Below are 115,343 nucleotides of genomic sequence, written 5' to 3'. Positions count from 1 at the left end.
GAAGATATTGAAGGCAAGCGCGATGCCGATCGCCGGCAGCAGCGCCCAATCGGCGAGCCTGGAGCCGACGATGTTGCCGAGGATCATCCCGGCGCCAAACACCGACAGCATGATCGGCACGTTCGCCACGGAAACGCCTGCGACGTCCGTCAATGCCGGAGCGATGTAGCTGAAGACGGCGAACATGCCGCCGCAGCCGATGGCGCAGATGCCGAGCATCAGCCACACCTGCAGCTTGCCCAGGGCGCCAAGCTCGCGCAGCGGCGTCGCCTGCGGATTGCCCTTGTCGCGCGGCACGTAGGACCAGGTGAGCGCAATGGTCAGAAGGCTGATGCCGCCGACAATGGCGAAGGCCGACCGCCATCCGAGCGCCTGACCGAACCAGGCAACGAGCGGCGTTCCGAACAGGGTCGCGATCGTCAGGCCCATCATCACGCGCCCGACGGCACGCGCCCGCTGGTTGGGTGCAGCCAGCCCTGCAGCCACGAGCGCCGCCACACCGAAATAGGCACCGTGCGGAAGACCGGCAAAGAAGCGCGCGGCAACCAGCGTGTAGAAATCCGGTGCGATGGCGCTTGCGAAATTGCCGATCGCAAACAGCAGCATCAGCACCAAGAGCACCCGAAAGCGGGAAAACCGCGCCGCAAGCACCGCGATCAACGGTGCGCCGACGACGACGCCGAGTGCATAGGCGCTGATGACGGCGCCGGCGCGCGGCACCGAAACGCCGACGTCATCGGCCACTTGCGGCAGCAGGCCCATGATGGCGAATTCGCCCGTACCGATGCCGAACCCGCCAACGGCGAGCGCAACCTCGGCAACAGAGATGCGGCTTCGGCGCGAATCGACGGCAGAAGAATAGGCTTCGTCACACATGAGCAATGACCTGTGTCGTTCGGCCTCGAACAGCGGCACAAATCTGTGGGGTGCTGGCGGCGTGGTATCGGACGGTTTCCGACGGGGATATGCTGCAATGCAATACAGGCTTTAAACCCGGCTGGCAAAGGCTTTGCGGCACTCATCATACTTTTTCACACGCTGGTGAAGCAGACCGGCTAACTGTTCGCTGAGTTGACGTTTACGTCAAAGTTATATAATCCCGAATCTCGGCTTGAAGAGGTGTCGTAAAAGCATCATCTTCATCGGCAAGAGAAGACCGGGAGGGTTACTTCTTTGGCCGCAAGCAAGGCTAGCCTGTGGCGACCAGAGGGAGAGAGGTCATGGCGGAACTCAACACGCAACCAACAGGCATCAGCCCGGAGAAGATCTGGCTGAAGTCCTATCCGCCGGGCATTGCCGCCGAAATCGGCCCTCTGCCCTACAAATCGATCGGCGACTTCTTCGACCATGCCGTCGCGCGCTACTCGCGCCGCTTCGCCTTTACCTGCATGGGCAAATCGCTGACCTTCTCCGAGCTCAATGCCGAATCCGCCAAGATCGGCGCCTGGCTGCAGGCGCGCGGGCTGTCGAAGGGCGACCGCGTCGCGGTGATGATGCCGAACATCCTGCAGAACCCTGTTATCGTTTTCGGCATTCTGAGGGCAGGATTCACGGTCGTGAACGTCAACCCGCTCTACACGCCGCGCGAACTGGAACATCAGCTCGTCGATTCCGGCGCCAAGGCGATCTTCGTGCTTGAGAACTTCGCTCATACGGTCCAGCAGGTTGCGGCCAAGACCAGCATCAAGCATGTGGTGGTCGCCACGATGGGCGACATGCTCGGCTTCAAGGGCACGATCGTCAATCTGATCGTGCGCCGGGTGAAGAAGCTCGTGCCCGCCTGGTCGATCCCCGGCCATCATTCCTTCAAGTCCGTGCTCGCCGAAGGTGGCCGCCTGAAGCTGACCAAACCCAATGTGGCGCCGAGCGATGTCGCTTTCCTGCAATATACCGGCGGCACCACGGGTATTTCCAAAGGGGCGACGCTCACCCATTCCAACCTTTTGTCGAACATGGCGCAGATGGAAATCTGGTTCGACACGGCGTTCCGCTCGCGTCCGCGGCCGGACAGTCTCGTCTTCATGTGCGCTCTGCCGCTCTACCATATCTTCGCGCTGACGGTGAACTCGCTGATGGGCCTTGCCACCGGCGGCAACAACATCCTGATCCCCAACCCACGCGACATTCCCGGCTTCGTCAAGGAGCTCGGCAAGTACAAGACCAACATCTTCCCGGGTCTCAACACGCTGTTCAATGCGCTGATGAACAACCCCGAATTCCAGAAGCTCGACTTCTCGTCGCTGATGCTCACCTTCGGCGGCGGCATGGCCATCCAAAGACCGGTGGCAGAGCGCTGGCAGAAGATGACGGGGTGCCCGATCGCCGAAGGCTACGGGCTTTCCGAGACGTCGCCGGTCGCCACCGCCAACCTTCTCGACTCGACCGAGTTCACCGGCACGATCGGCTTTCCGATCCCTTCGACCGAGGTTGAGATCCGCGACGACCAGGGCAACACCCTGGCGATCGGCGACGTCGGCGAAATCTGCATTCGCGGGCCGCAGGTCATGGCCGGTTACTGGCAGCGTCCGGACGAAACCGCCAAGGCGATTTCGCCCGACGGTTTCTTCCGCTCCGGCGATATCGGCTTCATAAACCCCGCCGGCCTCGTCAAGATCGTCGACCGCAAGAAGGACATGATCCTGGTTTCGGGCTTCAACGTCTTCCCTAACGAGATCGAGGAAGTGGCGATGACCCATCCCGGCATTCTCGAATGCGCGGCGATCGGCGTTCCGGACGAACATTCGGGCGAAGCCGTCAAGCTGTTCGTCGTGCGCAAGGATCCTGACCTGACCGAAGAGGACGTCAAGCGGCATTGCGCGGCCAATCTCACCAACTACAAGCGGCCGCGCTTCGTCGAGTTCCGCACCGAGTTGCCGAAAACCAATGTCGGCAAGATCCTGCGCAAGGACCTCCGGGGCTAGGGCCAGCCTCGACTTAAAACGATTTAAAAAATCCTGAAAACCGCCATCCCGGCGGTTTTGCGGGCTTGATTTGGACAATGCAAAGCGAATAGCTACGCAGGCGAATGTCCGACACAAGGAGCCCCGCGATGAAAGCGCTTGTCGATCAACTCAAAGCAACCGCCGCGCAGACCAATGCGACCGATATCCGCGCCGCCTTCGCGAGCGATGCCCAGCGCTTCTCGCGCTTCAGCACCTCGCTCGACGATCTGCTGCTCGATTATTCGAAATGCGCAGTGAACGAACAGGTGCTCGACGGTCTTGAGGCGCTGGCGAAAGCGGCCAAGGTCGAAGAGAAGCGCGACGCGATGTTCCGCGGCGACATCATCAACATTACCGAAGAACGGGCCGTGCTGCACACGGCGCTGCGCAACCGCGGCAATCGTCCTGTCATGGTCGACGGCAAGGACGTGATGCCCGACGTCAACGGCGTGCTTGAAACCATGGGCGCCTTTGCCGATGGCATCCGCTCGGGCGCGCTCAAAGGTGCGACCGGCAAGAAGATCACCGATGTGGTCAATATCGGCATCGGCGGCTCGGATCTCGGCCCAGTGATGGCGACGCTGGCGCTCGCGCCGTTCCATGACGGCCCGCGCCTGCATTTCGTCTCCAACATCGATGGCGCGCATATCGCCGATACGCTGAAGCTCGTCGATCCGGAAACGACGCTCTTCATCGTCGCCTCCAAGACCTTCACGACCATCGAGACGATGACCAATGCGGCGACTGCCCGCGCCTTCATCGCCGGCAAGCTCGGCGAAGCCGCAGTCGGCCACCACTTTGCCGCCGTCTCGACGGCACTCGACAAGGTCGCAGCTTTCGGCATCGACCAGGCGCGCGTGTTCGGCTTCTGGGATTGGGTCGGTGGGCGCTATTCGATCTGGTCGGCCATTGGCCTGCCGCTGATGATCGCCATCGGCAAGGAGAATTTCGGCCGCTTCCTCGATGGCGGCCATGCCATCGACGAGCACTTCCGCACTGCGCCGATCCGCCAGAACCTGCCGATGCTGCTGGGCCTCCTCGGCTTCTATCACCGCAATGTTCTCGGCTATCCCTCGCGGGCGATCCTGCCCTATGACCAGCGCCTGTCGCGCTTTCCGGCTTACCTGCAGCAGCTCGACATGGAATCGAACGGCAAGGCGGTCACGCTCGACAGCAAACCGGTCGAATATTCGACGGGTCCGGTCGTCTGGGGCGAGCCGGGCACCAATGGCCAGCACGCCTTCTACCAGCTGATCCACCAGGGCACGGACGTCATCCCGGCCGAGTTCATGATCGCCGCCAACGGCCACGAGAAGAACCTGCGCCACCAGCACGAACTGCTGATTGCCAATTGCCTCGCCCAGTCTGAAGCCCTGATGAAGGGGCGCACGCTTGCCGAGGCGAAGGCACAGCTGACCTCCAAGGGCATGGCGGATGCCAAGGCAGACAAGATCGCGCCGCACCGCGTCTTTGCCGGCAACCGCCCGTCGCTGACGCTGGTCTACGACCAGCTCGATCCTTTCGCCTTCGGCCGGCTGATCGCGCTCTACGAGCACCGCGTCTTCGTCGAAGGCGCGCTCTTCAACATCAATTCGTTCGATCAGTGGGGCGTCGAGCTCGGCAAGGAGCTGGCAACGGGCCTGCTGCCCGTGGTCGAAGGCAAGGAAAGTGCTGCCGGTCACGATTCGTCGACGGCGGGCCTTGTGGCCGTGCTGCTCAAGGCTTCTCGCTAAGAATGCGAGGCCAGGGCGCGCCCGGCGTGCCCTGGCCGTTCAGGCCGCGCAGGCCGGCAGCGCCTTGACGCCGGACTGGCGGAGCATATCCATCAGATCCAGTCCCGAAAGGAGCTGGAAGTAGTTTTCGTCGGAACGCGTACGGATCCAGGCATCGACCGTGACTTTCTGGTCAGCAGGAAACGCACCGCTCCAGCAGCCACCGGAAAAACCGACCGTAAGGCTTCCGCGACCCTTGGCCTCCGTGCCTTTGGTCGCCGCGATCTTCTCCTGCATATCGCGCAGGCGCTCCGCATCGGCGGGCGTCAGCGTCAGGACATAGAGCGTCTGCCCCTCCCGCATCCCCTCGGTCAGCCCCGGCGCCCCGACATTTCCGGATTGGATCTGAAGGGCAAAACGGTGGGTGTCGAGGGGCGCACCATCCGCCTTCCACGAAATGCCGAGTGTTGCGTCGCCGCGCCTGAGCGACAGCGCTTCGGGCACCAAAAGGGCAACACGCAGTTCTGCCGGATCGGACGTGAGCGGATCGACGCCAGACAGTTTTTCAAACGAGCCGACATTGAGCGCTGCACAGGCGGCCAGCACGTTGAGGGACAGGAAAAGGCATGGGTTCATCAAAATACGGAAAGTCATGAAACGCACCAAAATCATAATTGACGCGAAATAATTATCGTTTTACAATAAAAAAACAAGTGAGCCGATAAGGAACTTTTTAATGAACGGATCTCCCGAGCGGCTGCGCAAGCTGAGCCGCATCATGAAACTGATGGTCGTATTGTGCGGCGCAGTGTTCTGCTCGGCCGTCGTCTACGGGCACTGGCAGATTTTCTTCGACCGGGCCGGCTTCGAGCAGGGTATTCGCGACGTGGTCTTCCCGAAGGTCTCCGCCATCACGCTCTCCTATCGCGCGATAATAACCGTCATGTTTCTCACTGCGATGAACAATGCGCTTGTTATTGCCGGCCTCGCCTTTGCCTGGCAACTTTTCGACGGTTTCGAACGCGGTGAGATCCTTTCCAGCCGCAATGGTGTCCTGCTGAAGCGGATCGGCATCATCGCCATCGTCGGTTCCTTGTGCATGACTGTCAGCAACGCAATCGGCATCATGGCTGTCACCTACGACAATCCCAGTACGACCGGGCACTCCGTCTTCATCGACATCAATGGGGGAACGATTATCGTTATGCTGATGGCCGGGCTGCTTCTGGTGCTCGGCCATGTCATGGTCATCGCATCGGGGATCGAAGCCGAGAACAGGAGCTTCGTTTAACGGATGCCGATTGTCGTAAACCTCGACGTCATGCTGGCGAAACGCAAGGTGCGCTCGCGCGATCTTGCGGAACAGGTCGGCATTACCGAGCAGAACATATCGCTGTTAAAATCGGGCAAGGTCAAAGGCGTGCGCTTCGACACGTTGGAGAAGATCTGCGCCGTTCTCGATTGCCAGCCGGGTGACATTCTCGAATATCGCCCGGAGGAAAAGGATTGAGTTTCGTGCGGGCTCTTCTCAGAGCCCGATTTCATGCTTCCAGGGCGGGTTGGCGCCGGCACGCGAAACGGTGACGGCGGCGGCCCTGGCGCCGAGGGCCAGGGCGTCGCGAACAGCGCTTTCCGAGAGGTTTGCGACGGCGTCCTTGGTCAGGAGACCGCTCAGCTTCAGCGATGCGAGCACGCCGGCATCGAAGGTATCGCCGGCACCGACCGTGTCGACGACCGTGACGCGCTCACCGGCAACGTCGACCTTGTGACGCCCGGTGTAGCCGACGGCCCCATCGGCGCCCTTGGTGATCAGAACCAGCTTCGGACCGCGCTTCAGCCATTCGGCCGCCAGATCGTCGTGGCTGCCGGTCATGCCGAACCAGTCGAGATCTTCATCCGAGAACTTGATGATGTCAGACATCGCCGCCATGCGGTTCATCCGGGCGAGATGGGCTTCCCGATCCTTGATGAAGCCGGGCCGGATGTTCGGGTCGAAGGAGATGATCCGCTTTTCGTGTTCGCGGGTCATCAGCGCCTCATATGTCGAGCCGCAGGGCTCGGGGATGAGGCTGATCGCGCCGAAATGCAGCGCCTCGCAGAAGTCGCCGAGCGCCGGCAGATGATCTTTCGTAATCATCCGCCCCGCCGTGTTCTCGTCGAAGAAGGCGTAGGTGGCATGGCCGTTGACGAGCTTGACGAAGGCAAGCGTTGTATGCAGCGACAGGGTCGCGCAGGGAGCGAAGTCGACATTCGCCGCCTTCAGCGTTTCGCGGAGGACATCGCCGAACATGTCATCGGAAAGGCCGGTGAAGAAGCCGGTGGGAATGCCGAGCCGACCGAGCGCGATCGCCGTATTGAAGATCGCCCCGCCGGCATAGGGCGCAAATGCACTTTCGCCCGCGGTCGTGTCCCGCGGCAGCATGTCGATCAGCGCTTCACCACAACATACGATCATCGGCATTTCTCCCCTGAAGACATTTCAACTGATTTCAATGACTTTCGACGAAATCCCAGAGTGTCGCCGACTATTGGGCGGCAAGCGCGCTGACGCCGCCATTGCGGCCAGACCAGGCCAGCGGGTCGTTGAGGAAGGCCTCGACTTCGCCAAGCGTCTCGTCGTCGAACAGCGCCTGCTCGCGGGCAACGGCAAGCACGTTGCGCCATGTGGCGATCCAGTGCAGGTCGACACCCTTGCCCTTCATCTCGCCGACGGCCTCCGGGAAGATATCGTAATAGAAGAGCGCGATGCCGTGGTCGACGATGCCGCCGGCTGCGCGGATCGCATCGATGAACTTGAACATCGAGCCGCCGGCGGTCGTCAGGTCCTCGATAACAAGAACACGGGCGCCCTCCGGCATGTGGCCCTCGATCTGGGCGTTGCGGCCATGACCCTTCGGCGCCTTGCGCACGTAGATCATCGGCAGGCCCAGGCGCTCGGCCAGCATCGCCGCGAAGGGAATACCCGCCGTCTCGCCACCGGCGACGACGTCGAACTGCTCGAAGCCCGCCTCGCGCAGGATTGATGCCGCGGCAAAATCCATAACGGCCGAACGGATGCGCGGATAGGAGATCAGCTTGCGGCAGTCGATATAAACCGGGCTCGCCATTCCGGACGAGAGCTTATAGGGCTTGTCGGCGCTGAAATGCACCGCCTTGATCTCCCAGAGCATCTTGGCGACCAGCTCGGCCATCACGGCCTTGTCGGTGAACGCATTGGAAAACATCAAACTCTCCTTCAAAATTCCAAACGATCAGGCGACGGCCCAGTGCAGCGGGAACATCGGATCGAAAACGGTGACCGGACCGGCACCGGTCTCGATCTTCTTGGGATAGGTCACGGCTTCTGCCTGCTTCCTGAGCGTGATCGTCTCCTCGTTGACCGGCAGGCCATACCAGGTGGGACCGTTCAGCGAGGCGAAGGCTTCGAGCTTGTCGAGCGCGCCCTCCTCTTCGAACACATGCGCCAGGCAACTCATGGTGTTGATCGAGGTGTAGATGCCGGCGCAGCCGCAGGCGCATTCCTTCAGCGGATCGACATGCGGTGCTGAGTCGGTGCCGAGGAAGAAGCGCTTGTCGCCCGAGACGGCGGCAGCGCGCAGCGCCAGACGGTGGTTTTCGCGCTTGGCAACCGGCAGGCAGTAGTAGTGCGGCTTGATGCCGCCGACGAGAATGGCGTTGCGGTTGATGATCAGGTGATGGGTGGTGATCGAGCCGGCAAGATTGGCCTTCGACGCCTTGATGTAGTCGATGCCGTCCTTGGTGGTGACGTGCTCCATCGTGACCTTCAGTTCCGGCAGGCGCTGGCGCAAGGGATCAAGCACGGTGTCGATGAACACGGCCTCGCGGTCGAAGATGTCGACGTCCGATGTCGTGACCTCGCCATGCACGCAGAGCGGCAGGCCGATCTTCGCCATGCGCTCGAGCACCGGCATCGCCTCATCGATGTTGCGCACGCCGCTGTGCGAATTCGTCGTCGCGCCAGCCGGATAGAGCTTGACTGCCTTGACGAGGCCGCTCCTGTGGCCGGCCTCGACGTCGTCGGGGTTCGTGCCCTCGGTGAGATAAAGCGTCATCAGCGGCTCGAACCGGTCGCCTGCCGGGATGGCCGCGAGGATGCGCTCGCGATAGGCAGCAGCGTCGGCCGCGGTGACGACCGGCGGCACGAGGTTGGGCATGATGATCGCGCGGGCGAAATGGCGGCTGGTGTCGGCGATGACGCCCTTCAGCATGTCGCCGTCGCGCAGGTGAAGGTGCCAATCATCCGGCCGGCGGATAACGAGGTCTTGCATGGTCAGCGTTCTCCTAAGTCAGGGCGGGATGCAGGCGGAAAACCGCGTACACTTTTCCTGATCCCCCTCCCGGTGCTCGCGCCCGATCCGCGCGCGCAGCTTTGCAGCCGGCAGGTGCGGGTGTTGGGCGGTTACTCATGTGGTGAAACCGCGTCTCGATATCACCAATGCGCCCGCAAACACAATCCGCAATCCGACCATCGCTCAGAAATCCGCAAGCACGACATCTGCGCGTCGCTGATGCTCGACCACACGATGCGCGTTGGGGATGTCGTTGCCATGGGCTTTTCGCTTCGCCGCCTCCTCGTCGTAGCCGTGGTCGAACCAGCGCTTCAAAAGCCGCCGCTCCAGTTCCTCGATGCCGGGATTGATGAAGATGGAGAAATCGAAGGCACCGGCAAGCTTGTTCCAGGGCGCCTCGTCGAGCAGCAGATAGTTGCCCTCGGCGAGAATAATGCGGGTATCGGCCGCTACAACACGCGCCGAGGCGATCGCCAGTTCGCGCGAGCGATCGAAGACCGGCACCAGCACCTCGCCGTCATTGGCCCTGACCGCAGCGATCGTCGCCAGGAACGACCTGACATCAAAGGTTTCCGGCGCACCTTTGCGGGCAAGCAGGCCCTTCTCTTCGAGCACGGCATTGTCCATGTGAAAGCCGTCCATCGGCAGCACCGCCGCCATTTCTCCTGCAGCTACCAGCGCTTCGGCAAGCGCGTCGGACAGGGTGGATTTTCCGGCACCCGGCGGGCCGGCAATCGCCACGACGAAACGGGCGGCTCCAGCCGCCCGTTCGAGGATCTGATCAACCACCGGCCCGACATTCATGCGGCGAGCGCCTCGCGCGGCGGCTCCTTCGCGCCGGTCATGAAGGCGACGGCATCAGACATCGTGTGTTCCTTCGGATTGATGACGCAGAGGCGTTTGCCAAGCCTGTGGATGTGGATGCGATCGGCCACCTCGAACACATGCGGCATGTTGTGCGAGATGAGCACGATCGGCAGGCCGCGCGAACGCACGTCGAGGATCAACTCCAGCACCCGCCGGCTTTCCTTGACGCCGAGGGCTGCCGTCGGCTCGTCCATGATCACCACCTTGGAACCGAAGGCTGCGGCTCGCGCCACCGCCACGCCCTGGCGCTGGCCGCCCGAAAGCGTTTCCACCGCCTGGTTGATGTTCTGGATGGTCATCAGGCCGAGCTCGGACAGCTTTGCCCGCGCCCGCTTCTCCATCTCCGCACGGTCGAGCGTGCGGAAAAGCTTGCCCATGATGCCGGGTTTACGGATTTCGCGGCCGAGAAACATGTTGTCGGCGATCGAGAGCGCCGGTGACAGCGCCAGGTTCTGATAGACGGTCTCGATGCCGGCCGTGCGCGCCTCCATCGGCGAGCGGAAGTTGATCTGCTGGCCCTCGAGCCGGATTTCCCCCTCATCCGGCGTGATGGCGCCGGAGATCGCCTTGATCATCGAGGACTTTCCGGCGCCGTTGTCGCCGATGACGGCCAGGATCTCGCCCGGGTAGAGGTCGAAATCGGCATAGTCGAGAGCCGTAACTCGGCCATAACGCTTGACCAGGCCGCGCGCGGTGAGAATGGGTTCCTGAGCCATCAGCCTGCTACCTTTCTGATCCATTGGTCGATTGCGACGGCGGTGATGATCAGCACGCCGGTGAGGAAGACTTTCCATTGCGGATCGGCGCCCAACATGTTGAGCCCCATGGAGACCACGCCGACGATCATCGCGCCGATCAGCGTTCCAAGGATCGATCCACGCCCGCCGAAGAGTGAGATGCCGCCGATTACGGCCGCGGTGATGGCCTGAAGATTGTAGTCGGTGACCGCTGCCGAAGGCGAGATCGAGCCGTTGCGGCCGATCGAGACCCAGGCGGCGAGTGCCGCAATCAGGCCGGCGAGCGTATAGGCGCTGAGCAGCACGCGGCTGGTGCGGATACCGGAAAGCTTCGCTGCCTCAGGATCGTCGCCGACGGCATAAAGGTGGCGTCCCCAGGCCGTATGGTTGAGCGCGTACCAGAGGCCAAGGACCAGCACGACCATCATCACCACACCGAGCGTGAAGACGGCGGATCCCACCTTGAAGCTGACGCCAAAGAGGTGAAGCATCTTGGTGACGGCCGCTACATCGGCCTCGCGGATCGTCGCATTTGCCGAGTAGATGAAGTTCGTCGACATGATGACGTACCAGGTGCCGAGCGTGACGATGAACGGCGGAAGCTTGACCCTGGAGACGAGGAAGCCGTTGAGGAAGCCGCAGGCACCGCCGACGACGAAGCCGATGAAGATCGCGATCGGCGCCGGAAGGCCGTAAGTCACGGCGCAATTGCCCATGATGACAGCCGAAAGCACCATGATCACACCGATCGAAAGGTCGATGCCGGCCGTCAGGATGACCAGGGTCTGCGCGGCCCCCAGGATGCCGACGATGGCGATCTGCTGCAGGATCAGCGTCAGCGTATAGGACGAGAAGAACTTTCCACCGATCGTCAGACCGAAGATCAGGATCGCTGCAACGAGCACGATGAACGGCACAGCCGCCGGCGTCGAATGCAGGAAATGCTGGATCTTCTGGATCAGCGTCTTGTCATGTGTGTCGAACGACGCGACCTGCGTCGAACTGTTGACCAGGACCTTTTCGAATTCCTGGGATGGCTGTGCGGCTGCGTTGGGCTCGCCCATGGACCTTCCTCCGGTGAACCCCACTCCCAAGGGGTTGCGATGCAATCTGGTGCACAGCCCGCCCACCATGTGGCGGGCATCAGCACTCATTCAAGAAGCTGCGCGGTTTTCGTCGCCTTGTCAAAGACATCGACGCTTACGCGAAGGGCGGCCCGGGCCGCCCTTCCGTTGCTGCTCATGCGTTCGAAGAACGGGAGCGATCAGCCCCAGCACTTCTCCGTGCCGACCTTGACGTCGATCGATTCGACGCCGGCAGCCGGCTTGTCGGTGACGAGCGAAACGCCGGTGTCGAAGAAGTCCTTGCCTTCGGTCGGCTTCGGCTTTTCGCCGCTGTCGGCGAACTTCTTGATCGCCTCGATGCCGAGCGCCGCCATCATCAGCGGATACTGCTGCGAGGTCGCGCCGATGACGCCTTCGGCCACCGACTTGACGCCGGGGCAACCGCCGTCAACCGATACGATCAGCACGTCCTTTTCCTTGCCAACGGCTTTCAGCGCCTGGTAGGCGCCGACGGCGGCCGGCTCATTGATGGTGTGGATCACGTTGATATCAGGATCCTTCTGCAGAAGGTTTTCCATCGCCTTGCGGCCACCTTCTTCGTTGCCGTTGGTGACGTCGTGGCCGACGATGCGGGCATCATCCTCGTCGCCGATCTTGTTAGGATCTTTCGGGTCGATGCCGAAGCCGATCATGAAGCCCTGGTCGCGCAGGACGTCAACGGTCGGCTGCGACGGTATCAGATCGAGGAAGCCGACCTTGGCGGTCTTGGCGCCCTCGCCCATCGTGGCGGCGGCCCATTGGCCGATCAGCTTGCCGGCGAGCAGGTTGTCTGTAGCGAACGTCGCGTCGGCGGCGGTGGCCGGATCAAGCGGCGTATCGAGCGCGATCACCAGAAGACCGGCCTCCTGCGCCTTCTTCACCTGGTCGACGATTGCCTTCGTGTCGGAAGCGGCGATCAGGATGCCCTTGGCGCCATCGGCGATGCAGGATTCGATCGCAGCCACCTGGCTGTCATGGTCGCCGTCGATCTTGCCGGCATAGGACTTCAGCGTGACGCCGAGTTCCTGGGCCTTGGCGGTAGCGCCTTCCTTCATCTTGACGAAGAAGGGGTTGGTATCGGTCTTTGTAATCAGGCAGGCGCCGATATCGGCGGCCTGTGCCGGAGCGGCAAAAACGACGCCGAGCGACAGCACGCCGAACGCGGCGGAGAGAACAGTCTTCTTCATGTAATCCTCCCAAGGATGAAAAACGTGCCGGTGGACCGGCCCAGGCCTCGCCGCCACAGCATTCTCCTCTGCTGCAGCAGGCGCTTCCGGATCAAAAACAAACATTAAATTTCGGGGGTGTCAATAAATAAATCAAATTGAATTATTATTTCGATGTGGCATTCTCTGGATAACAGCGATCCGAGGCCATCCGGGCCGTCGCGCAAATTGACAGGTCCGCCCAGAGCGGAAACAACAGACCCGCGCCAAGCGGGCACCAATGCCAACGGGAGGAGACGGTGGCATGTCATTGACAGACGGCCCCGACAGGGGACCGATACAACCTGAGGTCATCGACCCGAGCGGCGGGGCGAACCAGACGCGCGTGCGCGCCTACAACGAGAGGCTGGTGATGTCGCTGGTGCGGCGTCACGGCGAGCTGTCGAAGGCGGATATCGCCAGACGCTCCGGCCTTTCGGCGCAGACCGTTTCCGTCATCATGCGGGCGCTCGAAAGCGATGGCCTCTTGGTGCGCGGCGCGCCGGTGCGCGGCCGTGTCGGCCAGCCGTCGACGCCGATGCGGCTCAACCCGGATGCGGTGTTTTCCTTTGGGGTGAAGATCGGGCGTCGAAGTGCCGACCTGGTGCTGATGGATTTCGTCGGCAATATCCGCCTGCACCTGCACCAGATCCATGCCTATCCGCTGCCCGGCGAACTGGTCGACTTCATCGTCGGCGGCATCGAGAAACTCGAGGCGCAACTGAGCCCAGAGGAGCGCAAGCGCATCGCTGGGGTCGGTATCGCCACGCCCTTCGAACTGTGGAACTGGGCGGAAGAAGTCGGCGCCCCGCGGGAAGAAATGAACCGGTGGCGCGAGGTGGACCTGCAGGCGATCGTGGCCCAACGCACCCGCCACCCGGTGTTCCTGCAGAATGACGGCACCAGCGCCTGCGGCGCCGAACTCGCCTTCGGCGTCGGCGCCAGCTATCCCGACTTCGTCTATTTCTACATCGGCTCGTTCATCGGCGGCGGCATCGTCATCAATTCCGCGCTCTTTTCCGGCCGCACCGGCACCGCCGGCGCCGTCGGCCCGCTGCCGGTTTCCGGCAAGGACGGCAAGACCATCCAGCTCCTGAAGATCGCCTCGGTCTTCGTGCTCGAAAACCTGCTGCGCGAACGCGGCATCGATCCGAAGCCGCTGTGGTATTCGGCCGACGACTGGATCGATTTCGGTGAGCCACTCACGATCTGGATCGACGACAGTGCGGCAGCCCTTGCCCAGGCGGTCGTCTCCGCCGCCTCGATCATCGACTTCTCCGCCGTTGTCATCGACGGCGGCTTCCCGCCCTGGGTCCGCGCCCGGCTTTTGACGGCAACGCGCAAGGCGCTCTACGACCTCGACCTGCAGGGCGTGACGATCCCGGAACTGGTCGAAGGTTTGGTCGGCAGCCATGCCCGCGCCATCGGCGGCGCGAGCCTGCCGTTGTTCTCCCGCTACCTGCTCGACACCAACGTCCTCTTCAAGGAGCTCAGCTGATGCTGAAAGGCATAGACCCGATCCTCAGCCCCGAATTGCTGGCGACGCTTAGGGCAATGGGCCATGGCGACGAGATTGCGCTGGTCGACGGCAACTATCCCGGCCAGGAACATGCTCGCCGGCTGGTTCGGCTCGACGGCCACGGGCTGATCCCGGTGCTGGACGCCATTCTCAGCGTGATGCCGATCGACGATTTCGTGCCGGCGGCGATCTTCCGCGCTACAGTCAAGCAGGACCGGGACGCGCTAGATCCCGTCCACCGGGAGATCATCGATTGCTGCGGCAGGCATGAGCCGGCACGAACGGTCGTGCCCCTGCTCGGCCCGGAATTCTATCCGCGGGTGCAAGCGGCGCACACGGTGGTGCAGACCAGCGAACCGCGGCTTTACGGCAACGTCATCCTGCGCAAGGGCGTGATCTATCCCTGACGGATCGGGCGACAAAACGAAAAACCCGCCGGCGGAACCGGCGGGTTTTTTCGTTTCATGTCTGGAATGTCTTAGGCGCGACGTGCGTCGATCGACAGTGCGCCCGGGCCGAAGGCGGCAAGCACCAGGAAGCCGCCGGCAACCGAGATGTTCTTCATCATCATCAGGCCGTTGAAGACGCTCAGCAGGCCGTTGGCTTCCGGCGGGAACGTCGGAATGTTGATTGCGCCGCTGTGGAAGACGAAGGCGGTGACCAGGCAGAACAGAGCCAGCAGGTAGGCTGCAATCTTCGTCTGGAAGCCGACCAGAACGGCAAGACCGCCGATCAGCTCGAAAGCGCCGGCGAGATAGGCAAGCGCGGTTGCTGCCGGCCAGCCGGCATTAGCAATCATTCCGGCGGTGCCGGCGGGATCAGTCAGCTTGCCGAAGCCAGCGGTGATGAACATGATCGAAAGGAGAATGCGCCCGATGAGGACGACGACATTCTGAGACATGCGAGGCTCCTGTGAGAAACGAGTGTTGGCAGCAGAAGTATCAGCATTTTCAAATTCATCTAGCCGCACGCCCGGCGACAGATCGTTCACAACGTAGAGACAACCGGGATTTATCGTCAACCGACATTTGAGCCGCGGCCCAGTCTGTGCAGTGCTTTTCGTCCTAGCGAGCGCTGGTTCGGCCACAAGTGTTCTTTTCTGTTGCAAGGACGGGGCTGCTGGGTGAAATTCAGGCGCGGCAGGGGACGCCGCGCGGGGGCATCTCATGAACGAAATCAACAGGAGCCCGGCCTTCTGGCACTCATTCGCGATCTTCGAAGGGTTCGACAAGAAAACGATCGAGGATCTCGCCGATATCGCCACCTATCGAAAGTGGCCGGCCGGCACGGTGATCTTCCAGCGTGGCGACGAAGGCAACTATATGATCGTGGTCATATCGGGCCGCATCAAGCTTTCTCTGATCACACCGCAGGGCCGCGAACTGATGCTGCGCCAGCATGAAGCCGGCGCGATCTTCGGCGAGATGGCGGTGCTCGACGGCCAGACGCGGTCGGCAGACGCCACGGCGCAGACGGCGTCCGAAGGCTACGTGATCGGCAAGAAGGCGTTTCTCGATATGGTCACTACCCGGCCGGCGGCAGCTGAGTCCGTCATCCGCTTTCTCTGCGCCCAGCTGCGCGACACCACCGAGCGGCTGGAAACCATCGCGCTCTATGACCTCAACGCCCGCGTTGCGCGGTTCTTCCTGGCCACACTCCGGCAGATCCACGGCAACGAGCTTCCCGAAAGCGCCAATCTGCGGCTGACGATGAGCCAGACGGATATCGCCGGCGTTCTCGGCGCCAGTCGCCCCAAGGTCAACCGGGCCATTCTGTGGCTAGAGGAGAGCGGCGCCATCAAGCGGGGAGAAGGGATCATCGCCTGCAAGGTCGGCCGGCTGCTGAGCATCGCCGATCCTGAAGAGGATTAGGCGGCATGACCGTGCAACCTCGCCGGCAATTTCGCTTCACTCCGCTCGCCGGCGGGATCCTGACGAGCCTGATCGTCGCATTGGCACTCTATTTCTATGCGGAACCGGTATTCGAAACGCAGCGGGAGCTGTTCTTCGACCGCCTGATGCAATGGGTGCCGTCACCGCAATCGCCCGACATCGTCGTCGTCGATATCGACCGGGCGGCCTACCAATCCCGGCCTGATGGAGACTGGGACAGGGCGGCAACCGCCGAACTCCTATCCGGACTGACCGTGGCCGGCGCCAAGGTCATCGCCGTCGACTTCGTCTTCAGTTCCGATTGTGCGGCAGAGCTGCCAGGCAATACATCGCTTTCGCAAGCGCTTTCGAAGACCCCCGTCGTTCTCGGCTTTCTCATTGCCGATACGCTGCAGGAGCGCCCTCGCCCGGCTCCGCCACTGGCGTTGAGCCGCCCCTTCGCAGCACCGGAACTCTGGTTCCTCGACGGCGCGGAAACCTCCTGCCCTTCCTTCATGGATCACGCCAAGGCGGCGGCCGCATCATTTCTTGTCGGCGACGAGGATGCCCGTATCCGACGGGTGCAGGCTTTCGCTGTTCTCGGCGAAGAGGCCTATCCGACGCTTGCGATCGAGGCGACGCGGCTGATGATGGGTGCAGGAACGCCGATACTCGGCGGCGACCCAGCCTGGCTGCGGCTCGACAGGCAGGTGATCACACTCGACGATACCGGCAGCCTGCGCTTCGTCGCGAGCACCCCTGACTTGATCGCCGCCCGGACCATTTCGGCAGCCGACGTTCTCTCAGGGAAAGCAGGCAGCGACAGGTTTGCGGGCAAACTCGTCTTCATCGGCAGCAGCCTGCCCAATCTCGGCGGCCTCCGGCCGAGCGCCTCAATGCCGCTCGAGCCCTCGGTTCAGATCCATGCCGATATCGCCAATGCGATCGCCACCGGTTTCATTCCACGGCGTGACGCGCGGCTTCCCGTCATCGAGGCCCTGTTCTCGCTGGCAGCGGGCATTGCCGCCGCCTATGGCGCGGCAAGGCTCCGGCCGATGACATCGGCCGTGCTCGGCATCGTCGCGGTTGCCGTCGTCGTCGCGGCGACTGCCGCGATCTACCGCACCAGCGGCTGGCTCGTCGATGCAGTGAGCATTTCAGTCGCACTTGCTGCCGTGCTGGCAGTGACCAGCACGCTGCAGTTCGCCCATGTCAGGCGGGCGGAAGCGACGGCGCGGGAAAAATTCTCGCAATACCTGCCGCAATCCGTCGTCGCGCGCTACATCGACAATCCAGGTGCTGCCCGGGTTGCGGGCGAGGAACGGGCGGTGACGGCGCTGTTCACCGACATCGAGAGCTTTTCGACGCTTTCGCAAAAACTCGGGCCGCGCGACCTCATCGCCCTGCTCGATATCTATTTTACCGAGGTCAACGGGCTGGTAGCGCAATATGGCGGCATGGTCGACAAGGTGGTCGGCGACGCCGTGCACGCCTTCTTCAACGCGCCGGAGGATCTGGCCGATCATGTCGACAAGGCAATCGAATGCGCCAAGGCAATCCATGCGTTGACCGAAGAAATGCGCAGGCGACCGCAGTTTGCCGCACGGGATTTCGGGCGCACGCGCATCGGGGTCGAGACGGGTCAGGCGGTGCTTGGCGAAGTCGGCGCCGGCGGCAAGCTCGACTACACCGCCCATGGCGACGCCATCAACCTTGCAGCGCGACTGCAGGAGGCAAACAAATTTCTGGGCACGGCCATCTGCGTCGGCCCGGCTGCAGCAGCTGAAAGCAAGCAACGGCTTCGCTCGCTCGGCAGCCATGAAATCCGCGGCTTTGCCACGATGGAACTCTTCACAGTCGCCGACCCTGAACAGGTGTAGCGCCACTGCAGAATTCCATGGTCGGCATCGATTGAGGCAGAGAATTGCTCCTCGTGGTGCTGCCGACGCTACTGTTGGCCAACACTGGCATAGGCTTCCCGGATCCGCGCCTGTCCCCAGTTGACGGGGTCGCTCGGCGCGTCGCCTCGCTGTCGGAACTCGACGCCCTGCCCCGCAGCGACAATCTGCGTTACGCCGCCCGCGGCGACCGCAACGCTGCCATGCTCGACGAAGACGGCGAAGGCGACACGGCTCGGGCCGCAAAAGAACTTGGTGCCGCGCACGCCGATCATGCCGAAAGCGGTCCTGACGGCAACATCGACCTTGGGCAGCCCCTCGGGGCGGTCGAATACCATTCGGCCGATGCCGAGTTCGAGCGTACCGCCCTGGCCGGCAATGAAGCTGTCGACCAGCAGATCGGTCTCAGCACCCAAGAGGACGCGGGTGTCGGCACCAAGCGCCAGGGTTGCGAAACTTTCGGCCTCGGTGCGCACATGATCGTTGTCGAAGATCTGCGCACCGACAGCCAGAGCCTCTTCCTGCTCAGTCTGTCGACGACGAACGTCGCCGCGGATTTCCGTTGCCTTGCCGATCACCGGGCTCGCCATGGTCGTTGCCACGCCGCCGCCCATGGCCGCCAACAACAGGCCACCAACGACGACGCGCCTGCTCACCAGCATCTGCCGCACCAGCTCCCGGTCCATCATGGTCCTTCTCCCTGTTCGACGCGTTCGAGCCCTCGAGCGTCCGGCTTTCCCAAAGGATATCCCCGATATCAGCGGAAACAAGCCGAACGCGCAATGGTGCGTTCCTTGCCACCTCTCCACTTCGCCAGAGCCCCAGCAATCCGGCTGTTACCGCCGGAACAGGCAGTGCGAACCCACCGGGCTAAGTTCGCGTCAAGAGACGGGGAGAGCATCATGGAAAATCAGCGCAAAACAGGCATTCGCATCTTCAACGCATTGCTTCTCGCCATCGTCAGCTTCCTGGCGCTTGCGGCAATCGCGCTTCCTCCCGCCCGTGCGGCAGAACTTTCGGCCGTCGACATCTGCGACCGCGAGGCGGGCAGCATCTTCGACCTGCAGCGCAACCAGGCCTTCCCGGCAGTTGCGACCGAGGACATGAAGATCGGTATCGCCCTTTCGGCCTGCCGCGAGGCCTATAACCAGCATGCCGGCGCCCGCATCGAGTTCCAGTTGGCCCGCGTGCTCGACAAGGCCGGCCAGAAGATCCAGTCGCTGCGCATCCTCAGCGAAGCGGCCGAACACGGCCATGCGCTGGCGATGACCAACTATGCGGTGCTTGTCGGCGAACAGGGCGACATCAAGACCGAATTCGCGCTCAACCAGAAAGCCGCCGCAGCCGGCAATATCCTCGCTGCCTATAATCTCGGCGTCGCCTACCGCGACGGCATGGGCACCGCCGCCAACGGCAAGCTCGCCATCGAATGGTTCGAGCGGGCGACGCTCGCCGGCGATGACATCGCCGCATTCAACCTCGCGGTCATCCTGGATGAAGGCAAGCTGGTGCCGGAAGACAACGCCAGGGCCGCGCGCTTCTATCGCCTCGCCGTCGAGCGCGGCAATGTCGACGCGATGGTCAATCTCGGCCTGATGCTGGAGACCGGCGAAGGCGTAACCAAGGATTCATCGGCCGCGCGCGCCATCTTCCGCAAAGCCGCGGCCGAGGGCGACGCCTTTGCTGAGCGCAAGTTCGCCGAACTCAGCGGCGGCAGCAATTTCGAGACGGCCATGCTCGACAAGACCAGCCGCATCAAGTGACGCATTGCGAGCCGACCTCAACCGGTCGGTCCGCGTTATGTCCCGACAGGTTCCCCCCAAAGATGCAGCTTGACGTGCAGCCGGGCGCACTACAGCGTGGCGGGAAGACACCCCTCGCCTGGAAATGTAATGACGAAACTGATTATCTTTACCGACCTGCACATGGTGCCCGAGGGCACGACGATCATCGGCCTCGATCCCTACCAGCGCCTGGCCAACGGTATCGCACATGTGAACCGCTACCACGCGGATGCCGACCGGGTGATCTTCACCGGCGACCTCGCGCATCATGCCGACCGCGCCTCCTACGAGCGGCTGAAAACGCTGACCGATCAATTGCTGCCTCCGGCCGCCATCATGATCGGCAACCACGACCGGCGCGACGTGTTTCTCGACGTCTTTGCAGACGCCGTAACGGACGACGATGGCTTCGTGCAGCAAGTGGTCGACTTTGGCGATTGCCGGGCGATCCTGCTCGACACGCTGTTTGCGCCGCCCTACGACTACCCCAACAGCCATGCCGGGCTCCTGTGCCAGAAACGCCTTACCTGGCTCGATCGCCAATTGGCAGAAGCCGGCGACAGGCCGGTGCTCATCTTCATGCATCATCCCCCGCACGCCACCGGCTTCACCGGCATGGACATGATCCGCCTCGTCAACGAAGTGGAATTTTATGCGCTCGTGAAGAACCACGGCAATGTGCGCCACATCTTCGCCGGCCATGTGCACCGCACGATCAGCGGTTCCAGCCGCGGCATACCCTTCTCTGTCTTCAAGAGCCCGGTGCACCAGCAGCCGATGCCGTTCGATGCGCCGGATGCCTCGCTCTCAGTCGATGAACCAGCAGCCTACGGCATTGCCGTGGTGACGAAGGATGGCGTTCTCGTTCATACCGAGGATTACGAAATCGCCCGCCGGGACGCTGCCTTCGCCTGATACCAACCTGCACGGATATTGACCCATTGCGCCGGCGCGATTTTGGTTTCCTGTAAGGAGAAAACCGGAGCCGGACCACGCGGTCCGGTGAGGATTGTCGACGCTATCAGGAGGCCAAAAGCGCCCGGCCCTTCGGATGGGCCGCCTGTCGGCCACCGGCAGCCTCGCAATCCTCGACCGATGTCCAGGCATCGCTCTAAGGTCCGCTCCTTCCCGGACGACCGCAGACGGTCCCACGCAGTGGGCCAATATCCGTGCAGGTTGGTATGAGGGGCATTCCGGCCGCCGGGCCTTCATGCTAGGTTGGCCCATGACCCAAACCACCGCCACCGATGAAATCCTCGACTGTCAGAGCTGCGGCGCCTGCTGCGCCTACTCCTCCGACTGGCCGCGATTCTCGATGGAGACGGACGAGGAACTCGACCTGATACCGGAAGAGTACGTCGCCGCCGACCTCGGCGGCATGCGCTGCGAAGACAACCGTTGCACGGCACTCGGCGGCAAGCTCGGGGTGCATGTCGCCTGCAAGATCTACGCTGTGAGGCCGATCGTCTGTCGCACCTGCATGCCCGGTGACGACGAGTGTCTGATGGCGCGCGAACGGCACTTCGGGCAGGCCGCGTAGAACTTCGGATCATCCGGCACTCAAGCCTACATTCCGTATCCCCATCGGTTTGCCGGCACTGCGATAGTGAAACATTCCGAGAATGACGAAATTTGCCGGATGGATGTTCGGCGGGACGACGCGTATTTTCTGCCCACGAAATCCAAGGCGCATTGCGCCTTGTCACCGCCTTCCGGAGGACCGCGTTCGATGAGCCAGACCCAGCTTCAAAAATCCAGCCCAAAGGCCGATGCGGCCCCGGCCCCCTTTGCCGACTTCGCACCGCCGATCCGCGCGCAAGGCACGCTGCGCCAGGCGATCACCGCCGCGTACCGCCGGCCGGAAACCGAAGCGCTGCCGCCGCTCGTCGAAGCAGCAACGCTTCCGGCCGAGACACAGAAGGCAGCCGCCAGAACCGCCCGCAAGCTGATCGAGGCCCTGCGCGCAAAACATAAAGGTTCCGGCGTCGAAGGACTGGTGCACGAATACTCGCTGTCGAGCCAGGAAGGTGTGGCGCTGATGTGCCTGGCCGAGGCGCTGCTGCGCATTCCCGACACGGCAACGCGCGACGCGCTGATCCGCGACAAGATTTCCGACGGTGACTGGAAGTCGCATCTGGGCGGTGGCCGCTCGCTGTTCGTCAACGCCGCGACCTGGGGTCTGGTCGTGACCGGCAAGCTGACGTCGACGGTCAACGACCGCAGCCTTTCGGCCGCGCTGACGCGCCTGATCGCCCGCTGCGGCGAACCGGTGATCCGCCGCGGCGTCGACATGGCGATGCGGATGATGGGCGAACAATTCGTCACCGGCGAAACCATCGACGAGGCGCTGCGCCGCTCGCGCGCGCTCGAGCAGAAGGGTTTCCGCTACTCCTACGACATGCTGGGCGAAGCCGCGACCACGGCTGAAGACGCCGAGCGCTATTACAAGGACTACGAAACGGCGATCCATGCCATCGGCAAGGCATCGGCCGGACGCGGCATCTACGAAGGCCCCGGCATCTCCATCAAGCTTTCGGCGCTGCATCCGCGCTACGTGCGCGCGCAGTCGGCCCGCGTCATGGAAGAGCTTCTGCCGAAGGTGAAGGCACTCGCGGTCATTGCCAAGAAGTACGACATCGGCCTCAACATCGACGCCGAGGAAGCCGACCGGCTGGAGCTTTCGCTCGACCTGCTCGAAGAACTGTGCCTCGACAAGGATCTCGCCGGCTGGGACGGCATGGGCTTCGTGGTCCAGGCCTATGGCAAGCGTTGCCCCTTCGTGCTCGACTTCATCATCGACCTCGCCCGCCGCGCGAGCCGCCGCATCATGGTCCGGCTGGTCAAGGGCGCCTATTGGGACGCCGAGATCAAGCGCGCGCAGCTCGACGGCCTGGAAGACTTCCCCGTCTACACCCGCAAGATCTACACCGACGTTTCCTACATCGCCTGCGCCCGCAAGCTGCTGGCAGCAACCGACGTGATCTTCCCGCAGTTTGCCACCCACAACGCTCAGTCGCTCGCCACCATCTACGAACTGGCCGGCAAGGACTTCCAGGTCGGCAAGTACGAGTTCCAGTGCCTGCACGGCATGGGCGAACCGCTCTACGACGAAGTCGTCGGCAAGGGCAATCTCGACCGGCCGTGCCGCATCTATGCGCCCGTGGGCACGCACGAGACGCTGCTGGCCTACCTGGTGCGCCGCCTGCTTGAAAACGGCGCCAACTCTTCCTTCGTCAACCGCATCGCCGACCCGAAGGTCTCAATCGACGAACTGGTTGCCGATCCGGTCGACATCGTGCGCGCCATGCCTGTCGTCGGCGCGACGCACGCGCAGATCGCCCTGCCGGTCGGTTTGTTCGGCGATGCACGCCCGAACTCCGGTGGTCTCGACCTTTCCAACGAAACCTCGCTCGCATCGCTAACCGAAGCGCTCAAGGCCAGTGCTGCCATCGACTGGCGCGCGGTGCCGCAACTGGCAACCGGTCCTGCATCGGGCGAGACCCGCCCGGTCGTCAACCCCGGCGACCACCGCGATATCGTCGGCGCCGTCACCGAGACATCGGAAGCGGACGCCCGCCAGGCCGCAAGCCTTGCCGCGAAGGCCGCCTCGAGCTGGTCGGCGGTTTCACCGGCAGAGCGTGCAGCCTGCCTCGTGCGTGCAGCCGACATCATGCAAGCCCGCATGCCGACTTTGCTCGGCCTGATCGTGCGCGAAGCCGGCAAGTCGCTGCCGAACGCCATCGCCGAAGTGCGCGAAGCGATCGACTTCCTGCGCTACTATGCCGAACAGACCCGCCGCACACTCGGTCCTGCTCATAAGGCGCTCGGACCAATCGTCTGCATCAGCCCGTGGAACTTCCCGCTGGCGATCTTTGCCGGCCAGATTGCCGCAGCACTCGTCGCAGGTAACCCGGTGCTGGCAAAGCCGGCGGAAGAAACGCCACTGATCGCCGCCGAGGGCGTGCGCATCCTGCACGAAGCCGGCATTCCGGCCGACGCGCTGCAGCTCCTGCCCGGTGACGGTCGCATCGGTGCGGCACTGGTTGCCGCGCCTGAAATCGCCGGCGTGATGTTCACCGGCTCGACCGAAGTCGCACGCCTCATCCAGGCGCAGCTGGCCGACCGGCTGTCGCCGTCGGGCCGGCCGATCCCGCTGATCGCCGAAACCGGCGGCCAGAACGCCATGATCGTCGACAGTTCGGCGCTCGCCGAACAGGTCGTCGGCGACGTGATCGCCTCGGCCTTCGACAGCGCCGGCCAGCGCTGCTCGGCGCTGCGCGTCTTGTGCCTGCAGGAAGATGTCGCCGACCGCATCCTCGCGATGCTGAAGGGCGCGCTGCACGAACTGAAGATCGGCCGCACGGACAAGCTTTCCGTCGACGTCGGCCCTGTCATCACCGCGGAAGCGCAGGGGATCATCGAGAAGCACATCGAAACCATGCGCGGCATGGGTCGCAAGGTCGAGCAGATCGGCCTCGCGTCCGGTACCGAACTCGGTACCTTCGTGCCGCCGACGATCGTCGAGCTCGAAAAGCTCTCCGACCTCAAGCGCGAGGTCTTCGGTCCCGTTCTCCACGTCATCCGCTACCGCCGTGACGATCTCGACCGGTTGATCGACGATATCAACGCGACGGGCTACGGCCTGACCTTCGGCCTGCACACCCGCCTCGACGAGACGATTGCCCACGTCACGTCTCGCGTGAAGGCCGGCAACCTCTACGTCAACCGCAACGTCATCGGCGCTGTCGTCGGCGTACAGCCCTTCGGCGGTCGTGGCCTCTCGGGCACCGGCCCGAAAGCAGGCGGTCCGCTCTATCTCGGCCGCCTCGTCGCCACCGCCCCGGTGCCGCCGCAGCACAGCTCCGTCCACACCGATCCGGCGCTGCTCGACTTCGCCAAATGGCTCGACGGCAAGGGTGTCAAGGCGGAAGCCGAAGCCGCCCGCACAGCCGGCAGCAACTCGGCCCTCGGCCTCATCTCCGAGCTTCCAGGCCCGGTTGGCGAGCGTAACCTCTATGCGCTGCATCCTCGCGGCCGCGTGCTCCTGGTGCCAGCCACCGAGACCGGCCTCTATCGCCAGCTCGGCGCGGCACTGGCGACCGGCAACACCGTCGTCATCGACGCGGCGTCGGGCCTGCAGTCCTCGCTGAAGACCTTGCCGGCAAGTGTTTCCACCCGCCTGTCCTGGTCGAAGGATTGGTCGGCGGACGGCCCCTTCGCCGGTGCACTGGTCGAAGGCGACGGCGAGCGTGTGCGTGAGGTGAACAAGGTGATCGCCGGCCTGCCGGGTCCGCTGGTTCTGGTCCAGGCCGCCTCGACTGACGAGATCGGCCGCAACCCCGACGCCTATTGCCTCAACTGGCTCTTGGAAGAGGTGTCTACCTCGATCAACACCGCCGCTGCCGGCGGCAATGCCAGCCTGATGGCGATCGGCTGAGCCGGCCTGCATCAACAAGTACGGCCCTCTCCCCCACGGGGGAGAGGGATAAATCAGTTCTCATTGCTCCGGTCCGCCGCTTCGGACTTTGACGACCGCGCTACCTGCGTGCGCCGGATGGCGCATTTGGCAGCAATCCGCTATCAGCGTTGAACAAACGGAAGCAGCGGATGTTCACCCTCAAGCACACAGAAACCTCGACGCAGGAAATCAAGAAGAGCCGGTTTCTGGCAATCTGCGCGCCCGTGCCCGACGAGCAGGCGGCAAAGGCTTTCCTTGCTGAGCATTCCGATCCCACCGCCAACCACAATTGCTGGGCGTGGCGCATCGGCCAGGCCTATCGCTTCAACGACGACGGCGAGCCGAGCGGGACCGCGGGCAAGCCGATCCTCGCTGCGATCGATGGCCAGTCGCTCGACCGCGTCGTCGTGGTGGTCACCCGCTGGTTCGGCGGCATCCTGCTTGGCAGCGGCGGCCTGATCCGCGCCTATGGCGGCACCGCCGCGCTCTGCCTGCGGGCGGCCGAGAAGATCGAAATGATCGAGACGATACGCACCACCATCGCCTGCGACTTTGCCGATCTGGCGCTGATCAAGGCCCGCCTTCTTGCCCGTGACGTCACGATCTCAGGCGAAACCTTCACCGACAAGGGGCCGGTAATGACGGTCGACATGCGCAAGGACGAAGCAGACGGCATTCTTGCCATGGTCACCGATCTCAGCCGCGGCCGCGCGGTCATTTCGACCGACGATTGATCGCCTTCCCCTTGCCGATCGAACCATCATAAAAGCGACCCGCAAACCGAATAATATTCAATCCGAAAACGATTTCGACGCCAGGGAGATGATCTGCATGAAAACGAGAGTTCTGGGCAAGACAGGTGCGACGATTTCGGAGATCGGCTTCGGCGCCTGGCAGATCGGCGGCTCCTGGGGCGACGTCAGCGAAACGGACGGCAAGCGCGCGTTGAATGCCGCACTCGACAGCGGCGTCACCCTCGTCGACACGGCCGACGTCTATGGTGACGGACGGTCTGAAAAGATCATTGCCGCCGTCCTGAAGGAGCGCGGCGGCGAAAAGCCGTTCGTCGCCACCAAGGCCGGACGCAGGCTGAACCCGCATGTCACCGAAGGCTACACCGGCGCCAATATCGAAGCCTTCATCGATCGCAGTCTTAGCAATCTCGGTATCGAAACGCTGGATCTCGTCCAGCTCCACTGCCCGCCGACCGACGTCTATTACCGTCCGGAGTTTTTCGGTGCGCTCGACCAGCTCATCACCAAGGGCAAGATCCGCAATTACGGCGTCTCGGTCGAGAAGGTCGAGGAAGCTCTGAAGGCGATCGAGTATCCGGGTGTTGCCACCGTCCAGATCATCTACAACATCTTCCGCCAGCGGCCGCAGGATCTGTTCTTCGCGGAAGCCAGGAAGAAGAATGTCGGCGTGATCGTGCGCGTGCCGCTCGCCTCCGGGCTGCTGTCGGGCAAGATTACCCGCGACACGGCGTTTGCCGCCGACGACCATCGCAACTTCAACCGCTTCGGTGAAGCCTTCGATGTCGGCGAGACTTTTGCAGGCGTGCCCTTCGAGACGGCACTGGAAGCCGTCGAGCAGCTTCGCCCGCTGGTGCCCGCAGGCGTGCCGATGGCGCAGTTCGCCCTGCGCTGGATACTGGAGCAGGATGCCGTGTCCGTCGTCATCCCTGGCGCCCGCAATGAGACGCAGGCGCAATCCAATGCGGCTGCCAGCGCGCTGCCTGCCATCGACGAAAAAGCCAAGGCCGCCATCGCCGCGCTTTACGAGCGGCTGGTCAAGGTTCATGTTCATCATCGCTGGTAGGATGTATCGTAGCTGCCAATGGGGCCGCCGCCAATGGGCGCGACCGGCGGCAGCGGACACCACCCGACTGCATGTTTCCTTAAGTCCTATTCGATTTAAGGATAAAAACATGCAGCCATTCAAAGTGCTACAGCGACCTTTGCACGTCTAATAAGACGCGCGGCGCTGTAGCGGGCACACAGGCGCGCCAGGGCGGGAGAAGCGATCATGGCAGACCCTTTCGTGCTGCAGCGCTTTGTCGACGCTCAGGGCCGCGTCCATGCCGCAGCGCTCGACGAATTGCGGCGTGGCCGCAAAGAGACCCACTGGATGTGGTTCGTCTTTCCCCAGCTTGCGGGCCTCGGGCATTCGCCGATGGCCCAGCGCTTCGCCATCTCCGGGCTCGCGGAGGCCAGGGCCTATCTCGCCCATCCAATCCTCGGGCCCAGGCTTGTCGAATGCACCGAGACCGTCAACGGGCTGATCGGGTGTTCGGCACACGAAATCTTCGCAAGCCCTGATGACATGAAATTCCGCTCGTCGATGACGCTGTTTTCGAAGGCCGCAAACACAGGCAGCGTCTTCGGGCAGGCCCTCAGTTTCTATTTTGCCGGGGAAGAGGATCGACGAACGCTCGACCTGCTCGGCCCGCCTTCGCCATGACGGCGCACAAGCGCCAGGGGCATTCAGCCCGCGGATCGCGTTAGACGCCGTGCGCGGCGCTCGCGAGGAAGAACAGGATCACGAAAGCGCAGACGGAAAGCCCGGCTACGATCACCAGCAGCTCTTTCATCATATAACGATACATCGGGCACCTCCTTCCATCAGCCGCACGGCTCCCTTTTATATGGGAATCGGACCGGCCATTTTTCAGTCGCAGGCTTCAAAAGATCGTGAGGATGCCCCCTTTTTCCGGCCGCCGCAGACGCCTCCGGATCGCTCTCTTCCGCCCCCATCAGGCGCAACGCAAGCGCGCAGCCTGTAAGTTACATTATACTAATATATAGATTTATTACAACTGTTCTTACGGCTCCGCCGAGGCGCATCACGATCGGATGGAACGGAGAACCAGCGCGGTTTTTTTTGATCGCGGCGCTAGTGAAGCGCCGACGAAAACGCCTCGCAAACGTAGCCGGATGCTCAATCAACCGAAGCGCGCGCACGCTTGCGACCATAGGCTCGTCGTTGACTTCGCAGGCGATGAGAGGAAAATGTCTTCTTATGCGTCACAACGTAACACAAGGGGCGCCCAACGATGACTATCGCAAGGAAACTTCAGGACTATATCGACGGCGAGGGTGTCGCCTACGACACCGTCGCGCACCATCGTACGGCAACGACCAGCCAGTCGGCGCGCGCCGCGCATGTTCCGGGCAGCAGACTGGCCAAGTCCGTGGTCGTACACCACGAAATGGGGTACGTCCTCGCCGTTGTTCCGAGTACGCACCGGATCGAGCTCTCCACATTGCAGAGTGTTATGAACAGACGCCTTGGCCTCGCCTCGGAGGAGGAGGTCTGTTCGCTTTTCGCCGATTGCGACATTGGCGCGGTGCCGCCGATCGGATCGGCCTACGATGTACCGGTGATCCTCGACGAAAGCCTCGAAGACGCCAGCGACGTCTATTTCGAAGGCGGCGACCACAAGACACTGGTGCACGTCACCGGACCTAACTTTCGCAGCCTGATGAAGGATGCGCAGGTCGCCCGCTTCAGCCACCTGCCGTAGACGCCGCAATCCTGCATCGTACACCTCGCAGAGGACGACGTGGAGTTGGTGCCTGCGGGGGCAAGTCAAAGTGCTACAGCGTCCTTTGCGCGTCCAATAAGACGCGCGACGCTGTAGGGAATGCTGGAGAAGCGCCTTCAGTTAAGGCTTTGAAATTGTTGGCGCACCCGAAGAGATTCGAACTCCTGACCCCCAGATTCGTAGTCTGGTGCTCTATCCAGCTGAGCTACGGGTGCTTGCCTGAAGCGGTCGAACCGCTTGCGTGAGCGGTTCTCTAAAGGGTCCTTTCGGGGATTGCAAGCGCCGCTCGGCAAAAAATTTCATTTTTACGACGACGCGGTTTCAAGCTGTGGATTTTCACGGCGAAATCAGCGCGCAATCTCACCCGCGAACCCCTTCAATGCCGGGCTTTGGAGCGAAATGCATCGAGCGGCACCGGGCGGTCCGGTAATTCGATGCGAAAAAGCGTTCCGGGCGTCGGCTTTTCCACAAGGGCAATCGTTCCCCCATGGGCGAGCACCAATTCGCGTGCAATCGCCAGGCCAAGACCGGTGCCGCCCGAGCGCGCCGAGCCGCGGAAGGCTGCAAAAAGATTTTCGCGGGCCTTTGCCGGCATGCCTGGGCCGGTATCGTCGACGGAAATGGTGACGACACTGCCCATGCGCATCGCCGAAACGCTGACGACGCGTGGCCGCCCGTCCTCGGCCTCGTGATTCGTCAGCGCCTGGACGGCGTTGCGGCAGATATTGTGCACCACCCGGAACAGTTGCTCGCTGTCGGCGTCGACCTCAAGGTCGTCCTGCACCTGGATCTGGAATTCGATGCCGGATTGCGGATCGATCGAAAGCAGCTCGGCGACATCGGAGACCAGCGGCTTGAGGGCGACGAACCGGCGGTGCGGTTCGGCCTCGGTGGTACGGCCATAGGAAAGAACCTCGCGGGTATAGCCGACGGCCCGGTCGATCGCCCGCAGCAGCGTCGGTGCGAAGCGCTTGACGACGGGATCATCGACATCGGCGAGACGGTCGGAGATCAGCTGCGCCGACGACAGGATATTGCGCATGTCGTGGTTGATCTTCGACACCGCCAGGCCAAGCTCGGCAAGGCTCTTCTGCTGCTTCAGCGTCTTCTGCAGCTCGCGCTGCATGCTCGCCAGATGCTGGCCGGCGACCGCGAGTTCGTCGCGCCCCTCCGGCGGAACGAGCACGCGCGCCGGATTGGACGGATCGTTGGAGAATTCCTGCATGCTCGCCGTCATTCGCCGGATCGGCACGATCAGCATCCGGTTGATCGCAAGGAAGATCAACGTCGCGGTAATCAGCGAGATGATGATCGACAGGAAGAACACGTTGCGGGAATAGACGAGCATCGCCTTGTGCAGGCTGGCATCAGCCATGACCAGCTCGATCACCGCGTCGCTTTCACCGAGCGGCCCGTAGACGCGCACCACCCGGTTGCCACCGAACAGCAGCGTATCGAAGGCATCGCGGATCGCCGCCAAGGCGGTGAAATTGGCGGTGTCGTATTCGCCGTCGATCTCTGATGGCATGTCGGCGGCAGCGATCATCCGCGAGGCATCCTTGCGGCGAATGACGATCGCCTTGGTGCCCGTTGCCATCAGCGTGTCGTCCTGCACGTTTCGGGGCAGCTCGACATTCTGCAGGCCGTCGACGACGACGGCGGCGGCAGCGACGGTGTTCAGCCGATCCTGCAGCCAGCGGATGCGCATGTTTGCGACCGACGGCACGAAGATCAGCACCTCGGCCAGCATGACGAAAACGATCGTCAGCAACAGCAGCTTGCCCGAGAGCCCGCGGAGGAAGCCCGCTGCGGTTCGCGGCGCTTCACTCACCGTCGTCGGCTGCGCCTCTTCGCTCATCGTCCCGAAAAATCCCTGTCCGTCAGCCGAAATACCGCAAGGCCCTGATGGCGGACCGCACGACCGCCTTCCTCGCCAAGGGCGCATAATAGGAGATGACCGTCTGTTTTCCAATCTCGGAAAGGGTCGGATAGGGTGCGACATAGCCGCGGACCTGTTTCAGCGTCATGCCGTTGGCGACCGCAAGCGACCACATGTTGATCAGCTCCCCTGCACCTGGGGCGGCAATGCCGACACCGAGGATGCGTCCGCGGCGGCCGGCGACGATCTTGATCACGCCAGCCTCGACCCCGTCCGTGCGGGCACGGTCGCCTGCGGCAAGATCGGTCCTGATGACGTCGACGGCGCCGAATTTTTCCCGCGCCTCCGTCTCGCTCAATCCAACCTCGGCGATTTCCGGATCGGAGTAGGTGACCTTCGGCACAATCGTCCGATCTTCCCGCGCCGGCAATCGAAACAGCATCTGCTGCAGCACCAGCCGTGCATGATAGCTCGCCACATGGGTGAACTGCAGCCCGCCTGCGACATCGCCGATCGCATAGACGCGGCGATTGCTGGTGCGAAGGTTGGGCCCGACCTCTATGCCTTTCGCATTGTGGTCGATGCCGGCGGCGGCAAGGCCGAGCGATGCGTGGTTCGGCCGACGACCGGCGGCAATCAGGAGATCGCTGCCTTCGACCTGGAAAACGCCGCCTCCATTCTCGCATCGCAGAACGACCCGCCCGCCATCCTGCTCGGCGCCAAGGATCGTCGTTGCCTCGTGCAGGACCACGCCCCCGTGCCGAAGTGCGGCAATCGCGATCGATGAAAGCTCGGGATCGGCATCCGAAAGCGCGCGCCGGCTCTCGATGACGGTGACGCCGGCGCCAAGCCGGCGATAGGCCTGCGCCATCTCGATGCCAACAGGACCCGCACCGACAATGATCAAATGGGCCGGAAGCCGGGTCAGATCGAACAGCGTCTCGTTGGTCAGGAACGACACTTTGTCGAGGCCCGGAATATCAGGGATCGCCGGCGACGAGCCGGTGGCGACGACGAAACGGCGGGCGCGGACGAGATGGTCTCCGGCGGCAACGGTATTTTCATCGACGAACCGGGCCGAGGATTGCAGCACCTCGACGCCGAGGCCGGTAAAGCGCTCGACGCTATCGTGCGGAGCGATACCGGCAATGACCTCGTGGATGCGGGCATGAAGGCGTTGATAGTCGACGACGGGTTGGCCAGCGGCCAGACCGAAGCGACCCGCCATACGGATCGCCTGCGCGTGCCTGGCGACGGCAATCAGCGTCTTCGACGGCACGCATCCGTGGTTGAGGCAATCCCCACCCATGGTGCCGCGTTCGATCAGGACCACGGGAACACCGAAGGCGGCGGCACCCGCCGCCACGGAAAGCCCGGCGGCACCGCCACCGATCACGCAGATATCCGGATTGATGACTTTTGCCACGCCTGCCCCGTACCCGTCAAACAGCCTTGCGGCGCGACCATACCCGCTTGAAAGCGAGTGGCAATGCCGCAAACAACGCTAATACCACAAGCGCCAAGGTCAATTTCGGCGTTGCGAAATCCGACACCGACAGCTCGCGGCCAACGGCAGCCGAACTGGCGATCACCTCGTCGAGCCCACCGCCGAGCCAGGCATAGGCGAAGGTGGCGGGAACGATACCGATCAGAGTTGCCATCGCAAACGTTCTCAATCTCACCTCGAAGAAGGCGGGCGCGATGTTGACGACGAAGAACGGGAAGATCGGCGTGAGCCGCAGGACGAGAAGATAGAGAAACGCATTGCGGCAGAAACCATCGGCAAAACGCGCGAGGAATGGCCCGGCACGCCGCCGCAGGAGATCGCCGAACATGCTGCGGGCCGCCAGAAACAACAGGCACGAGCCGAGCGTCGCGGCTGCAACGACGAGAAGGCCGCCACCGGCGCAGCCGAAGAGAAAGCCGGCAAAGATCGTCAGAACCGAAGCAGCCGGGATCGAGAAGACCACCACTGCTACGTAGACCAGGAAAAACAGACCGGCGGCCTGAAGCGGATAGGCTTCGACATAGAGGCGCAACGCCTCACGGTGATGGACGAGTGCGCTCAGAGACAGATAACGCTGAAGTCCGAAGGCATAGGAGGCAAACCCGCCGGCGACAAGAAGGGCCAACAGCACCAGACGCCACGCGACCTTGCCGCGGTCTTCGGGCGAGCCCTCGTCCGGTGCCTCCGACGGCGTTGGACGGGCATCCCCGGCTCTGTTGATGGCGCTTCGGTTCATGTGATTTCGTTTCTTGGAAAAGTCTTTCCTTGCAGTATCGGCAATCCATACCGGAGACCAATAACGAATGGTCGCGTTGCAAAACGACAGCGTGAACGGGCCGACAAGACAACTCACGTTGCCGTTACACGAGAGCGTGGCGGCAACGACGGGGCGATGATTGCAGATTATCCACGGAAAACGCCCGCGGAGACGTCAGTCGTCCGCGGGCGTCGATTGGTGCGATCCGTCAAACTGGTCGGATCAGAACTCTTCCCAGTTGTCCCTGGCGACGGCCGCCGAAGATCCGCCGCTGAAGGCGCGGGCGACGTTGCCCATCATCCGGCGGGCGGGCGAATCCACCGGACGGCTGGTTTCCCGCGCCGGTGCGATCGTGCGTGCCGCCGAAGTGCCGTCGAGCTTGAAGTAGGCGATCAGGCTCGCAAGGTTGTTGGCTTCCGCCGACAGCTTGTGGGTCGCGGCATTCGCCTCTTCCACCATGGCGGCGTTCTGCTGGGTGACCTGGTCCATCTGGTTGACGGCGGTGCTGACTTCGCCGAGGCCGGTCGACTGTTCGCGTGCGGCCGTTGCGATCGAGTGGATATGATCGTTGATCTTGAGCACGCGCTCCTCGATCTCGCCAAGCGCCGCGCCGGTTTCCTGCACGAGCCGGACGCCGGTTGCGACTTCCGAGCCCGACTTCGAGATCAGGGCCTTGATGTCCTTGGCAGCACTGGCCGCACGCTGAGCAAGCTCGCGAACTTCCTGAGCGACAACGGCAAAGCCTTTACCGGCATCACCAGCACGGGCAGCCTCGACGCCGGCATTCAGCGCCAGCAGGTTGGTCTGGAAGGCGATCTCGTCGATGACATTGGTGATCTGGCCGATCTCGCTCGATGCCTGCTCGATCCGGCCCATGGCCTCGACCGCGTTGCGCACGACTGCGGCCGATTCGGCAGCGCTTTCCTTGGCTTCGTTGACCATTACGGTCGCTTCCTGCGCCCGCTCGGTCGAACTCCTGACGGCGACGGTGATCTCGTCGAGTGCCGCAGACGTCTCTTCGAGTGCTGCGGCCTGCTGCTCGGTGCGCTTCGACAGATCGTCGGCGGCGGAGCGAAGCTCGGACGAATTGCCGTTGATCGAGTCCGTGGTGACACGCACTTCGCGCAGCGTCTTCTGCAGCGTCGACAGCGTCTCGTTGACGTTCTTCTGCAATTCGGCGAAGGCGCCATGGAACTGGCCGTTCATGCTCTGGGTCAGGTCGCCGGCGGCAAGGCTGGCGACGACGCGGCGCGTTTCGGCAATGCCGGCATCGACGCTGCCGACGAGTTCGTTGACGCTCGACGCAAAACGATTGAGATCGTCGTTCTCGTAGTCCTTGCCGATGCGCTTGGTGAAATCGCCGGCGGCCGCAGCCGAGACGACGACGCCGATGCTCATCTGCAGATCGGCGCTCTTTTCGCGCAGCGCCGCTTCCTGGGCGTTGAGATCGCGAACGGCAAGGCCATTCTGCTTGAAGATCTGCACGGCCGCAGCCATCTCGCCGATTTCGTCCTTGCGGTCGGCAAAGGGTACGTTGGCGGAAAGATCGCCGCCGGCGAGCAGCTTCATCTTGCCGGTGAGATCGAGGATCGGACGGCTCAGATGATTGGTGCCGATATAGAAGGCGGTGCCGATACCGACGGCGAGCCCGAGCCCGGCGATGCCGAGAATGATGACGATGACCGAACGTTCGAACGAAGCGATGTCAGCCTTGACGGTCTCGAGCGTTGCCAGGTTGGCTTCGACGACGGCGTCGATCTCGCCCTGGAAGGCCTTGCGGTTGGCGCGGTTGGCGTCGGTGTTGCCCTGCTCGTTGGCCGCCTGCGGCGATACCTCCTGGCCAAGACGCGCGGTTTCGACGCGGAACGTCTTGAACTCCTCAGCGCGCTTGACCAGCGCATCGAACGAGCCGAGCTTGTCGGCCGGCACCAGGGGTCGCCACTCGGCAAACAGCGCATCGATTTTTTCGAGGTTCTTCAGAATGCCTTCGGCGAAGGGCTTTGCCTTTTCGATGGTGGGCGCTGCGTAGATTCCGCGCGCTTCCATGACGACGCCGGTCACCAGTCGATTGAGATGCTCGCCGTTGAAGGCACGCTCAGAAGCGTTCTGGTACTGATGGAACCGGCTGTTGTATTGAGAAACCACCAGCAGCGACATGCCGGTCACCGCGATCGCCAGGAGGCTCATTACCCCGACGATCAGATTGATCTTACCACGTATTTTCATCCCTGCCTCCACGACACCGCAAGACTTGCCCGGTTATCGGAAGGGTCGCGGCCTCATTGCACCGCAGTCACGCTAAAACATTCATGGTTAATAAAGATCGCGGTGGCCGGCCGGCATTCTGGGGAGTGCCGGTTAGCTCCCTGTTTACCAGTCTGAGATAGTGCGTCGCGGCTTGTGCCTGCGAAATCGAGGTCGCCCGGATATCGGGATGCGATCACTTTTGCCCATCGAAGGCCTCGCGTGATTGACTTTCCGGGAAATTTGCCTTTATAAGCCGCCCACGTCCGGCCAAGCCTGCCTGCCCGACAGGCGGAGCTATGTCCGGAACGTAAACGCTCCTTGCTACATGCAAACCCAAGAAGGGCCGCACACCGCGGTATTAAAATAAATGAAGCGTACTTACCAACCGTCCAAGCTTGTTCGCAAGCGCCGTCACGGCTTCCGTGCACGCATGTCCACCTCGGGTGGCCAGAAGGTCCTCGCAGCCCGCCGGGCTCGTGGCCGCAAGCGTCTTTCGGCTTAAGCCGAAGTTGCCCGAAACCAGTGTCCGGGCACATGACGTCAGATAAAGACAAAACGACTGTCGGGCGGCTGAAAAGCCGTCCGCAGTTTTTGGCCGTTCGGGCAGGAGAAAGCCGTAGAGGCCCGCTGTTTCTCCTCGAAGTGCTCGACCGCAACGATCCGGAGGGAGAGGCCCGCGTCGGCTTCACCGTTACCAAGAAACACGGCAATGCCGTCGAGCGAAACCGGATGCGCCGACGCCTGAAAGAGGCGGTGCGGCTTTCCGCCGGGTTTGCAATGAAACCCGGACACGACTATGTGATTGTCGCCCGACGCGATCTCCTGAATGCCCCCTTCGACGCCTTGACCCGGGGGCTTGGCGAGCGCATCGAAAACAAGCCGAAACAGAAGCGGCCGCCGGCCGGTTCCAGGAAACAATGATGGAAAAAAACCGCAACTATTTCGTGGCGATTGGCCTGTCCGTGCTGATCCTCGTCGCCTGGCAGTTCCTTTACGTCAATCCGAAGATGGAAAAGGAACGCATCGCTGCGGAAGCGCTGCAGGCCCAGCAGGCTCAGCAGACCCAATCGCAGCCGGGCACCACGGCTCAACAGCCGGCGACCGGTCAGGCCCTGCCTGGCGGCACAGTTCCCGGGACGGGCGAAAACCGCGACAAGGCGCTTGCCAAGTCGGCGCGCGTTGCCATCGACACGCCTGCGGTTTCCGGCTCCATCAACCTGACCGGCGCGCGCTTCGACGATCTCAAGCTCAAGGCCTATCACGAGACCGTCAGCAAGCAGAGCCCGATCATCACCCTGTTCAGCCCGGCTGAGACCACCGACGGTTACTTCACCGAAATCGGTTATGTCGGCGATGCGGCAAGCGGCAGCGTGCCCGGCCCGCAGACCGTGTGGACGCTTTCGGGCGGCGACAAGCTGACGCCCGCAACGCCGGTGACGCTGAGCTTCACCAACGAGAAGGGCATCACCTTCAACCGGACGATCTCGATCGACGAACGCTACATGTTCCAGGTGGTCGACAGCATCAAGAACGGTGCCGCAGAACCGGTGTCGCTCTCCTCCTACGGTCGTGTGACGCGCTTCAACAAGCCGACGACACCGAGCGTCTATGTTCTGCATGAAGGCTTCATCGGGGTCATCGGCGATCATGGCCTGCAGGAAGTCGGCTATTCGAAGATCGAGGACGACAAGGCGATCGAACCCGGCAAGGCGACGGGCGGCTGGCTCGGCATCACCGACAAGTATTGGGCCGCAACGATCGTTCCGCCGCAGGCGACGCCTTACGAGACCCGCTTCTCGCACTTCACAGATGGCCGCGCCCGCTATCAGAGCGACTACAAGAGCGACGCAATCACCATTGCCGCCGGTCAGTCCTCGGAACTCAAGAACCTCGTATTTGCCGGCGCCAAGGAAGTGCCCGTCGTCGACAACTATGAGGCCGCCTATTCTATCCCTAACTTCGACAAGCTGATCGATTGGGGATGGTTCTACTTCATCACCAAGCCGATGTTCAAAATGATGGATTTCTTCTTCCGTCTGTTCGGCAACTTCGGCATCGCCATCCTGACGACGACAATCGTCGTCAAGCTGCTGTTCTTCCCGCTTGCCAACAAGCAGTACTCTTCGATGGCGAACATGAAGAAGGTTCAGCCGAAGATGGAAGAGCTGAAGAAGAAGTTCGGCGACGACCGCATGGGCCTGCAGCAGGCAATGATGCAGCTCTACAAGGACGAGAAGATCAATCCGCTCGCGGGCTGCTGGCCGATCCTCATCCAGATCCCGGTGTTCTTCGCGCTCTACAAGGTGATCTACATCACCATCGAGATGCGCCACGCACCGTTCTTCGGCTGGATCCACGACCTGTCCGCGCCGGATCCGACGACGATCTTCAACCTCTTCGGCCTCTTGCCGTTCGACGCGCCGTCCTTCCTGCACCTCGGCGTCTGGCCGATCATCATGGGCATCACCATGTTCGTGCAGATGCGCATGAACCCGACGCCGCCCGATCCGACCCAGGCGATGCTGTTCACCTGGATGCCCGTTGTCTTCACCTTCATGCTGGCCTCGTTCCCGGCCGGTCTGGTGATCTATTGGGCCTGGAACAACACGCTTTCGGTGCTGCAGCAGTCGATCATCATGAAGCGCCAGGGCGTGAAGATCGAGCTGTTCGACAATCTGAAGAACCTGTTCTCGAAGAAACCCAAGCCGGCGGAGTGACGCCGGCAGACAGAGCCTTCACAAGGCCCCGGACCTCGGTCCGGGGCTTTTTCGTTCGGCCGCTCTAAGCTCACCGTCGAGGGGCTGCGCCAGCAAATCCCGCCGGTTCGATAGCTGCGCCGAGCCGAAAGCTTGACATCGCCGGCCAAAACCGTGAAGCCAAAGCCAATCTTGACGAAGGAATGAACATCGATGGCCGACACAAAGACAAAAGACGACAAGCCGCTGTTCGGCCGGCCGTGGATTTTCATTCGCGGCGTCCCGGCGATGAAGTTCCTGCCGCCGGAAGGACCGACCGAAATTGCCTTTGCCGGCAGATCGAATGTCGGCAAGTCGTCGCTGATCAATGCGCTGGTCGGCCAGAAGGGCTTGGCGCGCACATCCAACACGCCCGGACGCACCCAGGAACTCAACTACTTCGTGCCCGACGGCTATTCCGGTGAAGCGGGCGATCTGCCGCCGATGGCGCTGGTCGACATGCCCGGCTACGGCTATGCCCAGGCGCCGAAGGAACAGGTGGATGCCTGGACCAAACTGGTGTTCGACTATCTGCGCGGCCGCGCGACGCTGAAGCGCGTCTACGTGCTGATCGACTCCCGCCACGGCATCAAGAAGAACGACGAGGACGTGCTGTCGCTGCTCGACAAGGCGGCCGTCTCTTACCAGATCATCCTGACCAAGACGGACAAGATCAAGGCCGCCGGCGTGCCGCGGCTGATCGCCGAGACGCTCGAGAAGATCAAGAAGCACCCCGCCGCATTTCCCGAAATCCTCTCCACCTCCTCGGAAAAGGGAGAGGGCATCGATGAGCTTCGCGCGACGATCGAGCTTGCGCTTTCGCGCTGAGAGCGACGATCGCCCGAAAGTCTTTGATCTCCGTCACTACTCTGACATGCAAACCGCTCTATCTCTGCCGTGCGGTCGCGCGTTTCCTTGCGCGATAGCGTCAAGGATAGGAGAGACACATGTCCGATTTGATCGTTGTGGGATTCGACACGCCTGAAGAGGCCGACAAGGTTCTCGTCAAGCTCGCCGGCCTCAAGAAGGAATATTTGATCGATCTCGAGGACGCCGTCGTCGTCGTGCGCGACGCAGAAGGCAAGGTCCACCTCAAGCAGAGCCTCAACCTGACCGCGATCGGGGCGACCTCCGGTCTCTTGTCCGGCTCCATCTGGGGCGGGCTCGTCGGGTTGCTGTTCCTCAATCCACTCGCTGGCTTTGCCATCGGCGGCGCGCTCGGCGCCGGCGCCGGTGCGCTCTCCGGCTCGCTGACCGACTACGGCATCGACGACGAATTCATCAAGTCGCTCGGCAACACCATCCCGAACAACTCGTCGGCGCTGTTCGTCCTGGTGCGCAAGGTGCAGCCGGAAAAGGTCCTGGCCGAATTCTCAGGCCTGCGCGGCCGCGTGCTGAAAACATCGCTGTCGCCCGAGCAGGAGCAGAAGCTCCAGGCGGCGCTCTCCGACGCCCAGACGCCTTCGCCGCAAGCCGGAACGTTCTGAGCCGCATCAGCGCGATCTTCCTGCGGGCGCATCGTCGACCGCAGGAACGGGCGCTAGTGCGTTCGGCTTAAACGGAGTCGCAGAACTACCATCTTTTTGTTTTCGCGCATTTCCTGCCGGAAAACCGCTTCGCACTTCTCCTGGAAGTGCTCCTAGGCGCTCGCCGCAACGAATGTCAGCGCGAAACCATTGATGCAATGGCGTTTGCCGGTTGGCGGCGGGCCATCGTCGAAGACGTGGCCGAGATGTCCGCCGCAGCGATGGCAGTGGCATTCCGTTCGCGTCATGAACAGTGCGTTGTCCTCGCGCGTTGCCACGCCGCCCGGCAGGGACTGCCAGAAACTCGGCCAACCGGTGCCGCTGTCATATTTGGCTTCGGAGGAATAGACAGGGAGCGCGCAACCGGCGCATTGAAACGTGCCCTTGCGCTTTTCATTGTTGAGCGCGCTGGTAAACGGACGCTCGGTGTCCTCCTGGCGCAGTATCCGATACTGTTCGTCGGTCAGGATCGCCCGCCATTCGGCATCGGTCTTCGTGACCTCGAACGTTTCGGCCGAGGCTGGGCGCGCCGCCAGCGGAAACCCCTTTGCCGCCGCGATCGCGATCACGCTTAGTGTCCCGCCAAAAATCAGAAAATTCCGCCGGTTCACGATCGAACCCTCCTTGTCATGCCCCTTGACGCTGCCGAGGTCGAAGATAGCGGCCGGCCTGTCACGCGGCAAAACAAGACCGATCAAAGCGCCGTGAAGAAGCCGGGTTGAAAGGCCACCGATCGCAAGCGATCGGTGGCAGAAGCGCCGGCGCGCCACGGATGAGACCCCGGCGGCGGATCGCCTGCGAATGTCTGCCGCGGCGATCCGGAGGAAGCGAGAGCTCAGCCCTTCGGCAGCAGCACCTTGTCGATAACGTGGATCACGCCGTTTGACTGCTTGACGTCGGCGATGGTGACCGTGGCCGTGCCGCCGGTCTCGTCCGTGAGTGTGATCTTGCCGCCGTCATCCTTGGCCTGGAGATCGCAGCCGCCAACCGTCTTGACGTCGTGTTCGCCACCATCGCCTTTGACCATCTTGGCGATCGCCGAGGACATCGCGTCGGCGGAGACGACATGGCAGGTCAGAACCTTGGTCAGCTTGTCCTTGTTTTCCGGCTTCAGGAGCGTGTCGACCGTGCCGGTCGGCAAGGCCTCGAAAGCCTCGTTCGTCGGCGCGAAGACGGTGAACGGCCCCTTGCCCTGGAGGGTCTCGACCAGCCCGGCCGCCTTGACCGCCGCCACCAGCGTGGTGTGATCCTTCGAGTTGACGGCGTTTTCGACGATATTCTTGTCCGCATACATCGCCGCGCCACCGACCATCGGGTTCTCGGCATGGGCGATTGCCGCACTTGCGGTCAGTATGGTGATGGCAGCGAACGAACGGATTCCATAGGTGAACATCTTGGTCTTCCTTCCTGTTGAACCTGTCAGGGAGGCGACACCCAGCCGCCTCGTTGAAATTGCCGTTCCCTCCCCGGGAACATGACAAGCAACGGAAGCCTTGGAAAAAGAGTTTCAGGAATTTTCGGATTGCCGGTCGGTTGGGCGAAAAACGACGTGAGAAGCGACCGACGCTGCAGGACCGGGAAGGCCCGCGTGCGCTGAGTTAGAGATCGCGGGCCTTGCCGAGCGCGATGATCGGGCCGGTGGCCGATCCGGTCGGCGAACCGCCAAGCGGCTCGATACTGACGGCCAGAACCGAACCGCGCGAGAATTTCCCGCGCATGGCCGGGGCGATGATGATCTCGCCTTCGCCGGTCTGGGGCAGCACGCCGAGGGAAACGGCCGGGTTGTCGCCGTTGATGAGCCACAGCTCCAGCGATTTTTGCTCGGCCTGCTGTGCGGCAACCGGCGTCACCCGGAGATGGCCGGTCTCGCGATCGAAACGGGCGACGAGATCGACCGAAATGCCCTTGCCGGTCATTTCGGCGACAAGCGGCCGGCCGCCGGACGGCGGTGCAAACAGCCCTGCCATGGACGCGCCCATGACGGCGACGGCAGCAAGCGAGGCGAGTGCGAGACCACGCCAGAGCGCAAGCGATTGCCATATGCCTGCCCGCACCGGGGCCGCGGCAGGCGGGGCCGTTTCGAAGAGCCGGCGCTCGATCGCCGCGAAAATCCGCGCCGGCGGCACGACGGGATCATAGGCTTCGTCGAAGGAGGAGAGATTGTTTTGCCAGCGCGTCACCATGGCGGCGAAATTGCGGTCGGATGCAAGGCGGGCCTCGACTTTGCGGCGGTCGTCGGCGGATAGCACACCCAGCACATATTCCCCGGCGATCACCTCGTCGCGGCGGAAATCTCCTTTGTCTGGGGTGGACGCTGTCATCGCTCCATGCACTCTCTCAACTTCAACAGGCTGCGCCTCAACCAAGTCCTCATCGTGTTCAGCGGCACAGCGTACATTTCAGCCAGTTCCTGGTAGCTCAGACCTTCGACATAGGCACGCCGCACGGCGTCCGCCCGATCGGTTTCGAGCTCCTCCATGCACGCATCGATCCGCCTGCCCTCTGCTCTGACCACTGCCGATTTTTCCGGATCGGCAGCAGGATCAGCCAAATCGTAGGCTTCGTCAATCGCGTTGGCTACGGGTTTTCGCGCCCGGATCAGATCGATGGCACGGTTGCGCGCAATCGCCGCCAACCAGGACATCGGCGTTGACTGGCCGGGCGAAAAACGGTCGGCGTGCTGCCAGATTCTGACGTAGATTTCCTGGAGCGTTTCTTCCGCTTCACTTCGGTCTCTCAGGATACGCAGGCAAATGGCGAAAAGTTTCGGGCTGGTCAGCCGGTAAAGTTCGGCAAAGGCCGCACGATCCCTGAGCGCAACACGGCCGAGCAGTCCGGAAATTTCCTCGTCGATCATTGCCAACCCGACCCGATGCATTCTTGAGATAGGACATAGAGCACAAATCGCTATCCGCCAGCGCGCATCGTCATTGCTGTTTTATGTTGCTCGCCGATCATTCCATCGACGGGAAACTTGCGTTAAACAGCAGCCGGTATTTTTCGAGGGTCCGCCATGTCCGCTAATGAAAGTGAAATCCAGGCACGCCTGCTCACCCAGGCCCTGCCCTACATGCAGCGCTACGAGAACAAGACGATCGTCGTCAAATATGGCGGCCACGCCATGGGCAACGCCGAATTGGGCCGAGCCTTTGCAAGCGACATCGCTCTGTTGAAGCAGTCAGGCGTCAACCCGATCGTCGTGCACGGCGGTGGCCCGCAAATCGGCGCGATGCTGACGAAGATGGGCATCGAATCGAAGTTCGAAGGCGGCCTGCGCGTCACCGACGAAAAGACCGTCGAGATCGTCGAGATGGTTCTGGCCGGCTCGATCAACAAGGAAATCGTCGCCCTCATCAACCAGACCGGCGAATGGGCGATCGGCCTTTGCGGCAAGGACGGCAACATGGTCTTTGCCGAAAAGGCACGCAAGACCATCAAGGATCCGGATTCCAACATCGAACGCGTGCTCGATCTCGGTTTCGTCGGTGAGGTCGTCGAGGTCGACCGTACCCTGATTGACCTGCTCGCCCGCTCGGAGATGATCCCGGTGATCGCGCCGGTGGCACCTGGCCGCGACGGGCACACCTACAACATCAACGCCGACACCTTTGCCGGTGCAATTGCCGGTGCGCTGAACGCCACGCGGCTCCTGTTCCTCACCGACGTTCCCGGCGTGCTCGACAAGGAAGGCAAGCTGATCAAGGAACTGTCCGTAGCGCAGGCACGGGCGCTGATCGCCGACGGCACGATTTCCGGCGGCATGATCCCGAAGGTCGAAACCTGCATTGATGCGATCAAGGCCGGCGTCCAGGGCGTCGTCATCCTCAACGGCAAGACGGCGCATTCCGTGCTGCTCGAAATCTTCACCGAGCGCGGTGCCGGCACGCTGATCGTTCCCTGATCGACAGCAAACCGAAAACACGAAAAAGCGGGATGCGGTTTTCAGGCCGCATCCCGCTTTTGTTTTGGGCTGATTGATCAGGCCTGATAAACGGCCTGGGCCTCCTGCTTCAGCTTTTCCATCATCGCCCGGTAGGGGAAAGGTCCGTAACTGACACGTGCGACGCCGGCGCCGGCGAGCGTCTGCAGGTCCGGCGCACCCGGCCGCATCATCACGTTGACCGGCAGGCTCGAAGCGGCGCAGACCTTGGCAATCAGCGCGGCATCGACCAGCCACGGCACGAAGAAGCCGCTGGCGCCGGCTTCGGCAAAGGCCTTTCCGCGCGCAATCGCCTCATCGACAAGACCGGCATGGCGGCCAGCATCGCTTTCCTGCAGGAACAGGTCGGTGCGGGCATTGATGAAGAACGGCACACTGCGGCGGTCCGCCATTTCGCGGATCGCGCGGATGCGGGCGGCCTGCTTTTCGACCGCATGCACGCCGGATTTGCCGACAACCTGATCTTCGAAGTTGATGCCGATGGCGCCGACGTCGATCAGACGCGAGACATTGGCAGCCCCCGTTGCCGGGTCGTCGGAATAGGCGCCCTCGAAATCGACCGTGACCGGCAGTTCGGTCGAGGCGACGATCAGCCGGGCGATATCGGTAAGCAGCGCCAGCGGAACCTTCTCGCCATCGCCAAACCCATGCGCGGCGGCAATCGACCAGCTGCCGGTCGCAAGCGCCTTGGCTCCAGCCTCGGCCACGGCCTTGGCGCTGCCCGCATCCCAGATATTGTAGAGCACCACCGGATCGCCCTTGCGATGCAGAGCGGCGAATTCGGTGGCCTTTTCAGTCTGGTTCATTGCATTTCCTCCGCAAACAATCCCACAGGTTTCATTTTGCCTTCGTGCCGCAGCAGCCATTGCTTGCGCCACAACCCGCCGCCATATCCCGTCAGCGAACCATCGGAGCCGATGCAGCGGTGGCAGGGAATGACGATGGCGATCTGGTTGGACCCGTTGGCCTTCGCCACGGCACGCACGGCCTGGATCGTATCGACCTCGCGCGCGATGTCACCATAGGAACGTGTCTCTCCGAGCGGAATTTTCACGAGCCTTGCCCAGACCTCACGCTCGAAGGCAGTGCCGCCAGGCGCCAGGGGCGTGCGAAACTCTGCGATATCGCCCGAGAAATAGGCTTTCAGCTCCGCCTCCATCTGGTCGATCGGCGCCGTGCGGCCTGGGACGATCGCCGAGCGGGTCTTGCGCTTCAGGTTTTCGAGCTCGGTCGGCAACGCCTTGCGATCGTGAAACTCGAGAATGTGCAGATGGGTCTTGTCGGCGACCGCCACCATCGGGCCAAGCGGCGTGTCGATGCGGTCGGCAAACAGCAGCACACGGCCCTGCGACATAGCCGGCGCTTCGCCGAGCAATTTGGCAAAGGCGGCGCGAAAGCCGCTCGGCGATTCGTATCCGGCGTCGATCTGCGCATCAATGACCCGGCCGCCCTCGGCGAGTTGGCGGGCGGCAAGGCCCAGTCGCCGATGTCGGGCAAGATCGAGAAAGGTGATGCCGAGATTGCGCTTGAAGGCGCGGCGAACGGTCGACGGATCATGGCCGCGGCGAACCAGGTCGTCCTCGGTCCAGCGCCGTTCGGGTGCTGCCTCCAGTGCCTGCAGCAGGTCATCGACCAGCGGATCCTTGGCACCGACGGTTGCAAGCGGCTTGCAGCGCTGGCACGGGCGAAAGCCGGCTTCGAGGCAGGTGCCGATCGAGCCGACGAAGATGGTGTTCTCGCGCTTCGGCTTGCGAGCGGGACAGGAGAGGCGGCAGAAAATGCCCGTCGTCTTGACGCAGACATAGGCAGCGCCCTCGTATTCGGTGCTGCGCGCAATCAGGGCATCGTAAAGCGTTTCGTCGGAAGGAAGATCGAACAACATGCGGCCCTTCTACCATGTGTGCGAAGGGACGGGCGCCGGTTTTCGGGCGTCTATTTTTCCGGCGATGGTTTGGCGACAGTTCAGATAAGCACGAGCGTCACCACGCCGAGCACGATCAGGAGGCAGCCGAGGAGTTCGAGACGATTGATCCACTCGCGGAAGATGAAGAAGGACGAGGCGAATGTGAAGAGCATCTCGACCTGCGCCACTACTTTCACGATCGCCGCCTGCTGCAGCGTCATTGCCATGAACCAGCCGAAGGAAGCGGAGGCGCCGACGAAGCCGACGACGAAGGCAGGCTTCCACGCAGCGGCAATGCGCTTCAGCTCGGCCGGCTCGCGCAGCACGATCCAGATCAGCATCACCACCGTCTGCAGCAGGATGACGAAGCCGAGCGTGAAGCTCGCCTGCATCATGTAATCCGGTGCCGGCAGGCTGGGCGCGAGCACCAGCGAGGCCGAACGATAGGCCACGGCCGAAAGCCCGAAGAACGTGCCCGAGAGAAGGCCTATCCCGGCCGTGCGGCTGAAAACCGAAGTGACCAGCGAGCGCGGGCTCAGCGTCGTACGCGCAACCGAAATCAGCATGACGCCGACGACGGAGATGGCGATCGCCACCAGCGTGCCCTCGCTCGCCCGCTCGCCCAGGAAGATGAGGCCGAAGAGCGCTGCCTGGGCCGGCTCGGTGCGCGAATAGGCGGTGCCAACCGCAAAGTTGCGGAAGGAGAAGAGGTGTACCAGCAGGAAGGTCGCCGCGATCTGCGCCAGCCCGCCGATGACCGCCCACAGGAAGAATGTGCCGTTCGGCACCGGCAGCGGATGGCCCGCCACGCGCCAGAGCACGATGAGATAGAGCAACGCAAAAGGCAGGCCGAAACCGAAACGCACGAAGGTCGCGCCGGTCGTGCCCATGACGCCCTTCAGGTGTTTCTGCATGGCGGAGCGGACATTCTGAAGGAAGGCCGCAGCGACGGTGATGATTACCCAGGTTTCCATGGCTGCGAGCTAGCACGCGGGTCCTGATATTGCCAAGAACTCCGTACAGTCTCGCCGATATATACCAACCTGCGCTGATATCAGTCCGGCTTTTCCTGAACTTCCGCCAGGTCGACCGCCCGACTGAACGTGAGCGGCTGACCTTCGTCTTCGAAGGCCTTCACGCGCTGATCGTAGTTCGGCGAGATCGTGCCGAGCACGCGATCCCAGAACGAAAAGTAGTTGCCGTAGTTGTACTTGAAGCCGGAATGATGCTGGTCGTGGAACGTCGTGCACAAGAGAGGGGACGGATATCGCGCCGTCGATGAGGCGAAATACTCGAACCCGCAGTGCCCGAACATGCCGTTGAAATGTTCGAACAACCGGTGCCCGATCAGGATCGCCGGCGGAAACGGGACGGCGAAAACGACGACGGCTGAAAAACTCTGCAAGAGGAAGTTGTCGAAGAAATCCTCAGAATAGGTGCTCCAGATCGTTGGTGCGACGCTTCTGTGATGAAGGGCGTGCAGTGGAAACAGCCACTTGGTGTGCAGCAGCCGGTGCATGAAATAGAACCAGGTATCGTAGAGGAACATGCACAGGACAAAGAGCGGCACCGCCGCCCACCAATTGAAGGTCCAGGGCCCGGGCGCCCAGCCCTTTTGCTGGACATAGAGGCCGATCGTCAGCGGCAGGCAGGCGCTGAACATCGACACCAGGCTCTGGCGGACTTCCGCCCTGCGGCGCTTGTCGGAACCGCGTCCCTTCTGAATCTTTCGCTCGGGATTGCGGTCGTTGACCCAGGTCAGGCCATAACCCAGGGCGAAATAGGTAACGACTGTCGTCGCGTAGAATCCGAACAGAAACAGCAGGTAAAACAGTTCGTCCGACATCGGCATCCGGAACCCCTACGTCAAAGCCGCGCCGGCCGAACGATGCCATGTTGTTTTGGCAATTCAAAGTGGAAACGTCTGCGCCGGTAGGGTAGCCCGTGCGGCGGGGTGAATTTTCTCGTTTGGTGGCCGCCCATACCCGTGTCATAAGGCGGTCATGAAAAAGCTCGATCGCCTGCCGACCCACGACGAATTCGCCCATGTCACCGACTGGGTCTTCGATCTGGACAACACGCTCTACCCGCACCACGTCAATCTGTTCTCGCAGATCGACCGTAACATGACGGCTTACGTTTCGGCGCTGCTGTCGCTCGAGCCGGCGGACGCGAAGAAGCTGCAGAAAGACTACTACCGCGATCACGGCACGACGCTCAAAGGCCTGATGATCCATCACGGCATCGACCCGAGCGACTTCCTCGAAAAGGCGCATGCGATCGACTACAGCATCGTGCCGCCGGATCCGACGCTGGGCGAAGCGATCAAGGCGCTACCGGGGCGCAAGTTCATCTTCACCAACGGCAGCGTTGCACATGCGGAAATGACCGCTCGCGCACTCGGCATCCTCGATCACTTCAACGACATCTTCGATATCGTCGCTGCCGATTTCGCGCCGAAGCCGGCCGGCGAAACCTATGACAAGTTCATGAGCCTGCACCGGGTCGATACCCGCAATGCGGTCATGTTCGAGGACCTGCCGCGCAACCTTCTGGTTCCGAAAACGCTCGGGATGAAGACGGTTCTACTGGTGCCGCGCAACTTCGAATACGAGTTCGCCGAATCCTGGGAGCAGTCCGGAGACGAGGACGAGCAGATCGATTACGTCACCGAGGATCTCGCCAGCTTCCTCAGGCGCGTGGTCGCCGACCTCTGACCCCGACACATTTTGGCCCGGGAAAAACCCCTTTCCCGCCAAAGACTTAAATTACCAAAGTTTAACTGGTGCTCGCCGTCACGCTGCCTATCATTCGTTCGGGCATAACCCGATCGAAAGGAAGCATGATGCGGAACAGAACCCTGATCCTTGGCGTAACCGCCCTTGCCGTCGCCGTTACCGGATTGGCTGCGCCATCATTTGCCGCCAGAGACAAGATGACGCCCGAACAGCGGGCCGAACGGATGATCAAGCGACTGGACACCAACAGCGATTCCAAGGTGTCACTCGACGAGTTACAGGCGCACATGACCGCGAACTTCAAGGCATTCGACACCAATGGCGACGGCCAGATCAGTGCCGACGAGATGCAGGCGAAGCGCCAGGCGTTCCGCGACGCCCGCAAGGCCTGGCAGGAAGCCAAGAGCAAGGACGGCAAGGAGCGCGACGCAGCCCTTGCCCAACTGAAGGACGCGCGGCCGGCCATGGTGCCCGGCATGCGGCCAAAGGCCTTCAAGCGCGTCGACGCCGACGGCAACGGCTCTTTGAGCGCTGCCGAGGTCGCAAGTGCTTCAGAAAAAATGTTCAAGCGTCGTGACAAGAACGGCGACGGTGTCATCGACGCCGCCGACTTCACCAAGAAAATTTGATCCATCGGTGCCCTTTCCCGCCGCCCGGTGAAAGGAGTATCCGACGACACCGCCGCGCGCCTGGATTGGCACGCGGCGGTGTCGAAAGCTCCGTGTCAAACAGGGCGGCGGAAATGCACAATCCTTGTTTTGACGCATTGCCGTTACCGAAGCACTAGGCGCGGCGGCTGGCTCAACGACTGGCTCGCCGGCATTGATTGCTGGCGCTGGTTCCGGTTTTGGATGCAGGGCTTAGGGCGGCATCAAACCGAATGACGAAGAAGGCTCTCGATCAGGAACCCGATCGCTCCGGCAAGCGTCATCGCGGCACCCAGGGCGAGGGAGATTGTTTTTCTGACTGATGATCGATTGTCGTTCTGCATGGGCACAAAATACACGAGAACCGGAGGAAATGAAGATGGCCTCCCCTGAGCGAAACCGCTTCGCAAGTTTACCGGAGAGGCGCTATCGCCTGCCGTTCGCCATCGGCACCGACCGCGGATCGACGGTCTCGTAGAAGCGGGAGATGATATCCCAGGCCTCATCGGCGGTTTCGACGAACTGCACCAGATCGATATCGTTCGGCGCGATCGTGCCGAACTCGGCAAGCGCCTCGAAATTGATGATCGAGCGCCAGAACTTTTCCCCGAAGAGAATGAGCGGGACCAGCGCCAGGCGACCGGTCTGCATCAGCGTCATCGTTTCGAACAGCTCGTCCAACGTGCCGAAGCCGCCTGGAAACACCGTGACGGCCTTGGCGCGCAGCAGGAAATGCATCTTGCGGATGGCGAAATAGTGGAAGTTGAACGACAGCTCCGGCGTCACGAAGCGGTTCGGCGCCTGCTCGTGCGGCAACACGATGTTGAGGCCGATCGACGGCGCGCCGACATCGTCAGCGCCACGGTTGCCCGCCTCCATCACACCCGGCCCGCCGCCGGTGACGACGACATATTCCTTGTAGTGCAGCTTGGCGGAATGTTCCGAGACGATCTGCGCGAACTTGCGCGCTTCGTCGTAATAGACCGAGGCTGCTTCCAGGTTCTTGCGCTGGATATCGTTCCTGGCGGCCCAGGCGTCGCCGCCCGGCTCGGGAATGCGCGCGCCACCGAACATCACCACGGTCGAGTTGATGCCGTACTCCTCCAGCATCATTTCGGTCTTCAAGAGTTCGAGCTGCAGCCGCACCGGGCGCAGTTCCTCGCGGCAGAGAAAATCGTCGTCGATATAGGCAAGGCGATAGGAAGGAGAGGCCGACTGCGGCGTCACCGGCACCGTCTGCGCCCGTTGCCGGCTCTGCGAGCTATCGGCCAGCGGATCCCAAACCCCATCCTTACGGCGCAGATTGCGCTTCTTCATGCGTGCCATGCTATCGTCTTTCCCGTCGCGTTCCGGACAATCGGCATCTCGGGCGGACGCGTCCTATCCTGTTTCATCGGTCATGAATGCCCCTGATGCCGCAGTCGACCGCGCTTGCCAAGCCCTGCCGGCAGCGTCGAGCCGAAAAGCGGTCCAACTTTTCCGGAACGGGCCTCGGGCGCCGCGCATTCCAGCCGATACAGAACACCCACGGGCGCACATCGCGTCGCTGCCTAATTTTGTCCTTAAATCGATTCCGATTTTCGGAATTATGCAGTAGAGCTTTCGCAGGATAACCGCCGAACTTTAAGGAATTCCGATGACGAACCACAACCTCGCCTCCCTGTCGCAGACGATCGACGCCGCCTTTGATGACCGCGATTCCGTAAACACCGGAACGCGCGGCGCGGTGCGCGACGCCGTGGAAACGGCACTGAACCTGCTCGACAGCGGCAAGGTGCGGGTGGCAGAGCGTGGCGCCGACGGCAACTGGACCGTCAATCAATGGCTGAAGAAGGCCGTTCTGCTCTCCTTCCGCCTCAACCCGATGGAAATCGTCCGGGGCGGCCCGGGGGAATCCGTCTGGTGGGACAAGGTCGCCTCCAAGTTCGACGGCTGGAGCGTCAACGAGTTCGAGAAGGCCGGCTTCCGCGCCGTGCCGAACTGCGTCGTGCGCCGCTCGGCCTATATCGCGCCGAACGCCATCCTGATGCCGTCCTTCGTCAACCTCGGCGCCTATGTCGGCGAAGGCACGATGGTCGACACCTGGGCCACGGTCGGCTCCTGCGCCCAGATCGGCAAGAACGTGCATCTCTCCGGCGGCGTCGGCATCGGCGGCGTGCTGGAGCCGATGCAGGCCGGCCCGACGATCATTGAGGACAATTGCTTCATCGGCGCCCGCTCCGAGGTCGTTGAAGGCTGCATCGTGCGCGAGGGCTCGGTTCTCGGCATGGGCGTGTTCATCGGCAAGTCGACCAAGATCGTCGACCGCGCCACCGGCGAAGTGACCTATGGTGAAGTCCCGCCCTACTCCGTCGTCGTCGCCGGCTCGATGCCGTCGGGCTCGACCATGGGCAACGGCCAGCCGGCACCGAACCTCTACTGCGCCGTCATCGTCAAGCGCGTCGACGAGAAGACCCGCTCCAAGACCGGCATCAACGAACTGCTTCGAGACTGATCCGATGACACCGGAGGGGCGACGGCCGAGCATGATCTGGCTGTTCTTCAGCCCCTCCGGCCGCATCACCCGCCTGCCCTTTTTCCTGTCCTGGCTTTTCTGGCTGCTGATAGGCGGTTTCGTCGTCGCGCAGATGCTCGCCAACGAGAACCACAGGACCGCGCTGGCGCTCTGGACGCTGGCGCTGATCGTGTCCGGCATCGTTTCCACGCTCTCGATCGCCATGCTGGCGATCAAGCGGCTGCACGATATCGGCTATCCCGGACCGCTGGCGATCTGCCTGTTCATCCCTGTCCTGAGCCCCATCGTCTTCATCGCGCTCTGTCTCTGGCCGGGCACCGAGGGGCCGAACGAATTCGGCCAAACCAGCGATGAACCCGGCGCTTGAGCGGCGCACTGTACATTTCGGGCCCGAACGCGTATGTAGCGCGCCATGAACAGGCCGGCGATAAGATGCTGGCCGCGGCAATCGGCGCCTGATGACGACCTGATCCAAGGTCTTGTTCGTTTACCGGCGCGAAAACCGAAATCCGAAAGACGAGAGATGACAGAATTCGAAGGGATCGCGCCTGCGATCGCCGAGGCGTTGGCAAAACGCGGTTACAACGAGTTGACGCCGGTTCAACAGGCGATGCGCGATCCTGATCTGGCGGGCAAGGATGCGCTGGTATCGGCCCAGACCGGCTCCGGCAAGACCGTCGCCTTCGGCCTGGCGCTGGCACCGACCCTGCTTGGCGACCAGCGCCGCTTCAGCGCGCCCGGCGCGCCGCTGGCGCTTGTGATCGCACCAACGCGCGAACTGGCGCTGCAGGTCAAGCGCGAGCTCGAATGGCTCTATGAGCAGACTGGCGCGACGATCGCGTCCTGCGTCGGCGGCATGGACATGCGCACCGAGAAGCGCGCGCTGGAGCGCGGCGCCCACATCGTCGTCGGCACGCCCGGACGCCTATGCGACCATATCCGCCGCAACTCGCTCGATATTTCTTCGTTGCGTGCCGTCGTGCTCGACGAGGCCGACGAGATGCTCGATCTCGGTTTCCGCGAGGACCTCGAATTCATCCTCGAGGAGTCTCCCGACGACCGCCGCACGCTGATGTTTTCGGCGACCGTACCGCGCTCGATCGCGACGCTTGCCAAGAACTACCAGCGCGACGCCGTGCGCATCAGCACCGCGTCCGAGCAGAAGCAGCACGTCGACATCGAATACCGCGCCCTGACCGTTGCGTCGAACGATCGCGAAAACGCGATCATCAACGTCCTGCGCTTCTACGAAGCGAAGAATGCGATCGTCTTCTGCTCGACCCGTGCAGCCGTCAACCATCTGACTGCCCGCTTCAACAACCGCGGCTTCTCGGTGGTGGCTCTGTCGGGCGAACTCAGCCAGAACGAACGCACCCACGCGCTGCAGGCCATGCGCGACGGACGCGCCCGCGTCTGCATCGCCACCGACGTTGCCGCCCGCGGCATCGACTTGCCGGGCCTCGAACTGGTCATCCACGCCGACCTGCCGACCAACCCGGATACACTGCTGCACCGCAGCGGCCGCACCGGACGCGCCGGCCAGAAGGGCGTCAGCGCCCTGATCGTGCCGGTGAGCCAGCGCCGCAAGGCGGAGCGCCTGCTCGAAAACGCCCGGATCACCGCCAACTGGGCCCGCCCGCCGTCGGCCGACGAGGTCAGCCGCCGCGACGACGAGCGCCTGCTTGCCGACACGAGCTTTGCCGAACCGATCCGCGAAGACGAAGAGGCGATCGTGCGCGCGCTCATCGAGCTTCATGGTGCCGAGCAGATGGCTGCCGCCTTCGTGCGCCAGTTCCGCTCTGGCCGCTCGGCCCCGGAAGACCTGATCGAGGTTGCCGTCGGCGACAGCCGCGCAAAGCCGCGCCGCGATGAGAAGTCTGCACCGCGCGAAGACTATGACGCGCCGCGCGCCGATTTCAGCGATGGCAGCTGGTTCTCGCTCTCGGTCGGCCGCAAGCAGAATGCCGAGCCGCGCTGGCTGATCCCGATGCTCTGCCGCCACGGCAAGCTGACCAAGCGCGACATCGGCGCGATCCGCATGCAGCAGGAAGAGACCTTCGTCGAAATGACCTCCGATGGAGCCGAGCGCTTCCTGTCGTCGATCGGCAAGGAGGGCATGCTGGAGAAGGGCATCCGGGTGAAGACGCTGCCGGGCGCTCCCGATCTGTCGCAGCAGCGCCAGGAGAAGCCGAGTTTTTCCAAGGACAAGCCGAACTTCTCCAAGGACAAGCCAGGTTTCTCCAAGGACAAACCGGCCTTTGCCAAGAAGCGCCCCTATTCGGACGATGCGGCACGCAGTGACGGCGACTTCAAGCCGAAGCGCAAGTTCGACAAGAAGCCGGCTTACGCCGCCGCCCCGGCCCACACCGACGACAAGCCGCCGGAAAACCGCGACGCCTGGACTAAAAAGAAGGCCAAGCCGAACGCCGGCAAGGACGGCGGCTTCAAGCCGAAGCCCAAGGGCAACAACGCCAAGAACCGCCAGAGCTAAGCTTGCCGCAGCAACGGCGTCAGCCCAAATCAAAAAGCGCCGCGATCAAATCGCGGCGCTTTTTTTTGTCTGCAGTTGCGGCGGCTGGCCGTATCAGGCTTCGAGGAAGCGCAGGCCGGCGACGGCGACGATGATCATCGCGATGCAGGTGATCCGCATCCAGGAGACGGGATCCCCGAAAAGCACGATGCCGAGCACCGTGATGCCGACTGAGCCGATGCCGGTCCAGGCGGCGTAGGCAGTGCCGGCCGGCAGGTCGCGCATGGCGATCGTCAGGAGGTAGACGCTGCCGAGCGCCGCTGCGATGCCGATCGCGCTCGGCACCAGTTTCGTCCAGCCTTCGGCATATTTGAGCGCCAGGCCCATGATGATTTCAATCAGGCTCGCCGCTATCAGGATGATCCATGCCATTACCGTCTCCATCGAAATTTCCATCTGGAGAACAATCTGGTAGGGTAGGCACTGGATAGCAATTACGCACCTTTTGGTAACTATGAAAATCTCGACAGACCCGCTCGAAGCACCCATCACCTCCATTCCGGATGTCTTCGACCCGACCTGCTCCTCGCGGCATGCGCTGGAGCTGATCGCCAGCAAATGGGCGATGCTGATCATCTCGGCGCTCGAAGAAGGGCCGATGCGCAACGCCGCGCTGATGCGCCGGCTTGGCGACGTCTCGCAGAAGATGCTGACGCAGACGCTGAAGGAACTGGAGCGGAACGGCCTTGTCATTCGCGAGGACAAGAAGACCGTGCCGCCGCATGTGGAATACAGCCTCAGCGCTGTCGGCCGTTCGCTCAGCGAAACCCTGCTGGTGCTCGACCGTTGGGCCGAGACGCATTTCGGCACTCTCGACGCGGCGCGCGCGCGCTACGACGCCGAGCGGGGCAAATAGGCCTATTCGCCGTCGAGTTGCGACTGGGCGATCACTTTCACCACCCAGTCGGCAAAGACGCGCAGACGGCTGCTCAGGTGTCGGTTCGGCGGATAGACGAGATAGATCGGCATCGATTCGATTTGCCAGTCCTGCAGCACCCTCCGCATCGCGCCGGTCTCAAGATCCTCCCGCACCATGAAGCGGGGCGCCTGGATGACACCGAGGCCGGCACGGGCGGCGGCGAGATAGGTGGTCGATTCGTTGGCGGCCACCGCATAACGACCATGAACCTCGATCTCTTCCGCGCCGCGCTTGAAATAGAACGGCATCTGCTGGCCGGTCTGCGGGCGGAAATAGCCGACGACATAACAATTCTTCGAAAGATCGGAGGGATGTTGCGGCGTCGAGCAACGGTCGAGATAGTCGGGTGCCGCGCAGGCGACGAAGCTCATGTCGGTGATGCGCCGGGCAATCAGCGACTGGTCGGTCAGGGTGCCGACACGAATGGCGCAGTCGACATTCTCGGCAACATAGTCGACGGTGCGGTCCGAGACGCCGAGATCGATCTGGATGTCAGGGTAGCGCTTGTGGAATTCGGACAGAGCCGGGATAACGATGAGATTGGCCATGGCGCTTGCCATCTCCACGCGCAGCCGCCCCTTCGGCAGCGTCTGGGCGCTCGACAGGCTGCCGTCGAGCTCATCGAGGTCGGTCACGAGGCGCGCGGCCCGCTCGTAATAGAGCGCGCCATCCGGGGTCACCAGAACCCGCCGCGTCGTGCGATTGAGCAGCTTGGTGCGCAGATGCGCTTCCAATCCCTGGATGAGATTGGTGACGGTCGCCTTGGGCATATTGAGCGAAGCGGAAGCACGTGTGAAATTGCCGGTTTCGACAACGCGGAGAAACGCGCGCATGGCCGTGAGCTGGTCCATTTTCAATAGCCATTATTGTTCGAGATACTGAATAGTGTAGTCGGATTAGACGGACTATTCCAGACAGAAGACAATGTTATTCTCCCATCATGGCGGGTTGTCGCCTCATGTGGGATGACCCCGTGGCAAAGGCAAGAGAGATGGGTGAACGCTTTACGGTAGAGACGATGCAGACGGGCAAAGGTTCGTGCCCGGCACGTGTCTATAGTGGCGAAACGCTGCTCAACCCGCCGCCCGTGGTGCTGCACCTGCATGGCGGCTCCTTCGTCGGCAGCTCGATCGCAGCCGGCGAACGCGTCGCCAAGGCGCTTGCGGCGGCCGGTGCCATCGTCATCTCGCCGGAATATGCGTCGGCCTGCCTCAATCCGTTCCCGGCCGCACTCGACGTCACCTATTCCATGCTTTCTTCGATGCGTGCGCGTTGCCCGCAGTTCGCGCATAAAAAATCGTTGCTGTTCATCGCCGGCGAGGAGGCGGGCGGCAACGTGGCAGCCGGCGTGGCGCTGATGGCTCGCGACCAGTTCCTCACCGACCTCAAGGGGCAGATCCTCCTGTCGCCGATGCTGGATCCGTGCCTGGCGACCGCATCGTTTCGCAAATACTGTCCCGAGGGTTCGGTGCAATCGATCGCCGAAGGCTGGCAACGGTATCTGGGCGAATGCGGTGGATTCACGCATCCCTATGCCGCTCCGGCGCACTGTACGCGGCTCGCCGGCCTTGTTCCCTCGCTCATCCTGACCAGCGAGGAATGCCCGATGCGCGACGAGACTGCTGCCTATGCAGACCGTCTTCGCCAGGCGGGCGTGAGCGTTCAGTCCCATATTCTTCCCGGCCGCGCCGGGTGGATACCGGAAAATACCGTGAACGCTGAAACCTGGGCATCCCAGGAAGAAACGATTACCGGCATCTTTTCCCGCTTCTTCCAGCAGGCGGGGGCGAAGCCGGCTGAAATGACGATGCGTTAGCCAAGGACGACAGGGCCGCCGGCCTTTCCCTTTCGCTGACGACAGCAGCAAAAACGCCGGCTCCCAACCGGCAAGGAGAGAAAAATGAAATCGACAGTGACCCGCCGGGCCCTCTGGGGCGCCGGCCTGAGCATCCTATTGTCCGCCGCCGGCGGTGCCGCGGTTCTTCTTGGCCTGCCGCAGCACTTCGAGGCGGATGCCGCAACCGAAACGGCAGCCGCGCTTCCACCGGCCGTGCCGGTTTCGGTGGCCAAGGCGCAGTCGCGCCGCATCACCACCTGGGAAGATTTTTCCGGGCGGCTGGAAGCGATCGAACGCGTCGAGATTCGCCCCCGTGTCGGCGGCGCCATTCTCCAAGCCCACTTCCGCGAGGGTGCACTGGTGAAAAAGGGCGACCTTTTGCTCACCATCGATCCCGAGCCCTATGCGGCAGCCGTCGACCGGGCTGCAGCCGAGGTCGCAGCAGCCGAGGCGCGGGTGGCGCTCGCCAGGACGGAACTCGACCGCGGACGCAAGCTCGTGACCACGAGCGCCATCCCACAGAGCGGCGTCGACCAGCGCCTCAGCGCCTTCGACGAGGCGCAGGCGAGCGTGCGCTCCGCCAAGGCCGCGTTGCGCACGGCCGAACTCGACCTGGAATACACCGAAGTCAAGGCACCGATCTCCGGCCGCGTCGGCCGGCTGGAAGTGACCGCCGGCAACCTCGTCGCCGCCGGCTCCGCTTCGCCGGTGCTGACGACGCTGGTCTCGGTCGACCCGATCTACGCAAGCTTCAGCGCCAGCGAAGAAGTGGTCACCACTGCACTCGCCCGGCTCCAGGCCTCGGCCGGCGGCAACGCCATCGAGCGCATCCCGGTGCAGATCGGCACCGCTGCCGACGAAGGCACGCCGATCTCCGGCCATATCCAGCTCATCAACAACGAGGTGGATGCGGCGACCGGCACGATCCGCGTCCGCGCCGCGCTTGAAAATGCCGACGGGCGGCTGATCCCCGGCCAGTTCGTGCGCATCCGCATCGGCGAACCGGAGCCCGAAGAAAAGCTCGTGATCAGCGATCGCGCCATCGGCTCCGACCAGGACAAGAAATTCGTGTTCGTCGTCGGCTCCGACAACAAGGTCGAGTACCGCCAGGTGAAGCTTGGCCCGAATTCCGACGGGCTGCGCATCGTCGAAAGCGGCCTGAAGACCGGCGAGAACATCGTCGTCAACGGCCTGCAGCGGGTACGCCCGGGTGTGCTCGTGGCACCGCAGCAGGTCGAAGAAACGACGGCGTCGATCGCAACCAAGTAGGACATGACGGCACCCGCTTCGGCTGTCGCCGAGGCGGGATTGGCCGCCCAGACATCACTTAGCAGATCCCGGCACGTGGCGAGTGTTCTTGCCGCGACAGCCGGAGATTTGCCTGAACTCGTCCCAAGGGGGATACGTCAATGAACTTCTCACGCTTCTTCGTCGACCGCCCGGTCTTCGCGGGCGTTCTTTCGGTCCTGATCTTCGTGGGCGGCCTGCTCGGCATGACCGGCCTGCCGATCTCCGAATATCCCGAAGTCGTGCCGCCGCAGATCGTCGTGCGGGCGCAGTATCCCGGCGCCAACCCGGCTGTTATCGCCGAGACGGTGGCAACGCCGCTCGAAGAACAGATCAACGGCGTCGAGGGCATGCTCTACATGCAGAGCCAGGCGACGGCGGACGGTCTGATGACGCTGACCGTCACCTTCGAACTCGGCACCGACCCGGACCAGGCCCAGCAGCTGATACAGAACCGCGTCGCGCAGGCCGAGCCGCGCCTGCCCGAGGAAGTGCGCCGTCTCGGCGTCACGACCGTCAAGAGCTCGCCGGACCTGACGCTCGTCGTGCACCTGTTGTCGCCCAACGGCCAGTACGACATCAACTATCTGCGCAATTACGGCGTGCTCAACGTCAAGGATCGGCTCGCCCGCATCGACGGCGTCGGCCAGGTACAGATCTTCGGCGGCGGCGACTATTCGATGCGCATCTGGATCGACCCGCAGAAGGCTGCCGAACGCGGTCTTGCGGCAAGCGACGTGGCCAACGCCATCCGCGCGCAGAACGTTCAGGCCGCCGCCGGCGTCATCGGCGCCTCGCCGTCGGTTCCCGGCCTCGACCTGCAGCTTTCCGTCAACGCGCAAGGCCGCCTGCAGACGCCTGAGGACTTTGCCGACATCGTCGTCAAGTCGGGCGCCGGCGGCGAGGTCACGCGGCTTGGCGACGTCGCACGCGTCGAAATGGGCGCTGCCGACTATTCGCTGCGCTCGCTGCTCGACAACAAGGCCGCCGTCGGCATGGGCGTCTTCCAGGCGCCGGGCTCAAACGCGATCCAGATCTCGGAAAACGTTCACAAGGCCATGGCCGAGCTGAAGCTGACCATGCCCGACGGCGTCGACTACGAGATCGTCTACGACACCACCCAGTTCGTGCGTGCCTCGATCGAGTCGGTCATCCACACCCTGCTTGAAGCGATCGCGCTGGTCGTCATCGTCGTCATCGTCTTCCTGCAGACCTGGCGCGCCTCGATCATCCCGCTCGTGGCGGTGCCCGTCTCGATCGTCGGCACCTTCGCGGTGATGTACGTCTTCGGCTTCTCGATCAACGCGCTCAGCCTGTTCGGCCTGGTGCTGGCGATCGGCATCGTCGTCGACGACGCCATCGTCGTGGTCGAAAACGTCGAACGTAACATAGAGCAGGGTCTGTCGCCGGTACAGGCGACCTACCGTGCGATGCAGGAGGTTTCCGGACCGATCATCGCCATTGCGCTGGTGCTCGTCGCCGTGTTCGTGCCGCTTGCGTTCATCACCGGCCTGACCGGGCAGTTCTACCGCCAGTTCGCACTGACGATCGCCATCTCGACGGTGATCTCCGCCATCAACTCGCTGACGCTTTCCCCGGCGCTCGCCGCCCTCCTCCTGCGCAATCACCATGCGCCGAAGGATTGGCTGACCCGTGCCATGGACAAGGTGTTCGGCTGGTTCTTCCGCGGCTTCAACCGCTTCTTCGGTCGCAGCTCGGAAGCCTATGGCCGCGGCGTCGGCAGGATCCTGTCGCGCAAGTCGCTGATCATGGGCGTCTATGTCCTGCTGCTCGGCGTCACCTTCGTGCTGTTCCGCGCCGTTCCCGGCGGCTTCGTGCCCGCCCAGGACAAGCAGTATCTGATCGGCTTTGCACAGTTGCCTGACGCAGCGACGCTCGACCGCTCGGAAGACGTCATCCGCCGCATGAGTGATATCGCGCTCAAGCATCCCGGCGTCGAAAATGCCATCGCCTTCCCCGGCCTGTCGATCAACGGCTTCACCAACTCGTCGAACTCCGGCATCGTCTTCGTGGCGCTGAAGCCGTTCGAGGAGCGCACGACGCCCGAGCTTTCGGGCGGGGCGATCGCCATGCAGCTGAACCAGGAATTCGGCGCGATCCAGGATGCCTTCATCGCCATGTTCCCGCCGCCGCCCGTCCAGGGGCTGGGCACCACCGGCGGCTTCAAGCTGCAGATCGAGGACAAGAACGGCCTCGGCTACCAGGCACTCGACGAGGCGACCAAGGCCTTCATTGCCAAGGCCTACCAGACGCCGGAGCTGGCTGGCATCTACTCGAGCTTCCAGATCAACGTGCCGCAGCTCTACGCCGACCTCGACCGCGTCAAGGCGCGCCAGCTCGGCGTCGAAGTGACCGATGTGTTCGAGACGCTGCAGATCTATCTGGGCTCGCTCTACGTCAACGACTTCAACGCCTTCGGCCGCACCTACAGCGTGCGCGTCCAGGCCGATGCAAACTACCGCAGCCACGCCGACGACATCGGCAAGCTGAAGGTGCGTTCGCAATCGGGCGAGATGATCCCGCTGTCGGCACTGTTGAAGGTCGAGCAGACGGTCGGCGCCGAGCGGGCGATCCGCTACAACGGCTTCCTGTCGGCCGACATCAACGGCGGCCCGGCGCCGGGCTTCTCCTCGGGCCAGGCTCAGGCCGCGATCGAGAAGATCGCCGCGGAAACGCTGCCGCCCGGTATCGCATTCGAGTGGACGGATTTGACCTATCAGCAGATTCTTGCCGGCAATTCGGGCATGCTCGTCTTCCCGCTGGCGCTGCTCTTGGTCTATCTCGTGCTGGCCGCCCAGTATGAAAGCCTGACCCTGCCGATCGCGATTATCCTGATCGTGCCGATGGGCATCATGGCCGCCCTTGCCGGCGTCTGGCTGACCGGAGGCGACAACAACGTCTTCACGCAGATCGGCCTGATCGTGCTTGTCGGGCTTTCCGCCAAGAACGCGATCCTGATCGTCGAGTTCGCCCGCGAACTGGAACTATCAGGCAGCACCGCCGTCCAGGCGGCGATCGAAGCGAGCCGGCTGCGCCTGCGGCCGATCCTGATGACCTCGATGGCCTTCATCATGGGTGTCGTGCCCCTGGTGATCTCCACCGGCGCCGGCGCCGAAATGCGCTCGGCCATGGGGGTCGCGGTCTTTTCCGGCATGATCGGCGTCACCGCCTTCGGCATCTTCATGACGCCGGTGTTCTACGTGCTGATCCGCAAGCTCTCGGGCGAGCGGCCTCTGAAGCACGCCGGAGCGCATATCGAAGCACCTCATCTCGCGCCCGGAGAATGAGGTAATCTTGCCGCATATGCGCTTTGAGCGGGCCGGATCTGATCCGGCCCGCTTACGTTGAAGACAGACGGATAGCCTCAGCCGTCGGCTGCACACCCATCCTGCGTGACAGCCGCGCAACGATCGGATAAACCAGCACCCTCAATCCCATTGGCCCCAGCGCCACGCAGACGGCATATCGCTACATGACCTCGACCGATCCGATCGCCAATCTCGCCACCCTCATCCGTTGCCCCTCCGTTACCCCTGCCGAAGGCGGCGCGCACTCAGCGCTTGAAGCCATGCTCAAGCCGCTCGGCTTTGCCGTCGACCGGGTCACGGCCAAAGACGCGGGTACGCCCGATATCGAGAACCTCTATGCCCGGCTCGGCAGCGACGGCCCGCATCTGATGTTTGCCGGCCATACCGACGTGGTGCCGGTCGGCGACGACGGCGCGTGGACCCACGGTCCGTTTTCCGCCGATATCGCCGGCGGCGAAATGTATGGCCGCGGCGCGGTCGACATGAAGGGCGGCATTGCCTGCTTCGTCGCAGCCGTCGCCCGCCACATCGAAAAGCATGGGGTCCCCAAGGGCTCGGTTTCGTTCCTCATCACCGGCGACGAGGAAGGCCCTGCGATCAACGGCACGACGAAACTTCTCGGCTGGGCTGCCGCCAAGGGCGAGCGTTGGGACGCCTGCCTTGTCGGCGAACCGACCAATCCAGACCGTCTCGGCGACATGATCAAGATCGGCCGCCGTGGCTCGCTTTCCGGCCGGATCACCGTCAACGGCGTCCAGGGCCACGCGGCCTATCCGCACCTGGCGGACAATCCGGTGCGCGGCATCCTGCAACTGACCCAGGCACTGATGGACCCGCCCTTCGACAACGGCACGGAAAACTTCCAGCCGTCGAACCTGGAAGTGACGACCATCGACGTCGGCAATGGCGCCGTCAACGTCATCCCTGCGAAGGCGGCTGCTGCCTTCAATATCCGCTTCAACGACACCTGGACCGCCGAGAGCCTGATGGCGGAGATCATCGCCCGCCTCGACCGCGCGGCAACGGACGGCGCTCTGCGGGCAGGCCGCGACCCGGTCCGTTACGAGATCACCTGGAACGAACGGCCGAGCCACGTTTTCCTGACGCGCAACAATGCGCTGATCGATTCGCTGTCAGGCGCTATCGAAGCGGTCACCGGCCAGCAGCCGAAACTTTCGACCACCGGCGGCACCTCGGATGCGCGGTTCATCAAGGACTATTGCCCCGTCGTCGAATTCGGGCTTGTCGGCCAGACCATGCATATGGTGGACGAGCGTGTCGCCGTCGCCGATCTCGAAACGCTGACGGAAATCTACGAAACCTTCATCTTCAGCTGGTTCGGCCATGCCGCTGCTTGAGGAGGTTCTTTCCTATATCAAGGGCCTCTGGCTGCTGATCCAGGGCAATGGCGAAGGCTTCCGCTGGCTCGATTTCAGCGAGAGCGGATTGTGGCGTTCGTTTACAGCGATGCTCTGGTGCCTGCCGGCCATTGCCGTCACCTGGGCATCCTGGCGGCTTTATTATCTCTCTGCAATGCCAACAGGAACCACTGTCGGCTTCGGCTTCGTCTTCAAGCTTCTGGTTGTCGATCTCGCCAGCTGGCTGCTGCCGCTGGTGCTGGTCTTCGTCCTGGCGCGCCCACTCGGCTTTGCCGCCGCCGTGGTGCCGATCGTCGTCACCACCAACTGGCTTTCCGTGCCGCTGTCCTATGCGATGGCGGTGCCGGCGGCGATCCGCCTCGTCATTCCCGGCAGCGAAGGGCTGACGAGCCTGATCTGGCTGGTGCTGCTCTTCGTCAGCATCGGCATACTCTTCCGGCTGCTGCGCATCATTACCGGAAACCAGACCTTGCTGGCCACGGCGCTGACGGCGCTTTTCCTGCTGCCGTCGATGATGATGGGCGAATTGCTGCAGCAGTTCTTCGGCCTTATCCCGACCTGACAGACGTCACGCGCCATCTGCGCGCGACGTTACCTTCCTCAGTAATCGACCTGCATGAAATAAAGCCCGTCGGGCGGCGCCACCGGACCGCAGGCCTTGCGGTCGCGCGCTTCGAGTGCCGCCTGCAGCTCGTCCGGCGTCCATTTGCCTTCGCCAACCAGCTTCAGCGAGCCGGCGAAGGAACGGATCTGATTGTGCAGGAAGCTCTGCGCCGTGGCGCGAATTTCGATCAGATTGCCGGTGCGAGAGACATCCAGCCGGTCGAGCGTGCGCATCGGGCTTGTCGCCTGGCAATGGACGGAGCGGAAGGTGGTGAAGTCGTGGTGGCCGACGAGCCGTTGCGCGCCTTCATGCATCGCCTCGTGATCGAGCGGCTTCGTCACCCACCAGGCACGCTTCGCCTCCAGCGCCAGCCGCGACGGACGGCAGATGATGCGGTAGAGATAATGCCGGCGCAGCGCCGAAAACCGTGCGTCGAAGGCGTCTGTGACTTCCTGGGCGTCGAGGATCGAGACGCCCTCGCCGGCCATGCCCAGATGCGCGTTCAGCGCATTGCGCAGCGTGTGAGGTTTCCACTCGCGCGTCAGGTCCGCATGCGCCACCTGCCCGACGGCATGAACGCCGGAATCGGTCCGCCCGGCACCGCGGATCGAGACGGTTTCGCCGGTCAAGGACAGGATCGCTTTTTCGATCGCGCCCTGGACGGAAGCGCCGTTGTCCTGGCGCTGCCAGCCGACATAGTTGGAGCCGTCATATTCGACGATCAGTCGAAAGCGCGGCATCAGCCGACCCTCGTGCCGGCGGCGATGGGCGTACCGCGCAGGAAATCGGCAACACTGAGAGCCTTGCCGCCTGCCCGCTGCAGCCGCGTCGGCCGCACGGCACCGTCGCTGCAGGCAATGGTGAGAGTGTCGTCGAGCACCGTTCCGGCGGTTCCTGCCGCCGTCACGCGCTCGGAGTTCAAAACCTTGATGCGCTCCGGCTTGCCGGCGATCTCGAGCTCAAACCAGGCGCCGGGAAAAGGCGACAGGCCGCGAATATGGTCGTGCACTTCGCGCGCGGTCCTCGCAAAATCGATGCGAGTCTCGGCCTTGCTGATCTTGGCGGCGTAGACGACGCCCTCGCCCGCCTGCTCGGTCAGTGGCAGGTCATCGGCCTCAAGCTTGCCGATCGCTTCCTTCATCAGGTTAGCGCCGACCTGCATCAGCCGGTCATGCAGCTCGCCCGCCGTCATCGTCTCGCCGATCTGCACCGCCTTGGTGAGCGCGACCGGGCCTGTGTCCAACCCCTTGTCCATCTTCATCACCATCATGCCGGTCTCATGGTCGCCGGCCATGATGGCACGCTGGATGGGAGCCGCACCACGCCAGCGCGGCAAGAGCGAGGCATGGCCATTATAGCAGCCGAGCCGCGTTCCGGTCAGGATCGCTTCCGGCAACAGCAGGCCATAGGCGACGACAACGGCAACGTCAGCATTGAAATCACGGAAGGTCTGGCGATCGGCTTCGTCCTTGAAGTTGACGGGCGTGAGCACGGGAACGCCGAGCAGCTCGGCCGCCTGGTGCACCGGCGACTTCTGCAGGTCGAGCCCGCGCCGTCCGCCGGGCCGCGGCGGCTGGGTATAGACGGCAACGATCTCGTGACCTGCCCCTGCGAGTGCGGCAAGCGTCGGTACGGAAAATTCCGGCGTTCCCATGAAGATGATGCGAAGCGACAAGGCGGATACTCCGACCGTTTGAAATCAGGCCCCTTCAAACGGGTTTACGCGCCTCAAATCAAGCCCCTCAACGACAAAGCGCCCTGCGGGCGCTTTCCTCGGGATCAGATCGCCTTGGCGCCGCGGGTCTTTGCAGCCTTGGTGAACCTGCGGATCACCATGTCCCGCTTGAGCTTGGAGATGTGGTCAATGAACAGCACGCCGTTCAAGTGATCGATCTCATGCTGCAGGCAGGTCGCCAGCAGGCCGTCGGCCTTGACGATCTGTTCCTTGCCGTCACGGTCGAGGTGCTTGACGGTGACCTCCGCCGGACGCTCCACCTCGGCATAATAATCCGGAATGGAGAGGCAGCCTTCTTCATAGACCGAGAACGCGTCGGACGAAGCGACGATTTCGGGATTGATGAAAACGTGCGGGGTCTTCTCGTCGCCTTCCTTGGAGACGTCGAGAACCAGCATGCGTTTCGCCACGCCGATCTGGATGGCGGCGAGCCCGATACCCGGGGCGTCATACATCGTCTCGAGCATATCGTCGGCCAGGCGACGGATGTCGGCATCGATGGTTTCGATCGGGGTCGAGACCTGACGCAGAACAGGATCGGGAAGGATGATAAGCGGCTTGATCGTCATATCGCTCCCATAACCGATCTTTCCATCCGGGTGCAAGAAAATTGGCGCGCACGCTACGGGCATCGCGGCAATGTCGTCTCCCGTTAACCGCGCCGGGTAAATGTTCTCGTTTTGATCTGGTCTTCAAAAAAGAATCTGTTAGGCTTGCCGCATGGAACCTGCGCCAATTTCGTTTGACCAGCCTGTTTTTCTCATCGGCACCGTGCCGGTCACTGTCGCCCATCTCTGCATGGTTCTGGCCGTGCTGGCGATTGGCTTCGTGCTGATGACCGTTTCGCGGCGGCGGCGGGCGGGCGACGACGAGCGTCACGAGCAGATGGCCATGCTGCTGGCAGCGCAGACGGAAATGCAGGGCCGCATCGCGGCAATGGCCGACGTGTTCGGCAGCCGCCAGGCGGAACTGAACCAGACGCTGAGCCAGCGGATCGATGGCATGACGCACCGGATCGGCGCCTCGATCAGCGAGCAGACCAAGGCGACGCACGAAAACCTGCGGCGATTGCAGGAGCGCCTGGCAGTGATCGACACCGCCCAGAACAACATCCAGTCGCTGGCCAAGGACATGGCCGGGCTGCAGGCCATCCTTTCGAACAAGCAGACACGCGGCGCCTTCGGCCAGTCGCGTATGGAAACGATCGTCGCCGACGGCCTGCCGATGGGCGCCTTTGCCTTCCAGACGACGCTTTCCAACGGCGCCCGGCCGGACTGCACCATCCGCATGCCGAACGACCAACCGCCGCTGGTGATTGACGCGAAGTTTCCGCTGGAGGCCTGGAACGGCATGCGGGACGCTGCAACGCCTGAGCGCCGGCAACAGATGGTGCAACTGTTCCGCCGCGACATGGAGGTGCATGTCCGCGATATCGCCAGCAAGTACCTGATCCCCGGCGAGACGCAGGAGACGGCTTTCCTCTTCGTTCCCTCGGAATCGATCTTCGCTGAAATCCACGAGCATTTCGAAGCGATCGTCCAGAAGGCGCATCGCCAGCGGATCGTCATCGTCTCGCCGTCGCTGCTGCTCCTGTCGATCCAGGTGATCCAGTCGATCCTCCGTGACGCCCGCATGCGCGAGCAGGCGCATCTCATCCAGGGGGAAGTGGGGCGGCTGATGGAGGACTTGACGCGCCTCGACGAACGGGTCCGCAAGCTGCAGGGTCACTTCGCCATGAGCCAGAAGGATGTCGAAGAGATCCTCATCTCCTCGGGCAAGCTTTCCCGCCGCGGCGCCAAGATCGAAGCGCTGGAACTTGAGGCGGAAGGTGCGGCACGACCGGAAGAACCGCGCCATGCCGTCGACAATCGCGTCGGGCAATTGCGCCTCAGGGTGGTTGACGAGGACTGACGGTCTCGGGCACTCTCCGGCCAAAATCAGCAATTCGACGGGACATCTTCACATGATCACTGTTTTTGGGTCCATCAATATGGACCTGATCGCCACGACCGCGCGTCTGCCGAAGCCGGGCGAAACCGTTGCCGGCTCGGGCTTTTCGACTGCCGCCGGTGGCAAGGGCGCCAATCAGGCGCTGGCCGCACGGCGTGCCGGCGCCATCGTTCACATGGCCGGCGCCGTCGGCTCGGACAGCTTTGCCGACGGCGCGCTCGAATTGCTGCGGGAGGCCGGCGCCGACCTGTCCTTGACCAAAACCGTCGAGGAGCCGACGGGCACGGCCCATATCCTCGTCGGCGGTGAAGGCGAGAATGTCATTGTCGTCGTTGCCAGCGCCAACGCAACGGTCAACGAAGCCGATGCAGTTGCCGCCGTTGGTGGCCTGAACGCCGGCGACACCCTGATGCTGCAGCTGGAGATACCGGCAGCGTCGGTGGAAAAGGCGCTCTCGGAAGCCCGGCGCAAGGGCATTCGCTCCGTCATCAATATCGCGCCCCTGACCCCGGAAGCGGCCCGCCTCGGCCGGCTGGCCGATATCGTCATCGCCAACGAGACGGAGTTCGAACTTTTGGCCGGCAAGACCGGGATCGAAGGTCACGAACGCGAAGAGGCAATGAGAAAGCTGCACGCCGAAACCGGCCACACAGTCATCGTCACGCTGGGCGCGGAAGGCGTCATCGCCGTGCACGAAGGCGAGGTCCATCGCGCCCGCGGCCTAAAGATCGACCCGGTCGATACCGTCGGTGCCGGCGATACGTTCTGCGGTTACCTGGCTGCAAGCCTCGACGAGAAGCTCGCATTTCCCGACGCGCTCCGACGCGCCGCGGTGGCGGGTTCACTCGCCTGCCTGAAGCGCGGCGCCCAGCCCTCGATCCCGCTTGCCTCGGAAGTCGAGCCGCGCATCTAAGGGCCTGATCCGATCTTGAAGTGCGTTGCGATCGTTCGATTGCCGCACTTCAAAGCTCTCGCTTTTGCCGATGTCGTTATCGCAAATAGCTGCACACTTTTCCGGGCAGACTTTGACGCCCGTCGCGCGACCTGGTTTGAACGGCGAGGCTTTCCGTTCCTGCTGTGCCGAAAGCGCCCTTTCAGCGGGCAACGACCCTGAAAATCACTCTTCGACAGCCTTTGCGCAATCCGGACAGTCTTTGTCGCGGAGGTAAAACTTTGCGCGGAAATTCTCCATGAGCGGCGCATGAATTGGCCGTTGCGTTGGCCCAATCTTAAGATTTGCTCGGCTATTCAAGACCATGAGAAAGCCGGTTCCCCAAGGAATGGGCAGCCTCCTTAATGCCGGTCGGCATCTGGCGCTCCATGATGGAGTTTCACCCACATTGTGAAATGCGTTCGCCGCAGGTTGTCTCCTGCGGACCTCCCAGCACGTGAGGATTTCATGTTCAAGTTCCAAGCCAAATCGCTGGCGACCAAGCTGATCGCGGTGACAGGCGGCACGATCGCGCTCGTGTTGCTCGCCTCGAACTTCGTTCTCATCTCCCAGACACAGGAGCGCGTCGAAACGCTGGTGCTCGACCAGGCAACCGGCGAAGCGAAAGCCATCGCTTCTGATATCGCCGGCGGCATCGGCGAACTGGCAAGCGCTTCGCGCTCGATGGCCGGCATCCTTGGACGCAGCCACGCGGAAAAATCGATGGAACGCGCCGGTGTAATCAACATCCTCAGGGCCAATCTCGAACAGAACCCATTCGCCTTCGGCAGCTGGTTTGCCGAAGAGCCCAAGGCCTTTGACGGCCGCAAGGAGGACGTGGCCAACAACAAGGAGCTGGGTGCCAACGAGGAAGGCATCTTTGCGCCCTACTGGTCGAAAAACCGCGAAAACGAGATCCAGTTCTCGACCTTCCGCGCGGACTACGCGGCGGAATGGTACAGCCTTGCGGCAAAGAGCGGCAAGGGCGCAATCACCCCGCCCTATACCGCGCAGGACACCGATGTCCCGACTGCGATGAGCTCGATCGCCTATCCGGTCACGTCCAACGGCAAGCTGATCGGCGTTTCTGGCGTCGACATCTCGCTCGCTTCGCTGGCGGACGGCCTCTCCAAGCTGAAGCCGTTCGAAACCGGCCGCGTCTACCTGCTGTCCCAGACCGGCAAGTGGCTGGTCGCGCCGATCCCGGAGCTTTTGCTCAAGGATTATGACGGCGAAGGCAACGAGGTCGTCAAGAAGGCACTGGCTTCGGGAACTTCGGGCGTCGTCAAGAACCTGTCCTACGACGGCAACGAGCCCTTCGACCGCGTTGTCTACCCCTTCGCCGTTTCGGGTGTGAACACCAGCTGGATCGTGCTCGTCGACGTGCCGCGCACGGCGATCAACGCGCCGGTCCGCGACCAGACCTACATGATGATCATCGGGGGCCTGGTCGTTCTCGGCGCGGTGCTGCTCGGCCTTTACTTCGCAGTCCGTGGTTTTGTCCAGCAGCCGCTTGCAGGCCTCGTCAGGGACGTCCGCAACCTCAGCAACGGCGACTACGGCAATTCGATCACCGGCCAGGACCGCTCCGACGAGACGGGCCAGGTGGCAAAGGCGCTCGAAGGCTTCCGCCACCAGCTGGCCGACACCAAGCGGCTCGAAGGCGAAGCCCGCCACGAGCGCGAGCAGGCGGAACACGAGCGTAGCCGTTCCGAGACCGAGCGGGCCGAATCCAGCGCCCTCCAGCGCGACATCGTCGCCCGCCTCGGCAAGGGTCTTTCGCACCTCTCCTCCGGCGATCTCGCCTTCCGCATCACCGACGAATTCCCCGGTGAATATGCCCAGCTGAAGCGCGACTTCAACGCGACAATGGACAGCCTCGAAGAGACGATCCGCACCGTCAACCACTCCGTCGTCAACATCGGCAACGGCACCAGCGAGATCAGCAGCGCCGCCAACGATCTGTCGCACCGCACCGAACAGCAGGCGGCAAGCCTGGAAGAGACGGCGGCAGCTCTCGACGAGCTGACCTCGCAGGTCAACGCCAGCGCCGAGAACGCCAAGGTCGCCGCCAAGTCGGTGGACGTGGCCAGCAGCGATGCCGGACAGTCCGGCGAAGTGGTGCAGAAGGCGATTGCCGCGATGAAGGGCATCGAGCAGTCGTCGCACGAGGTCAGCCGCATCATCGGCGTCATCGACGAGATCGCCTTCCAGACCAACCTGCTGGCGCTCAACGCCGGCGTCGAAGCCGCGCGCGCCGGTGACGCCGGCAAGGGCTTCGCCGTCGTCGCCCAGGAAGTCCGCGAGCTTGCCCAACGCTCGGCAAACGCTGCCAAGGAGATCAAGACGCTGATCAACACCTCGGCGGGCCAGGTGCGCGAAGGCGTCGACCTCGTCGGTCGCGCCGGCGGCGCGCTCGAAAAGATCGCCGAACAGGTGGTGCAGATCAACGGCCTCATCCGCCAGATCTCGAGTTCGGCTTCCGAACAGGCCGTCGGCCTCAAGGAGATCAACTCGGCCGTCAACCAGATGGACCAGGTGACCCAGCAGAACGCCGCGATGGTCGAAGAAACCACTGCCGCCGGCATGGCGCTCAACGAGGAAGCACGCTCGCTGAGCACGCTGGTCGCCCGCTTCCGCGTCGCTCAGCGCTCGGGAACGACGGCAGCCCAGCCGAACTCGACGGAGATGTTGCGCGGTACGGCCGAGCGCATGCGCTCGGCCGAACGCCCGGCACCCGCACCGGCTCCTACCTATGCCCGCGACACCCGTCCGGCACCGAGTGCCGCGCGCGCCGGCTATACGCCATCGACCCAACGCGTCCTGACACAGACGTCCGGCGCCAACGCGTTGGCACAGGACAATTGGGAAGAGTTCTGATCCAGTAATCGATAAAGCAAAAAAACGGCGCCTCTCGGGGCGGCGTTTTCTTTTGTGGTTTTGGCTCGCGGCGATCAGATGCGCGCCAGCCGCTCTGTCAACAGGTCGAAGAAACCCTGATCGTCGATATGACGCATGACCTTGGCATTGTGCGTGCGGCCCGTGACCTGCCACCAGTCGACCACGGTCATGCCTGATGTCAGCGGCGACTGAACTTCGATCTCGACATTGCAGTCACGACCGGTGAAAAGCTCCGGCCGCAGGAGGTAGGCGATGACGGTCGGATCATGCAGCGGGCCGCCGTCGGTGCCGTACTTTTCGATGTCGAACCGCTCGAAGAATTCCAGCATTTCCGCCATGGCGATCGCCGGTGCGCTGCCGATCTCACGGATCTTCGCCACGCGCGCCTTGTGCGTCAGCACCCGGTGGGTGACGTCGAGCGGCATCATCACGATCGGAATACCCGAACGGAAGACGATGTCGGCCGCTTCCGGATCGACATAGATGTTGAATTCGGCCGCCGGCGTGATGTTGCCACCCTCAAAGAAGCCGCCGCCCATCATCACCAGTTCGCGCACCCGCGGTGCAATGTCCGGCGCCTTCTGAAGGGCAAGCGCGACGTTGGTCAGCGGACCGAGCGTGCAGAGCGTGACCGTGCCAGGTGCTTCAGCGCGCAACGTGTCGATGATGAAGTCGACGCCATGCTGGGCCTGAAGCGCCATCTTCGGCTCGTCGAGAACAGGTCCGTCGAGACCGGTCTTGCCGTGCACATGCTCGGCAGTGACGAGCGGACGGGCGATCGGCCGGTCGGCGCCGGCGAAGACCTTGACTTTGGTCCTGTCGCACAGTTCGCAGATGATGCGGGCATTGCGCGCGGTCATGGCCAGAGGAACGTTGCCGGCGACCGTCGTGATCCCCAGGATATCGATTTCTTCCGGACTGCCGAAAGCGAGCATGATGGCGGCGGCATCGTCCTGCCCGGGATCAGTGTCTATGATTATTTTTCTCGGCACAGGCACGCTTGTGTTCCTCCTTCGGATTCTCGCGCTGCGGACTATGATTTGCGTGCACGCCGGAGGCAAGCGGCTTGCGCTCATTGCGCACAGCTACCATATTGGAAGGGGATGCTGCTTGGCAGGTCCGCAGAATGGTCGCTTGATCTTACAAGGACTTGGGAATGAGCAGAATTACGCCTTTCACGAGCCCACTCCTGCTGGGTTTCGACACAATGGAAAAGACCCTTGAGCGTATCGCCAAGGGAAATGACGGCTACCCGCCCTACAATATCGAGCGCATCCGCGGCGACGATTCGGTCGATGCGCCAGAGCGATTGCGCATCACGCTCGCCGTCGCCGGCTTTTCCGAAGAAGATCTCGACGTCACGACCGAGGAAAACCAGCTCGTCATTCGCGGCCGTCAGATCGACACCGGCGATCGCGATTACCTGCACCGCGGCATTGCCGCCCGGCAGTTCCAACGCACATTCGTGCTTGCCGACGGCATGAAGGTGCTTGGCGCGGAATTGCGCAACGGCCTGCTCTCGGTCGATCTCGTTCGTCCGGAACCGGTGCGTATGGTAAAGAAAATTAACATTTCAGTCCCAGAGTAGGATAACCGGCGGGATTTTCCCCTGGCCGGCGACCACGGAGTACCACCATGGGACTGAAAGCCATCACCTCGTCATTGTCAAAAAACGACCTCGCACATCTGGGAGAGGGCGAAGTCGGCTATATCAGAAAGATGCGTTCGGAAGAGGTTTCCCGCTGCTTCCCGGAAGCGCCTGAAATGGGACCGGGCATCGATCTGTGGGCCCTGTTCGGTGCGGACGGCACGCCGATCCTTTTGACCGACAACCGCTCCAGCACCTTCTACAAGGCTGCAGAAGACGATCTGAAGACCGTCAGCCTGCATTGATCGTCAGCTGCGGCGAAGCTCGCCGCTGGAACGTCAAGGCGCTGCGCGTCAAATCTGGCGCGCAACAGAAGCTGCTGCAACGCTTCGAGTGTCCTTAATATGCTGTGCGTAGACCGCCGCTTAAACGCGACGGAAGGTAAGATAGGCGGAACTCCGCCCTTCCCTGCGCGCCTTGGCCTCGTAGCGCGTGCTCGGCCAGCCCTCAAACGGCGTCAACCAATCCGATGCCTGTTCGGCCGTCCATTCGAAGGCGGCATGGTCGCGGCAATGCAGCAGCGTCCAGTTGACGTAGGTGTCGATATCGGATGCGAAGCAGAAGAGGCCGCCGGGCTTCAGCACCCGTGCGAAGCGGTCGAGATTGACGCTGGAGACGAAACGACGCTTCCAATGCTTGCGCTTCGGCCAGGGGTCAGGATAGAGCAGGTCAACCTGGTCGACGCAGGCGTCCGGCATCCAATCGAGCACCTGCGTGGCGTCGTCATTGTAGAGACGAATGTTGGAGACACCCTTCTCCTCGATCTGCCCGATCAGCTTCGCCATCGAATTGACGAAGGGTTCGACGCCGATGAAACCGGTCGAGGGGGTCTCGGCCGCGCGGTGGATCAGATGCTCGCCGCCGCCAAAACCAATTTCCATACGGACGCGATCGACCGGCTCGGGAAAGAGCGACTTCATGTCCTGCGGCGCGGCAGTGCCGAGATCGAGCTTCAGCTTCGGTAGAATGGTTTCGAGGTGTGCCGCCTGGCGCTCGCGCAAGGGCTTGCCCTTGCGGCGTCCGAAGAAGGCTTCCGTGGCGCGGCTGCGGCGCGGTTCAGTCATGACAATCTTCCTTCAACGAGCAAGGCGGACACCCCTTTCGGGGGCATCCGCCTTTATCTTTAGCGGCCGGACGTTCTGTGTCCGGCAAATGTCGAAGCGTCAAGCCCCGATGGCTTCCTTGAGCGGCTTGACCAGATCAAGCTTCTCCCAGGAGAACGAGCCGTCACGGCCGGCCTTGCGACCAAAGTGGCCATAGGCAGCGGTCTTGGCGTAGATCGGCTTGTTGAGGTCGAGATGACGGCGAATGCCGGTCGGCGACAAGTCCATCGTCTTGCGGATCGCGCTTTCCACCTGGTCCTCGGAGACCTTGCCAGTGCCGTGCAGGTCGACATAGACCGAGAGCGGCTGGGCAACGCCGATGGCGTAGGAAAGTTGGATCGTGCAACGATCGGAGAGGCCGGCAGCAACGACGTTCTTGGCGAGGTAGCGGGCTGCATAGGCAGCCGAACGGTCGACCTTGGTCGTGTCCTTGCCCGAGAAGGCGCCGCCGCCATGCGGAGCTGCGCCGCCATAGGTATCGACGATGATTTTGCGACCCGTCAGGCCGGCATCCCCATCCGGGCCGCCGATGACGAACTTTCCGGTCGGGTTGATGTACCAGGTGCAATCGCTGGCGATCTTCAGATCGTCAAGCGCTTCGCGGATATAGGGTTCGACGACCGCACGAACCTTGGTCGAATCCCAGCTCTCATCGAGATGCTGGGTGGACAGAACGATCGAGACGACTTCCGCCGGCTTGCCGTCGATGTAGCGAACGGTGACCTGGCTCTTGGCATCCGGGCCGAGCTTGGCGACTTCGCCGTCGCCCTTCTTGCGGGCGGCTGCGAGCAGATGCAGGATGCGGTGCGAATAATAGAGCGGCGCCGGCATCAGTTCCGAGGTCTCGCGGCAGGCGTAACCGAACATGATGCCCTGGTCGCCAGCACCCTCTTCACCCTGCTTGTCGGACGCGCTGTCGACGCCCTGGGCAATGTGTGCGGACTGGAAGTGCAGGAGCACGTCGATCTTGGCCGTTTTCCAGTGGAAACCGTCCTGCTCGTAGCCGATGTCGCGGATCGCCTTACGTGCGGCAGACTTGAACTTCGAGGGGTTGATGACGTCGTTGCCGTTCTTGTCCTTCTTCAGAAGGCTCGGCGGCAGGCGGACTTCGCCGGCGATCACAACGCGGTTCGTCGTTGCCAGCGTTTCGCAGGCAATGCGTACGCCCCAGGGATCGACACCGGTCTTGGCAGCTTCGCGGTAGACCAGATCGACGATCTCGTCGGAGATACGGTCACATACTTTGTCCGGGTGGCCTTCGGCTACGGATTCACTCGTGAACAGGTAGTTTGCACGCATGCGGGAATTCCCCTCAAGAAGATAAGCGCTGGCATCGTGTTAGTGGTTTTGCGACCGAAAAACAAGCGAACAACGACATAAATATATCTTTATATCGACATCGGAGCCAATCACTTCCGATATCAGAGGGAAACGGCGGACAAGAAAAAAGCGGCACAAATGGCCGCTTTGTTTTCCAATCCCGATGGGTTTCGGGACTATTCGCTTTCTGCTTCCGCAGCCAGAGCCTTGACGAGGTCGACAAGCTTGCGACGCACCTTGGGATCGTTGATCTTGACGAACGCGCGATTGAGCTGAAGGCCTTCCGAGGAAGAGAGGAAGTCGACAACGTAGTTCGAGCTGGAGGCTTCGGCCAAGCCGGAAGCGCTGGTGTTTTCACCGGGAGCGTCTTCGAAGAAGAAGGAAACGGGGACGTTCAGGATGCTGGAAATGTTCTGCAACCGGCTGGCACCAACGCGGTTCGTGCCTTTTTCGTACTTCTGGATCTGCTGAAAGGTGATCCCCAGGCTTTCGCCCAGTTTTTCCTGGCTCATGCCAAGCATCGTGCGGCGAAGGCGAATCCGGCTACCGACGTGAATGTCGATCGGGTTCGGCTTCTTTTTATTTTCCATCATATCTGCGTTCCTAAACACGCTGTTTCGATCATCCACGGACTGGCGTGGGGACACCGCACACCGCTGCAACCGCAACGGTGAAGACAAACGAGTCGCCACAGCAGAAACCGATGGTCCGGTCCACTATGCAATTTTAGGGGTTTTAGGTCAATTCTTCCTAATATTAAAACTAACACGCGAGAAGGCTGCAACCAGCAGGAGGAAGATTGCGCACAACCCGAAAATGCGGCTACGAATGACCTCATTCGTGGGCGTAGGAAGCCTTCCCGGCAGAATTGTGTCGATCACTCCCCTATAATTGTAGGCCAATCCTACCACTAAAACCCCACGTGCATCAACAATCGCTGATATACCATTATTGGCTGCACGGATAAGGGGTAATCCCGTTTCCACTGCACGCAACTGCGCCTGATGGAAGTGCTGACGGGGGCCCGGCGTGTCGCCGAACCAGGCATCATTGGTGATGTTGAGCAGCGCGTCGGCGCCGCGCGCATCAGTGCCGATCTCGTCGGGGAAAATCGCCTCATAACAGATGAGCGGGTAGAACGTGCGCCCGCCGGGCAAGGTCAGTAGCGACCGGGTCTTGGCGGCCGAGAAACCACCCGGCAGGGCGGCCGCGACCGAGCTTAGGCCCCAGGACGAGAGCATGTCCTCGAACGGCAGATATTCACCAAAGGGAACGAGGTGCACCTTGTCGGCAGCACTCATGATCTGCCCGCGTTCGTCGATGACGTAGATCGAGTTGTAATAGCGCGGCGGCAGGCCGGCGCCGGCATCTTCCGCTCGCACCGCGCCGGCAATGAGGATCTGCCCGTCATCGAGCACTTCGGCAATGCGCGCAAGCGCATCGGGACTGTCGGTGAGGATGAACGGGATCGAGGTTTCCGGCCAGACGACGATATCGGGCTTCTTGGTTTCACCTTCGGCTGGTGCCGTGGTCAAAGCCAAATGCTCCTCGAAGATGGCGCCGCGCTCGCTATCATCGAGTTTCTTTGCCTGATCGATCACCGGCTGAACGAGGCGAACGGCAAGCGGCTGATCCGGTCCGCCGGGCGCCGGCAGCGCAAGCCGATAAAAGCCGAAGCCGGTATGGGCCGCGAAAAGCGCCACAGCAAGGCTGAGACCAATACGGCTGCCCTTGCCGGTCGCGATAAGGGCCGGCGCCGCAAAGACGAAAACCGCCAGCATGTTGATGGTTGCGAGGTTCAGGACACTTGCCGACTGCATCATCAACGGCATCGGCATCGCCGCATAGCCGATCGCATTCCAGGGAAAGCCGGTAAAGATGAACGAGCGCAACCATTCAGCCAAGCCAAAACCCAGCGCCAGTGCTGCGATCCGGCCCACGCCATCCGACCAGAGGATGCGGGCAATCAGGGCCGCGAGCGCGTAGAACAGGGCAAGGCACGCCGGAAGCCCTACGACTGCCAGCGGCAATGCCCAGGCGAAGCTGTCCGCCTCCACCAACAGTGCGTTACCAAGCCACCAGAGCCCGCCGAGGAAATAGCCGAAACCGAACGCCCAGCCGATGCAGACTGCCGGCCAGAGCCGCCGGATTACGCCGCCGTCCGGATGGCCGGTCGCGCCGTCGAGCAGCCAAACGAGAACAGGAAAGGAGAGGAAGGCAGCCGCAAAGATGCCGAACGGCGGCTGTGTCAGAACAGCCAGGAGGCCCGCGGCAAACGCGAGCAATAGCCGGGGGGCGCCCGACAGAAGCATGATCCTGCCAGCCAGTCTTTCCATGCAGCCTCCTGTTGGCGCAGGCCGCGAAACACGACGCTGCGCGGGAAGAACAACCGAATCAGTTGCCGGCAGTGTTCCAAAAAAGTGGCTGCTTGTCCCCTTTGCAGCACCACGCGTCGAATTTGACGCGCAAAAGGGACGCCACCGATCGAGGATCGGTGGCCGTTCTCAGCGAAGGTCGAGACCGAGCTTCGCTGAGAAAACAATGTGGGGAAAAGCCTATTGCTCTCCGGCGGCGGCCTGTTGCGGCTCGGTACCGTTGCCGCGATTGGCGGGCGCCTGTTCCTGTGCCAACTCGCCTTCGGATCGCACGATGCGACGACGGGCCGGCGGACGCTTGCGCATGATCCGCACCCGCTTGACGCGGCGAGGATCGGCGTCGAGGATTTGGAACTCAAAGCCTGGCAGTGCCTGCACCACCTCGCCCCGCACCGGAATCCGCCCCAGCGACGCGAAGATCAGGCCACCGAGCGTATCGACATCCTCAAGCTGTTCGCGAACGTCGAAATCGGAACCGATCGCTTCGGCGATCTCCTCCAGCTCGACGCGGGCATCGGCGACGAAGACGTCCTCCGAGGTCTTGGCGAACATGACCTCGTCGTCGTCATGCTCATCCTCGATGTCGCCGACGACCATCTCGACGATGTCTTCCAGCGAAACGAGACCATCGGTGCCGCCATATTCGTCGATGACGAGCGCCATCTGGATACGAGCGGCCTGCATGCGCTGCATCAGGTCCGAAGCAAGCATCGACGGCGGCACGAACAGGAGCTGGCGGATTATGCCCACCTCCTCCAGCGACTTGCCGAGATCGACACGCGACAGATCGAAGGTCGCTTTCGGCGATCTTGGTGTCTTTTCAGCCGAAGACGACGACGCGGCGGTAGTCTGAGCCTTGCCGTTGCGACGGCGGTTGCGGGCCTGCTTGGTCACATAGGCGAGCAGGTCGCGAATGTGGATCATGCCGCGCGGATCATCCAGACCTTCGTTGTAGACCGGCATGCGCGAGCGCCCCGATTCCTCGAAGATCACCATCAATTCGCCAATGGTGATGCTCTGGTCGACGGCTTCGATATCGGCGCGCGGGACCATCACGTCTTCGACGCGGACTTCGCGGAAGCGCAGGATGTTGTTGAGCATCGCCCGCTCTTCGGGCGAAAATGCCGTGTTGCTGTCGGCGTCCGTCAGCAGTGCGTCGGCAAGGTCCTCGCGGAGGCTCGAAGGATTGGCACCACGCAAAATGCGCGCGGCCCGGCTCCAGAAGGACGATGTGGATTTGGTGCCCTCTTGTCGAGTGGCGGTGCTACTACTGCCCGCCTCCGCCTCTCCGGAGGCATCGGCCTCCTCGGTCGCCATTGCGACGGGCTGTGTTTTAAAGTCGCTCATTGGTCCAAACTGTTAATCCGGGGATCGGTCCCCGTAAGGATCAGATAAGCCAAGACGCGCCAAAATGCGAGTCTCCAGGCTTTCCATTCTTTCGGCTTCATCATCTACCATATGATCATAACCGAAAAGATGCAGGAATCCATGCACGAGAAGATGCGTCAGATGCGCATCGAACGTCTTCTCCAGACCCTCAGCTTCGCGCTCGAGGGTTTCGCGCGCAACGATGATGTCGCCGAGCATCGGCCCCGGCATCTTGCCGGGCGTCAGCGGAAACGCCGGGAAGGAAAGCACGTTGGTCGGCTTGTCCTGGCTGCGCCATTCGGCATTGATCATGCGAATGGAAGCGTCGTCGGTGAAAACCAGCGACAGCTCGGGCGGCATCTTCGGGAACGGCTGGCCCTCTTCCGCAGTCAGGAAGGCTGCGGCCGCCTCGAGCACCGGCGACGAAAAGGCGAGAAGCGTCTCTTCGTCGGGCCAATTGCCCTCCTCGACGCTGATCTGGATATCCAATGCAGTCATGATCGCAACGACCGCCGATCAGCGGTCGCTCTGCTCGCTTTCATCGTGCACGGCGGTCTGGGCCTCGTAGGCCCGGACGATGCGTGCCACCATCGGATGGCGCACGACGTCGACGTCCTTGAACCGGACGACCGAGACACCCTCGACGCCGCGCAGGATCTGCAAGGCCTCGACCAGACCCGATTTGACGCCGCGCGGCAGGTCGACCTGGCTCGGGTCACCGGTCACGATCATCCGGCCGTTTTCGCCGAGACGGGTCAGGAACATCTTCATCTGCATCGATGTGGTGTTCTGGGCCTCGTCGAGAATGACGGCGGCATTGGCAAGCGTGCGACCGCGCATGAAGGCCAGGGGTGCGATTTCGATGACGCCTGCCGTGATGGCACGCTCCACCTTGTCGCCCGGCATCATGTCATAGAGCGCATCGTAGAGCGGCCTGAGATAGGGGTCGACCTTCTCCTTCATGTCGCCCGGCAGAAAGCCGAGGCGTTCGCCGGCTTCGACGGCCGGACGGGAAAGCACGATGCGGTCGACGGCACCACGCTCAAGAAGCTGCGCCGCATGGGCAACCGCGAGGTAGGTCTTGCCGGTACCGGCCGGACCGACGCCGAAGACGAGCTCGGAACGCTCCAGCGCGCGGATATAGGCATCCTGCGTCGGCGTGCGGGCGACGATCGTCTTCTTGCGCGTTGAAATCTGCGCCATCGTCAATTTGGCTTTTTTCTCCATGGTCGGCAATTGCAGCTGGTCGTCGGCAGCGACCGCCATGCGGATCGCGCCTTCCACATCCGACGTATCGATCGATCCGCCACTCTGCAACCGTCCATAGAGAAAATCGAGTGCGCGGCGCGCCTGATTGGTGGCAACGACATCACCTGAGATCGCAACGGAATTGCCGCGCGGGTGCGCTTCGATCCGGAGGCGCTCCTCGAGGAGCTTCAGATTCTGATCGAACTGCCCGAAGAGTTCGCTGGCGAACCGGTTGTTCTCGAATGTGAGCACGAAGTGATTGGCGTCTGTCGCAGTTGTTTTCGACTGGCGCGATGATGAAGAGATCAGTTCGTGTCCGTTCAAGCGGTTCAGGCTCCTGTGTTTGGTCCTTACCCGATCATCTCGGCAAACAGACTGTTCGGTCCCGCCTTGATGATTCGCACCTTGATAATGTCACCGATTTGCGATGCTTTTGCATCAACATTCACGGGCTGCAGCCAGGGGGACCGGCCGACGAGTTGCCCGGGCATGCGGCCCGGCTTCTCCAAAAGCAGGTCGATTTCGCGTCCGACACAGGATTCGGCAAAGGCGCGCTGCTGCGAAATCAGCAAAGCCTGCAATCTTTCCAGACGCTTGGCTTTTACGTCCTCCGGAACCTGATCCTCGAGGTCGGCGCCGGGCGTGCCGGGACGGGTCGAATATTTGAACGAAAATGCCTGTGCATAACCCACGGCCTCGACCAGCCTTATGGTCGCTTCGAAGTCTTCGTCGGTCTCGCCGGGGAAGCCGACGATGAAATCACCCGACAAGGCGAGGTCCGGCTGCACCGCGCGGATGCGCGCGATCAGCGCCAGATACTCGGCCGCCGTATGCCGCCTGTTCATCGCCTTGAGGATGCGGTCGGAGCCTGCCTGGACCGGCAGGTGCAGATAGGGCATCAGCTTCGGCATCGATCGATGCGCCTCGATCAGGCTGTCGTCCATGTCGCGGGGGTGGCTGGTGGTGTAACGCAGCCGCGCCAGCCCCTCGATGTCGCCAAGACATTGCAGCAGATCGCCGAGGCCCCATTCGCGGCCGTCGGGGCCGAGCCCATGCCAGGCGTTGACGTTCTGGCCGAGCAAGGTGATCTCGCGCACACCGGCTTCGACCAGCTTTTCCGCTTCCGAGACGATCTGGGCGACGGGACGGGAGACCTCCGATCCGCGGGTATAGGGAACGACGCAGAAAGTGCAGAACTTGTCGCAGCCTTCCTGCACCGTCAGGAACGCTGTGACGCCGCGCGCGCGGGTCCTGGCCTTGTCGGGTGCCGGCAGATGCTCGAACTTGTCCTCGACGGCGTAGTCGGTCTGGACGACGCGCTCGCCGTTGCGCGCACGCTTCAGCGCTTCCGGCAGACGGTGATAGGTGGTCGGCCCGATGACGAGGTCGACCGCCGGCGCGCGGCGCAGGATCTCGTTGCCTTCGGCCTGGGCAACGCAGCCAGCAACGCCGATCACCATCTCCCGGCCCTCGAGCGCCTTCGCCTTCTTCAGATCGCGCAGGCGACCGAGTTCGGAATAGACCTTCTCTGCCGCCTTCTCGCGGATGTGACAGGTGTTGAGCAGGACGAAGTCGGCATCCTCAAGCACATCCGTCGAGACATAGCCGTCACGCGTCAACGCATCCGACATGCGGTCGGAATCGTAGACATTCATCTGACAGCCGTAGGTCTTGACGAAAACCTTGCGGGCCGGCGTGCGTTCGTCGCCCGTTGCGGGCGTCGTCAGAAGAGCTGTTTCCTGGGTCATGCCGGTTCTTTAGTGCAAAGCGGGTCAGAATTGAAGTATTTTTGCCTGCCGGCATTCACGTGGCCACCAGCGTCAGGCCCGTCCGCGCAGGCGGTCCGACAGCATCGAGCGGATGCGCTGCTCGATCACGCGGCTGACTTCCTTGCGGTTGGTGTGGTGGTCGTAGTCGACGGCCTCGCCGAAATCGACATCCACCTCGATCGCCCCTTCGCGCAGGATACCGAGCAGATGCGGCACCAAGCCGGTATCACCGGGCCAGGCGGCGATCGGCCTGTTGAAGCGCCCCATCGGCATTCCGTGAATGCCCGTATAGGATATGGCGACCGGCTGAACGTGGACCATGCCGGTCGGTGAATGCGGCACAGCAGAAGCGGCTGCGCCGAACAGCGACGTCTTGATTTCGAGCAGGCGGTTGCCGTCGGAGGTCGTGCCTTCCGGGAAAAGCACGACGATCTCGCCGCAAGCGAGCCGCTGGCCGATCTCGCTGACCTGCTTTCCGGTCGACCGCTTTTGCTCGCGCACGACGAAGATCGATGCCTGCAACCGCGCGAGAATGCCGAAGACCGGCCATTGCTTGACCTCGGACTTGGCGACGAAGACGACGTCGGCAACCGAAGACAACACCAGGATATCTTTCCACGAGGCGTGGTTGGCGCACAGAAGCAGCGGCCGGCGGCGTTCGGGCATGCCATGGACGCGCACCTTGATGCCGAGCAGATAACAGGCCATGCGGTGCCAGTAGCGCGGCAACAGGCGGCGCGGCTTCAGATCGAGCCAAAGGCAGACGATCTGGATCGGCATCAGCACGAGCGAGGCCAACGCCAGCACCAGCGCGAACAAAATGATCCGCAGCCAATTGATCATCGAAAAGGATTTCCTGCGCCGTTCACGCGCCACTCCGCATGGTTGCGCGAAGCCCCGGTTCATCCGGGGCGTGCCGAACCAATCCGGTTCGCACTAGCGAAGATCGAGCCGCATGACAAGCGCAGCGGTGCGCTGTCCTGTCTTGTCCTGGTAATAGGCGCGGCGTTCGCCGACCTTGAGGAAGCCGAGCTTACGGTAAAGCCCGATCGCGGCCTGATTGGTCTCGTCCACTTCGAGGAACAGCGTGTCCGATCCCTTGACCGAAGCTTCGCGCATCGCCGCCTGCATCAGCCGCCAGCCGAGGCCGGAACGGGCATAGCGCGGATCGACGCCGATGGTCAGGATTTCGGCCTCGCCGGCCACCGCACGCGACAGAACGAAGCCGCCGAAGGCAGGCCGGAGCGAGCCGTTGGTCTGGCGAGCGACAAAGCCGAACACCGTGTCCTGGACCAGCAAGGCGTGGATTTCGCCATCGCTCCAAGGCGCCGCGAAGCGCTGGCGATGCAGGCCGGCGGCGGCGATGAGATCCGGCTCTTCCAGCGGGAAGATGTCGAATTCGGCACGGCGCGTGAAGTAATCGGTGAAGTTCATCTGTGTCTAGGCTCGGGCAACGGCAAAGCCCGCTTGCGGCTTGGCGTCGGGCCCACGAAGATATAGCGGCTTCGGCTTGGCCGAGGCTGGATCAGCAATAACACCGAGCCGCGCAACGACTGCGATATCGACGAGATCCGGGGTCTTGACCGGCGTCAGAGAGGCGAGCAGTTCGGCGCCCGAACCGGCCACGCATCCCTCGAAACCGGCAAAGCGGTCGCGGGCAACCGTGACCGACAGCGCTTCCGGCTCCGTGACGGCATGGCCTGCGGCATCGTAGGCCTGGACATAGACCTCGTCGCGCTTGGCGTCGATCGCGACCAGCACCGATTTGCCCGGCGCCGCGGAACGGGCTTCTTCTGCGATAACGTGAAGGGAGGAAATGCCGACCGCGGGCTTGCCAAGCGCAAGCGCCAGTCCGCGCGCCGTCGCGACCCCGACACGGATACCGGTGAACGATCCCGGGCCGATGGTGACGGCGATGCGGTCGATATCGCCGATCGGGCGATCGGCTGCGACGAGCGCCTCGTCGACGAACTCCATCAGCCTTTCGGCATGGCCACGGCCGATGTCGGCACCGGATTGCCCGAGAACTGCCGACGAACCACTGTCATAGATGGCAGCGGAACAGCCGGACCCTGATGTGTCGATGGCAAGTACGATCATTTCAGTTGCAGCGATTTCCAGACGCATCATGCCGCGAAGCCCGATCGGCATCGCGGTTACGCTTACTCACACTAGTGATCAGCTGCAGCCTCGAAAGGCGCAGCCGTTCGCCATCGCGATATCAGACGGCTTCGACCGCTTCCACCTCGGGAACGAAATGCCGCAGCAGATTCTGCACGCCATGCTTCAGGGTCGCCGTCGACGACGGGCAGCCAGAGCAGGCACCCTTCATGTTCAGGAACACGGTACCGTCCTTGAAGCCGCGGAAGGTGATGTCGCCACCGTCCTGAGCCACCGCCGGGCGAACCCGGGTTTCGAGCAGTTCCTTGATGGTTGCGACAATGGTCTCGTCGCCGGGCTCGAAGAATTCGTCTTCTTCGTCCAGCTGCTCGGCGCGGCCCGCTCCGGCCATGATCGGCGCACCGGACATGAAGTGCTCCATGATCGAGCCGAGGATGGCGGGCTTCAGGTGCTGCCACTCCTGCCCGTCCTTGCTGACGGTGATGAAGTCGTAGCCGAAGTAGACACCGCTGACGCCAGGGATCGAGAACAGGCGGGCAGCAAGCGGCGAACCGGCGCGTGCTTCTTCCTCGTCGCGGAATTCGGCAGTGCCGCTTTCCAGAACGACCTTGCCCGGCAGGAACTTGAGCGTGGCCGGGTTCGGCGTGGCTTCGGTCTGGATGAACATGTCTCTCTCCGTCTCGCCGGGATCGGTTCTCTCAACCGGCTCTTTAGAATAATTCAAAAGAATATAAGATCTTCGTTCCGCCCTCGCAAGAGCGCAAAGAGACGCAGCTCAGCTGAGCGCGTCGATTTCCTCGTCGGTGAGCAGATCCGGGATGACCGTCACCGGGATCGGGAAGGCGGCCGCCTTGCCGGCGATCGACGACACCAGCGGACCGGGGCCCTCCTTTGCCGAGCCTGCGGCCAGAACCAGGATGGCGATGTCGCGATCCTCTTCGATGGCCGAATGGATCTGCTCGGTTGCTGCCCCTTCGCGGATGACGATTTCGGGTTCTATCCCGATGCGCTCGCGGACGGACTGCGCCACCTTGGCGAGCGTCGCTTCCGCCTCGTCGCGCGCTTCCGCACGCATGATTTCCTCGACCCCCAGCCATTGCTGGAAGTCGCCGTCGGCGATGACATAGAGCAGGACGAGACCGCCATTGGAATTCTTGGCGCGCATGCCAGCATAGTGGACAGCGCGGCCGCATTCCGGGGTATCGTCGATCACCGCCATGAATTTGCGGCGGTGACCTTCAAGTCGTGAGAGTCGGGTCGAGACCATGCGGCGAACATTACACTCCAGATAAGCCGCCGCAAGGCCTCATTTTCGCCTTTTACTGCAGAAATCCGATGATTTCGCGAACCTCGCTCATGGTCTTTTCCGCCCGCGCCCGGGCACGCTCGCCACCATCGCGAAGGATGGCGTCGATGTGGGCCGTGTCGCCCATCAGGCGGCGCATCTCGCCAGTGATTGGCGACAGAACCTCGACCGCCAGGTCGACCAGGGCCGGCTTGAACACCGAGAACTGCTGGCCACCGAATTCGCCCAGCACTTCTTCCTTGGTCTTGTCGGAAAGGGCCGCATAGATGCCGACGAGGTTTTCCGCCTCGGGGCGTCCCTTGAGGCCGTCGAGCTCGCTCGGGAGCGCATCCGGGTCGGTCTTGGCCTTGCGGATCTTCTTGGAGATGGTTTCGGCATCATCCATCAGGTTGACGCGCGAAAGATCCGACGGATCGGACTTCGACATCTTCTTGGTGCCGTCACGCAGCGACATGACACGCGGCGTTGCGCCGCCGATCAGCGGCTCCACCGGCGGGAAATAGGCATGAACAGGCTCTTCGCCGACGACCATGTCGACGCCGTAGCCACCACGACGGATGTGCTCCATGAAGTCGATATTGAATTTCTGGGCGATGTCGCGCGTCAATTCGAGATGCTGCTTCTGGTCGTCGCCGACAGGAACATGGGTGGCGCGATAGACGAGAATGTCGGCGGCCATCAGGCTCGGATAGGCAAGCAGGCCCAGCGAGGCGTTCTCGCGGTCCTTGCCGGCCTTGTCCTTGAACTGGGTCATCCGGTTCATCCAGCCGATACGGGCGACGCAGTTGAAGATCCACGCGAGTTCCGCATGCTGCGGCACGGCCGACTGATTGAAGACGATATGCTTTTCCGGATCGATGCCGGACGCGATGAAGGCTGCGGCGATCGAGCGGATCTGCCCCTTCAGGTCCTCATGCACGAGCTGCGCGGTGATCGAATGCAGGTCGACGACGCAATAGATGCAATCGTTGTTTTCCTGCAGAGCCACGAACTTGCGGATCGCGCCGAGATAATTACCGAGATGGAGGTTGCCCGTCGGCTGCACACCGGAAAATACGAGCGGCTTGAATTCGTTCATGTCGTCCTCAATAGGCTGGTGGAGGGCCCCAGGGTTCATCACCCATGTTGCTAACGGCATGGCTTATGCACGTCGGGCGGGGCGCGATCAAGTGGTGCGAATCCGAGTGGGCGACGCCGATTAAAATAGGCATCGCCGCTTCATCACCGGATGGTTCAGGCGTCTGCGTCCGGCGCTGGAGCAGGGTCTGCCTTGGCCTTCGCCTTGCGCTTGATGTTGCGGCGGATCATGCCGAGATTAGCGCCGCCGATACCGAAGGCGATCGCGAAATAGATCGCCATGGCGACGGCCACCAGACCGCAGAGCGTGGTTGCGCGCACGATCAACGGCGCTGCCGACGACACTTCGTAGGCCAACCACTGAAGAGCATAATGCAAGGCGAGCGCCATGCCGGCCGCGGCAATGACGAGACGGGGAATGCGGGTCAGAAGCGGAATGTCGCGTCCCCAATGGCCACGCCAGACGAGCATGCCGAACAGCAGCACGGCATTCACCCAGCCGGCAACGATTTCCGCCGTCGCGATGCCGCTTGCGCCCAGCCGCGGAAACAGCGTCAGCGCCAGCGACACGTTCACCGCAACCGAAATGCCGGCAAAGACCATCGGCGTGCGCGTGTCCTCGCGGGCAAAGAAGCCGGGGATGAACGCCTTGATCAGCACGAAAGCCGGCAGGCCGAGGCCGTAGATCGCCAGGATATGGCCGACGACCACCGTCGACGACGCGGAGAATTCACCACGTTCGAACAGCAGCCGGACAATCGGCTCCGACATGACAAGCAAGGCCGCCGCCGCCGGCAACGTCAGAAACAGGGTGAATTCCACCGAGCGGTTCTGCAGGTTCGCGGCCTCGTTGACGTTGCCGGAGCGCAGCGCGCGCGCCAGTTCCGGCAAAAGCACGGTTGCGACCGCAATGCCGACGACGCCGAGCGGCAGCTGGTAGATACGGTCGGCATAGACGAGCGACGACACAGCACCTTCCTGCGCCGAGGCGATGTTGGTGTTGATCAGGAGGTTGATCTGGGTGATGCCGCCGGTGATCGCGGCCGGCAACGCCAGCACCAGCAGCCGCCTGACATTGGCCGTCAGCCGCGGGCGGCGAAAGCCGATCTTGATGCCGGCGTCGCGCACCGCGACCCAGACGATCGCCAATTGCACGAGACCGGCCGCCATCACGCCCCAGGAGAGGCCGTAGCCGACCGCAATCGGATCCTGGCCGATGTACCAGGCATAGCCGAGGATGCCGATGAGGATGATATTGAGGAACACCGGAGCGATCGCCGCGGCGAAATAGCGGTGCAGCGAATTGAGCATTCCCGCCATCATCGCGGCAAGCGACATGCAGGCGAGATAGGGAAACATGATCGTCGCGAAGACGATGGTATTGCCGAGCTTCGCCGGATCATTGGCGAAACCGGGCGCGATCAGGTTGCTGACGATGAACGGCATCGTCAGTTCCATCACCACCGTCAGGAACAACAGCACGGTGAAGAGAACGCCGAAGACTTCTTCGGAGAACCGCCGCGCCCCTTCCATGCCGTTCGCCTCGATCTCCCTGGCAAAAAGCGGCACGAAGGCGGAATTGAATGCGCCCTCGGCAAAGAGCCGGCGAAAGGTGTTGGGCAGGCGGAAGGCGGTGTTGAAGGCATCGGCGACCGGGCCGGTGCCGAGGGCCGCCGCCATGAAGGTTTCGCGGATGAAGCCGAACAGACGGCTGCCGAGCGTGGCGCCGCCGACGGTTGCAAATTTCTTGACCAGACTCATGTTTCGGCTTTTGTCGTTCTTTGAGCGGAGGACGTGCCTACGGCAGGCGCGATGATGCCGGATGGCATCCGGTCTCGAACCTCGTCGGCCTCGTCGGCCATGACGGCCTTGAGGCGGGCGGCGATGTTCATCTGGCGGTTTTCACTGGTGACCTTCTGGCCGACGAGATCGGTGATGTAGAAGGTGTCGATGACCTTCTCGCCGAAGGTGGTGATGTGCGCCGAGGCAATGTCGAGCGAAAGGTCCGACAGGACGGCGGTGATCTCCGACAGCAGGCCGGGACGGTCGAGACACTCGACCTCGATGACCGTGAACTTGTTCGACAGCGTATTGCTGATCGTCACCTCAGGCGTAACAGTGAAGGCCTTGTTGCGCTTCTTGACCTTGGTGCGGCTGGCGATCACCTCCGGCAGCCGCTTGCGACCGGACAGCGCGTCCTCGATCAACCTGCCGATGCTGGCCGCCCGGCGCGTCTCGTCGCCGTCGACGGAAAACTCGCGGTTGACCAGGATCGTATCAAGCGCCCGGCCGTCCGAAGTGGTGAAGATCTGCGCGTCGACGATGTTGGCGCCCGCCGCAGCACAGGCGCCGGCGATGACCGTCAAGAGCCGCGGATGGTCGGGCGACAGCACGGTGATTTCGGTGATCGCATGGAACTGGTGCGTGCGCACCATGGTCGACAGCGCCTTGCCGGCGGCATCCGCCTCGCGGATGAAGCGGGCGTGACGCACCTGATCCTCGAGCGCCACGGTCAGCAGATAGGGTTGATAATGCAGCCGCACATAGGCTTCGCGCTCGCTTGCCGGCCAGTCGGTCAGCGCGTCGCTCAGCATCGTTGCCGCATGGGCAGCGCGCTCCTTGCGCGACAGCTCGGAGAAGCCGCCCGAAAGCAGGAGTTCGGTTTCATAATAGAGTGTACGGAGCAGCTGCCCCTTCCAGCCGTTCCAGACGCCCGGGCCGACGGCGCGGATGTCGCAGACGGTGAGGATCAAGAGCATCTTCAACCGGTCGAGCGACTGCACCCGCTCGGCAAAGTCGACGATGGTCTTGCGATCGTTGAGGTCGCGGGTCTGGGCGACCATCGACATTGTCAGGTGCTCGTCGATCAGCCAGGCGACAAGCTCGGTTTGCTTCGGCGTCAGGCCAAAGCGCGGGCAGAGCCGGCGCGCCACCTTGGCACCGGCGACCGAATGATCCTCCGGCCGACCCTTGGCGATATCGTGCAGAAGCACGGCGACGTAGAGCACCTCGCGGTCCTCGATCCCCGGCATCAGTTTGGCGACCAGCGGGTGGGCTTCCTCCTCGATGCCGCGCTCGACGCGCGAGAGAACGTCGACCGCGCGCAGCAGATGCTCGTCCACCGTATAGTGGTGGTACATGTTGAACTGCATCATCGAGACGATCTTGCCGAAATCCGGAATGAACCGCCCGAGCACGCCCGCTTCGTTCATGCGGCGAAGGATCAGCTCCGGCTTGCGGCGCGAGGTCAGGATCGACAGGAACAGCCGGTTCGCCTCCTCGTTCTCGCGCAGCTGCGGCTTGATCAAGCCGAGCGAGCGCGTCACCTGCCGAAGCGCTGCCGGGTGGAACTCGAGATTGTTGATGTCGGCGATGTGGAAGAAGCGCAAAAGGTTGACCGGATCGCGCTTGAACACATCGGGGCTCGAAAGTGCTATGCGCCCGCCGTCATCGACGAAGTCGAGCGTGCCGGCAATCTTGCGGCTGCGATGGGTGAAGCGGCCGATGATGCCGGAAAGGCCGGGCGCGTCCTTGGCCTGCTGGTCTTCGAGTGCGGCGCAGAAGATGCGGGTGAGATCGCCGACATCCTTGGCCACCAGGAAGTAGTGCTTCATGAAGCGCTCGACCGCCGAAAGGCCGGGGTGGTCGTGATAGCCGAGCGCCTCGGCGATCTCGCGCTGAATGTCGAAGGACAGCCGTTCCTCGGCCTTGCCGGTCAAGAAATGCATGTGGCAACGCACCGCCCAGAGGAAATCCTCCGCCTTCTGGAACAGCTTGTATTCCGTGCGGGAGAGGACGCCGAGCTTGATCAGATCGGCCGAATCCTTGACCCGGTAAAAATACTTGGCGATCCAGAACAGTGTGTGCAGGTCTCGAAGCCCGCCCTTGCCTTCCTTGACGTTGGGCTCGACGAGATAGCGCGTGTCGCCGGCCTTGCGGTGGCGCTCGTCGCGTTCGGCAAGCTTGGCGGCGATGAAGTCCGGCCCGGTGTTGCGCACGATCTCATGGTCGAAGCGCGTTTCGAGTTCAGCCGCCAGCGTTTCGGAACCACAGATATAGCGGGTCTCGAGGATTGCCGTGCGGATCGTCATGTCGGCACGCGAGAGCCGGATGCAGTCCTCGATCGTGCGGGTGGCGTGGCCGACCTTGAAGCCCAGATCCCACAGGATGTAGAGCATGAATTCGATGGCGGGCTCGGCCCAGACGGCCTTCTTCACCGGCAGCAGGAAGAGCAGGTCGATGTCCGAGCCGGGTGCCAGCGTGCCGCGGCCGTAACCGCCAACGGCAGCGACAGCGATGCGGCTTGCCGGGGCTGCATTGGCGGCATCGAAAATCTCGTTGAGCACGAAATCATGCAGCACCGTGATCAGCTGGTCCTGAAGCCAGGAGATACGCTCGGCGCAAAGGATACCGCCGCCATCGCCAGCAAACAGTTCGCGCGCCTTGGCGCGGCCTGCAACATTTGCCTGTTTGAAGGCCGCAAGCAGTGCCTGACGCATCGGTTCGCGCTGCTCGGCGTGGGCCGAGGCGATGAAGTCGCATTTCGCCCGAAGCGCCGCGACGTCGAGAATTTCGGGAAAGGAAGTTTCGTGTCTGCCCATGAAGTGCCGAGGGGCGTCCTGTCCGACTGGTTGCGTGGTCCGCTGCATGAAGAGCATTCCTGCATGCTCCCATCCGATCAAGGCCGAACCGGGACGTTGCAGCATTTCAAAATTAATACAGGCTCATCGCCACGCCCTCGAAAGGCGCGCGGCGCTGTATAGCCTTTTTCACCGACGCATGCACAGGAAAAACGGTATGCCCGTCACCGGGCGCTCAGTTCCTTTTTCAGGGCGTAGAGTGCGTCCAGCGCCTCGCGCGGCGTCATATCGTCGGGGTTGAGTGCCTTCAGCGCCTCGTCAACCCTGGAGTTTCCAGCGGGCTTGGCTTCCTCGCGCCGGATCGCCACCTGGAACAACGGCAGATCGTCGATCAGCTGGCTTGCGGGGTTCTTGCGATCGGCGTCTTCGAGCTTGGCAAGCACGTCCTTGGCCCGAGCCACGACCGAAGCCGGCAGACCGGCAAGACGGGCGACCTGAATACCGTAGGAACGGTCGGCGGCACCCGGCCCGACCTCGTGCAGGAAGATCACGTCGCCGTGCCACTCTTTGACGCGCATGGTCGCATTCGAAAGCCGGCCGAGCTTTTCCGAAAGCACGGTCAGCTCGTGGAAGTGGGTCGCGAACAATCCGCGGCAGCGGTTCGCCTCATGCAGATGCTCGACGGCTGCCCAGGCAATCGACAGACCGTCGAAGGTCGCAGTGCCTCGGCCGATCTCGTCGAGGATCACCAGCGAGCGATCGGTCGCCTGATTGAGGATTGCCGCCGTCTCGACCATCTCGACCATGAAGGTCGAGCGTCCGCGGGCAAGATCGTCGGAGGCGCCGACGCGCGAGAACAGGCGGTCGACAATGCCGATATGGGCGCTTGCGGCGGGAACGAAGGTGCCCATCTGCGCCATGATCGCAATCAGCGCGTTCTGCCTGAGGAAGGTCGACTTACCGCCCATGTTCGGACCGGTCAGAAGCCAGATCGCCCCGCCCTCTTCGCCTGTTGGCGGCGACAGATCGCAGCCATTGGCAACGAAGGCGTTGGACGCCTGACGCTTCAAGGCTTGCTCGACGACGGGATGGCGGCCGCCTTCGATGGCGAACATGCGCGTGTGGTCGACGATGGGGCGAGCATAGTTCTGCTCTTCGGCAAGCGTCGCGAGGCCAGCCGAAACGTCGACGGTCGCAAGCGCCAGCGCCGCAGCCTTGATGATTTCGGCCGCCGCCACGACGTCTGATGTCATCGCCTCGAACGCGGCAAGCTCGATCGACAGCGCCCGGTCGGCCGCATTGGCGATCTTGCTCTCAAGCTCGGCAAGCGCTGTCGTGGTGAAGCGCATCGCGTTCGCCATGGTCTGGCGATGGATGAAGCGGGCGCGGCCCTCGTCGGTGTCGGTCATCGAGCCGGCATTGCCCGCCGTCACCTCGATGAAATAGCCGAGCACGTTGTTGTGCTTGATCTTCAGCGACTTGATGCCGGTCTCTTCGGAATATTGCAGCTGCAGCCCGGCGATAACCCGGCGTGACTGGTCGCGCAGCCCCCGCACCTCGTCGAGATCGGCACTTGCCCCTTCCCGCAGGAAGCCGCCGTCGCGCTTCAGAAGCGGCAATTCGTCGGCAAGCATCGTATCGAGGTGGTCGAGGACGGCCGATGGCAGGGCATCGATCGCCGCCCGTGCCTCGACAAGCTCCTCAGACAGATTGCCGGAAGCCATCAGCCGGGAGATCGTTGCCGCTGCCTTGAGGCCCGCCTGGATGGCGCCGAGGTCGCGCGGGCCGCCGCGGCCAAGCGCCAGCCGCGACAACGCACGCGGCATGTCGGGGGCGCGACGAAGAGAATCGCGCAGATCGCCGGCAAAGGAGGGTTGGCTGGCCAGAATCTCGATCGAATCCAGCCGCTGGTTGATGCGATCGGGATCGGTCAGCGGTGACATCAGCCGTTCGGCCAGGAGCCGCGCTCCGCCGCTCGTCACGGTTCGGTCGAGCGCTTTCAAAAGCGTGCCTTCGCGGGCGCCCGACAGGGTTTTGACGAGCTCGAGGTTGGCCCGCGTCGCCGGATCGATGAACAATGTCGAGGCAGCGCTCTCACGCTCGGGTGTGCCGAGAGCCGGACGTTCGGCAAGCTGGGTCTTTTCGACATAGGAGATGGCAGCGGATGCCGCCGCCAGTTCGGCGCGCGAAAAGCTGCCGAAACCATCGAGCGTCTTGACGCCGAAGTAGCGGGCGATGCGGCCCTCGGCCGTGGCGCTGTCGAACAGCACGCCCGGCTGCGGCACGGCCACCCGGCCGAGCACGTCGAACACGGGACGCAGTTCCGGGTCGTGGAAGACGGTGTCGGCGAGGATCAGTTCGCGCGGCTCGATGCGCAGGATGTCGGCGAGCAACCGGCTCTCACCGGTTTCGGCGAGCCTGAAGATGCCGGTCGAGATATCGATCCAGGCCAGCGCATAGGCCGGCTCCGAACCGCTCTTGATGCGGGCGAGCGCCATCAGATAGTTGGTCTCCGAGGGCGAAAGCAGCTTCTCCTCGGTGATCGTCCCCGGTGTCACCAGCCGGACGACGTCGCGGCGCACGACTGATTTGCTGCCGCGCTTCTTGGCTTCGGCAGGATCCTCGACCTGCTCGCAGACCGCGACGCGAAAGCCGAGACCGATCAGTTTCTGCAGATAATCGTCGGCCGCATGCACCGGCACGCCGCACATCGGGATTTCCTGTCCCATATGCTGGCCGCGTTTCGTCAGCGTGATGCCGAGCGCCCGCGAGGCTTCGACTGCGTCCTGGAAGAACAGCTCGTAGAAGTCGCCCATGCGGTAGAAAAGCAGCGAATCCGGGTTGTTCGCCTTGATCTCGATGAACTGCTCCATCATCGGCGTCGCCGTGGAGCGGCTCTCCTCGGTCGCCAGTTCGGCTGCAGAAAACACCTCGCCGGAGCGGCTCGATTGGTCTGTCACGAAATTCATGATTGTCCCGAAAAAAGAGATGGCACACTATCCGCAAGCAATTATAGACGACAACCATAAAGAGACGCCCCGACAGGGTCGCCCACAGGAGGATAGAGGAAACATGCCGGCCACCGACAAGACCGATCGCACTATGACGAGCGTCACCGCGCAGGAAGCGCTCGATTTTCACTCGCAGGGTCGTCCCGGAAAGCTGGAGATTTCCCCCACCAAGGCCATGGCCACGCAACGCGACCTGTCGCTCGCTTATTCACCGGGCGTTGCAGTGCCGGTCCTGGCGATCGCCGAGGATCCCGCCACCGCCTACGATTACACGACACGCGGCAACATGGTCGCGGTCATCTCCAACGGCACGGCCATCCTCGGCCTCGGCAATCTCGGAGCGCTCGCCTCCAAGCCGGTCATGGAAGGCAAGGCGGTGCTGTTTAAGCGCTTCGCCGACGTCGATTCGATCGACCTTGAGGTCGACACCGAGAACGTCGACGAGTTCATCAACTGCGTGCGCTTCCTCGGCCCCTCCTTCGGCGGCATCAACCTCGAGGACATTAAGGCGCCGGACTGTTTCATCATCGAGCAGAAGCTGCGCGAGGTCATGGACATTCCAGTGTTCCATGACGACCAGCACGGCACAGCGATCATCGCAGCCGCCGGCCTCATCAACGCGCTGACGTTGACCGGACGCGACTTCAAGACCACCAAGCTCGTCTGCAACGGCGCCGGCGCCGCGGCCATCGCCTGCATCGAGCTCATCAAGGCGATGGGCTTCAACCCGGAAAACGTCACCCTCTGCGACACCAAGGGCGTGATCTTCCAGGGCCGCACCGAAGGCATGAACCAGTGGAAGTCGGCGCATGCGGTCAAGACCGACCGCCGCACGCTTGCCGAAGCGCTCGAGGGTGCTGACGTGGTCTTCGGCCTTTCGGCCAAGGGCGCGCTGTCGGAGGACATGGTCCGCTCGATGGCGCCGCGGCCGATCATCTTCGCCATGGCCAACCCGGATCCGGAAATCACCCCGGAAGAGGTCGCCCGCATCCGCGACGACGCGATCGTCGCGACCGGCCGTTCGGACTACCCAAACCAGGTCAACAACGTACTCGGCTTCCCCTATATCTTCCGCGGCGCGCTCGACGTGCGCGCCTCGACGATCAACGACGCGATGAAGATCGCCGCGGCGGAAGCGCTCGCAAGCCTCGCCAAGGAAGACGTGCCGGACGATGTCGCGGCCGCCTACCAGGGCAACCGCCCGCGCTTCGGCGCGCAGTACATCATCCCGGTTCCCTTCGACCCGAGGCTGATCTCGGCGATCCCGATGGCCGTTGCCAAGGCGGCGATGGAAACCGGCGTCGCACGCAAGCCGATCGTCGATCTCGAAGCCTATGGCCGCCAGCTTTCCGCCCGCCGCGACCCGATTGCCTCGACGCTGCAACGGATCTACGAGCGCGTCCGGCGCCAGCCGAAGCGCATCGTCTTTGCCGAAGGTGAAGAAGTGCAGGTCATGCGCTCGGCGATCGCCTATGCCAACCAGCAGCTCGGCACCGCGATCCTGCTCGGCCGCGAGGACCGCATGCGCGAGACCGCGGAGCGCGAGGGCATCGATCTCGACCGCCCCGGCATCCAAATCGTCAATGCCCGGGTTTCCAAGCGGGTCGGAGCCTATACCGACTACCTCTACGCGCGCCTGCAGCGCAAGGGCTCCCTGTTCCGCGATGCCCAGCGCCTGATCAACAACGACCGCAACCACTTCGCCGCGTGCATGGTCGCGCTCGGGGATGCCGACGGCATGGTCACGGGCATAACCCGCAACTATTCGACGGCGCTTGACGATGTGCGCCGCTGCATCGACCCGAAGCCGGGCCACCGGGTCATCGGCGTGTCGATCGCCCTCTGCCGCGGCCGCACCGTTCTGGTCGCCGACACGGCCGTACACGACATGCCGTCGTCGGAAGAACTCGCCGATATCGCCGAGGAAGCAGCCGGCCTCGCCAAGCGCCTCGGCTACGTGCCGCGGGTGGCGATGCTGGCCTATTCGACCTTCGGCCATCCCTCGGGCGAACGCTCGGAGCGGGTGCGCGAGGCGGTCAACATTCTCGACAAGCGCCGTGTCGACTTCGAATATGACGGCGAGATGGCCGCCGACGTGGCGCTCAATTCGCGGGTGATGGAGCAGTATCCCTTCTGCCGCCTTTCAGGCCCTGCCAACGTGCTCGTCATGCCGGCGTTCCACTCCGCCTCGATCTCGACGAAGATGCTGCAGGAACTCGGCGGCTCGACCGTCATCGGTCCCCTGCTCGTCGGTTTCGACAAATCGGTGCAGATCGTTTCGATGTCGGCGAAGGATTCCGACATCGTCAACATGGCGGCAATCGCTGCCTACAACGCCGGAATGTAGACTCGGTAATTGATGTCCGATTTCGGGACACACCCTGCTCCAGCGATGAACAGGGTGTGTCGAGCCGATGCAGAAACAGCATGGATCTGCATACAAAAGAAGAGCTCGACACCCTTGGGAAAGGGGTCGAGCTCAATACATGATGGAAGACTTACTTCCAGTGCGATGAAAATAATATGGAGACAGAGCGCAATATACGCCAATCTCATATGAAGCTGGCGGTTCTCTCCGTTATTTATTCTATAATTTCGTCATGAAACCAAATTACTTCTTGACAAGACTAGTCCATCTTTCGACATCGAAAGTCAAACCCATCCTTAATATCTGGTTAATTGCGTCAAGCGCCTGTCAGGATACAGACGTGGCAAACCGCCCGGCATCCGCACCGTAGTAATTGAGATAGCGGCCGGAGATGTTGCTGATCGGCAGAACGATCAGCACGTCGGTGGTGCGGAACGCATGGTCGACCACCGCGCCGTCGCCGACCATGGCCCCAAGGCGCATGTAGCCCTTGATCAGCGGCGGCAAGGCGGCCAGAGCCTTCTTCGGATTGATGGCCTCTACCGGCATCATGTCCATGGTCCGGTGCAGTTCGGGGCGGGCGCCGACGGCCCATTCGTCGCGAGCAAGGATATTGTGGTGAAGGAAGGAAAGCGCCAGCGCATGTTCGGCGGGGACGACGCCTGGAAACGATCCGCAGCCGAACATGGCATCGACACCGTATCTCAGAGCATAGGCCCAGTTACCCTGCCAGAGCAGTTCCACGGTGCGCTTCGTGCGGTAATCCGGCAGCACGCAGGAGCGTCCGAGCTCCATGAAGCGCTTGCTGGAGTGGCGGGAGAGAAGTGCTCCGACATCGAATTCCGAAGCGGAATAGAAGCCGCCGGCGCGCTCGGCCACGTCCTGGCGCAGCAGGCGGTAGGTGCCGACGATCTGGTCTTCCGGATCACCCTCGATCGCCGTGTCGAGCACAAGCAGATGATCACAGATCGCGTCCCAGCTGTCGACGTCGCGCTTGCGACGGTCGGCGTCCGGCCCGACCTGCGCCTTCATTTCCTCGACAAAAACCTTGTAGCGCACCGCCTGCGCCGCATCGATCTCCGATGCGCTGCGTGCAAGCCGGGTCTCAAGATTAGCTATTCGGCCGAGAACGTCGGTCGCCGGGGCGGTCATTGTCTTGCCGACGCAAGCTTGAGAAGTGTCTACCACGCTCGTCGAATCCAGAAGGTCGATCGTCATCCGCGTCATCCCGAATCATTCGTATCTGCCGGGCTTAGACCACGTTTCTGCAACAACATAGTGACATGAAAACGGAGCACAACCCCCCGCTCGGGCGTTGATACCGTTACGACTTGAGCGCTTACCGTATCTCGAGAAGGCGGCTTATTTCAGCCATCAACCACTGCGGATCCGCCGGCTTGGGCAGTACGACGTCGGCGCCGGCCGCGACAAGTCTGTCCCTGATCTCCAGCCGTGCATCGGACGTCAGCACGATCACCGGAAGGCGCCGGCCCGGCCGCATCGCTTCGTTCTCCCGCAGGCGTTTCAGCATCGAAAATCCGTCGCCGCCCGGCATGTTGAGATCGGTGACGACCAGTTCCGGCATCGCCTGGACCTGATCGCCGGTCCCGGAGAGGATCTGATCGACGGCGCCAAAATCCGTCACCAGCCGGACCGTCTGTCCGGCGCGCTCCAGCACCGTGCGCACGATCAGCGCATTGACCGGATCGTCCTCCGCCAAAAGGATGCAGCGCGGGCTCTGCCTGGCGGGCGCAATTGTCGGTTCCTCGCGAAGGATCGGCCGGTTGTCGTTGATGGCATCGCGCTTCTCGATACCCTTCAACCGTCCGAGCAGGACTTCGACCAGCGACTTCTCGCGCAACGGGCGGATCAGCCAAGCCTCGTAACCGTCCATCTGATCGACAGGGTGATTGTTGCGCTCCTCCGGGTTGATCAGGTAGGTCCGGCGCACGTCGAGGCGCGCGACGGCCGGCTGCAAGGCGAGAATCTGCTTGAACTGACCGGCGTGGCGGTGATCGACGATGATATCGGTCAATGGCGCGCCGCCGGAAAGAACATCCGAGATGACGTTCTGGGCGGCGGCCAGCGTCGTTGCCCGATGGCAACGCCCGCCGAGCGTGGCGATGGTGGCAGAGAGTGCCGCGGATGCTGGCCCATCCGGCGCCATCACCAGGACATGCGATTGGGCGAGCCTCTGGCGCCGCTCCGGCGCTACCCGCTCGACTTCGGCGAGTGGCAGGCGGATCTCGAAGCGGCTGCCGCGGCCGGACGCGCTCGACGCTGTCAGGCTGCCGCCGCAGGCCTGCATGATCCGGCGCGAGATCGCCAGTCCGAGCCCCGTACCCTTGGCGCGCTGCTCGTGATTGCCGGCCTGTTCGAACTCTTCAAAGATGCGTTTCAGTTCGTCGCCCGACATGCCGGGACCGGTGTCGTCGATGAGGATTTGCACGCAATCCTCGACGATGTCGGCACTGACAAAAACACCGCCGACCTCCGTGAACTTCACAGCATTGCCGATGACATTGAACAGCACCTGGCGCAGGCGGGCTGCATCGAACTCCATCAGCGCCGGCACGTCGGCCGTCACGGTAGCCCCGATCTCGATGCCCTTTTCATGCGCGCGGTTGGAAAGCATCTCGACGACGCTCTCGATCACGCCGCGCGGATCCTGTCGCGAGGGCCGGAACTGGAAACGCCCTGAAGACAGCGACGAGAAATCGATCAGGTCCTCGACGAGCTGTACCAGGGCATGGCCGGACTGCTGCATGCCGGCAAGATAGTTCTTCTGCTCGCTCGACAGCCGGGTCTGGCCGAGCAGATGGCTCATGCCGAGGATGCCGGACAGCGGCGTGCGGATTTCATGGCTGACGGTTGCAAGCAGCCGCGATTTCGCCTGGCTCGCGTCCTCGGCGCGGCGGCGCGCGTCTTCACGTTCACGTGCAGCACGGGCTTCCTCCGTCACATCGCGCGCGATGCTGTGGCGCATCAGCCGACCGTTCGCCGGATCCCGGGCGATGACATCGTGCCAATCGTAGAGGCGCAGCCCTTCGGATGCGGCAATCAGCACGAGGTAGTGATTGGGTTCGATCTTCGGTTCGAAGTTCAGGCCGATGGCGGCACAAGTCAGCCCCCTGGCATCATCGATGCCGCAGGCGCGATGAAAGGCGGCATTGGCATGGACGATCTTGCCATCCATGCCGCGCATGATCGCCAGATCTCCGAGCGCATCGTGGATGGTCGAAAGCAGCGCCGAAGTTTCCTGGCGATCCCAGTCGCCATCGTGCCTTGCCTCCACGCACTGTCTATCGCTGTCGGCGGCCCTGATGCCATCGGCGATCAGGAGCAACACGCCCGCAAGGCCGGCCGCCGCAACCGCCGCGGAAAACAGATAAAGACCGGCGGCGATACCGAGCGCAAGCACGAGGCCAGAGGCGATGACCCCCAAAGATGCCAGCGAAAGACGACGCAGGGAGTAGGCCGATGCCACGGGCTTCGACACCGATCCGATGCCGTCCGCCCTGCCGGCAGCGGACATCGCACCGCTGGTTCGGGCTTGTGCACCGAAACCGGATTCGATCTGCTCTAGCAATCGTGACGGCTCGCTCATGCCATTCAGCTAACACGGCAAGCGTTCCGAATGGCTTCAGCGCATCGATAAAATCTTAGCGGTTTGCCTTTTTCGCCTGCAGCAGCTCGTCGAGAATGATCGCGCCGGCGCCAACGGTGATGAAACTGTCGGCCAGGTTGAAGACCGCGAAAGACCACGTCTGCGTATGGAAGAGGATGTAGTCGATGACGTAGCCGAAGATCAGCCGGTCGACGAGGTTGCCGAGCGCACCGGCAATGATCAAGGCGTAGCCGAAATGCGCGAAGAACCTGTCCTTCGGCGTGCGCCGCCACAGCCACAGAACGAAGGCAACGACGACAAGGCGCATGCCGACGATGAACCAGCCTTCCATGCCCGACAGCATCGAGAAGGCGACGCCGTAATTGTAGGTGCGGTAGAGCGCCAGCATCGGCACGACCGGAACCGCCTCATTGAACGGCAGATAGGATTCGACCAGATATTTGATCAGCTGGTCGGCGGCGAGCGCGAGGGCGATGAAGACCGCGATCGGGAGCGGCCGCGAAAACAATACCTGCTTTTCGCTCATGCGCCGGCATCCAGCGCCAGCAGATGACGTCGCGCCTCAAACAGCATGATGCCGGTGGCGATCGCCAGGTTGAGGGAATCGGCACGCCCCGCCTGCGGAATGCGGGCCAGCGCTCCGGCCTCACGGGCAAGCTCTTCCGGAAGGCCAGCCTGTTCGTTGCCCATCAGCAACACGACCGGTTTCGACTTGTAGTCGATCGTCCGGTAGTCGACCGAACCGGCCAGATGCGTGGCGACGACCTTTACACCGGCCTGCTTCTGCCATTTGACGAAGTCATCGGCGCTGGCGCGCACGACCGGCATGGCGAAGACCGAGCCCATCGTCGCCCGCACCGTCTCGAGCGAGAACGGATCGGTCGTTTCCCCGACGAGAATGATGCCGGAGGCACCGGCCGCATCGGCCGTGCGGATAATCGTGCCGAGATTACCCGGATCGCGAACACGGTCGAGCGCCACATAGGTTTCGCCGAGCTGCGGGCGGATCTCCTTCAGCGCCCGGTAGCGCTGCTCGAAGATGCCGACGACCATCTGCGGATTGTCGCGCCGGGTGATCGTCGAGAGCACCTTTTCGCTGACCTCGAGCACCAGGCCGCCCCGGGCAAAGGTCTTTGCTGCGACCTGTTCCACATGCGGCTTGCCCTTGGCCGCCTTGGCGTAGATCAGCGTCTTGATCTTCCAGCCGAGATCGAGCGCATCGATCACCAGTTTCAAGCCTTCGGCCATGAAGGACCGTGTCTCGTCGCGGTGCTTCTTCTGCGCCAGCAACTTGATGTCCTTGATAATAGGATTGGTGAGGCTGGTGACTTCCTTCACCTGTCCGACGCGGCCTGCGCCGTGTTCGCTTCTGTCATTGCTCATTACGGCACCCAGCGGCTGAAGAGAGAAGTCGAAAGCGCCCGTCCCGGCTCGTGGCCGTCAAGGCCGCCTTCGCGGATGATGAGTTCGCCCGATTCCACCCGGCCGCCGCGGCCGCGCATCGTCTCGCGCATCAGTTCATGGATCGAGTAGAAGCTGGCGCGGATCGAATAGGCGGTCAGCACTAGGCCGCGCGCTTCGGGCGACAGGATTTCGCGGCAGATGTCGAGCATCGCAGCCAGGTGGTCGAAAAGCTGCCAGACCTCGCCGTTCGGACCGCGGCCGAACTTTGGCGGGTCGGTCAGGATGATGTCATAGCGGCTGCCGCGACGTTCCTCGCGCTGAATGAACTTCATCGCGTCGTCGCAGATCCAGCGGATCGGCAGCTTTTCGGCGCGCGCCAGCGCCTGGTTTTCCCGGGCCCAGCCAATCGCCTTCTTCGAGGCGTCGACATGGGTGACCTCGGCACCGGCCTTGGCGGCGATCAGCGAGGCGACCCCGGTATAACCGAACAGGTTGAGGACCTTCAGGGGGCGGCGGGCCGCCTCTACCTGGTCCTTCACCCAGCTCCAGTGGGCGAGCTGCTCGGGAAACACGCCGACATGGCGGAAGGACGTGAAGCGGCCATGGAATTCGGTGCCGAGAAGCTGCATCGGCCAGGTCTCGCCAAGAACGGCGCCGGGAAAGCGCCAGCGGCCCATGCCGTCCTCGTCGGTGTCGCCGGTGAAGATTGCGTCGGCATTCTCCCATACACTGGCGGGCAGGGTACGCGGCCAAAGCGCCTGCGCCTCGGGGCGCACGATGCGATAGGGTCCGTACTGCTCAAGCTTTTCGCCGGCGCCGCTGTCGATCAGATGATAGCCGGAAACACCCGACGTTTCGAGAATGAGCGGCACCTGTTCGCCCGGCTTGTCGCCGGTGCGCCGTGGGATGACGCGCGCCGGTGCCTCGTTTTCGGGCTGTGCCCGCGGAGGCCGCTCGCGCGGCTCTGCAACTTTCGCCGTTGCCTGGATGGTGGCCCGTTCTTTGAAATCGCCCGACTTGGCAAACGGTGGACGCTTCTTTTCATGGCGGCCACCGCCACGCGCCTCGGCACCACGGCCCTTCGCCGTCGTCACGGAGGCATTCTTCGACCGCCGGTCCTTTTCCTTCACGCTGAGATCCCTGGGCTTTGTTTTGTCACGAGGCGCTACCCTCCCGGATATCGGATGTAAACGGGCCTGCACCATGAGGTATGCCGCCGCACCCCGGATTTCGAGGCGAAGCTTTTTCTGTTGGTGCAAATAGCACCGCTCATGCTCTTGGCAAAGCCGTTTCCGATTTGCCAAGATCGGTGCGGAAGCGACACTTGCATAATTCCACCGTCCGGCATCAACTTACGGACAGGATTGTAAAGCGAATTCAAAAGATTACATCAACCTCGCGCGTCCTTGTCGACGCACGGCACCGTCAGTGGGAGGAAAGCGCATGGACATGACCGGCGAAGAACGCATCTCGGCACCGCGCGATGCCGTGTGGCGCGGCCTCAACGATCCGGAAATCCTCAAGCGTTGCATCCCGGGCTGTCAGTCGATCGAGATGAAATCTCCGACCGAGCTTTCGGCCGTCGTCAAGATCAAGATCGGGCCGGTCTCGGCCTCCTTTACCGGCGACGTCATCCTGTCGAACCTCAACCCGCCCGAAAGCTACACGATCTCCGGTGAGGGAAAGGGCGGCATTGCCGGTTTTGCCAAGGGTGGCGCGGATGTGACCCTGGTCGACGACGGTGCGGAGACGCTGCTGCGCTACGACGTCAAGGCGCAGATCGGCGGAAAGCTAGCGCAGCTCGGATCCCGGCTGGTCGATTCGACCGCCAAGAAGCTGGCGCAGCAGTTCTTCACGGATTTCGGCGCAGCGATCGGCGGCCCGGCGGAAGCGGCCGGCTGAAGGGCATGGCCGCCCTGCCATTCAGTTCTGCGGGGCGGCGAGTGTCGCCTGGGTGGCCAGCTTCTCTGCCTGGCTGCGGTGCTTTTCGGCTTCGCGATGCCATTTCAGCGCCTCGGTCGCTTCATTGCGCGCACGCCGACGGTACTTGCCCTGGCTAAACCAGGTCGCGGCGGCACCCAGAATCAACCCGACGACGACGGCAAGAAACAGGAAAACAAAGAACGGCGCGCTCACGGACAGCACGCTGTCTTCGGGCCGGAACGGATTGAGGGCCAGCGTGACGCTCTGGCGATTGGCGACGCTGAGCACGATCAGAATGACGCCGACCGGGATGAGAACGATGATGTTGACCAGTTTCTTGAGCATTCAGCCGCTCCAGTTTTCCGGATCATCGACAGGCCTTGGCAGCGATGGCGACAATCCGGACTCATGACGATCGGGCGGGATGATCAGTCTTCATCGTCCCCGTTCATGCCCGGGTTCAGCCGCTCGCGCAGCTCCTTGCCGGTCTTGAAGAACGGCACCCACTTTTCCTCGACAAAAACCGAATCGCCGGTGCGCGGATTGCGACCGGAGCGCGACGGCCGGTTCTTGACGGAGAAAGCACCGAAACCGCGCAGTTCGACACGGTTTCCGGCAGCCAGCGCATCTGTGATCTCATCGAGCACCGCGTTGACGATGTTTTCGACGTCGCGGTGATAGAGATGCGGATTGCGAGCTGCAACAATCTGCACCAGTTCTGACTTGATCACTGTCGCCCCCTTAAATTCTTGTTTGTTTTGCTTTTTCGGTCTGCATTGTGATTGCCGCAAGAATATGGCCGACGCTCACTTGGCGCGGGCGGCCATGTTACGGATCAGGCTGGGCATATGCTGCCATCCTCATTGAGCATCAACCTGCCAAACCGAAACAAGACCGTCAAGAAACAACTTGTCACCCCCGATTTTTTCGAGACCCCTCATGGCCGGAAAAGCGTCATATCCCAACATCTTGACCCACTCCGAGACGGCCGATCCGAGGCCGAAAGGCAGAGTCCGGCGCGGCGCATCCCAATCAACCAGAGGAAGGTCCTTCGACACTTTCCTGTCGGCCAGGAAGGTGCGGACTTCGTCATCGCCGCCAAGCTTGTCGACGAGCTTCAGGCCCAGCGCCTGGCGGCCGGTGAAAATCCGCCCGTCGGCCAGCAGAAGCGCCTCGTCGCGCGACAGCTTGCGACGCTCTGCCACCATATCGACGAACCAGCCATAGCTGTCATCGATCATCGCCTGGATCATTGCCTTGGCTTCATCGCTCGCGGGATGGAAGGGGGACGGCTCGGCCTTCAGCGGCCGCGACTTGATCGATTCCAGCGAGACGCCAAGCTTGTCCATCAGCTCCTTGACCTGGGGATACTGGAAGATGACGCCGATCGAGCCGGTGATCGAGCTTTCGCCGGCGATAATCGTATCGCCGGCAAGCGCGATCATGTAGCCGGCGGAGGCGGCTAGCGTGCGAATATCGGAAACCACCGGCTTCTTGGCGGCGACCTTGCGGATCGCCTTGTAGATGACCTCGCCGCCATAGGTGGTGCCGCCGGGCGACGATATGGTGACCACCAGTGCCTTGACCGAATCGTTGTCCTCGATCCGTTGAAGCCGCTCCAGCAATTCGCGATCGTCCTGGATCAATCCCGAAATCGTCACACGGGCAACATGATCGCGGGCACGCCCTGCGGTCTCCGCCCAGCCCGACCAGAACAGAATGACCAATGCCACGACGGCGAGCAGGCCGGCGACGATCCAGCGCCAGAAACTCAGCTTCCTGCGCAGGCTGCGGCGATCGGCGATGGCTAGTTCATCCATGTGGGTTTCTCCCGAATTTGTTGGCGCAGCTTCTGTCAGTTTCCGATGGAACATGCTATCTGCGCGGCAGGTGGCATATTCAATAGACGCGGTCGGTCACGGTTAAAAGCCGTGCCCGCCGTTTTCCTGTCTTCACGAAGTTTTTTGCGGCGCCATTGTGCAGCTGCAAAAAGTATCCATATTTGCGACGACTTACACGAATGTATGTAAAATGCGGTTCTCGACGATCCGCGGGAAAGCAACGGAACCAACAGGTCTTCACATGTTAGATCATGCGCCAGCCCCCGGCTTCTTTGCCGATTCGGGTGCGAGCTCGTCGGACGCCTACGCGCTCGCGGCGCGGCATTCGGCGCGCGTCCGGCGTCTGAAGATCATCCTGCCTGTCGTCGCCGGCATCATCGCGGCGATCTTTGCCGCCATTTCCTTCGTGCGCGCCTTCATGCCGGTCGATCTGCAGCTCGACAGTGCAACGATCGAGGATGGCAAGATCGTCATGCAGAACCCTGCGATTGCCGGGCGCAACAAGCAGGGCATCAGCTATTCGATGAAGGCGCAGCGCGCGCTGCAGGATATCGTCAATCCCGATATCATCACGCTGCAGACGATCCATGCCGAAATGCCGGTGAACGAAAAGCTGATCGCCACGGTGGACGCGACCAACGGCATCTACGACCGCGGGGCCAACACGCTCGACATGAACGCCCCGTTCACGATTACAATGAATAATGGCGTCAACGCCGATTTCCAATCGGCCTATCTGGACATCAATGCCGGCGAAATGGAAACAAAACAACCGATTGCGATCAGCATGAAGGGCGGTTCGATCATTGCGCAGCGGCTGCGAATGACGGATAAGGGACGCATAGTAACATTCGAGGGCATGGTGAGGGTCAATCTCGAACCCGCCGCCATCCGCAAGAACACGAATTAGGATCTGGTGCATCCATGTCGGTTTTACCCGCTACTTTTTTCAGGATTTCAGCCAGCCTGGCCGTTGCCGGCATCGGCGCATTGATGATCGTTTCAGGCGCGTCAGCCCAGGCCACATCGAGCAAGATGAAGGGCCTCGAATTGTCGAACGACAAGCCGATCCAGATCGAAAGCGACAAGCTTGAAATCAAGGACCCAGAAAGCAAGGCGATCTTTACCGGGAACGTCAAGGTCGTGCAGGGCACAACGACGCTTCAGGCCGGGAGCATGACGGTCTTCTACAAGTCCGGCGCAGGCTCGGTCTCGAGCGGCGACGCCGACATCGAGCGGATCGAAGTCAGCCAGCGCGTCTTCCTCAGCTCCGGCACCCAGCAGGCAACCGCTGACAGCGGCGAGTTCAACATGACCAAGCAGACCTTCGTATTGAAGGGCGAGAAGGTCGTTCTGTCGGAAGGCAAGAACGTGTTCGTCGGCTGCCAATTGAATGTGCAGATGAACACGGGCGAAGCGCAGCTCGAAGCCTGTGGCGGTCGGGTGCAGATCCAGCTCGACCCGAAGTCACAGAAGAAGAACTGACGTAGACCCGCTCGTGCAACTCCCCTTCCTTCACAAGCGCAAGCGCGTCCGCAAACCGTCGGCGGCCACACCAGCCGCGACCGGTCACGCGGTCGACAAGGCGCGTTATGACGGCACACTGATCGCGCGTGGCCTGACAAAGTCCTATCGCGAGCGGCGCGTGGTCAATGGTGTGTCGCTGGTCGTTCGCCGCGGGGAGGCAGTCGGTCTCCTCGGCCCGAACGGTGCCGGCAAGACCACATGCTTCTACATGATCACCGGCCTCGTGCCTGTCGACGAAGGCTCGATTGAGATCAATGGCAACGACGTGACGACGATGCCGATGTATCGCCGCGCCCGCCTCGGCGTCGGCTACCTGCCGCAGGAAGCCTCGATCTTTCGCGGCCTGACGGTCGAGGACAACATCCGCGCCGTTCTCGAACTGCACGATAAGAACCTGGAGCGCCGCGAGAGCAAGCTCAACGACCTGCTCGGCGAGTTCAACATCACGCATCTGCGCAAGTCGCCGGCGATCGCCCTTTCCGGCGGCGAGCGGCGACGTCTCGAAATTGCCCGAGCGCTTGCCACCGACCCGACCTTCATGCTGCTCGACGAGCCCTTTGCCGGCGTCGACCCGATTTCCGTCGCCGACATCCAGGCGCTGGTGCGACACCTGACGTCGCGCGGTATCGGCGTACTCATCACCGACCATAATGTGCGCGAGACCCTTGGCCTGATCGACCGGGCCTACATCATCCATGCCGGCGAAGTGCTGACCCACGGCCGCGCCAACGATATCGTCACCAATCCGGACGTGCGCCGGCTCTATCTCGGCGATAATTTCAGCCTCTGATGCGATCCGCGGGCGAATCCGGCATCTCGCCCCGCGGTCGCGCTTGACCAAACCCCTGCAATAAGCAATTTTTGGGCCAATTGAAAAACCGGCCCGCCAACGATGCGACCGGTGGAGATTTCATCGGGAGTTTCACGTCCGCATGGCATTGTCGGCCAGCCTTCATCTGCGCCAGTCACAGTCGCTGGTCATGACCCCGCAGCTGATGCAATCGATTCAGCTGCTGCAGATGACGCATCTGGAACTCAACCATTTCATCGCGCAGGAAGTCGAAAAGAATCCGCTGCTCGAGCTTCACGGCGGTGACGACGAGTTCGGTGGAAGCTCCGAGCACGGCAGCCGCGAAGAAGCGGGGCAGGCATCCGGTGAAGACTTCGGCGGAACGGATGAGGCATCCGGCCAGCGCGATCTCTACGACAATGCCACGGCAACCGATGGGGCGCGGCTCAATGAACAGCTCGATGCGGATTTCGGCAATGTCTACCAGGACGACACGGCGCCGCAACGCGCCGACGCGCCGGAACTGCTCGGCCAGTGGAAATCGATGCCCGGCAGCGGCGAAGGAGGCGACTACGATTTCGACGACTTCGTGGCCGGCGCCAAGAGCCTGCGCGAGACGCTTCTGGAGCAATTGCCCTTTGCGTTGTCCGTCCCATCCGACCGGCTGATTGCCCAGCACCTGATCGACCAGCTCGACGAGGCAGGCTATCTTCAGGCTGATCTGCAGGAGGTCGCCGAACGCCTCGGCGCATCCGGCGCCGACGTCACCCGCGTCCTCCTCACGCTGCAGCAGTTCGACCCGCCAGGTGTCTTCGCACGCACACTCAGCGAATGCCTCGCCATTCAGCTGCGCCTTCGCGATCGCCTCGATCCGGCGATGGAAGCCCTCATCGCCAACCTAGAGCTTCTGGCGCGGCGCGATTTTGCCAGCTTGAAGAAAATCTGCGGCGTCGATGAGGAAGACCTGATCGATATGCTCGCCGAAATCCGCAAGCTCGACCCGAAACCGGGAACGAGCTTCGAGACCAGCGTTAGCGAGGCGATCGTTCCCGATATCGTCGTGCGGGCGGCACCCGACGGAACCTGGCTGATCGAACTCAACCCGGACGCCCTGCCGCGCGTCCTCGTCAACCAAGCCTACTACACCACGGTGTCGCGCGGCACCGAGAAGAACAGCGCGGACCAGGCCTTTCTCAATGAATGCCTGCAGACCGCCAACTGGCTGACCCGCAGCCTCGATCAGCGCGCCAGGACGATCATGAAGGTCGCCACCGAGATCGTTCGCCAGCAGGACGCGTTCCTCGTCCATGGCGTCGGGCATCTGCGACCGCTCAACCTGAAAACCGTCGCCGATGCGATCAAGATGCACGAGTCGACGGTAAGCCGCGTCACCTCGAACAAGTACATGCTGACGCCGCGTGGGCTGTTCGAGCTGAAGTATTTCTTCACCGTCTCCATCGGTTCGGCCGAGGGCGGCGACAGCCATTCGGCTGAGTCCGTGCGTCACCGCATCCGCATGATGATCCAGCAGGAAGTCGCCGATGCGGTGCTTTCCGACGACGATATCGTCGACAGCCTCAAGCAGGCCGGCGTCGACATCGCGCGACGCACGGTGGCGAAATATCGCGAAGCGATGAACATCCCCTCCTCCGTGCAGCGACGGCGCGAAAAGCGGGCGCTGGCCAAGGTATCGGGCTTCTAAAGCAGGTCGCGCAACAGTTTTTCAGCGGTTTTGCGACGACGACATGCGAAAGAAAAAGAGCCTAAAGCGACGACGCAAGGTTAAAGCGTATTAACTTTTTTGCGACCTTCAATTGACTCTCCGCGACGCAGGGGATATGAGCCCGCCGCAATTGCCGAGGACACGGTCTTCCTCAGGCGGCCGGCACGACCGGTAGGTGCGACAGAGAGGCTCCCGCAAGCGTGAAAGGCTTGGATGACGAGAGCGCTTGGAATAGACTGGCTACGCAAATCACGAAATAGAGAGGAAACTCCATGAGTGTGCGTGTATCCGGTAAACAGATGGAAATCGGCGATTCGTTCCGCGCCCGCATTGGCGATCAGATCGAGCAGGCCGTTACCAAATATTTCGACGGAGGATATTCAAGCCAGGTCACTGTGGAAAAGTCTGGACCGCGCTTTAGCGCCGACTGCAAGCTTCATCTCGATACGGGCGTGGTTATGCAGGCGAATGGACAGGCCAATGACCCTCAGGCTGCCTTTGACGCAGCGTCGGAGCGCATCGAAAAGCGCCTACGTCGCTACAAGCGCAAGCTCAAGGACCACCACAACGGTAATGGTCAAGGTACCGAGGTGGCATACACAGTGATGGACTCGGTGCCATTCGAGGATGACGAAGTCCCCGAGGATTACGCACCGACGATCGTCGCCGAAAGCTCGAAACACCTGAGGACGATGTCTGTCGCCAGCGCCGTGATGGCGCTCGACATGACGGATGAACCCGTCCTCATGTTCCGCACTCCCGGCAAGGCAGAGTTGAATATCGTCTACAGACGCAACGACGGAAATATTGGCTGGATTGACGCCGCCAATATCAAGGGATGAGTGGAAAAAGGGAGTGCCGGTGCGCCGGCGCTCCCGCCACTTGGATCAGCGGACAGGCCGGAAAATACGACTTTTCTGTGCATGGCACCCGCCAAGACAAAGATGGTTAGAGCCATTGCGACGCATTTATGATGATGTTGTCCGGCTCTAACCGGCGAACGAGGACAAAAGAATGGCATTGGCAGGCTTACTGCACCAAAATGCGATCATCCCGGCCATGAGGGCCAACTCGAAAAAACAGCTCCTTCAGGAATTGGCGGCTAAAGCGGCAAAGATCACCGGCCTTCCGGAACGCGAAATCTTCGATGTCATCCTGCAGCGTGAACGGCTGGGCTCCACGGGCGTCGGCAACGGCATTGCTATCCCGCACGGCAAGCTCAACAACCTGCCGTCGATCATCGGGATCTTTGCGCGGCTGGACACGCCGGTCGATTTCGAAGCGCTCGACGACCAGCCTGTCGACCTCGTCTTCCTGCTCCTGGCGCCCGAAGGCGCCGGCGCCGACCATCTCAAGGCATTGTCGCGCATCGCCCGCGTACTGCGCGACCACGACATGGTGGCGAAGATCCGATCGAGCGATTCCGCCAGCGCGATCTACACGCTGCTCAACGAGGACACGACCTCGCACGCCGCCTGAGCCACGGCCCGGACCGGCCGTCAGTAAAGCTGACGGCGGTTCAAATGATCAATGAAAATTCGAAACAGTGCGCCCTGGCTCGAAATACCGAGCCGGCGATAAATGTTCTTGCGGTGAATGCGGACGGTTCCTTCGGCGATGTTCATCGTCTTGCCGATCGACAGGTTGCTGTGCCCGCGCAGGATCAGGCGGACGATGTTGCGTTGCTGCCGGGTCAGGCGGTCGGCGCAGAGGCTGTCGAAAGCGGTTTCGATCGCGTCGTCGGGCCGAGGCGTCGCCGCCACGGCATGGCTTTGCTGGCGCCAGTTCGAACGCACGGCCTCTCGCACGATCGGCTCGTAGACCCGCAAGCGCTCCAGTTCCTCGTCGCTGAACGGCGTGCCGCCGCGGCCGCGCATCAGCGAATAGGTGGCCTGCACGCTGTCATCGAGCGGAATGACGAAGCCAATCTCTTCGACCAGAACCCCGCTTTCCATCGAGATGCAGGGATGCACCTCGGCCGAGCTTGAAAACTCCGAATGGAAGAACCGGTCAGGCGCAAGTTCGCGCATGCGCCATAGCCCCTGCGGCTGGCCGGAGCTGCAGGCAACATAGAACGGGTCAAGCAGATAGGCGCCGCCGAGATAGGCAGAAAGCGCGCTGGCGGACACCTTGGCGGTGTAGCCGTCATGCAGCACGATCGGTCTGTTATCATAGGGATAGGCGAAGGCAACCGAGAGATCGAAGCTTGCGACCGAGCGCAGCATGCGATCGAGCGCGCCGCCGAAATCCTGTGTTCCGATCAATCCGATCATGGCCGAAATATCGGCCGACTCCCGAGCCAGCATCCGCGTCGAACTCTCCCCTACCCCCGTATCCCGCATGGGATATCGACAGCCCCCTCTTCGTCAACAATAATTCATCCCACGAGGGACCAAGATCGTAGCACGTGTTTAGCCGCGACGCTTGAGCACAGGGGGACACGATGGCAGGCAGACTTTCCGGAAAAGTGGCTTTGATCAGTGGTGGCGCCGGTGGCTGCGGGCTTGCCGCATCCGAACTCTTTGCCCGCGAAGGGGCCAAGGTCGGCATCGTCGATCTGCCACGCAGCAAGGGCGAAGAGGTTGCCGCCGCCATCCGCGCAAACGGCGGCGATGCGATCTTCGCGCCGGCCGACGTCTCGATTTCTGCGCAGGTGAGCTCGGCCGTCAAGGCGGTCGAAGCAGCCTTCGGCGCGATCACCGTTCTCTTCAACCATGCCGGCATCCTGGCGGTCGGGCCCTTTCTGGAGACGGAAGAGGACGAATGGGACCGGCTGATGGCCGTCAACGTGCGCAGCATGTTCCTGATGACCAAGGCGGTGCTTCCAGGGATGCTCGCCGCCGGCGGCGGCAGCATCGTCTGCACCTCGTCGATCTCGGCCGTGGCGGCGACGCCGATGGAAGTGCTCTACGACACGACGAAGGGCGCCTGCCACATGTTCGCCCGTGCCATCGCGGTTGAGTTCCGCGACCGCGGCATCCGCTGCAACGCCGTCTGCCCCGGCTTCATCGCCACCGATCACGGCAAGCGCGAACTGGTGGGCCTCAGGAAATACGGCGTCGATGTCTCGGAAGCGGCGATCGCTGCCCAGCAGGGGCGGATGTGCGACCCGAAAGAGGTCGCCAATGCCGCGCTGTTTCTGGCCAGCGACGAGGCAAGCTTCGTCAACGGCACGCATCTGTTCGTCGACAATTGCTTCACAGCGGTCTGAGAGAGGGGAAAGATATGCTTCAGACGGGCGGCCACTGGCGCAACTGGGTCGGAAACCAATCCTGCATCGTGCGCCAGCGCGGTGCACCCGAGAGCGAGGCGGCGCTCGCCGAAATGGTCCGCGAGGCGACGTCGCAAGGGCTCAATGTGCGCTGCGCCGGCTCCGGCCATTCCTTCACGCCGGTGGCGCTGACCAGCGGGCTCCACCTGACGCTTGCCAACATGCAGGGCGTGGTCGCCATCGACCAGGCGCGCAAACGCGTCTCGGTCCGGGCGGGAACGACGATCAACCAATTGGGCAAGGTATTGAAGTCGAACGGCCTCTCGCTGATCAACCAGGGCGACATCGACAGCCAGGCGCTGGCTGGGGCGCTCACCACCGGCACCCACGGCACGGGAGCAGCACTTGGCAACATGGCCTCGCAGATCGTCGGCATGCGGCTCGTTGAGCCCGACGGCAGCATTCTCGTCGTCGACGAGACGACGCCGGACCTGCTGGAGGCGGCCCGCGTCTCGATCGGCATGCTCGGCGTGATCTCCGAGATCACGCTGCAGGCGATGGACAGCTACAACCTGCATGAAAAGCTCTGGCGCTGCACATTCGACGAGATGATCGAGCAGCACGACGAACTCGCCGCCAAGCATCGGCACTTCGGCTTCTTCTGGTGCCCGGTTTCCGAAAGCCGGCATTGCTATTGCCTGCCGGATACCGCGTCGGTTTCGACGACGGACAAGACGTCCGACGTCTGCGAGATGAAGGTGATCGACATCACCGACCGGCCGCCGATGGAGCAGGGGTTCGAGAAGATCGCCTATTCCTCGGAGATCTATCCGATCGAGTATGTGCCGAACTTCCACGAACTTGAATATGCGGTGCCCATCGCCCACGGCAAGGAGGCTGTAAAAGCTGTGCGCAAGCTGATGCTGGAAAAGCACCCGACCTGCATCTACCCGATCGAATACCGCTTCACCGCAGGCGACACCGGCTGGATCAGCCCGTTCTACGAGCAGGATTCGATCACGCTTTCCGTCTCGGGCGAGCCGGGCACGGACTATTGGGAGTATCTCAAAGACGTCGATACGATCCTGCGCCAATACGGCTCGCGGCCGCATTGGGGGAAGCTGCATTTCCTCGGCGCGGAGGACGTGACTGCGCTCTATCCACGATCCGGCGATTTCCGGGCATTACGGGCGAAAGTCGACCCGGAGGGCCGTTTCCTCAACGATCACCTGCGGCAGTTGTTCGGTTGATATGATTGCCGAAAACAAGAAACGCCGCGCATCCGAGTGGACGCGCGGCGTTGAAATGGATCAGACCGCAGCTCAGGCCGCCGGGCTGTCGCCTTCCGTAGCTGCCGCCTTCGGGCCGCCCTTGGATACGCCGACCATGGCCGGGCGCAGCACGCGGTCGCCGATGGTGTAGCCGGCCTGAACGACCTGCAGCACCGTGTTGTTCGGCACGTCGGCGTTCGGGATTTCGAACATTGCCTGGTGGAAGTTCGGGTCGAACTTCTGGCCTTCCGGCTCAAGCTTCTTCACGCCGTGACGTTCCAGCGCCGACAGCATGGCGCGCTCGGTCATCTCGACACCTTCGATGAGGGCAGTAAGGCCCGCTTCTCCGGCTTCCTTCGCTTCAGCCGGGATGGCATCGAGCGCACGGCGCAGATTGTCGGAGACGGCGAGCATGTCGCGGGCAAAACCAGCAACGGAATAGGACTTGGCATCCTTGACGTCGCGTTCGGTGCGGCGGCGCAGGTTGTCCATTTCGGCGGCGAGCCTTAGATACTTGTCGCGCAGGTCGTTGTTCTCAGCCCTTGCAAGCTCCAGCGGATCGGGCTCGGCAACCGGCGCCGCTTCCACAACCTCGGGCGTATCGTTGACTGCCTCGTCGGTCGCGGCAGCTTCGTGTCCGTGCTTGTTTGTTTCGTCGGTCATGACGTTCTCCGGTGTTCGTCTGTCTTGTCTTCCGCATTCCGACGCCCGCGCGCAACGATGGCCGCATGGCGTAAAATGCCCAGTGACTGGATTTGATGCCGATATCGAGGTTTAGGGCCGAAAAATCAAGGGTTCAATGCTGCCTGTGGCCAAAAGCGCCTGATCAGCGCGAAAGCCGCGACATCAACTGCGCGGTATAATCGACCATCGGCACGATGCGCGAATAGTTGAGCCGCGTCGGACCGATGACGCCGACGGCGCCGACGATGCGATCTTCACTGTCGCGATAGGGCGCAACGATCAGCGACGAACCGGACAATGAAAACAACTTGTTCTCCGAACCGATGAAGATCCTGACACCCGGGCCGCTCTCTGCGAGGTCAAGCAGCTCGATCAGGCTGTCCTTCTTTTCCAGGTCGTCGAAGAGCATGCGCAGGCGGTCGATATCCTCGGTTCCCTCCAGGCCCTCGAGCAGGTTGGCCCGGCCGCGAACGATCAGCCGTGCCGGCTTTTCATCGCCCTCGTTGCCCGACCAGATCGCCAGTCCACGCTCGACCAGATCCTGGGACAGGGCATCGAGTTCGCTGCGCACGGTCTGCTTGACGGTTTCGAGCTGCGAGCGCACCTCGCCGATCGTCTGGCCGGCGAGATGGGCATTCAAGAAGTTCGCTGCTTCCGTCAGTTGCGAGCTCGTCACGCCGGCGGGAAGCTCGATGATGCGGTTTTCGACCTGGTCATGCTCGCCGACGAGCACGGCCAGCGCCTTGGTGGGCGCCAGCCGGATGAATTCGACATGCTTGAGCACCGGATCGTTCTTGGCGGTGATCACGAGGCCGGCGCCGCGCGACATGCCCGACAGCATCTGGCTTGCCTCTGCCAGCAGCGTATCGACCGGCTGGGCATGGTCGCTCAACCGCACGTGCCGATCGATCGAAGCACGATCTTCTGGGGAGAGATTGCCGACCTGCATGAAGGCGTCGACGAAGAAACGCAGGCCCGTCTGCGTCGGCAGGCGGCCGGCGCTGATGTGCGGCGAATAGATCAGCCCGAGATCTTCGAGGTCGCTCATCACATTGCGCACGGACGCCGGCGACAGCGACATCGGCAGCAACCGCGAAAGGTTGCGTGAGCCGAGAGGCTCTCCGCTGTTCAAATAGGTTTCGACGATGCGACGGAAGATTTCACCGGAACGCTCGTCCAGCGCCGCCGCGATATCGGTCACTCCGGGATTGCGCAGTACCATGTCGCTCCATGTTCGCAGGCCAATCCTGCCGCCGGAAATATAGTGATCCCCGCGCCCGATAGCAAAAGGGAAAAATCGC

Annotated in this window: 105 protein-coding genes, 1 tRNA gene and 2 pseudogenes (1 of these 108 cut by a window edge); 49 read left to right on the top strand and 59 right to left on the bottom strand. The window is 62.5% G+C overall.

The genetic code is table 11. The annotated features are described in order from the left end of the window. On the bottom strand, positions 1-876 hold the 5' portion of the coding sequence (locus ASD52_RS13610; RefSeq protein ID WP_025425782.1) for an MFS transporter. The gene continues 348 nt to the left of window position 1, outside the view; 876 of the gene's 1,224 nt are visible here — the first part of the coding sequence; its start codon is at positions 874-876; its stop codon lies beyond the left edge, outside the window. A 344-nt stretch (positions 877-1,220) separates the two neighbouring features. Here ASD52_RS13610 and ASD52_RS13605 point away from each other — a divergent pair, with 344 nt between their 5' ends. Next, the gene (locus ASD52_RS13605; RefSeq protein ID WP_025425781.1) at positions 1,221-2,921 is read left to right on the top strand and encodes a long-chain fatty acid--CoA ligase; all 1,701 of its coding nucleotides are present in this window, start codon (positions 1,221-1,223) and stop codon (positions 2,919-2,921) included. Between the two features lie 128 nt (positions 2,922-3,049). After that, positions 3,050-4,675, top strand: coding sequence for a glucose-6-phosphate isomerase (pgi, locus tag ASD52_RS13600; RefSeq protein ID WP_057204273.1), 1,626 nt, complete (start codon positions 3,050-3,052; stop codon positions 4,673-4,675). 39 nt (positions 4,676-4,714) lie between these two features. Here the strand turns inward: pgi and ASD52_RS13595 are convergent, their stop codons facing one another. Next, positions 4,715-5,308 carry a hypothetical protein gene (locus tag ASD52_RS13595; protein WP_128090391.1) on the bottom strand — a complete coding sequence of 198 codons (594 nt, stop codon included), beginning with the start codon at positions 5,306-5,308 and terminating at the stop codon, positions 4,715-4,717. Between the two features lie 82 nt (positions 5,309-5,390). Here ASD52_RS13595 and ASD52_RS13590 point away from each other — a divergent pair, with 82 nt between their 5' ends. Further along, a complete protein-coding gene (locus tag ASD52_RS13590) occupies positions 5,391-5,945 on the top strand; it encodes a DUF2975 domain-containing protein (RefSeq protein WP_025425778.1) in 555 nt (184 codons plus the stop codon). Between the two features lie 3 nt (positions 5,946-5,948). Further along, positions 5,949-6,164 carry a helix-turn-helix transcriptional regulator gene (locus tag ASD52_RS13585; RefSeq protein WP_025425777.1) on the top strand — a complete coding sequence of 72 codons (216 nt, stop codon included), beginning with the start codon at positions 5,949-5,951 and terminating at the stop codon, positions 6,162-6,164. 18 nt (positions 6,165-6,182) lie between these two features. Here the strand turns inward: ASD52_RS13585 and ASD52_RS13580 are convergent, their stop codons facing one another. The 7 genes from ASD52_RS13580 to ASD52_RS13550 form a co-directional block, all read right to left on the bottom strand. Continuing rightward, positions 6,183-7,109 carry a carbohydrate kinase gene (locus tag ASD52_RS13580; protein ID WP_025425776.1) on the bottom strand — a complete coding sequence of 309 codons (927 nt, stop codon included), beginning with the start codon at positions 7,107-7,109 and terminating at the stop codon, positions 6,183-6,185. A 70-nt stretch (positions 7,110-7,179) separates the two neighbouring features. Beyond that, entirely contained in the window at positions 7,180-7,878 is a 699-nt protein-coding gene (locus tag ASD52_RS13575; protein ID WP_025425775.1) for an orotate phosphoribosyltransferase, read from the bottom strand. Positions 7,879-7,905: 27 nt separating this feature from the next. Further along, positions 7,906-8,943, bottom strand: a complete 1,038-nt coding sequence (gene pyrC, locus ASD52_RS13570) for a dihydroorotase (RefSeq protein WP_025425774.1) — start codon at positions 8,941-8,943, stop codon at positions 7,906-7,908. 204 nt (positions 8,944-9,147) lie between these two features. Then, entirely contained in the window at positions 9,148-9,768 is a 621-nt protein-coding gene (locus ASD52_RS13565) for a nucleoside triphosphate hydrolase (protein ID WP_025425773.1), read from the bottom strand. After that, positions 9,765-10,547 carry an ATP-binding cassette domain-containing protein gene (locus ASD52_RS13560; protein WP_025425772.1) on the bottom strand — a complete coding sequence of 261 codons (783 nt, stop codon included), beginning with the start codon at positions 10,545-10,547 and terminating at the stop codon, positions 9,765-9,767. Before ASD52_RS13560 ends, ASD52_RS13565 begins: the two co-directional genes overlap by 4 nt. Then, on the bottom strand, positions 10,547-11,632 hold the full coding sequence (locus ASD52_RS13555; protein ID WP_025425771.1) for an ABC transporter permease: 1,086 nt from the start codon (positions 11,630-11,632) through the stop codon (positions 10,547-10,549). Before ASD52_RS13555 ends, ASD52_RS13560 begins: the two co-directional genes overlap by 1 nt. 200 nt (positions 11,633-11,832) lie before the next feature. Further along, the gene (locus ASD52_RS13550) at positions 11,833-12,858 is read right to left on the bottom strand and encodes a sugar ABC transporter substrate-binding protein (RefSeq protein WP_025425770.1); all 1,026 of its coding nucleotides are present in this window, start codon (positions 12,856-12,858) and stop codon (positions 11,833-11,835) included. A 283-nt stretch (positions 12,859-13,141) separates the two neighbouring features. Between ASD52_RS13550 and ASD52_RS13545 the strand changes: the two genes are divergently transcribed. Together ASD52_RS13545 and ASD52_RS13540 are read left to right on the top strand one after the other, a co-directional pair. Then, positions 13,142-14,374 (top strand): ROK family transcriptional regulator, encoded by a 1,233-nt coding sequence (locus ASD52_RS13545; RefSeq protein ID WP_025425769.1) that lies wholly within the window; start codon positions 13,142-13,144, stop codon positions 14,372-14,374. Further along, positions 14,374-14,802, top strand: coding sequence for an RbsD/FucU family protein (locus ASD52_RS13540; RefSeq protein ID WP_025425768.1), 429 nt, complete (start codon positions 14,374-14,376; stop codon positions 14,800-14,802). The genes ASD52_RS13545 and ASD52_RS13540 overlap by 1 nt, the downstream gene beginning before the upstream one ends. A gap of 71 nt (positions 14,803-14,873) precedes the next feature. Here the strand turns inward: ASD52_RS13540 and ASD52_RS13535 are convergent, their stop codons facing one another. Then, positions 14,874-15,296: a DoxX family protein gene (locus ASD52_RS13535; protein WP_025425767.1), complete on the bottom strand. Its 423-nt coding sequence runs from the start codon at positions 15,294-15,296 to the stop codon at positions 14,874-14,876. Between the two features lie 265 nt (positions 15,297-15,561). On the opposite strand from ASD52_RS13535, the gene ASD52_RS13530 reads away from it, so the two are divergent. Together ASD52_RS13530 and ASD52_RS13525 are read left to right on the top strand one after the other, a co-directional pair. Further along, the gene (locus ASD52_RS13530) at positions 15,562-16,266 is read left to right on the top strand and encodes a Crp/Fnr family transcriptional regulator (protein WP_025425766.1); all 705 of its coding nucleotides are present in this window, start codon (positions 15,562-15,564) and stop codon (positions 16,264-16,266) included. A gap of 5 nt (positions 16,267-16,271) precedes the next feature. Beyond that, positions 16,272-18,146, top strand: a complete 1,875-nt coding sequence (locus ASD52_RS13525) for a CHASE2 domain-containing protein (protein ID WP_025425765.1) — start codon at positions 16,272-16,274, stop codon at positions 18,144-18,146. A 68-nt stretch (positions 18,147-18,214) separates the two neighbouring features. Here the strand turns inward: ASD52_RS13525 and ASD52_RS13520 are convergent, their stop codons facing one another. Continuing rightward, a complete protein-coding gene (locus ASD52_RS13520; protein ID WP_025425764.1) occupies positions 18,215-18,835 on the bottom strand; it encodes a FecR domain-containing protein in 621 nt (206 codons plus the stop codon). 231 nt (positions 18,836-19,066) lie between these two features. Between ASD52_RS13520 and ASD52_RS40750 the strand changes: the two are divergent. The 9 genes and pseudogenes from ASD52_RS40750 to ASD52_RS13480 all read left to right on the top strand — a co-directional run. After that, positions 19,067-19,612, top strand: a pseudogene (locus tag ASD52_RS40750) (sel1 repeat family protein); the annotation flags it as partial. Next, positions 19,589-19,927: a tetratricopeptide repeat protein gene (locus ASD52_RS40745; protein WP_309141641.1), complete on the top strand. Its 339-nt coding sequence runs from the start codon at positions 19,589-19,591 to the stop codon at positions 19,925-19,927. The pseudogene ASD52_RS40750 and the gene ASD52_RS40745, both read left to right, overlap by 24 nt. Positions 19,928-20,056: 129 nt before the next feature. Beyond that, complete coding sequence (locus ASD52_RS13510) at positions 20,057-20,863, top strand: phosphodiesterase (RefSeq protein WP_025425762.1); 807 nt, start codon at positions 20,057-20,059, stop codon at positions 20,861-20,863. Between the two features lie 310 nt (positions 20,864-21,173). Beyond that, the gene (locus ASD52_RS13505) at positions 21,174-21,488 is read left to right on the top strand and encodes a YkgJ family cysteine cluster protein (protein WP_025425761.1); all 315 of its coding nucleotides are present in this window, start codon (positions 21,174-21,176) and stop codon (positions 21,486-21,488) included. A gap of 189 nt (positions 21,489-21,677) precedes the next feature. Beyond that, the gene (putA, locus tag ASD52_RS13500) at positions 21,678-25,385 is read left to right on the top strand and encodes a trifunctional transcriptional regulator/proline dehydrogenase/L-glutamate gamma-semialdehyde dehydrogenase (RefSeq protein WP_025425760.1); all 3,708 of its coding nucleotides are present in this window, start codon (positions 21,678-21,680) and stop codon (positions 25,383-25,385) included. 170 nt (positions 25,386-25,555) lie between these two features. Beyond that, on the top strand, positions 25,556-26,140 hold the full coding sequence (locus tag ASD52_RS13495) for a YigZ family protein (RefSeq protein WP_025425759.1): 585 nt from the start codon (positions 25,556-25,558) through the stop codon (positions 26,138-26,140). A gap of 97 nt (positions 26,141-26,237) precedes the next feature. Then, a complete protein-coding gene (locus ASD52_RS13490; protein WP_025425758.1) occupies positions 26,238-27,224 on the top strand; it encodes an aldo/keto reductase in 987 nt (328 codons plus the stop codon). A gap of 204 nt (positions 27,225-27,428) precedes the next feature. Then, entirely contained in the window at positions 27,429-27,866 is a 438-nt protein-coding gene (locus ASD52_RS13485; RefSeq protein ID WP_198956827.1) for a DUF1810 domain-containing protein, read from the top strand. Positions 27,867-28,458: 592 nt separating this feature from the next. Continuing rightward, positions 28,459-28,929 carry an aminoacyl-tRNA deacylase gene (locus ASD52_RS13480; RefSeq protein ID WP_025425755.1) on the top strand — a complete coding sequence of 157 codons (471 nt, stop codon included), beginning with the start codon at positions 28,459-28,461 and terminating at the stop codon, positions 28,927-28,929. A gap of 159 nt (positions 28,930-29,088) precedes the next feature. Here ASD52_RS13480 and ASD52_RS13475 read toward each other — a convergent pair. The 5 genes from ASD52_RS13475 to ASD52_RS13455 form a co-directional block, all read right to left on the bottom strand. Continuing rightward, a tRNA-Arg gene (locus ASD52_RS13475) sits at positions 29,089-29,165 on the bottom strand. A gap of 161 nt (positions 29,166-29,326) precedes the next feature. After that, positions 29,327-30,808: a HAMP domain-containing sensor histidine kinase gene (locus ASD52_RS13470; RefSeq protein ID WP_025425754.1), complete on the bottom strand. Its 1,482-nt coding sequence runs from the start codon at positions 30,806-30,808 to the stop codon at positions 29,327-29,329. A gap of 22 nt (positions 30,809-30,830) precedes the next feature. Beyond that, entirely contained in the window at positions 30,831-32,255 is a 1,425-nt protein-coding gene (locus ASD52_RS13465; RefSeq protein WP_057224637.1) for an FAD-dependent oxidoreductase, read from the bottom strand. 16 nt (positions 32,256-32,271) lie between these two features. Further along, positions 32,272-33,072, bottom strand: coding sequence for a TVP38/TMEM64 family protein (locus ASD52_RS13460; RefSeq protein WP_025425752.1), 801 nt, complete (start codon positions 33,070-33,072; stop codon positions 32,272-32,274). Positions 33,073-33,315: 243 nt separating this feature from the next. Continuing rightward, a complete protein-coding gene (locus ASD52_RS13455; protein WP_025425751.1) occupies positions 33,316-35,319 on the bottom strand; it encodes a methyl-accepting chemotaxis protein in 2,004 nt (667 codons plus the stop codon). A gap of 388 nt (positions 35,320-35,707) precedes the next feature. On the opposite strand from ASD52_RS13455, the gene rpmH reads away from it, so the two are divergent. From rpmH to ASD52_RS13435, 5 genes are all read left to right on the top strand, one after another. Beyond that, positions 35,708-35,842: a 50S ribosomal protein L34 gene (gene rpmH / locus ASD52_RS37255; RefSeq protein WP_081788836.1), complete on the top strand. Its 135-nt coding sequence runs from the start codon at positions 35,708-35,710 to the stop codon at positions 35,840-35,842. Positions 35,843-35,862: 20 nt separating this feature from the next. Then, positions 35,863-36,261 (top strand): ribonuclease P protein component, encoded by a 399-nt coding sequence (gene rnpA / locus ASD52_RS13450; protein ID WP_025425750.1) that lies wholly within the window; start codon positions 35,863-35,865, stop codon positions 36,259-36,261. Beyond that, positions 36,261-38,057, top strand: coding sequence for a membrane protein insertase YidC (gene yidC / locus ASD52_RS13445; RefSeq protein WP_025425749.1), 1,797 nt, complete (start codon positions 36,261-36,263; stop codon positions 38,055-38,057). Before rnpA ends, yidC begins: the two co-directional genes overlap by 1 nt. 192 nt (positions 38,058-38,249) lie before the next feature. Continuing rightward, positions 38,250-38,903, top strand: a complete 654-nt coding sequence (gene yihA / locus ASD52_RS13440) for a ribosome biogenesis GTP-binding protein YihA/YsxC (RefSeq protein WP_025425748.1) — start codon at positions 38,250-38,252, stop codon at positions 38,901-38,903. Positions 38,904-39,022: 119 nt separating this feature from the next. Then, complete coding sequence (locus tag ASD52_RS13435) at positions 39,023-39,562, top strand: DUF1269 domain-containing protein (RefSeq protein WP_025425747.1); 540 nt, start codon at positions 39,023-39,025, stop codon at positions 39,560-39,562. A gap of 152 nt (positions 39,563-39,714) precedes the next feature. Here the strand turns inward: ASD52_RS13435 and msrB are convergent, their stop codons facing one another. From msrB to ASD52_RS13415, 4 genes are all read right to left on the bottom strand, one after another. Next, positions 39,715-40,215, bottom strand: coding sequence for a peptide-methionine (R)-S-oxide reductase MsrB (msrB, locus tag ASD52_RS13430; RefSeq protein WP_025425746.1), 501 nt, complete (start codon positions 40,213-40,215; stop codon positions 39,715-39,717). Between the two features lie 221 nt (positions 40,216-40,436). Continuing rightward, entirely contained in the window at positions 40,437-40,994 is a 558-nt protein-coding gene (locus tag ASD52_RS13425) for a fasciclin domain-containing protein (RefSeq protein ID WP_057204278.1), read from the bottom strand. Positions 40,995-41,199: 205 nt separating this feature from the next. After that, on the bottom strand, positions 41,200-41,922 hold the full coding sequence (locus ASD52_RS13420; protein ID WP_025425744.1) for an anti-sigma factor: 723 nt from the start codon (positions 41,920-41,922) through the stop codon (positions 41,200-41,202). After that, positions 41,919-42,458 carry a sigma-70 family RNA polymerase sigma factor gene (locus ASD52_RS13415; RefSeq protein ID WP_025425743.1) on the bottom strand — a complete coding sequence of 180 codons (540 nt, stop codon included), beginning with the start codon at positions 42,456-42,458 and terminating at the stop codon, positions 41,919-41,921. Before ASD52_RS13415 ends, ASD52_RS13420 begins: the two co-directional genes overlap by 4 nt. A gap of 156 nt (positions 42,459-42,614) precedes the next feature. On the opposite strand from ASD52_RS13415, the gene argB reads away from it, so the two are divergent. Then, on the top strand, positions 42,615-43,502 hold the full coding sequence (argB, locus tag ASD52_RS13410) for an acetylglutamate kinase (protein WP_025425742.1): 888 nt from the start codon (positions 42,615-42,617) through the stop codon (positions 43,500-43,502). Positions 43,503-43,579: 77 nt separating this feature from the next. On the opposite strand, the gene ASD52_RS13405 is transcribed toward argB, so the two are convergent. From ASD52_RS13405 to ASD52_RS13390, 4 genes are all read right to left on the bottom strand, one after another. Then, a complete protein-coding gene (locus ASD52_RS13405; RefSeq protein ID WP_025425741.1) occupies positions 43,580-44,347 on the bottom strand; it encodes an isocitrate lyase/phosphoenolpyruvate mutase family protein in 768 nt (255 codons plus the stop codon). Continuing rightward, complete coding sequence (locus tag ASD52_RS13400) at positions 44,344-45,423, bottom strand: trifunctional transcriptional activator/DNA repair protein Ada/methylated-DNA--[protein]-cysteine S-methyltransferase (RefSeq protein ID WP_025425740.1); 1,080 nt, start codon at positions 45,421-45,423, stop codon at positions 44,344-44,346. The genes ASD52_RS13405 and ASD52_RS13400 overlap by 4 nt, the downstream gene beginning before the upstream one ends. 80 nt (positions 45,424-45,503) lie before the next feature. Further along, positions 45,504-46,418: a DMT family transporter gene (locus tag ASD52_RS13395; RefSeq protein WP_025425739.1), complete on the bottom strand. Its 915-nt coding sequence runs from the start codon at positions 46,416-46,418 to the stop codon at positions 45,504-45,506. A gap of 80 nt (positions 46,419-46,498) precedes the next feature. Continuing rightward, positions 46,499-47,296: a sterol desaturase family protein gene (locus ASD52_RS13390; protein ID WP_225906198.1), complete on the bottom strand. Its 798-nt coding sequence runs from the start codon at positions 47,294-47,296 to the stop codon at positions 46,499-46,501. A gap of 151 nt (positions 47,297-47,447) precedes the next feature. On the opposite strand from ASD52_RS13390, the gene ASD52_RS13385 reads away from it, so the two are divergent. Both ASD52_RS13385 and ASD52_RS13380 read left to right on the top strand, forming a co-directional pair. Next, positions 47,448-48,161, top strand: coding sequence for a pyrimidine 5'-nucleotidase (locus ASD52_RS13385; protein WP_082571813.1), 714 nt, complete (start codon positions 47,448-47,450; stop codon positions 48,159-48,161). A 128-nt stretch (positions 48,162-48,289) separates the two neighbouring features. Then, the gene (locus tag ASD52_RS13380; RefSeq protein ID WP_158071680.1) at positions 48,290-48,811 is read left to right on the top strand and encodes an EF-hand domain-containing protein; all 522 of its coding nucleotides are present in this window, start codon (positions 48,290-48,292) and stop codon (positions 48,809-48,811) included. Positions 48,812-49,255: 444 nt separating this feature from the next. Here ASD52_RS13380 and ASD52_RS13375 read toward each other — a convergent pair whose 3' ends face one another. Further along, complete coding sequence (locus ASD52_RS13375) at positions 49,256-50,155, bottom strand: LOG family protein (protein ID WP_025425735.1); 900 nt, start codon at positions 50,153-50,155, stop codon at positions 49,256-49,258. A gap of 310 nt (positions 50,156-50,465) precedes the next feature. Here ASD52_RS13375 and dapD point away from each other — a divergent pair, with 310 nt between their 5' ends. From dapD to ASD52_RS13360, 3 genes are all read left to right on the top strand, one after another. After that, positions 50,466-51,323, top strand: coding sequence for a 2,3,4,5-tetrahydropyridine-2,6-dicarboxylate N-succinyltransferase (dapD, locus tag ASD52_RS13370; RefSeq protein ID WP_025425734.1), 858 nt, complete (start codon positions 50,466-50,468; stop codon positions 51,321-51,323). Between the two features lie 4 nt (positions 51,324-51,327). After that, a complete protein-coding gene (locus tag ASD52_RS13365) occupies positions 51,328-51,711 on the top strand; it encodes a DUF805 domain-containing protein (protein WP_025425733.1) in 384 nt (127 codons plus the stop codon). A 156-nt stretch (positions 51,712-51,867) separates the two neighbouring features. Beyond that, complete coding sequence (locus tag ASD52_RS13360) at positions 51,868-53,835, top strand: DEAD/DEAH box helicase (protein WP_025425732.1); 1,968 nt, start codon at positions 51,868-51,870, stop codon at positions 53,833-53,835. A 93-nt stretch (positions 53,836-53,928) separates the two neighbouring features. Here the strand turns inward: ASD52_RS13360 and ASD52_RS13355 are convergent, their stop codons facing one another. Continuing rightward, positions 53,929-54,246 (bottom strand): multidrug efflux SMR transporter, encoded by a 318-nt coding sequence (locus ASD52_RS13355; RefSeq protein WP_025425731.1) that lies wholly within the window; start codon positions 54,244-54,246, stop codon positions 53,929-53,931. A gap of 82 nt (positions 54,247-54,328) precedes the next feature. Between ASD52_RS13355 and ASD52_RS13350 the strand changes: the two genes are divergently transcribed. Further along, positions 54,329-54,730, top strand: coding sequence for a helix-turn-helix domain-containing protein (locus ASD52_RS13350; RefSeq protein WP_051509149.1), 402 nt, complete (start codon positions 54,329-54,331; stop codon positions 54,728-54,730). A gap of 2 nt (positions 54,731-54,732) precedes the next feature. On the opposite strand, the gene ASD52_RS13345 is transcribed toward ASD52_RS13350, so the two are convergent. After that, positions 54,733-55,644, bottom strand: coding sequence for a LysR family transcriptional regulator (locus tag ASD52_RS13345; RefSeq protein WP_025425729.1), 912 nt, complete (start codon positions 55,642-55,644; stop codon positions 54,733-54,735). Between the two features lie 140 nt (positions 55,645-55,784). On the opposite strand from ASD52_RS13345, the gene ASD52_RS13340 reads away from it, so the two are divergent. From ASD52_RS13340 to ASD52_RS13320, 5 genes are all read left to right on the top strand, one after another. Further along, positions 55,785-56,609, top strand: a complete 825-nt coding sequence (locus ASD52_RS13340) for an alpha/beta hydrolase (protein ID WP_025425728.1) — start codon at positions 55,785-55,787, stop codon at positions 56,607-56,609. An 84-nt stretch (positions 56,610-56,693) separates the two neighbouring features. Further along, positions 56,694-57,899, top strand: a complete 1,206-nt coding sequence (locus tag ASD52_RS13335) for an efflux RND transporter periplasmic adaptor subunit (RefSeq protein WP_057204285.1) — start codon at positions 56,694-56,696, stop codon at positions 57,897-57,899. Positions 57,900-58,039: 140 nt separating this feature from the next. After that, positions 58,040-61,225, top strand: coding sequence for a multidrug efflux RND transporter permease subunit (locus ASD52_RS13330; protein WP_025425726.1), 3,186 nt, complete (start codon positions 58,040-58,042; stop codon positions 61,223-61,225). A 185-nt stretch (positions 61,226-61,410) separates the two neighbouring features. Beyond that, positions 61,411-62,604: a succinyl-diaminopimelate desuccinylase gene (gene dapE, locus ASD52_RS13325; RefSeq protein ID WP_025425725.1), complete on the top strand. Its 1,194-nt coding sequence runs from the start codon at positions 61,411-61,413 to the stop codon at positions 62,602-62,604. Continuing rightward, positions 62,591-63,187 (top strand): hypothetical protein, encoded by a 597-nt coding sequence (locus ASD52_RS13320; RefSeq protein WP_025425724.1) that lies wholly within the window; start codon positions 62,591-62,593, stop codon positions 63,185-63,187. The genes dapE and ASD52_RS13320 overlap by 14 nt, the downstream gene beginning before the upstream one ends. Positions 63,188-63,225: 38 nt before the next feature. On the opposite strand, the gene truA is transcribed toward ASD52_RS13320, so the two are convergent. The 3 genes from truA to def form a co-directional block, all read right to left on the bottom strand. Continuing rightward, the gene (gene truA, locus ASD52_RS13315) at positions 63,226-63,969 is read right to left on the bottom strand and encodes a tRNA pseudouridine(38-40) synthase TruA (RefSeq protein WP_025425723.1); all 744 of its coding nucleotides are present in this window, start codon (positions 63,967-63,969) and stop codon (positions 63,226-63,228) included. Beyond that, positions 63,969-64,904: a methionyl-tRNA formyltransferase gene (fmt, locus tag ASD52_RS13310; RefSeq protein ID WP_025425722.1), complete on the bottom strand. Its 936-nt coding sequence runs from the start codon at positions 64,902-64,904 to the stop codon at positions 63,969-63,971. The genes truA and fmt overlap by 1 nt, the downstream gene beginning before the upstream one ends. 104 nt (positions 64,905-65,008) lie before the next feature. Continuing rightward, the gene (def, locus tag ASD52_RS13305; protein ID WP_025425721.1) at positions 65,009-65,533 is read right to left on the bottom strand and encodes a peptide deformylase; all 525 of its coding nucleotides are present in this window, start codon (positions 65,531-65,533) and stop codon (positions 65,009-65,011) included. A gap of 151 nt (positions 65,534-65,684) precedes the next feature. Between def and ASD52_RS13300 the strand changes: the two genes are divergently transcribed. From ASD52_RS13300 to ASD52_RS13290, 3 genes are all read left to right on the top strand, one after another. Continuing rightward, entirely contained in the window at positions 65,685-66,875 is a 1,191-nt protein-coding gene (locus ASD52_RS13300; protein ID WP_025425720.1) for a DNA recombination protein RmuC, read from the top strand. A gap of 52 nt (positions 66,876-66,927) precedes the next feature. Next, positions 66,928-67,827: a ribokinase gene (locus ASD52_RS13295; RefSeq protein WP_025425719.1), complete on the top strand. Its 900-nt coding sequence runs from the start codon at positions 66,928-66,930 to the stop codon at positions 67,825-67,827. 486 nt (positions 67,828-68,313) lie between these two features. Continuing rightward, entirely contained in the window at positions 68,314-70,725 is a 2,412-nt protein-coding gene (locus tag ASD52_RS13290) for a methyl-accepting chemotaxis protein (protein WP_057204288.1), read from the top strand. Positions 70,726-70,799: 74 nt separating this feature from the next. On the opposite strand, the gene ASD52_RS13285 is transcribed toward ASD52_RS13290, so the two are convergent. Further along, positions 70,800-71,744, bottom strand: coding sequence for a nucleoside hydrolase (locus ASD52_RS13285; RefSeq protein ID WP_051509148.1), 945 nt, complete (start codon positions 71,742-71,744; stop codon positions 70,800-70,802). Between the two features lie 158 nt (positions 71,745-71,902). Here ASD52_RS13285 and ASD52_RS13280 point away from each other — a divergent pair, with 158 nt between their 5' ends. Together ASD52_RS13280 and ASD52_RS13275 are read left to right on the top strand one after the other, a co-directional pair. Next, positions 71,903-72,334 carry an Hsp20 family protein gene (locus tag ASD52_RS13280; protein ID WP_025425716.1) on the top strand — a complete coding sequence of 144 codons (432 nt, stop codon included), beginning with the start codon at positions 71,903-71,905 and terminating at the stop codon, positions 72,332-72,334. 47 nt (positions 72,335-72,381) lie between these two features. Next, positions 72,382-72,639 carry a DUF1150 family protein gene (locus tag ASD52_RS13275; RefSeq protein ID WP_025425715.1) on the top strand — a complete coding sequence of 86 codons (258 nt, stop codon included), beginning with the start codon at positions 72,382-72,384 and terminating at the stop codon, positions 72,637-72,639. Positions 72,640-72,759: 120 nt separating this feature from the next. On the opposite strand, the gene trmB is transcribed toward ASD52_RS13275, so the two are convergent. From trmB to mutS, 17 genes are all read right to left on the bottom strand, one after another. Then, positions 72,760-73,458 carry a tRNA (guanosine(46)-N7)-methyltransferase TrmB gene (gene trmB, locus ASD52_RS13270; protein WP_025425714.1) on the bottom strand — a complete coding sequence of 233 codons (699 nt, stop codon included), beginning with the start codon at positions 73,456-73,458 and terminating at the stop codon, positions 72,760-72,762. A gap of 99 nt (positions 73,459-73,557) precedes the next feature. Beyond that, positions 73,558-74,796, bottom strand: a complete 1,239-nt coding sequence (gene metK, locus ASD52_RS13265) for a methionine adenosyltransferase (protein ID WP_025425713.1) — start codon at positions 74,794-74,796, stop codon at positions 73,558-73,560. A 197-nt stretch (positions 74,797-74,993) separates the two neighbouring features. Beyond that, positions 74,994-75,410, bottom strand: coding sequence for a helix-turn-helix transcriptional regulator (locus tag ASD52_RS13260; protein WP_025425712.1), 417 nt, complete (start codon positions 75,408-75,410; stop codon positions 74,994-74,996). A gap of 147 nt (positions 75,411-75,557) precedes the next feature. Continuing rightward, positions 75,558-77,153, bottom strand: coding sequence for an apolipoprotein N-acyltransferase (lnt, locus tag ASD52_RS13255; protein ID WP_025425711.1), 1,596 nt, complete (start codon positions 77,151-77,153; stop codon positions 75,558-75,560). Positions 77,154-77,372: 219 nt separating this feature from the next. After that, positions 77,373-78,539, bottom strand: a complete 1,167-nt coding sequence (locus tag ASD52_RS13250; RefSeq protein ID WP_025425710.1) for a hemolysin family protein — start codon at positions 78,537-78,539, stop codon at positions 77,373-77,375. Positions 78,540-78,551: 12 nt separating this feature from the next. After that, positions 78,552-79,058 carry an rRNA maturation RNase YbeY gene (ybeY, locus tag ASD52_RS13245; protein ID WP_057224632.1) on the bottom strand — a complete coding sequence of 169 codons (507 nt, stop codon included), beginning with the start codon at positions 79,056-79,058 and terminating at the stop codon, positions 78,552-78,554. 18 nt (positions 79,059-79,076) lie between these two features. Beyond that, positions 79,077-80,132: a PhoH family protein gene (locus ASD52_RS13240; RefSeq protein ID WP_025425708.1), complete on the bottom strand. Its 1,056-nt coding sequence runs from the start codon at positions 80,130-80,132 to the stop codon at positions 79,077-79,079. A 26-nt stretch (positions 80,133-80,158) separates the two neighbouring features. Then, complete coding sequence (gene miaB, locus ASD52_RS13235) at positions 80,159-81,556, bottom strand: tRNA (N6-isopentenyl adenosine(37)-C2)-methylthiotransferase MiaB (protein WP_025425707.1); 1,398 nt, start codon at positions 81,554-81,556, stop codon at positions 80,159-80,161. A gap of 72 nt (positions 81,557-81,628) precedes the next feature. Then, the gene (locus tag ASD52_RS13230) at positions 81,629-82,420 is read right to left on the bottom strand and encodes a lysophospholipid acyltransferase family protein (RefSeq protein WP_025425706.1); all 792 of its coding nucleotides are present in this window, start codon (positions 82,418-82,420) and stop codon (positions 81,629-81,631) included. A 93-nt stretch (positions 82,421-82,513) separates the two neighbouring features. Beyond that, on the bottom strand, positions 82,514-83,011 hold the full coding sequence (locus ASD52_RS13225) for an N-acetyltransferase (RefSeq protein ID WP_025425705.1): 498 nt from the start codon (positions 83,009-83,011) through the stop codon (positions 82,514-82,516). 6 nt (positions 83,012-83,017) lie between these two features. Further along, complete coding sequence (gene tsaB, locus ASD52_RS13220) at positions 83,018-83,677, bottom strand: tRNA (adenosine(37)-N6)-threonylcarbamoyltransferase complex dimerization subunit type 1 TsaB (RefSeq protein WP_025425704.1); 660 nt, start codon at positions 83,675-83,677, stop codon at positions 83,018-83,020. Between the two features lie 121 nt (positions 83,678-83,798). Further along, positions 83,799-84,365 carry a NifU family protein gene (locus ASD52_RS13215; protein ID WP_025425703.1) on the bottom strand — a complete coding sequence of 189 codons (567 nt, stop codon included), beginning with the start codon at positions 84,363-84,365 and terminating at the stop codon, positions 83,799-83,801. Between the two features lie 108 nt (positions 84,366-84,473). Next, a complete protein-coding gene (locus ASD52_RS13210; RefSeq protein WP_025425702.1) occupies positions 84,474-84,965 on the bottom strand; it encodes a universal stress protein in 492 nt (163 codons plus the stop codon). Positions 84,966-85,017: 52 nt separating this feature from the next. Further along, on the bottom strand, positions 85,018-86,082 hold the full coding sequence (trpS, locus tag ASD52_RS13205; RefSeq protein ID WP_057204292.1) for a tryptophan--tRNA ligase: 1,065 nt from the start codon (positions 86,080-86,082) through the stop codon (positions 85,018-85,020). A 155-nt stretch (positions 86,083-86,237) separates the two neighbouring features. Beyond that, positions 86,238-87,842 (bottom strand): murein biosynthesis integral membrane protein MurJ, encoded by a 1,605-nt coding sequence (gene murJ / locus ASD52_RS13200; protein WP_057204294.1) that lies wholly within the window; start codon positions 87,840-87,842, stop codon positions 86,238-86,240. Then, complete coding sequence (locus tag ASD52_RS13195; RefSeq protein WP_082571819.1) at positions 87,839-90,682, bottom strand: [protein-PII] uridylyltransferase; 2,844 nt, start codon at positions 90,680-90,682, stop codon at positions 87,839-87,841. Before ASD52_RS13195 ends, murJ begins: the two co-directional genes overlap by 4 nt. 203 nt (positions 90,683-90,885) lie before the next feature. After that, positions 90,886-93,630, bottom strand: coding sequence for a DNA mismatch repair protein MutS (gene mutS / locus ASD52_RS13190; RefSeq protein WP_025425698.1), 2,745 nt, complete (start codon positions 93,628-93,630; stop codon positions 90,886-90,888). A 103-nt stretch (positions 93,631-93,733) separates the two neighbouring features. Between mutS and ASD52_RS13185 the strand changes: the two genes are divergently transcribed. Beyond that, entirely contained in the window at positions 93,734-96,019 is a 2,286-nt protein-coding gene (locus ASD52_RS13185) for an NADP-dependent malic enzyme (RefSeq protein WP_025425697.1), read from the top strand. A gap of 348 nt (positions 96,020-96,367) precedes the next feature. On the opposite strand, the gene ASD52_RS13175 is transcribed toward ASD52_RS13185, so the two are convergent. From ASD52_RS13175 to ASD52_RS13155, 5 genes are all read right to left on the bottom strand, one after another. Beyond that, positions 96,368-97,258: a GNAT family N-acetyltransferase gene (locus ASD52_RS13175; protein WP_025425695.1), complete on the bottom strand. Its 891-nt coding sequence runs from the start codon at positions 97,256-97,258 to the stop codon at positions 96,368-96,370. A gap of 121 nt (positions 97,259-97,379) precedes the next feature. Beyond that, positions 97,380-99,647, bottom strand: coding sequence for an ATP-binding protein (locus tag ASD52_RS13170; RefSeq protein ID WP_025425694.1), 2,268 nt, complete (start codon positions 99,645-99,647; stop codon positions 97,380-97,382). Positions 99,648-99,702: 55 nt separating this feature from the next. Continuing rightward, on the bottom strand, positions 99,703-100,194 hold the full coding sequence (gene lspA, locus ASD52_RS13165) for a signal peptidase II (RefSeq protein WP_025425693.1): 492 nt from the start codon (positions 100,192-100,194) through the stop codon (positions 99,703-99,705). Continuing rightward, entirely contained in the window at positions 100,191-101,051 is an 861-nt protein-coding gene (locus ASD52_RS13160) for an RNA methyltransferase (protein WP_025425692.1), read from the bottom strand. The genes lspA and ASD52_RS13160 overlap by 4 nt, the downstream gene beginning before the upstream one ends. After that, positions 101,051-102,202 (bottom strand): class I SAM-dependent rRNA methyltransferase, encoded by a 1,152-nt coding sequence (locus tag ASD52_RS13155; RefSeq protein WP_025425691.1) that lies wholly within the window; start codon positions 102,200-102,202, stop codon positions 101,051-101,053. The genes ASD52_RS13160 and ASD52_RS13155 overlap by 1 nt, the downstream gene beginning before the upstream one ends. A gap of 313 nt (positions 102,203-102,515) precedes the next feature. On the opposite strand from ASD52_RS13155, the gene ASD52_RS13150 reads away from it, so the two are divergent. Then, positions 102,516-102,974: a carbon monoxide dehydrogenase subunit G gene (locus tag ASD52_RS13150; protein ID WP_025425690.1), complete on the top strand. Its 459-nt coding sequence runs from the start codon at positions 102,516-102,518 to the stop codon at positions 102,972-102,974. Positions 102,975-102,995: 21 nt separating this feature from the next. Here ASD52_RS13150 and ASD52_RS13145 read toward each other — a convergent pair whose 3' ends face one another. The 3 genes from ASD52_RS13145 to sppA all read right to left on the bottom strand — a co-directional run bounded on the left by ASD52_RS13145 (position 102,996) and on the right by sppA (position 104,815). Further along, entirely contained in the window at positions 102,996-103,340 is a 345-nt protein-coding gene (locus tag ASD52_RS13145) for a hypothetical protein (RefSeq protein WP_025425689.1), read from the bottom strand. Positions 103,341-103,423: 83 nt separating this feature from the next. Beyond that, positions 103,424-103,726: an integration host factor subunit beta gene (locus ASD52_RS13140; protein ID WP_025425688.1), complete on the bottom strand. Its 303-nt coding sequence runs from the start codon at positions 103,724-103,726 to the stop codon at positions 103,424-103,426. Positions 103,727-103,855: 129 nt separating this feature from the next. After that, entirely contained in the window at positions 103,856-104,815 is a 960-nt protein-coding gene (gene sppA / locus ASD52_RS13135) for a signal peptide peptidase SppA (RefSeq protein WP_025425687.1), read from the bottom strand. A 262-nt stretch (positions 104,816-105,077) separates the two neighbouring features. On the opposite strand from sppA, the gene lptC reads away from it, so the two are divergent. From lptC to ptsN, 6 genes are all read left to right on the top strand, one after another. Beyond that, positions 105,078-105,746 (top strand): LPS export ABC transporter periplasmic protein LptC, encoded by a 669-nt coding sequence (gene lptC, locus ASD52_RS13130; RefSeq protein WP_025425686.1) that lies wholly within the window; start codon positions 105,078-105,080, stop codon positions 105,744-105,746. Positions 105,747-105,760: 14 nt separating this feature from the next. After that, entirely contained in the window at positions 105,761-106,321 is a 561-nt protein-coding gene (locus ASD52_RS13125) for an LptA/OstA family protein (protein WP_025425685.1), read from the top strand. A 13-nt stretch (positions 106,322-106,334) separates the two neighbouring features. Further along, positions 106,335-107,153 carry an LPS export ABC transporter ATP-binding protein gene (lptB, locus tag ASD52_RS13120; protein ID WP_057224630.1) on the top strand — a complete coding sequence of 273 codons (819 nt, stop codon included), beginning with the start codon at positions 106,335-106,337 and terminating at the stop codon, positions 107,151-107,153. Positions 107,154-107,295: 142 nt separating this feature from the next. Further along, positions 107,296-108,855: an RNA polymerase factor sigma-54 gene (gene rpoN / locus ASD52_RS13115; RefSeq protein ID WP_025425683.1), complete on the top strand. Its 1,560-nt coding sequence runs from the start codon at positions 107,296-107,298 to the stop codon at positions 108,853-108,855. A 293-nt stretch (positions 108,856-109,148) separates the two neighbouring features. Then, positions 109,149-109,718 (top strand): ribosome-associated translation inhibitor RaiA, encoded by a 570-nt coding sequence (gene raiA / locus ASD52_RS13110; protein WP_025425682.1) that lies wholly within the window; start codon positions 109,149-109,151, stop codon positions 109,716-109,718. A 172-nt stretch (positions 109,719-109,890) separates the two neighbouring features. Beyond that, positions 109,891-110,355, top strand: coding sequence for a PTS IIA-like nitrogen regulatory protein PtsN (gene ptsN / locus ASD52_RS13105; RefSeq protein ID WP_025425681.1), 465 nt, complete (start codon positions 109,891-109,893; stop codon positions 110,353-110,355). Between the two features lie 20 nt (positions 110,356-110,375). On the opposite strand, the gene ASD52_RS13100 is transcribed toward ptsN, so the two are convergent. After that, entirely contained in the window at positions 110,376-111,182 is an 807-nt protein-coding gene (locus ASD52_RS13100; RefSeq protein WP_025425680.1) for a helix-turn-helix transcriptional regulator, read from the bottom strand. Positions 111,183-111,319: 137 nt separating this feature from the next. Here ASD52_RS13100 and ASD52_RS13095 point away from each other — a divergent pair, with 137 nt between their 5' ends. Beyond that, positions 111,320-112,087 carry an SDR family NAD(P)-dependent oxidoreductase gene (locus ASD52_RS13095; protein WP_057224627.1) on the top strand — a complete coding sequence of 256 codons (768 nt, stop codon included), beginning with the start codon at positions 111,320-111,322 and terminating at the stop codon, positions 112,085-112,087. 14 nt (positions 112,088-112,101) lie between these two features. After that, the gene (locus tag ASD52_RS13090; RefSeq protein WP_025425678.1) at positions 112,102-113,337 is read left to right on the top strand and encodes a D-arabinono-1,4-lactone oxidase; all 1,236 of its coding nucleotides are present in this window, start codon (positions 112,102-112,104) and stop codon (positions 113,335-113,337) included. Between the two features lie 72 nt (positions 113,338-113,409). Here ASD52_RS13090 and grpE read toward each other — a convergent pair. After that, a pseudogene (gene grpE / locus ASD52_RS13085) lies at positions 113,410-114,030 on the bottom strand (nucleotide exchange factor GrpE); the annotation flags it as partial. Positions 114,031-114,184: 154 nt separating this feature from the next. Further along, a complete protein-coding gene (gene hrcA / locus ASD52_RS13080) occupies positions 114,185-115,264 on the bottom strand; it encodes a heat-inducible transcriptional repressor HrcA (RefSeq protein ID WP_057204296.1) in 1,080 nt (359 codons plus the stop codon). Positions 115,265-115,343 lie beyond the last annotated feature (79 nt).

This window comes from Ensifer sp. Root142, from assembly GCF_001426785.1.
Classification (GTDB): Bacteria; Pseudomonadota; Alphaproteobacteria; order Rhizobiales; family Rhizobiaceae; genus Ensifer; species Ensifer canadensis.
Note: the sequence above shows the minus strand (reverse complement) of the source record. Positions and strands in the feature narration are given on the sequence as shown.

Coding starts and splice junctions, on each gene's coding strand:
- ASD52_RS13415 (WP_025425743.1), bottom strand. CDS start 42,458: ATGATCGACGAGGAAATTTCCGGACTGCTCGGCCGTGTTGCGCTCAGG.
- ASD52_RS13145 (WP_025425689.1), bottom strand. CDS start 103,340: ATGCTCAAGAAACTGGTCAACATCATCGTTCTCATCCCGGTCGGCGTC.
- ASD52_RS13185 (WP_025425697.1), top strand. CDS start 93,734: ATGCCGGCCACCGACAAGACCGATCGCACTATGACGAGCGTCACCGCG.
- ASD52_RS13560 (WP_025425772.1), bottom strand. CDS start 10,547: ATGGCTCAGGAACCCATTCTCACCGCGCGCGGCCTGGTCAAGCGTTAT.
- ASD52_RS13365 (WP_025425733.1), top strand. CDS start 51,328: ATGACACCGGAGGGGCGACGGCCGAGCATGATCTGGCTGTTCTTCAGC.
- truA (WP_025425723.1), bottom strand. CDS start 63,969: ATGCCGCGCTTTCGACTGATCGTCGAATATGACGGCTCCAACTATGTC.
- hrcA (WP_057204296.1), bottom strand. CDS start 115,264: ATGGTACTGCGCAATCCCGGAGTGACCGATATCGCGGCGGCGCTGGAC.
- ASD52_RS13295 (WP_025425719.1), top strand. CDS start 66,928: ATGATCACTGTTTTTGGGTCCATCAATATGGACCTGATCGCCACGACC.
- ASD52_RS13150 (WP_025425690.1), top strand. CDS start 102,516: ATGGACATGACCGGCGAAGAACGCATCTCGGCACCGCGCGATGCCGTG.
- raiA (WP_025425682.1), top strand. CDS start 109,149: ATGAGTGTGCGTGTATCCGGTAAACAGATGGAAATCGGCGATTCGTTC.
- yihA (WP_025425748.1), top strand. CDS start 38,250: ATGGCCGACACAAAGACAAAAGACGACAAGCCGCTGTTCGGCCGGCCG.
- sppA (WP_025425687.1), bottom strand. CDS start 104,815: ATGGATGAACTAGCCATCGCCGATCGCCGCAGCCTGCGCAGGAAGCTG.
- ASD52_RS13090 (WP_025425678.1), top strand. CDS start 112,102: ATGCTTCAGACGGGCGGCCACTGGCGCAACTGGGTCGGAAACCAATCC.
- ASD52_RS13405 (WP_025425741.1), bottom strand. CDS start 44,347: ATGAACCAGACTGAAAAGGCCACCGAATTCGCCGCTCTGCATCGCAAG.
- murJ (WP_057204294.1), bottom strand. CDS start 87,842: ATGAGTCTGGTCAAGAAATTTGCAACCGTCGGCGGCGCCACGCTCGGC.
- ASD52_RS13510 (WP_025425762.1), top strand. CDS start 20,057: ATGACGAAACTGATTATCTTTACCGACCTGCACATGGTGCCCGAGGGC.
- ASD52_RS13480 (WP_025425755.1), top strand. CDS start 28,459: ATGACTATCGCAAGGAAACTTCAGGACTATATCGACGGCGAGGGTGTC.
- ASD52_RS13535 (WP_025425767.1), bottom strand. CDS start 15,296: ATGTCTCAGAATGTCGTCGTCCTCATCGGGCGCATTCTCCTTTCGATC.
- ASD52_RS13555 (WP_025425771.1), bottom strand. CDS start 11,632: ATGGGCGAGCCCAACGCAGCCGCACAGCCATCCCAGGAATTCGAAAAG.
- ASD52_RS13280 (WP_025425716.1), top strand. CDS start 71,903: ATGAGCAGAATTACGCCTTTCACGAGCCCACTCCTGCTGGGTTTCGAC.
- dapE (WP_025425725.1), top strand. CDS start 61,411: ATGACCTCGACCGATCCGATCGCCAATCTCGCCACCCTCATCCGTTGC.
- ASD52_RS13375 (WP_025425735.1), bottom strand. CDS start 50,155: ATGGCACGCATGAAGAAGCGCAATCTGCGCCGTAAGGATGGGGTTTGG.
- ASD52_RS13400 (WP_025425740.1), bottom strand. CDS start 45,423: ATGTTGTTCGATCTTCCTTCCGACGAAACGCTTTACGATGCCCTGATT.
- ASD52_RS13580 (WP_025425776.1), bottom strand. CDS start 7,109: ATGATCGTATGTTGTGGTGAAGCGCTGATCGACATGCTGCCGCGGGAC.
- lspA (WP_025425693.1), bottom strand. CDS start 100,194: ATGAGCGAAAAGCAGGTATTGTTTTCGCGGCCGCTCCCGATCGCGGTC.
- ASD52_RS13360 (WP_025425732.1), top strand. CDS start 51,868: ATGACAGAATTCGAAGGGATCGCGCCTGCGATCGCCGAGGCGTTGGCA.
- lptC (WP_025425686.1), top strand. CDS start 105,078: ATGTTAGATCATGCGCCAGCCCCCGGCTTCTTTGCCGATTCGGGTGCG.
- metK (WP_025425713.1), bottom strand. CDS start 74,796: ATGCGTGCAAACTACCTGTTCACGAGTGAATCCGTAGCCGAAGGCCAC.
- ASD52_RS13160 (WP_025425692.1), bottom strand. CDS start 101,051: ATGAGCAATGACAGAAGCGAACACGGCGCAGGCCGCGTCGGACAGGTG.
- ASD52_RS13455 (WP_025425751.1), bottom strand. CDS start 35,319: ATGAAAATACGTGGTAAGATCAATCTGATCGTCGGGGTAATGAGCCTC.
- ASD52_RS13100 (WP_025425680.1), bottom strand. CDS start 111,182: ATGCTGGCTCGGGAGTCGGCCGATATTTCGGCCATGATCGGATTGATC.
- ASD52_RS13350 (WP_051509149.1), top strand. CDS start 54,329: ATGAAAATCTCGACAGACCCGCTCGAAGCACCCATCACCTCCATTCCG.
- ASD52_RS13335 (WP_057204285.1), top strand. CDS start 56,694: ATGAAATCGACAGTGACCCGCCGGGCCCTCTGGGGCGCCGGCCTGAGC.
- ASD52_RS13290 (WP_057204288.1), top strand. CDS start 68,314: ATGTTCAAGTTCCAAGCCAAATCGCTGGCGACCAAGCTGATCGCGGTG.
- ASD52_RS13345 (WP_025425729.1), bottom strand. CDS start 55,644: ATGGACCAGCTCACGGCCATGCGCGCGTTTCTCCGCGTTGTCGAAACC.
- ASD52_RS13595 (WP_128090391.1), bottom strand. CDS start 5,308: ATGACTTTCCGTATTTTGATGAACCCATGCCTTTTCCTGTCCCTCAAC.
- ASD52_RS13170 (WP_025425694.1), bottom strand. CDS start 99,647: ATGAGCGAGCCGTCACGATTGCTAGAGCAGATCGAATCCGGTTTCGGT.
- ASD52_RS13260 (WP_025425712.1), bottom strand. CDS start 75,410: ATGATGGAAAATAAAAAGAAGCCGAACCCGATCGACATTCACGTCGGT.
- ASD52_RS13495 (WP_025425759.1), top strand. CDS start 25,556: ATGTTCACCCTCAAGCACACAGAAACCTCGACGCAGGAAATCAAGAAG.
- ASD52_RS13210 (WP_025425702.1), bottom strand. CDS start 84,965: ATGGTCTCGACCCGACTCTCACGACTTGAAGGTCACCGCCGCAAATTC.
- ASD52_RS13530 (WP_025425766.1), top strand. CDS start 15,562: ATGAACGAAATCAACAGGAGCCCGGCCTTCTGGCACTCATTCGCGATC.
- ASD52_RS13175 (WP_025425695.1), bottom strand. CDS start 97,258: ATGACGATCGACCTTCTGGATTCGACGAGCGTGGTAGACACTTCTCAA.
- ASD52_RS13095 (WP_057224627.1), top strand. CDS start 111,320: ATGGCAGGCAGACTTTCCGGAAAAGTGGCTTTGATCAGTGGTGGCGCC.
- argB (WP_025425742.1), top strand. CDS start 42,615: ATGTCCGCTAATGAAAGTGAAATCCAGGCACGCCTGCTCACCCAGGCC.
- pgi (WP_057204273.1), top strand. CDS start 3,050: ATGAAAGCGCTTGTCGATCAACTCAAAGCAACCGCCGCGCAGACCAAT.
- ASD52_RS13540 (WP_025425768.1), top strand. CDS start 14,374: ATGCTGAAAGGCATAGACCCGATCCTCAGCCCCGAATTGCTGGCGACG.
- ybeY (WP_057224632.1), bottom strand. CDS start 79,058: ATGACTGCATTGGATATCCAGATCAGCGTCGAGGAGGGCAATTGGCCC.
- ASD52_RS13390 (WP_225906198.1), bottom strand. CDS start 47,296: ATGCCGATGTCGGACGAACTGTTTTACCTGCTGTTTCTGTTCGGATTC.
- ASD52_RS13395 (WP_025425739.1), bottom strand. CDS start 46,418: ATGGAAACCTGGGTAATCATCACCGTCGCTGCGGCCTTCCTTCAGAAT.
- rpoN (WP_025425683.1), top strand. CDS start 107,296: ATGGCATTGTCGGCCAGCCTTCATCTGCGCCAGTCACAGTCGCTGGTC.
- ASD52_RS13420 (WP_025425744.1), bottom strand. CDS start 41,922: ATGACAGCGTCCACCCCAGACAAAGGAGATTTCCGCCGCGACGAGGTG.
- ASD52_RS13565 (WP_025425773.1), bottom strand. CDS start 9,768: ATGAATGTCGGGCCGGTGGTTGATCAGATCCTCGAACGGGCGGCTGGA.
- dapD (WP_025425734.1), top strand. CDS start 50,466: ATGACGAACCACAACCTCGCCTCCCTGTCGCAGACGATCGACGCCGCC.
- ASD52_RS13275 (WP_025425715.1), top strand. CDS start 72,382: ATGGGACTGAAAGCCATCACCTCGTCATTGTCAAAAAACGACCTCGCA.
- ASD52_RS13195 (WP_082571819.1), bottom strand. CDS start 90,682: ATGGGCAGACACGAAACTTCCTTTCCCGAAATTCTCGACGTCGCGGCG.
- ASD52_RS13250 (WP_025425710.1), bottom strand. CDS start 78,539: ATGAGCGACTTTAAAACACAGCCCGTCGCAATGGCGACCGAGGAGGCC.
- pyrC (WP_025425774.1), bottom strand. CDS start 8,943: ATGCAAGACCTCGTTATCCGCCGGCCGGATGATTGGCACCTTCACCTG.
- ASD52_RS13330 (WP_025425726.1), top strand. CDS start 58,040: ATGAACTTCTCACGCTTCTTCGTCGACCGCCCGGTCTTCGCGGGCGTT.
- trpS (WP_057204292.1), bottom strand. CDS start 86,082: ATGAACGAATTCAAGCCGCTCGTATTTTCCGGTGTGCAGCCGACGGGC.
- ASD52_RS13470 (WP_025425754.1), bottom strand. CDS start 30,808: ATGAGCGAAGAGGCGCAGCCGACGACGGTGAGTGAAGCGCCGCGAACC.
- yidC (WP_025425749.1), top strand. CDS start 36,261: ATGGAAAAAAACCGCAACTATTTCGTGGCGATTGGCCTGTCCGTGCTG.
- ASD52_RS13435 (WP_025425747.1), top strand. CDS start 39,023: ATGTCCGATTTGATCGTTGTGGGATTCGACACGCCTGAAGAGGCCGAC.
- ASD52_RS13575 (WP_025425775.1), bottom strand. CDS start 7,878: ATGTTTTCCAATGCGTTCACCGACAAGGCCGTGATGGCCGAGCTGGTC.
- ASD52_RS13590 (WP_025425778.1), top strand. CDS start 5,391: ATGAACGGATCTCCCGAGCGGCTGCGCAAGCTGAGCCGCATCATGAAA.
- rpmH (WP_081788836.1), top strand. CDS start 35,708: ATGAAGCGTACTTACCAACCGTCCAAGCTTGTTCGCAAGCGCCGTCAC.
- tsaB (WP_025425704.1), bottom strand. CDS start 83,677: ATGATCGTACTTGCCATCGACACATCAGGGTCCGGCTGTTCCGCTGCC.
- ASD52_RS13355 (WP_025425731.1), bottom strand. CDS start 54,246: ATGGCATGGATCATCCTGATAGCGGCGAGCCTGATTGAAATCATCATG.
- ASD52_RS13230 (WP_025425706.1), bottom strand. CDS start 82,420: ATGATCAATTGGCTGCGGATCATTTTGTTCGCGCTGGTGCTGGCGTTG.
- ASD52_RS13545 (WP_025425769.1), top strand. CDS start 13,142: ATGTCATTGACAGACGGCCCCGACAGGGGACCGATACAACCTGAGGTC.
- trmB (WP_025425714.1), bottom strand. CDS start 73,458: ATGACTGAACCGCGCCGCAGCCGCGCCACGGAAGCCTTCTTCGGACGC.
- putA (WP_025425760.1), top strand. CDS start 21,678: ATGAGCCAGACCCAGCTTCAAAAATCCAGCCCAAAGGCCGATGCGGCC.
- ASD52_RS13490 (WP_025425758.1), top strand. CDS start 26,238: ATGAAAACGAGAGTTCTGGGCAAGACAGGTGCGACGATTTCGGAGATC.
- ASD52_RS13320 (WP_025425724.1), top strand. CDS start 62,591: ATGCCGCTGCTTGAGGAGGTTCTTTCCTATATCAAGGGCCTCTGGCTG.
- ASD52_RS13505 (WP_025425761.1), top strand. CDS start 21,174: ATGACCCAAACCACCGCCACCGATGAAATCCTCGACTGTCAGAGCTGC.
- mutS (WP_025425698.1), bottom strand. CDS start 93,630: ATGAATTTCGTGACAGACCAATCGAGCCGCTCCGGCGAGGTGTTTTCT.
- ASD52_RS13215 (WP_025425703.1), bottom strand. CDS start 84,365: ATGTTCATCCAGACCGAAGCCACGCCGAACCCGGCCACGCTCAAGTTC.
- ASD52_RS13340 (WP_025425728.1), top strand. CDS start 55,785: ATGGGTGAACGCTTTACGGTAGAGACGATGCAGACGGGCAAAGGTTCG.
- ASD52_RS13225 (WP_025425705.1), bottom strand. CDS start 83,011: ATGAACTTCACCGATTACTTCACGCGCCGTGCCGAATTCGACATCTTC.
- miaB (WP_025425707.1), bottom strand. CDS start 81,556: ATGACCCAGGAAACAGCTCTTCTGACGACGCCCGCAACGGGCGACGAA.
- ASD52_RS13125 (WP_025425685.1), top strand. CDS start 105,761: ATGTCGGTTTTACCCGCTACTTTTTTCAGGATTTCAGCCAGCCTGGCC.
- ASD52_RS13585 (WP_025425777.1), top strand. CDS start 5,949: ATGCCGATTGTCGTAAACCTCGACGTCATGCTGGCGAAACGCAAGGTG.
- ASD52_RS13460 (WP_025425752.1), bottom strand. CDS start 33,072: ATGAACCGAAGCGCCATCAACAGAGCCGGGGATGCCCGTCCAACGCCG.
- ASD52_RS13300 (WP_025425720.1), top strand. CDS start 65,685: ATGGAACCTGCGCCAATTTCGTTTGACCAGCCTGTTTTTCTCATCGGC.
- ptsN (WP_025425681.1), top strand. CDS start 109,891: ATGGCATTGGCAGGCTTACTGCACCAAAATGCGATCATCCCGGCCATG.
- def (WP_025425721.1), bottom strand. CDS start 65,533: ATGACGATCAAGCCGCTTATCATCCTTCCCGATCCTGTTCTGCGTCAG.
- ASD52_RS13385 (WP_082571813.1), top strand. CDS start 47,448: ATGAAAAAGCTCGATCGCCTGCCGACCCACGACGAATTCGCCCATGTC.
- lnt (WP_025425711.1), bottom strand. CDS start 77,153: ATGGAAAGACTGGCTGGCAGGATCATGCTTCTGTCGGGCGCCCCCCGG.
- ASD52_RS13380 (WP_158071680.1), top strand. CDS start 48,290: ATGCGGAACAGAACCCTGATCCTTGGCGTAACCGCCCTTGCCGTCGCC.
- ASD52_RS13425 (WP_057204278.1), bottom strand. CDS start 40,994: ATGTTCACCTATGGAATCCGTTCGTTCGCTGCCATCACCATACTGACC.
- ASD52_RS13550 (WP_025425770.1), bottom strand. CDS start 12,858: ATGAAGAAGACTGTTCTCTCCGCCGCGTTCGGCGTGCTGTCGCTCGGC.
- ASD52_RS13525 (WP_025425765.1), top strand. CDS start 16,272: ATGACCGTGCAACCTCGCCGGCAATTTCGCTTCACTCCGCTCGCCGGC.
- ASD52_RS13605 (WP_025425781.1), top strand. CDS start 1,221: ATGGCGGAACTCAACACGCAACCAACAGGCATCAGCCCGGAGAAGATC.